98 protein-coding genes, 4 tRNA genes, 1 other RNA gene and 3 pseudogenes (2 of these 106 running past the window's edge) are annotated in these 115,343 nt (G+C 70.4%); 36 read left to right on the top strand and 70 right to left on the bottom strand.

Annotated features, from left to right (window positions below):
* The 10 genes from efp to IFT88_RS09995 form a co-directional block, all read right to left on the bottom strand.
* Window positions 1–550 carry the 5' portion of an elongation factor P gene (gene efp, locus IFT88_RS10040; RefSeq protein WP_043592746.1) on the bottom strand. 14 nt of this gene lie to the left of the window's left edge, so only the first 550 of its 564 coding nucleotides appear in the window; the start codon lies at window positions 548–550; its stop codon lies off the left edge, out of view.
* 85 nt (window positions 551–635) lie between these two features.
* Window positions 636–1,724: a 3-dehydroquinate synthase gene (gene aroB / locus IFT88_RS10035; protein WP_043592744.1), complete on the bottom strand. Its 1,089-nt coding sequence runs from the start codon at window positions 1,722–1,724 to the stop codon at window positions 636–638.
* Window positions 1,721–2,200: a shikimate kinase gene (locus IFT88_RS10030; RefSeq protein WP_043592877.1), complete on the bottom strand. Its 480-nt coding sequence runs from the start codon at window positions 2,198–2,200 to the stop codon at window positions 1,721–1,723. Before IFT88_RS10030 ends, aroB begins: the two co-directional genes overlap by 4 nt.
* A gap of 32 nt (window positions 2,201–2,232) precedes the next feature.
* Window positions 2,233–3,438 carry a chorismate synthase gene (gene aroC, locus IFT88_RS10025; RefSeq protein WP_043592743.1) on the bottom strand — a complete coding sequence of 402 codons (1,206 nt, stop codon included), beginning with the start codon at window positions 3,436–3,438 and terminating at the stop codon, window positions 2,233–2,235.
* Between the two features lie 99 nt (window positions 3,439–3,537).
* Window positions 3,538–4,881, bottom strand: a complete 1,344-nt coding sequence (gene mltG / locus IFT88_RS10020) for an endolytic transglycosylase MltG (RefSeq protein ID WP_192120407.1) — start codon at window positions 4,879–4,881, stop codon at window positions 3,538–3,540.
* A gap of 3 nt (window positions 4,882–4,884) precedes the next feature.
* Entirely contained in the window at window positions 4,885–5,394 is a 510-nt protein-coding gene (gene ruvX, locus IFT88_RS10015; RefSeq protein WP_043592741.1) for a Holliday junction resolvase RuvX, read from the bottom strand.
* Between the two features lie 8 nt (window positions 5,395–5,402).
* Window positions 5,403–8,075 (bottom strand): alanine--tRNA ligase, encoded by a 2,673-nt coding sequence (gene alaS, locus IFT88_RS10010; protein ID WP_192120405.1) that lies wholly within the window; start codon window positions 8,073–8,075, stop codon window positions 5,403–5,405.
* Between the two features lie 56 nt (window positions 8,076–8,131).
* Window positions 8,132–8,323 (bottom strand): hypothetical protein, encoded by a 192-nt coding sequence (locus tag IFT88_RS10005; protein WP_043592737.1) that lies wholly within the window; start codon window positions 8,321–8,323, stop codon window positions 8,132–8,134.
* Between the two features lie 124 nt (window positions 8,324–8,447).
* The gene (gene rpsD, locus IFT88_RS10000) at window positions 8,448–9,077 is read right to left on the bottom strand and encodes a 30S ribosomal protein S4 (RefSeq protein WP_043592736.1); all 630 of its coding nucleotides are present in this window, start codon (window positions 9,075–9,077) and stop codon (window positions 8,448–8,450) included.
* Window positions 9,078–9,297: 220 nt separating this feature from the next.
* Window positions 9,298–10,707, bottom strand: a complete 1,410-nt coding sequence (locus IFT88_RS09995; RefSeq protein WP_082059746.1) for a replication-associated recombination protein A — start codon at window positions 10,705–10,707, stop codon at window positions 9,298–9,300.
* Between the two features lie 134 nt (window positions 10,708–10,841).
* Here IFT88_RS09995 and IFT88_RS09990 point away from each other — a divergent pair, with 134 nt between their 5' ends.
* From IFT88_RS09990 to IFT88_RS17765, 3 genes and pseudogenes are all read left to right on the top strand, one after another.
* Window positions 10,842–11,564, top strand: a complete 723-nt coding sequence (locus IFT88_RS09990; protein ID WP_342212129.1) for a peptidylprolyl isomerase — start codon at window positions 10,842–10,844, stop codon at window positions 11,562–11,564.
* 89 nt (window positions 11,565–11,653) lie between these two features.
* Window positions 11,654–12,883 (top strand): DUF349 domain-containing protein, encoded by a 1,230-nt coding sequence (locus IFT88_RS09985; RefSeq protein WP_043592731.1) that lies wholly within the window; start codon window positions 11,654–11,656, stop codon window positions 12,881–12,883.
* Between the two features lie 103 nt (window positions 12,884–12,986).
* A pseudogene (locus tag IFT88_RS17765) lies at window positions 12,987–13,367 on the top strand (hypothetical protein); the annotation flags it as partial.
* 237 nt (window positions 13,368–13,604) lie between these two features.
* Here the strand turns inward: IFT88_RS17765 and IFT88_RS09980 are convergent.
* The 15 genes from IFT88_RS09980 to IFT88_RS09910 all read right to left on the bottom strand — a co-directional run bounded on the left by IFT88_RS09980 (window position 13,605) and on the right by IFT88_RS09910 (window position 28,797).
* Window positions 13,605–15,749, bottom strand: coding sequence for a RelA/SpoT family protein (locus IFT88_RS09980; RefSeq protein WP_231567017.1), 2,145 nt, complete (start codon window positions 15,747–15,749; stop codon window positions 13,605–13,607).
* A gap of 237 nt (window positions 15,750–15,986) precedes the next feature.
* Complete coding sequence (locus tag IFT88_RS09975; RefSeq protein WP_043592730.1) at window positions 15,987–16,337, bottom strand: rhodanese-like domain-containing protein; 351 nt, start codon at window positions 16,335–16,337, stop codon at window positions 15,987–15,989.
* A complete protein-coding gene (gene secF / locus IFT88_RS09970) occupies window positions 16,334–17,344 on the bottom strand; it encodes a protein translocase subunit SecF (RefSeq protein ID WP_043592728.1) in 1,011 nt (336 codons plus the stop codon). Before secF ends, IFT88_RS09975 begins: the two co-directional genes overlap by 4 nt.
* Window positions 17,344–19,107 carry a protein translocase subunit SecD gene (gene secD / locus IFT88_RS09965; RefSeq protein WP_043592727.1) on the bottom strand — a complete coding sequence of 588 codons (1,764 nt, stop codon included), beginning with the start codon at window positions 19,105–19,107 and terminating at the stop codon, window positions 17,344–17,346. The genes secF and secD overlap by 1 nt, the downstream gene beginning before the upstream one ends.
* Window positions 19,108–19,203: 96 nt before the next feature.
* Window positions 19,204–19,617, bottom strand: a complete 414-nt coding sequence (gene yajC / locus IFT88_RS09960; RefSeq protein WP_043592725.1) for a preprotein translocase subunit YajC — start codon at window positions 19,615–19,617, stop codon at window positions 19,204–19,206.
* A gap of 79 nt (window positions 19,618–19,696) precedes the next feature.
* Window positions 19,697–20,722: a Holliday junction branch migration DNA helicase RuvB gene (gene ruvB / locus IFT88_RS09955; protein ID WP_043592723.1), complete on the bottom strand. Its 1,026-nt coding sequence runs from the start codon at window positions 20,720–20,722 to the stop codon at window positions 19,697–19,699.
* Window positions 20,719–21,333, bottom strand: coding sequence for a Holliday junction branch migration protein RuvA (gene ruvA / locus IFT88_RS09950; RefSeq protein WP_043592722.1), 615 nt, complete (start codon window positions 21,331–21,333; stop codon window positions 20,719–20,721). Before ruvA ends, ruvB begins: the two co-directional genes overlap by 4 nt.
* Window positions 21,330–21,905 carry a crossover junction endodeoxyribonuclease RuvC gene (ruvC, locus tag IFT88_RS09945; protein WP_043592720.1) on the bottom strand — a complete coding sequence of 192 codons (576 nt, stop codon included), beginning with the start codon at window positions 21,903–21,905 and terminating at the stop codon, window positions 21,330–21,332. The genes ruvA and ruvC overlap by 4 nt, the downstream gene beginning before the upstream one ends.
* 9 nt (window positions 21,906–21,914) lie before the next feature.
* Window positions 21,915–22,676: a YebC/PmpR family DNA-binding transcriptional regulator gene (locus tag IFT88_RS09940; RefSeq protein WP_043592719.1), complete on the bottom strand. Its 762-nt coding sequence runs from the start codon at window positions 22,674–22,676 to the stop codon at window positions 21,915–21,917.
* Window positions 22,677–22,713: 37 nt separating this feature from the next.
* Window positions 22,714–23,322 carry a pyridoxal 5'-phosphate synthase glutaminase subunit PdxT gene (gene pdxT / locus IFT88_RS09935; RefSeq protein WP_043592717.1) on the bottom strand — a complete coding sequence of 203 codons (609 nt, stop codon included), beginning with the start codon at window positions 23,320–23,322 and terminating at the stop codon, window positions 22,714–22,716.
* A gap of 19 nt (window positions 23,323–23,341) precedes the next feature.
* Window positions 23,342–24,256 (bottom strand): pyridoxal 5'-phosphate synthase lyase subunit PdxS, encoded by a 915-nt coding sequence (pdxS, locus tag IFT88_RS09930; RefSeq protein WP_043592715.1) that lies wholly within the window; start codon window positions 24,254–24,256, stop codon window positions 23,342–23,344.
* A 23-nt stretch (window positions 24,257–24,279) separates the two neighbouring features.
* Window positions 24,280–24,864: an HIT family protein gene (locus IFT88_RS09925; protein ID WP_043592713.1), complete on the bottom strand. Its 585-nt coding sequence runs from the start codon at window positions 24,862–24,864 to the stop codon at window positions 24,280–24,282.
* Window positions 24,865–24,866: 2 nt separating this feature from the next.
* Window positions 24,867–26,804 (bottom strand): threonine--tRNA ligase, encoded by a 1,938-nt coding sequence (thrS, locus tag IFT88_RS09920; RefSeq protein WP_199859161.1) that lies wholly within the window; start codon window positions 26,802–26,804, stop codon window positions 24,867–24,869.
* A 194-nt stretch (window positions 26,805–26,998) separates the two neighbouring features.
* The gene (sufU, locus tag IFT88_RS09915) at window positions 26,999–27,448 is read right to left on the bottom strand and encodes a Fe-S cluster assembly sulfur transfer protein SufU (RefSeq protein ID WP_043592710.1); all 450 of its coding nucleotides are present in this window, start codon (window positions 27,446–27,448) and stop codon (window positions 26,999–27,001) included.
* The gene (locus tag IFT88_RS09910) at window positions 27,445–28,797 is read right to left on the bottom strand and encodes an aminotransferase class V-fold PLP-dependent enzyme (protein WP_446718830.1); all 1,353 of its coding nucleotides are present in this window, start codon (window positions 28,795–28,797) and stop codon (window positions 27,445–27,447) included. Before IFT88_RS09910 ends, sufU begins: the two co-directional genes overlap by 4 nt.
* A 176-nt stretch (window positions 28,798–28,973) precedes the next feature.
* Between IFT88_RS09910 and IFT88_RS09905 the strand changes: the two genes are divergently transcribed.
* Window positions 28,974–30,200: a cobalamin-independent methionine synthase II family protein gene (locus tag IFT88_RS09905; RefSeq protein ID WP_192120400.1), complete on the top strand. Its 1,227-nt coding sequence runs from the start codon at window positions 28,974–28,976 to the stop codon at window positions 30,198–30,200.
* A 78-nt stretch (window positions 30,201–30,278) separates the two neighbouring features.
* Here IFT88_RS09905 and IFT88_RS09900 read toward each other — a convergent pair whose 3' ends face one another.
* From IFT88_RS09900 to IFT88_RS09885, 4 genes are all read right to left on the bottom strand, one after another.
* Window positions 30,279–31,082 (bottom strand): amino acid ABC transporter ATP-binding protein, encoded by an 804-nt coding sequence (locus IFT88_RS09900; protein ID WP_199859133.1) that lies wholly within the window; start codon window positions 31,080–31,082, stop codon window positions 30,279–30,281.
* Window positions 31,072–31,737 (bottom strand): ABC transporter permease subunit, encoded by a 666-nt coding sequence (locus tag IFT88_RS09895; protein ID WP_192120398.1) that lies wholly within the window; start codon window positions 31,735–31,737, stop codon window positions 31,072–31,074. Before IFT88_RS09895 ends, IFT88_RS09900 begins: the two co-directional genes overlap by 11 nt.
* Before the next feature lie 2 nt (window positions 31,738–31,739).
* Window positions 31,740–32,597 carry an amino acid ABC transporter substrate-binding protein gene (locus IFT88_RS09890; RefSeq protein ID WP_446718829.1) on the bottom strand — a complete coding sequence of 286 codons (858 nt, stop codon included), beginning with the start codon at window positions 32,595–32,597 and terminating at the stop codon, window positions 31,740–31,742.
* A gap of 154 nt (window positions 32,598–32,751) precedes the next feature.
* Window positions 32,752–33,498: an NRDE family protein gene (locus IFT88_RS09885; RefSeq protein WP_192120394.1), complete on the bottom strand. Its 747-nt coding sequence runs from the start codon at window positions 33,496–33,498 to the stop codon at window positions 32,752–32,754.
* 177 nt (window positions 33,499–33,675) lie between these two features.
* Between IFT88_RS09885 and coaBC the strand changes: the two genes are divergently transcribed.
* On the top strand, window positions 33,676–35,013 hold the full coding sequence (gene coaBC, locus IFT88_RS09880) for a bifunctional phosphopantothenoylcysteine decarboxylase/phosphopantothenate--cysteine ligase CoaBC (protein ID WP_192120592.1): 1,338 nt from the start codon (window positions 33,676–33,678) through the stop codon (window positions 35,011–35,013).
* Window positions 35,010–36,521 (top strand): serine/threonine-protein kinase, encoded by a 1,512-nt coding sequence (locus IFT88_RS09875; protein ID WP_192120388.1) that lies wholly within the window; start codon window positions 35,010–35,012, stop codon window positions 36,519–36,521. Before coaBC ends, IFT88_RS09875 begins: the two co-directional genes overlap by 4 nt.
* Window positions 36,522–36,667: 146 nt before the next feature.
* Here the strand turns inward: IFT88_RS09875 and IFT88_RS09870 are convergent.
* The 3 genes from IFT88_RS09870 to IFT88_RS09860 form a co-directional block, all read right to left on the bottom strand.
* Window positions 36,668–36,739: transfer RNA gene (locus IFT88_RS09870), tRNA-Val, on the bottom strand.
* Window positions 36,740–36,823: 84 nt separating this feature from the next.
* A tRNA-Cys gene (locus tag IFT88_RS09865) sits at window positions 36,824–36,894 on the bottom strand.
* Window positions 36,895–36,960: 66 nt separating this feature from the next.
* A tRNA-Gly gene (locus tag IFT88_RS09860) sits at window positions 36,961–37,032 on the bottom strand.
* Window positions 37,033–37,206: 174 nt separating this feature from the next.
* On the opposite strand from IFT88_RS09860, the gene IFT88_RS09855 reads away from it, so the two are divergent.
* Window positions 37,207–37,282 (top strand) — tRNA-Val (locus tag IFT88_RS09855).
* A gap of 121 nt (window positions 37,283–37,403) precedes the next feature.
* Window positions 37,404–39,095 (top strand): annotated as a pseudogene (locus IFT88_RS09850) (glycoside hydrolase family 13 protein); the annotation flags it as partial.
* Between the two features lie 70 nt (window positions 39,096–39,165).
* Here the strand turns inward: IFT88_RS09850 and IFT88_RS09845 are convergent.
* Both IFT88_RS09845 and zapE read right to left on the bottom strand, forming a co-directional pair.
* Window positions 39,166–40,446, bottom strand: a complete 1,281-nt coding sequence (locus IFT88_RS09845) for an ammonium transporter (RefSeq protein WP_043592701.1) — start codon at window positions 40,444–40,446, stop codon at window positions 39,166–39,168.
* 220 nt (window positions 40,447–40,666) lie between these two features.
* Complete coding sequence (zapE, locus tag IFT88_RS09840) at window positions 40,667–41,683, bottom strand: cell division protein ZapE (protein WP_192120386.1); 1,017 nt, start codon at window positions 41,681–41,683, stop codon at window positions 40,667–40,669.
* 175 nt (window positions 41,684–41,858) lie between these two features.
* Between zapE and IFT88_RS09835 the strand changes: the two genes are divergently transcribed.
* The 3 genes from IFT88_RS09835 to IFT88_RS09825 are packed head-to-tail and all read left to right on the top strand — an operon-like array spanning window position 41,859 to window position 43,950.
* Window positions 41,859–42,758: a sulfurtransferase gene (locus tag IFT88_RS09835; RefSeq protein ID WP_192120379.1), complete on the top strand. Its 900-nt coding sequence runs from the start codon at window positions 41,859–41,861 to the stop codon at window positions 42,756–42,758.
* Window positions 42,755–43,198, top strand: coding sequence for a SufE family protein (locus IFT88_RS09830; RefSeq protein ID WP_043592696.1), 444 nt, complete (start codon window positions 42,755–42,757; stop codon window positions 43,196–43,198). Before IFT88_RS09835 ends, IFT88_RS09830 begins: the two co-directional genes overlap by 4 nt.
* Window positions 43,195–43,950, top strand: coding sequence for a dihydrofolate reductase family protein (locus tag IFT88_RS09825; protein ID WP_052505058.1), 756 nt, complete (start codon window positions 43,195–43,197; stop codon window positions 43,948–43,950). The genes IFT88_RS09830 and IFT88_RS09825 overlap by 4 nt, the downstream gene beginning before the upstream one ends.
* Here IFT88_RS09825 and IFT88_RS17645 read toward each other — a convergent pair.
* A complete protein-coding gene (locus IFT88_RS17645) occupies window positions 43,908–45,125 on the bottom strand; it encodes an alpha/beta hydrolase family protein (RefSeq protein WP_342212127.1) in 1,218 nt (405 codons plus the stop codon). The genes IFT88_RS09825 and IFT88_RS17645 overlap by 43 nt on opposite strands.
* A gap of 111 nt (window positions 45,126–45,236) precedes the next feature.
* Here IFT88_RS17645 and IFT88_RS09815 point away from each other — a divergent pair, with 111 nt between their 5' ends.
* From IFT88_RS09815 to IFT88_RS09800, 4 genes are all read left to right on the top strand, one after another.
* Window positions 45,237–45,833, top strand: a complete 597-nt coding sequence (locus IFT88_RS09815) for a DUF3000 domain-containing protein (RefSeq protein ID WP_055972617.1) — start codon at window positions 45,237–45,239, stop codon at window positions 45,831–45,833.
* A 43-nt stretch (window positions 45,834–45,876) separates the two neighbouring features.
* Complete coding sequence (locus IFT88_RS09810) at window positions 45,877–47,196, top strand: HRDC domain-containing protein (RefSeq protein ID WP_192120377.1); 1,320 nt, start codon at window positions 45,877–45,879, stop codon at window positions 47,194–47,196.
* Between the two features lie 73 nt (window positions 47,197–47,269).
* Entirely contained in the window at window positions 47,270–48,475 is a 1,206-nt protein-coding gene (locus IFT88_RS09805; protein ID WP_137846542.1) for an acetyl-CoA C-acyltransferase, read from the top strand.
* Window positions 48,472–50,595: a 3-hydroxyacyl-CoA dehydrogenase NAD-binding domain-containing protein gene (locus IFT88_RS09800; protein WP_192120375.1), complete on the top strand. Its 2,124-nt coding sequence runs from the start codon at window positions 48,472–48,474 to the stop codon at window positions 50,593–50,595. Before IFT88_RS09805 ends, IFT88_RS09800 begins: the two co-directional genes overlap by 4 nt.
* A 98-nt stretch (window positions 50,596–50,693) precedes the next feature.
* Here IFT88_RS09800 and dxs read toward each other — a convergent pair whose 3' ends face one another.
* The 5 genes from dxs to dut form a co-directional block, all read right to left on the bottom strand.
* Window positions 50,694–52,640 (bottom strand): 1-deoxy-D-xylulose-5-phosphate synthase, encoded by a 1,947-nt coding sequence (gene dxs, locus IFT88_RS09795; RefSeq protein ID WP_192120373.1) that lies wholly within the window; start codon window positions 52,638–52,640, stop codon window positions 50,694–50,696.
* Window positions 52,641–52,767: 127 nt separating this feature from the next.
* Complete coding sequence (gene acnA / locus IFT88_RS09790) at window positions 52,768–55,584, bottom strand: aconitate hydratase AcnA (protein WP_192120371.1); 2,817 nt, start codon at window positions 55,582–55,584, stop codon at window positions 52,768–52,770.
* Between the two features lie 151 nt (window positions 55,585–55,735).
* A complete protein-coding gene (locus IFT88_RS09785) occupies window positions 55,736–56,494 on the bottom strand; it encodes a DUF3159 domain-containing protein (protein WP_043592686.1) in 759 nt (252 codons plus the stop codon).
* Window positions 56,495–56,500: 6 nt separating this feature from the next.
* The gene (locus IFT88_RS09780) at window positions 56,501–57,139 is read right to left on the bottom strand and encodes a DUF3710 domain-containing protein (protein WP_043592861.1); all 639 of its coding nucleotides are present in this window, start codon (window positions 57,137–57,139) and stop codon (window positions 56,501–56,503) included.
* A 77-nt stretch (window positions 57,140–57,216) separates the two neighbouring features.
* Window positions 57,217–57,678, bottom strand: coding sequence for a dUTP diphosphatase (gene dut, locus IFT88_RS09775; protein ID WP_192120369.1), 462 nt, complete (start codon window positions 57,676–57,678; stop codon window positions 57,217–57,219).
* Between the two features lie 39 nt (window positions 57,679–57,717).
* On the opposite strand from dut, the gene IFT88_RS09770 reads away from it, so the two are divergent.
* The gene (locus IFT88_RS09770) at window positions 57,718–58,173 is read left to right on the top strand and encodes a DUF3093 domain-containing protein (RefSeq protein ID WP_192120367.1); all 456 of its coding nucleotides are present in this window, start codon (window positions 57,718–57,720) and stop codon (window positions 58,171–58,173) included.
* On the opposite strand, the gene IFT88_RS09765 is transcribed toward IFT88_RS09770, so the two are convergent.
* Window positions 58,148–58,441 (bottom strand): DUF4193 domain-containing protein, encoded by a 294-nt coding sequence (locus IFT88_RS09765; protein ID WP_043592858.1) that lies wholly within the window; start codon window positions 58,439–58,441, stop codon window positions 58,148–58,150. The genes IFT88_RS09770 and IFT88_RS09765 overlap by 26 nt on opposite strands.
* 198 nt (window positions 58,442–58,639) lie before the next feature.
* Here IFT88_RS09765 and sepH point away from each other — a divergent pair, with 198 nt between their 5' ends.
* Window positions 58,640–59,794 carry a septation protein SepH gene (gene sepH, locus IFT88_RS09760; RefSeq protein WP_192120365.1) on the top strand — a complete coding sequence of 385 codons (1,155 nt, stop codon included), beginning with the start codon at window positions 58,640–58,642 and terminating at the stop codon, window positions 59,792–59,794.
* A 24-nt stretch (window positions 59,795–59,818) separates the two neighbouring features.
* On the opposite strand, the gene IFT88_RS09755 is transcribed toward sepH, so the two are convergent.
* Window positions 59,819–60,949, bottom strand: coding sequence for an alkaline phosphatase family protein (locus IFT88_RS09755; RefSeq protein WP_342212125.1), 1,131 nt, complete (start codon window positions 60,947–60,949; stop codon window positions 59,819–59,821).
* Between the two features lie 61 nt (window positions 60,950–61,010).
* Between IFT88_RS09755 and IFT88_RS09750 the strand changes: the two genes are divergently transcribed.
* Window positions 61,011–63,524, top strand: coding sequence for a DNA gyrase/topoisomerase IV subunit A (locus IFT88_RS09750; RefSeq protein ID WP_192120363.1), 2,514 nt, complete (start codon window positions 61,011–61,013; stop codon window positions 63,522–63,524).
* 84 nt (window positions 63,525–63,608) lie between these two features.
* On the opposite strand, the gene IFT88_RS09745 is transcribed toward IFT88_RS09750, so the two are convergent.
* Window positions 63,609–65,723, bottom strand: a complete 2,115-nt coding sequence (locus IFT88_RS09745) for a DNA gyrase/topoisomerase IV subunit B (RefSeq protein WP_043592679.1) — start codon at window positions 65,721–65,723, stop codon at window positions 63,609–63,611.
* A gap of 224 nt (window positions 65,724–65,947) precedes the next feature.
* Here IFT88_RS09745 and IFT88_RS09740 point away from each other — a divergent pair, with 224 nt between their 5' ends.
* Window positions 65,948–66,175: a DUF7455 domain-containing protein gene (locus IFT88_RS09740; RefSeq protein ID WP_043592677.1), complete on the top strand. Its 228-nt coding sequence runs from the start codon at window positions 65,948–65,950 to the stop codon at window positions 66,173–66,175.
* A 100-nt stretch (window positions 66,176–66,275) separates the two neighbouring features.
* Here the strand turns inward: IFT88_RS09740 and IFT88_RS09735 are convergent, their stop codons facing one another.
* From IFT88_RS09735 to IFT88_RS09715, 5 genes are all read right to left on the bottom strand, one after another.
* Window positions 66,276–67,028 carry a hypothetical protein gene (locus IFT88_RS09735; RefSeq protein WP_043592675.1) on the bottom strand — a complete coding sequence of 251 codons (753 nt, stop codon included), beginning with the start codon at window positions 67,026–67,028 and terminating at the stop codon, window positions 66,276–66,278.
* A complete protein-coding gene (locus IFT88_RS09730) occupies window positions 67,025–68,284 on the bottom strand; it encodes a MurT ligase domain-containing protein (protein ID WP_056226329.1) in 1,260 nt (419 codons plus the stop codon). Before IFT88_RS09730 ends, IFT88_RS09735 begins: the two co-directional genes overlap by 4 nt.
* Window positions 68,285–68,288: 4 nt before the next feature.
* A complete protein-coding gene (locus IFT88_RS09725; RefSeq protein ID WP_043592854.1) occupies window positions 68,289–69,548 on the bottom strand; it encodes an RNA polymerase sigma factor in 1,260 nt (419 codons plus the stop codon).
* 240 nt (window positions 69,549–69,788) lie between these two features.
* The gene (locus tag IFT88_RS09720) at window positions 69,789–71,144 is read right to left on the bottom strand and encodes an MFS transporter (RefSeq protein ID WP_192120361.1); all 1,356 of its coding nucleotides are present in this window, start codon (window positions 71,142–71,144) and stop codon (window positions 69,789–69,791) included.
* 88 nt (window positions 71,145–71,232) lie between these two features.
* Window positions 71,233–72,159, bottom strand: a complete 927-nt coding sequence (locus IFT88_RS09715; protein ID WP_192120359.1) for a proteasome assembly chaperone family protein — start codon at window positions 72,157–72,159, stop codon at window positions 71,233–71,235.
* An 85-nt stretch (window positions 72,160–72,244) separates the two neighbouring features.
* On the opposite strand from IFT88_RS09715, the gene IFT88_RS09710 reads away from it, so the two are divergent.
* From IFT88_RS09710 to sucB, 3 genes are all read left to right on the top strand, one after another.
* Complete coding sequence (locus tag IFT88_RS09710) at window positions 72,245–73,723, top strand: leucyl aminopeptidase (RefSeq protein ID WP_192120356.1); 1,479 nt, start codon at window positions 72,245–72,247, stop codon at window positions 73,721–73,723.
* 174 nt (window positions 73,724–73,897) lie between these two features.
* Window positions 73,898–75,271 carry a dihydrolipoyl dehydrogenase gene (gene lpdA / locus IFT88_RS09705; RefSeq protein WP_043592668.1) on the top strand — a complete coding sequence of 458 codons (1,374 nt, stop codon included), beginning with the start codon at window positions 73,898–73,900 and terminating at the stop codon, window positions 75,269–75,271.
* 91 nt (window positions 75,272–75,362) lie between these two features.
* Window positions 75,363–76,838, top strand: coding sequence for a 2-oxoglutarate dehydrogenase, E2 component, dihydrolipoamide succinyltransferase (gene sucB, locus IFT88_RS09700; protein WP_192120354.1), 1,476 nt, complete (start codon window positions 75,363–75,365; stop codon window positions 76,836–76,838).
* 23 nt (window positions 76,839–76,861) lie between these two features.
* On the opposite strand, the gene IFT88_RS09695 is transcribed toward sucB, so the two are convergent.
* Window positions 76,862–78,232: a hypothetical protein gene (locus IFT88_RS09695; protein WP_192120352.1), complete on the bottom strand. Its 1,371-nt coding sequence runs from the start codon at window positions 78,230–78,232 to the stop codon at window positions 76,862–76,864.
* 122 nt (window positions 78,233–78,354) lie between these two features.
* Between IFT88_RS09695 and IFT88_RS09690 the strand changes: the two genes are divergently transcribed.
* Window positions 78,355–79,077 (top strand): DUF4191 domain-containing protein, encoded by a 723-nt coding sequence (locus IFT88_RS09690; RefSeq protein ID WP_043592665.1) that lies wholly within the window; start codon window positions 78,355–78,357, stop codon window positions 79,075–79,077.
* 29 nt (window positions 79,078–79,106) lie between these two features.
* On the opposite strand, the gene IFT88_RS09685 is transcribed toward IFT88_RS09690, so the two are convergent.
* Window positions 79,107–79,550, bottom strand: coding sequence for an RDD family protein (locus IFT88_RS09685; protein WP_043592664.1), 444 nt, complete (start codon window positions 79,548–79,550; stop codon window positions 79,107–79,109).
* Window positions 79,551–79,688: 138 nt separating this feature from the next.
* On the opposite strand from IFT88_RS09685, the gene glnA reads away from it, so the two are divergent.
* A complete protein-coding gene (gene glnA / locus IFT88_RS09680; RefSeq protein WP_043592663.1) occupies window positions 79,689–81,113 on the top strand; it encodes a type I glutamate--ammonia ligase in 1,425 nt (474 codons plus the stop codon).
* 187 nt (window positions 81,114–81,300) lie between these two features.
* Here glnA and IFT88_RS09675 read toward each other — a convergent pair whose 3' ends face one another.
* The 5 genes from IFT88_RS09675 to IFT88_RS09655 all read right to left on the bottom strand — a co-directional run bounded on the left by IFT88_RS09675 (window position 81,301) and on the right by IFT88_RS09655 (window position 90,772).
* The gene (locus tag IFT88_RS09675; protein WP_082059743.1) at window positions 81,301–82,731 is read right to left on the bottom strand and encodes a UDP-glucose dehydrogenase family protein; all 1,431 of its coding nucleotides are present in this window, start codon (window positions 82,729–82,731) and stop codon (window positions 81,301–81,303) included.
* 55 nt (window positions 82,732–82,786) lie between these two features.
* Window positions 82,787–84,382 carry a glycoside hydrolase family 26 protein gene (locus IFT88_RS09670; protein WP_249408955.1) on the bottom strand — a complete coding sequence of 532 codons (1,596 nt, stop codon included), beginning with the start codon at window positions 84,380–84,382 and terminating at the stop codon, window positions 82,787–82,789.
* Entirely contained in the window at window positions 84,375–85,961 is a 1,587-nt protein-coding gene (locus IFT88_RS09665) for a glycosyltransferase (protein ID WP_192120350.1), read from the bottom strand. The genes IFT88_RS09670 and IFT88_RS09665 overlap by 8 nt, the downstream gene beginning before the upstream one ends.
* A 506-nt stretch (window positions 85,962–86,467) precedes the next feature.
* Entirely contained in the window at window positions 86,468–89,413 is a 2,946-nt protein-coding gene (locus IFT88_RS09660; RefSeq protein ID WP_192120349.1) for a bifunctional [glutamine synthetase] adenylyltransferase/[glutamine synthetase]-adenylyl-L-tyrosine phosphorylase, read from the bottom strand.
* Window positions 89,414–89,434: 21 nt separating this feature from the next.
* Window positions 89,435–90,772 carry a glutamine synthetase family protein gene (locus IFT88_RS09655; protein WP_043592660.1) on the bottom strand — a complete coding sequence of 446 codons (1,338 nt, stop codon included), beginning with the start codon at window positions 90,770–90,772 and terminating at the stop codon, window positions 89,435–89,437.
* Between IFT88_RS09655 and IFT88_RS09650 the strand changes: the two are divergent.
* A pseudogene (locus IFT88_RS09650) lies at window positions 90,666–92,568 on the top strand (NAD+ synthase); the annotation flags it as partial. The gene IFT88_RS09655 and the pseudogene IFT88_RS09650 overlap by 107 nt on opposite strands.
* A 15-nt stretch (window positions 92,569–92,583) precedes the next feature.
* Here IFT88_RS09650 and IFT88_RS09645 read toward each other — a convergent pair.
* Window positions 92,584–92,754: an SPOR domain-containing protein gene (locus IFT88_RS09645; RefSeq protein ID WP_123570143.1), complete on the bottom strand. Its 171-nt coding sequence runs from the start codon at window positions 92,752–92,754 to the stop codon at window positions 92,584–92,586.
* Window positions 92,755–92,820: 66 nt separating this feature from the next.
* Here IFT88_RS09645 and map point away from each other — a divergent pair, with 66 nt between their 5' ends.
* Both map and ppgK read left to right on the top strand, forming a co-directional pair.
* Window positions 92,821–93,684: a type I methionyl aminopeptidase gene (map, locus tag IFT88_RS09640; RefSeq protein ID WP_192120345.1), complete on the top strand. Its 864-nt coding sequence runs from the start codon at window positions 92,821–92,823 to the stop codon at window positions 93,682–93,684.
* A 13-nt stretch (window positions 93,685–93,697) separates the two neighbouring features.
* Window positions 93,698–94,459: a polyphosphate--glucose phosphotransferase gene (ppgK, locus tag IFT88_RS09635; RefSeq protein WP_192120343.1), complete on the top strand. Its 762-nt coding sequence runs from the start codon at window positions 93,698–93,700 to the stop codon at window positions 94,457–94,459.
* 76 nt (window positions 94,460–94,535) lie between these two features.
* Here ppgK and rnpB read toward each other — a convergent pair.
* The 6 genes from rnpB to IFT88_RS09605 form a co-directional block, all read right to left on the bottom strand.
* Window positions 94,536–94,916: RNase P RNA component class A (rnpB, locus tag IFT88_RS09630), an RNA gene on the bottom strand.
* Between the two features lie 71 nt (window positions 94,917–94,987).
* Window positions 94,988–95,731: a zinc ribbon domain-containing protein gene (locus IFT88_RS09625; protein WP_249408954.1), complete on the bottom strand. Its 744-nt coding sequence runs from the start codon at window positions 95,729–95,731 to the stop codon at window positions 94,988–94,990.
* 112 nt (window positions 95,732–95,843) lie between these two features.
* Window positions 95,844–96,659, bottom strand: coding sequence for a Nif3-like dinuclear metal center hexameric protein (locus IFT88_RS09620; protein WP_192120341.1), 816 nt, complete (start codon window positions 96,657–96,659; stop codon window positions 95,844–95,846).
* A 9-nt stretch (window positions 96,660–96,668) separates the two neighbouring features.
* A complete protein-coding gene (locus tag IFT88_RS09615) occupies window positions 96,669–98,066 on the bottom strand; it encodes a hypothetical protein (protein ID WP_192120334.1) in 1,398 nt (465 codons plus the stop codon).
* Between the two features lie 115 nt (window positions 98,067–98,181).
* Entirely contained in the window at window positions 98,182–98,988 is an 807-nt protein-coding gene (locus IFT88_RS09610) for an alpha/beta fold hydrolase (RefSeq protein ID WP_192120332.1), read from the bottom strand.
* A complete protein-coding gene (locus IFT88_RS09605) occupies window positions 98,985–100,124 on the bottom strand; it encodes an FAD-dependent oxidoreductase (protein WP_192120330.1) in 1,140 nt (379 codons plus the stop codon). The genes IFT88_RS09610 and IFT88_RS09605 overlap by 4 nt, the downstream gene beginning before the upstream one ends.
* 168 nt (window positions 100,125–100,292) lie before the next feature.
* Here IFT88_RS09605 and IFT88_RS17415 point away from each other — a divergent pair, with 168 nt between their 5' ends.
* The 5 genes from IFT88_RS17415 (at window position 100,293) to IFT88_RS09580 (ending at window position 106,927) form a co-directional block, all read left to right on the top strand.
* On the top strand, window positions 100,293–101,237 hold the full coding sequence (locus IFT88_RS17415) for a septum formation family protein (protein ID WP_192120328.1): 945 nt from the start codon (window positions 100,293–100,295) through the stop codon (window positions 101,235–101,237).
* A gap of 75 nt (window positions 101,238–101,312) precedes the next feature.
* The gene (gene cls / locus IFT88_RS09595; protein WP_043592645.1) at window positions 101,313–102,782 is read left to right on the top strand and encodes a cardiolipin synthase; all 1,470 of its coding nucleotides are present in this window, start codon (window positions 101,313–101,315) and stop codon (window positions 102,780–102,782) included.
* A gap of 75 nt (window positions 102,783–102,857) precedes the next feature.
* Window positions 102,858–103,436, top strand: a complete 579-nt coding sequence (locus IFT88_RS09590; protein WP_056226286.1) for a DinB family protein — start codon at window positions 102,858–102,860, stop codon at window positions 103,434–103,436.
* Window positions 103,437–103,535: 99 nt separating this feature from the next.
* The gene (locus IFT88_RS09585) at window positions 103,536–104,921 is read left to right on the top strand and encodes a magnesium chelatase (protein WP_192120574.1); all 1,386 of its coding nucleotides are present in this window, start codon (window positions 103,536–103,538) and stop codon (window positions 104,919–104,921) included.
* Window positions 104,922–104,929: 8 nt separating this feature from the next.
* Complete coding sequence (locus IFT88_RS09580) at window positions 104,930–106,927, top strand: VWA domain-containing protein (RefSeq protein WP_192120326.1); 1,998 nt, start codon at window positions 104,930–104,932, stop codon at window positions 106,925–106,927.
* On the opposite strand, the gene IFT88_RS09575 is transcribed toward IFT88_RS09580, so the two are convergent.
* The 4 genes from IFT88_RS09575 to IFT88_RS09560 all read right to left on the bottom strand — a co-directional run bounded on the left by IFT88_RS09575 (window position 106,896) and on the right by IFT88_RS09560 (window position 109,997).
* Window positions 106,896–107,699, bottom strand: a complete 804-nt coding sequence (locus tag IFT88_RS09575) for an SCO1664 family protein (protein WP_192120324.1) — start codon at window positions 107,697–107,699, stop codon at window positions 106,896–106,898. The two genes, IFT88_RS09580 and IFT88_RS09575, sit on opposite strands and share 32 nt — an antisense overlap.
* A complete protein-coding gene (locus tag IFT88_RS09570) occupies window positions 107,699–108,250 on the bottom strand; it encodes a DUF3090 domain-containing protein (protein WP_043592638.1) in 552 nt (183 codons plus the stop codon). The genes IFT88_RS09575 and IFT88_RS09570 overlap by 1 nt, the downstream gene beginning before the upstream one ends.
* 33 nt (window positions 108,251–108,283) lie before the next feature.
* Window positions 108,284–109,006, bottom strand: a complete 723-nt coding sequence (locus tag IFT88_RS09565) for a histidine phosphatase family protein (protein ID WP_192120322.1) — start codon at window positions 109,004–109,006, stop codon at window positions 108,284–108,286.
* 133 nt (window positions 109,007–109,139) lie between these two features.
* Window positions 109,140–109,997 carry an NAD(P)H-binding protein gene (locus tag IFT88_RS09560; protein WP_192120320.1) on the bottom strand — a complete coding sequence of 286 codons (858 nt, stop codon included), beginning with the start codon at window positions 109,995–109,997 and terminating at the stop codon, window positions 109,140–109,142.
* Between the two features lie 91 nt (window positions 109,998–110,088).
* On the opposite strand from IFT88_RS09560, the gene IFT88_RS09555 reads away from it, so the two are divergent.
* Window positions 110,089–110,457, top strand: coding sequence for a winged helix-turn-helix transcriptional regulator (locus IFT88_RS09555; RefSeq protein WP_082059742.1), 369 nt, complete (start codon window positions 110,089–110,091; stop codon window positions 110,455–110,457).
* A gap of 16 nt (window positions 110,458–110,473) precedes the next feature.
* On the opposite strand, the gene IFT88_RS09550 is transcribed toward IFT88_RS09555, so the two are convergent.
* Window positions 110,474–110,887 carry a hypothetical protein gene (locus tag IFT88_RS09550; RefSeq protein ID WP_192120318.1) on the bottom strand — a complete coding sequence of 138 codons (414 nt, stop codon included), beginning with the start codon at window positions 110,885–110,887 and terminating at the stop codon, window positions 110,474–110,476.
* Between the two features lie 129 nt (window positions 110,888–111,016).
* Between IFT88_RS09550 and IFT88_RS09545 the strand changes: the two genes are divergently transcribed.
* Together IFT88_RS09545 and IFT88_RS09540 are read left to right on the top strand one after the other, a co-directional pair.
* The gene (locus IFT88_RS09545; protein ID WP_192120316.1) at window positions 111,017–112,417 is read left to right on the top strand and encodes a dihydrolipoyl dehydrogenase family protein; all 1,401 of its coding nucleotides are present in this window, start codon (window positions 111,017–111,019) and stop codon (window positions 112,415–112,417) included.
* 60 nt (window positions 112,418–112,477) lie between these two features.
* A complete protein-coding gene (locus IFT88_RS09540) occupies window positions 112,478–113,089 on the top strand; it encodes a histidine phosphatase family protein (RefSeq protein ID WP_192120314.1) in 612 nt (203 codons plus the stop codon).
* A gap of 35 nt (window positions 113,090–113,124) precedes the next feature.
* Here IFT88_RS09540 and IFT88_RS09535 read toward each other — a convergent pair whose 3' ends face one another.
* Entirely contained in the window at window positions 113,125–113,793 is a 669-nt protein-coding gene (locus IFT88_RS09535; RefSeq protein ID WP_043592622.1) for a response regulator transcription factor, read from the bottom strand.
* 119 nt (window positions 113,794–113,912) lie between these two features.
* On the opposite strand from IFT88_RS09535, the gene IFT88_RS09530 reads away from it, so the two are divergent.
* Complete coding sequence (locus tag IFT88_RS09530; RefSeq protein WP_056226870.1) at window positions 113,913–114,194, top strand: GlsB/YeaQ/YmgE family stress response membrane protein; 282 nt, start codon at window positions 113,913–113,915, stop codon at window positions 114,192–114,194.
* 108 nt (window positions 114,195–114,302) lie between these two features.
* On the opposite strand, the gene IFT88_RS09525 is transcribed toward IFT88_RS09530, so the two are convergent.
* A complete protein-coding gene (locus tag IFT88_RS09525; protein ID WP_342212124.1) occupies window positions 114,303–115,262 on the bottom strand; it encodes an alpha/beta hydrolase in 960 nt (319 codons plus the stop codon).
* A 73-nt stretch (window positions 115,263–115,335) separates the two neighbouring features.
* Window positions 115,336–115,343: the final stretch of a hypothetical protein gene (locus tag IFT88_RS09520; protein WP_192120312.1), read on the bottom strand. It continues 853 nt past the right edge of the window; only the last 8 of its 861 coding nucleotides appear in the window; the start codon falls outside the window, past its right edge; it ends in the stop codon at window positions 115,336–115,338.

Raw genomic sequence — 115,343 nt, 5'->3', positions numbered from 1 at the left:
GGCCGAGGTAGCCGCCGTCGCGCGTGTCGACCTTGACCTTGGTGCCGGTCTCGAGGAAGAGAGGCACCTGGATCTCGTAGCCGGTCTCGACGGTGGCGGGCTTGGTGCCGCCGGTCGACCGGTCTCCTTGGAGGCCGGGCTCGGTGTAGGTGACCTCGAGGATGACCGAGGCGGGCAGCTCGATGTACAGCGGGTCGCCGTCGTGCAACGCCATCTGGACGTTCTGGTTCTCGAGCATGAAGTTCTTCGCGTCGCCGACGATCGTGGCGGGCACGTTGATCTGGTCGTAGTCGCTCGTGTCCATGAACACGTAGCCGTCGGCCTCGGCGTAGAGGTACGTGTACTCGCGACGGTCGACGTTGGCGAAGTCGATCTTGGTGCCGGCGTTGAACGTCTTGTCGACGACCTTGCCCGACATGACGTTCTTCATCTTGGTGCGGACGAACGCTCCACCCTTGCCCGGCTTGACGTGCTGGAACTCGATGACGTTCCAGAGTTGGCCGTCGAGGTTGAGGACGGCACCGTTCTTGATGTCGTTGGTAGTCGCCATGCGCGAGTGATCCGTTCGGGGTGGTGGGAGGTGGGCCGGAATCGGCCATCGTCGAGTGTAGCGGACGCCCTGACGGGCCGAAGGGCTACGAACCGATCTCTTGGTAGGCCGCGAAGAGCAGGCTCTGGTCGGGCCCCTGCAGCACGGTCGGTCGACCGATCTCGTCGAGGACGATGAACCGCAACAGGCCCGCGCGGGCCTTCTTGTCACGCTGCATCGTGGCCAGCAGGGTGTTCCAACGGCCCAGGGGGTACGAGACCGGCAGGGTCAGCGACTCGAGGATGCGCCGGTGACGGTCGACCGCCTCGTCCGACAGGCGTCCGGTCAGACGGGCCAGCTCGGCGGCGAAGACCATGCCCACCGAGACCGCGGCCCCGTGGCGCCACTGGTAGCGCTCGGCGTGCTCGACGGCGTGGCCGAGGGTGTGACCGTAGTTGAGGATCTCGCGGAGACCCTGCTCGGTCAGGTCTTCTCCGACTACGCGGGCCTTGAGCCCGACGGCCAGCTCGACCACCCGGCGGAACTCGGGCGTCGTCGGGTCGGTCGCCCGGTCGACGTCGGCCTCGACGATGTCGAGGATCTCGGGTTCGGCGATGAACCCGACCTTCACGACCTCGGCGAAGCCGGCGAGGATCTCGTTCTTCGACAACGTGTCGAGGTGGTCGAGGTCGGCCAGCACGGCGACCGGCGGGTGGAAGACGCCGACGAGGTTCTTGCCCTCGGCCGTGTTGACGCCGGTCTTGCCGCCGACGCTCGCGTCGACGAGGCCCAGCACGCTGGTCGGCATCTGCACCAGCGGGACGCCGCGGAGCCAGGTGCCCGCGACGAAGCCGGCCAGGTCGGTGATGGCCCCGCCACCGAGACCGATGACGGCGTCGGTGCGGGTGAAGTCGGCCTGACCCAGCACCTGCCAGCAGAAGGCGGCGACCTCGACGCGCTTGGCGTCCTCTGCGTCGGGCACCTCGGCGATGAGCGCCTCGTAGCCGGCCGCCACCAGGGAGTCGCGCACCTCGCCCGCCTTGCGGCCCAGCGTGGGCGCGTGGACGATCAGCACCTTCTTGGTCTGCGGGTGGAGGACGCCCGGAAGGTGGCCGGTGAGCCCCCGACCGATCAGGACGTCGTAGGGGGCGTCTCCCCCGACGTGGATGGTCGTGGTGTCGGTCTCGTCGGTCATGCGGTGCCTCTCTCGGAGTCGAGCCAGGTCTCGATGTCGTCGACGACGGTCGAGACGGGCCGGTGGGACGTGTCGAACACGACGGACGCCAGCGCCCGGTAGACGGGATCACGCTCGGCGGCGATGGCGCGCCAGGCGCCGATGCCCCCTCGTTGCAGCAGTGGCCGGGCGCTGCCGGCCAGCCGGGACTCGACGGCCTCGGCCGTCACCGTGAGCAGGACGACGGGCAACCCGGACAAGGAGGCGCGCGTGCGTTCGTCGAGGACGGCTCCCCCGCCCAGCGACACCACCCCGTCACCGGCCAGGGCCTCGACCACGGCCTCGTGTTCGAGCGACCGGAAGTGCGCCTCGCCGTGGCGGTCGAACAGATCGGCGATGGGTCCGTGCCGCCGCACGATCAGACGGTCGCTGTCGACGAACGGCACACCCAGGCGACGGGACAGCTTCTTGCCGATGCTCGTCTTGCCCGCGCCCATCGGCCCGACCAGGACGATCGGTCGCGTGGTCGTCACTCGGCGGCGGACGCCGGCTGAGTCCGCAGGTTCTCGGGGATCGCGTCGAGGTAGCCCCGCAGGTTGCGAGCCGTCTCGCCGAGGGAGTCGCCGCCGAACTTCTCGAGGATCGAGTTCGCGAGGACGAGGGCCACCATCGACTCGGCGACGACGCCGGCGGCCGGGACCGCGCAGACGTCGGAGCGCTGGTGGTGCGCCTTGCTCTCTTCGCCGCTCGTGACGTCGATCGTGGCCAGGGCCCGGGGAACCGTGGCGATCGGCTTCATGCCCGCACGCACGCGGAGGACGGTGCCCGTGCTCATGCCCCCCTCGGTGCCTCCGGCGCGATCGGTGTCGCGCGAGATGACCCCACCCGTGCGGTGGAGCTCGTCGTGGGCGACCGAGCCGCGCCTACGGGTGGTCTCGAAGCCGTCTCCGACCTCGACGCCCTTGATCGCTTGGATGCCCATCAACGCGGCGGCCAACTGCGAGTCGAGACGACGGTCCCATTGGACGTGCGACCCCAGCCCCGGCGGCACGCCGTAGGCGAGCACCTCGACGACGCCGCCCAGGGTGTCACCGTCTTTCTTGGCGGCCTCGACCTCGTCGACCATGAGGGCGCTGGTGCCCTCGTCGAAGCAGCGCAGGGGGTCGTCGTCGAGACGGTCGACGTCCGAGGGCACGGGCACTGGGCTGCCGTCGGGCACGCGCACGGGGCCGATGGACAGCGTGTGGCTGACGAGCTCGATGCCGAGCTCGGCGAGGAAGGACCGGGCGACGGCCCCGAGGGCGACGCGGGCCGCCGTCTCGCGGGCGCTCGCACGTTCGAGGATCGGCCGCGCCTCGTCGAAGTCGTACTTCTGCATGCCGACCAGGTCGGCGTGGCCGGGGCGGGGTCGGGTGAGGGGCGCGCTTCGCCCTCTGGAGGCGTCGCTCACCTCGACGGGCTCGGGGCTCATCACCTCGACCCACTTCGGCCACTCGGTGTTGCCGATGCGCAGGGCGACGGGGCTGCCCATCGTCAGGCCGTGGCGGACGCCGCCCGAGATGTTCAGTTCGTCTTGCTCGAACTTCATGCGGGAGCCGCGACCGTAACCCAGCTTGCGGCGGGCGAGGTCGGCACGGATCGCGTCGAGCGAGACCGGCACACCGGCCGGCAAGCCCTCGAGGACGGCGACGAGCTCGGGCCCGTGAGATTCTCCAGCGGTCAACCAACGAAGCATGGTGTCGATCTTCCCACAGAGAGAAGGGCCGACCGACCGTCTGGCGGTCGACGGCCCCTCAGGACGCGCTCGCGTCCTCGGCAGACGGCTCGTGCTCGGTCACTGGTACTCGGGGTGTTCCCGCATCCAGGCCTGCCACTGCTTCACCGCGGCCTGGTGCTCGGCGTACGTGGTCGAGAAGGCCGTCTCGCCCGTGTCGAGGTTGACCGTGACGAAGTACAGCCACGAGCCGTCAGCCGGTTTCAGTGCCGCGTTCAGGGCGAGGTCGCCCGGATTCGAGATGGGCCCGACGGGCAGACCTTCGTGGACGTAGGTGTTGTACGCGTTGTTCGCGTCGCCCCGCTCTTCGTCGGTCGTGGTGACCCGATGGGTGTTGCCGGTGCCGTAGGCGACCGTGGCGTCCGACTGCAGGAGCATGCCCTGGTCGAGACGGTTCTGGAACACCCGCGCGACCTTGGGGTAGTCGTCGGCGAGTCCGGCCTCTTTCTGGATGAGCGACGCGAAGACGATCGTCTTCTGGTAGTCGGCCGGTTGTGCACCGGCGGACTGCAGGTGTTGGGTCATGGTCGTCACCATGTCCTGCAGGTAGTCGTGGGCCGTCTTGCCCGGGTCGAGTTCGTAGGTCGCCGGGAAGAGCCACCCCTCGAGGCTCGTGGCCTCCACGGGCAGGCCGAACGTCGTGTAGTCCGCGGCCGCGGCCTGGACGTCGGCGATCGGGATCGACGTCGCGGTGGCGAGGAGTTCGTAGACGTCCGCCGCAGCCGTTCCCTCGGGGATGACGACCTTGTTGGTGATGCGGTTGGCGCTGTCCTGCAGTGCGTCGAGGGCCGACTGCGCGCTCATCTGCTGCTGCAGGGTGTACGTGCCCGGCTGGAAGGTCATCGACGGGTCGGACAACAGGAGCGAGTAGGCCGACTCGTAGCTCTGCGTGATGCCGGCGTCCGCGAGGTTCTGCGCGATGTCGGAGCCGACCTGCCCGGAAACGATGGCGAACTCGACGGACGTGCCGTTGCCGCTGCCGGCGTAGTCGGCGGGTTCGTCATCACCCGTGAACTTGGCGATGAGGGGCTGCACCTGTCCCCAGGCGGCGGCGACGCCGGCGGTGCCTCCGGCCAGGACGAGCACGAGGACCGATGCGAGGATGATCGGGCCCTTCTTGGACCGTCGTGCGCGCGGTTCGCGGATCGCCCGTGCGCGGGAGCGATCCCGGTCATCGTCCGAGCGTGGAACGACGACGGGCTCGGCCTGGCGTTCACGCTCACGCTGTTCTCGGCGGGACAGCCCAGGGGGGTCGACGTGCGTGCTGCGGCGGAGTGGTGTCCCGTCGCCGTCACCCGGTCGTCCGTCGACGGACTCGCGCCGGCGGCGACCGGAGGTGTCGGCGGGGCTGTCGTTCTGGGGTTGGGACGCGAAGATGTCGTCCCAATCGGGTTCGTCGGCCACGAATCACTGTCTTTCGTCGGTGGCGGGTACGGCAACGTCGCCGCCCGTCTCTCGGGTCACGTCGACCGTCCGCCCGGGCGGCTGACCGCTCGAGCGCTCGAGGTCGAGCGCGTGCTGGACGATGATAACAGCGGCCACTTGGTCGATCACGGACCGTTGGCTCTTGCCCTTCCGGCCCGAGGCCCGGAGGGCACCCTGGGCGCTGACCGTCGAGAGCCGCTCGTCGACGAGACGGACGGGCACCGTGACGGTCCGCGCGATCGCCGCGGCGTAGTCCCTCGCGTCCTGCGTCGACGCCGTGTCGCGACCCGAGAGGGCGATGGGCAGTCCGACGATCACCTCGAGCGCATCGAGTTCGGAGACCAGGTCGCGGACGGCACCGATGTCGGCCACACCGTCGGCGGAACGCGCGAGCGTCTCGACCGGGGTGGCGAGCAGACCGTCGGGGTCGGTGCGAGCGACTCCGACCCGGGCCTTGCCCACGTCGATGCCGATGCGGACGCCGCGGCGCACGGCAGCCCTCAGGCCCCGAGTTCGGCGACGATGCCGGCCAAGGCGGTGGGAATCGCCGAGACGTCGGATCCGCCCCCCTGAGCGAGGTCGTCCTTGCCGCCGCCGCCGCCGCCGAGAGCCGAGGCGGCCCCCTTGGCGAGACGGCCGGCTTTCACTCCGGCCTTCCGCGCACCGTCGGTGGTGGCCACGATCACGGCGGGCTTGCCCGCGACGTCAGCTGCCAGGGCGACGACCACCGCGCCGGAGGCGCCGAGGCGTTCGCGCACCGACAGGGCGAGCGACCGCAGGTCGTCGGTCGAGCCGAGCGACCCGACCGACTCGGCGACGACGGTGAGGTCGCCGATCGAGGTCGCCGTCTCGGCCAACGACGGGACGCGCGTGGCGAGGCGGGCGGATTCGAACTCGGCGATCTTCTTCTCGGCCGTGCGGAGGCTCGTGACGAGATCGCCGACGCGATCGGCCAGCTGATCGCGCGGTGTCTTCAGCGACGCGGTCAACTGGGACACGAGGGCACGCTCGGCGGCGAAGTCACGGAACGCGTCCATGCCGACGAGCGACTCGACGCGACGGTTGGTCGACCCCACCGAGGTCTCGCTGACGAGGTTGATGAGGCCGACCTGCGAGCTGGTCGAGACGTGGGTGCCCGCGCAGAGCTCGCGCGACCACGGACCGCCGATGTCGACCATGCGGACGGTCTCGCCGTACTTCTCGCCGAACAGCGCCATGGCACCCAGGGCGCGGGCGTCGTCGAGGGGCATCTCGCGGGTGACGACCTGCAGGTCGTCGCGGATCGCGTTGTTGGCGATCTCCTCGATCTCGGACCGTGTCTGCGGGCTCAGGGCCTGGTTCCAGTTGAAGTCGAGCCGCATGTAGCCGGCCTTGTTGTAGGACCCGGCCTGGTGCGCCTCGGGGCCGAGCACCTCTCGGAGTGCGGCGTGGATCAGGTGCGTCGCGGAGTGAGCCTGTGTCGCGCCCCGGCGGTAGGCGGGGTCGACCACGCTGGTCGCCGTGTCGCCGACCCCCACCTCGCCGGAGGTGACCTGGACGCGGTGGCTGATGAGACCCTTGACCGGCTTCTGCACGTCGAGGACCTCGAGGTCGAAGCCCACGCCGACGATGCGGCCCGAGTCGGCTTCCTGGCCGCCCGACTCGGCGTACAGCGAGGTCTCGGCGAGGATCACCTCGGCGATGTCGCCCGCCACGGCTCGGTCGACGTCGGCCCCGTCGACGATCAGGCCGAGCACGCGGGTCTCGGTGTCGAGCTCGTCGTAGCCCGTGAAGACCGTCTCGCCCTGGGCGCGGAACGCGCTGTAGACGCTCAGGTCGGCCAGGGCCACCTTCCGCGACTTGGCGTCGGCCTTCGCCCGGGCGCGCTGCTCGGACATGAGTCGGTCGAACGCCTCGCGGTCGACCGTCAGGCCGCTTTCTTCCGCGATCTCGAGGGTGAGGTCGATGGGGAACCCGAAGGTGTCGTGCAGCAGGAACGCCGTGTCGCCCTGCAGCTGCGGGGTCGTACCGGCCGAAGCGCGTTGCTTGGTGTCGTCGACGGCGATGTCGAGGATGTTCGTCCCTGCGGCCAGGGTGCGCAGGAAGGTCTCTTCCTCGGCGTAGGCCAGGCGTGAGATGCGCTCGTAGTCCGTCTCGACCTCGGGGTAGGCCGCCTTCATCGCGTCGCGGGACTCCGGGAAGAGCGCGGGGAAGGTGGGGCCGTCGACGCCGAGGAGACGCATCGAGCGGACCGTGCGTCGCAGGAGGCGGCGGAGGATGTAGCCGCGGCCCTCGTTGGACGGGCGGACCCCGTCGGACATCAGCATGAGCGAGCTGCGGACGTGGTCGGCGATGACCCGCATGCGGACGTCGTCGTCGTGGACGGCGCCGTAGCGCCGTCCCGACAGCTCGGCGGCCTTGTCGAGGACCGGGCGCACCTGGTCGATCTCGTACATGTTGTCGACGCCCTGCTTGAGGAAGGCGACGCGCTCGAGACCCATGCCGGTGTCGATGTTCTTGTTCGGCAGCTCGCGGACGATGTCGAAGTCGACCTTCGAGCGCACGTTCTCGATCTGGTACTGCATGAACACGAGGTTCCAGATCTCGACGTAGCGGTCGTCGTCGGTCGCGGGGCCGCCGTCCGCGCCGTAGGCGGGTCCACGGTCGAAGAAGATCTCGGAGCACGGCCCCGCGGGTCCGGGCTGACCGGTGTGCCAGTAGTTCGAGTCCTTGCCGAGGCGTTGGATGCGCTCGTCGGGCAGTCCGGCGACCTTCTTCCACAGGGCGATGGCCTCGTCGTCCTCTTCGTACACCGTCACCCACAGGTCGTCGGGCGCGAACGCGAGGCCGCCGTCGCCCTCGCTCGAGGTCAAGAGCTCCCAGGCGTAGCCGATCGCCTCTTCTTTGAAGTAGTCGCCGAACGAGAAGTTGCCGTTCATCTGGAAGAACGTGCCGTGTCGCGGCGTCTTGCCGACCTCTTCGATGTCGTTGGTGCGGATGCACTTCTGGACGCTCGTGGCGCGCGGGTACGGCGTCGGGACGAGCCCGGTGAGGTACGGGATGAACGGGACCATGCCCGCGACGGTGAAGAGGAGGCTCGGGTCGTCGCTGACCAGGGACGCCGACGGGACGACGGTGTGGCCCCGATCGCCGAAGTAGTCGAGCCAACGGCGGCGGATTTCGGCGGTCTGCATGGTTCTCCCGGGGGTGGGTGGGTCGTGTGTCAGGACGAGGAGGCGCGGACGGGCGCTCAGGACTCGTCGCGGTCGGTGCGCAGTTCGGCCTCGCGGGCCTTGTAGCCGTCGACCACGGCGGCGCGGAACGACTTCACGTTGCCGTCGAGACCGCCGAAGAACTGCCGACCCCGGGGTGTCTTGTTGAACTGGTGGGCGACGGCGAAGCCGCCGACGACACCGACGGCGAGCAGGAACAGGCTCTTCACGGGGACTCCTCTTGGGGCTGGTGCCGCGACGTGCGAGCGCGACGACACGTCAGCTTACCCGGCCCCGGGAACGCGAAAGGAGCGGGCCACGACCGTGGCCCGCTCCTGACGGATGTGACGAGTTCTAGCGCGCGGCGTAGTACTCGACGACGAGCTGGACCTCGCAGGTCACCGGGACCTCGACGCGCTTCGGGCGACGCACGAGGCGGGCCTGCAGCTTGTCGATCTCGACCTCGAGGTAGCCGGGCACCTTGGGCAGCAGGTCGACGTGACCGCCGGCCGCGGCGACCTGGAAGGGCTCGGTCTTCTCGCTGCGCTCTTTGACGTGGATCATCTGACCCGGCTTGACGCGGAACGAGGGACGGTCGACGAGCTTGCCGTCGACGAGGATGTGACGGTGCACGACCATCTGACGGGCCTGGGCCGTCGTGCGGGCGAAGCCGGCACGCAGGACGAGGGCGTCGAGACGGGTCTCGAGGAGCTCGACCAGGTTCTCACCGGTCAGGCCCGAGGCCTTGCGGGCCTCGTTGAAGACGATCTTGAGCTGGGCCTCGCGGATGCCGTACTGGGCGCGCAGGCGCTGCTTCTCACGCAGGCGGACGGCGTAGTCGCTGTCGGTCTTGCGCTTGGTGCGGCCGTGCTCACCGGGAGCGTAGGGACGCTTCTCGAGGTAGCGAGCGGCCTTCGGGGTCAGCGCGATGCCGAGGGCACGCGAGAGACGGGTCTTGCTGCGGGTACGTGACTTGGTGGACACTTGTTCCTTTTTCTTGTCGGTGGTTCGTCATGGACCGCCCCAGCGCGCGAGCGCCGGGCGGCGTAACAAGAGGGGTGAGTGCCGCGGTGGCGACCGGCTACAGGTCGTCGCACCTTGATCGGGTCGTCGTCAGCAGCCGCGTGTCGACGCCCGAGAACAGGCAACCCCCCGAGCATACAGGAGCCCGGGCACCGATGCGAGCGGGTGTTCGATCGTGCCGTCAGTGCCCCCGCGTGATCCGGCGCAGCTTCTCGAGGCGCGCCGCCACGTCGCGCTCGTTGCCGTTGGCGGTGGGGTCGTAGTACTCGTGTCCGACGAGTTCGTCGGGGAGGTACTGCTGCTCGACCACCCCGAACTCGGAGTCGTGGGCGTACCGGTAGCCCTTCCCGTGCCCGAGGCGTCGGGCCCCGGGGTAATGGGCGTCGCGCAGGTGCTTGGGCACGCGGCCCGCCTTGCCGGCCCGGACGTCGGCGATGGCGGCGTCGAGCGCGGAGTAGGACCGGTTCGACTTGGGGGCGGTCGCCAGGTAGACCACGGCCTCGGCCATGGGTATGCGCCCCTCGGGCATGCCGATCATCTGCACGGCGGTGGCGGCCGAGACCGCCACGGTCAGCGCGTGGGGATCCGCCATGCCGATGTCCTCGCCGGCCGACACGATGATCCGCCGACAGATGAAGCGCGGGTCCTCGCCGGCCTCGATCATCCGGGCGAGGTAATGGAGTGCCGCGTCGACGTCGGAGCCCCGGATCGACTTGATGAAGGCGCTGATGACGTCGTAGTGCTCGTCGCCGTTGCGGTCGTACCGCAGCAGTGCCCGGTCGACCGACTGGGCGACGATCTCGGACGTGATCGCGGGGCGGGCGTCGTCGGGATCGCTCTCGTCGTACTCGGCGTCGGGGTCGAAGTCGGCGTCGGCCGCGTCGTCGGGCGAGGCGGTCGGCACCGCGTCGGCCTCGAGCTTCGTCGCCCACGCCGACTGGGCGGACGCCTCGAGCGCCGTGAGCGCACGTCGTGCGTCGCCCGAGGCCAGCCGGACGATCGTGGCCAGGGCCTCGTCGTCGAGCCGGACGGCTCCGTCGAGACCGCGGGGGTCGACGACCGCCCGTTGCACCAACTGGGCCAGGTCGTCGTCGCTGAGCTGTTCGAGCGTCAGCAGCAGCGACCGGGACAGCAACGGCGTGATGACCGAGAACGAGGGGTTCTCGGTCGTGGCGGCGATGAGGATGACCCAGCCGTTCTCGACGCCCGGCAGCAGGGCGTCCTGTTGCGCCTTGGTGAAGCGGTGGATCTCGTCGAGGAAGAGCACCGTCGTCGTGCCGTAGAGGTCACGGTTCGACAGTGCCTTCTCCATCACCTGACGGACGTCCTTGACGCCGGCCGTCACGGCGGACAGCTCGATGAACTGTCGCCCCGAGCTGCGGGCAATGGCTTGCGCGAGCGTGGTCTTGCCCGTGCCCGGCGGACCCCAGAGGATGACGGAGACCGCACCTTGGTCGGCACCCGTGTCGGAAGCCAAGGTGACCAGAGGCGAACCAGGACGCAGCAGGTGTCGTTGGCCTGCGACCTCGTCGAGGGTGGTGGGACGCATGCGGACCGCGAGGGGGGTCGAGCTCTGCGGGAGCGGGCTCATGGTGACCCATGCTAGACCGGCCCTCCGATACAGTGCAGGCTGGACATCACCGAGCTGGAGGACCCGTGGCACCGAGCAAGAATCCGGACCGTGAGAACCGAGACCGGCTCCGCAGGTACACCGCTCGCCAACAGGTGCACGCCACGCAGGTGGCCCGGCGTCGTCGGGACAACGTCCTGGCCGTGACGGCCGTCGTGGTCGTGGTGGGACTCGCGGCCGTGTCGCAGGTCTTCTGGTCGACGAGCGGGCCCGGTGCGCCCGTGGCGGCTCCTTCGGACGCCCCCAGCGCCTCCTCGACGCCCGCCGCAGGCGAGAACGTCGGCGACGTGCCCGGCGAGTCGATCGCCGAGGGCCGCACCTGGACCGGCGGGCTGACGCTCAACGACGGCGTCGACCTCGGGATCGAACTGGACGGGGCGAAGGCCCCCCAGGCGGCGAGCGTCGTCATCGACCTCATCCAGAAGGGCTTCTACACGGGCACGACCTGTCACCGCATGAGCGATGCCGCGACGGCGAAGTTCATCCAGTGCGGCTCCGCCAACGGCGACGGGACGGGCGACGCGGGCTTCACCTTCGGCCCCCTCGAGAACGTCCCCTCGGACGGCGTCTACCCGACCGGGACGATCGCCATGGCCCGCAGCACCGACCCCTACTCGCAGTCGACGCAGATCTTCATCACTTACGGCGACACGACCCTCGACGGCTCGACGGGCGGTTACACCGTGGTCGGACAGGTCACGAGTGGACTCGACCAGCTCGAGGCCCAGATCACGGACGCGGGCTTGACGCCCGGCTCGAGCGAGACCGACGGAGCCCCCGTCGTGGCGACCACGATCACGGGTGCCACCATCGAGTAGTCCGCCGCGGTCCGCCGTGCAATAGGCTGGGCACCCATCGCGGCGGCCTGTCCTGGTTCCGCGACGAGCACTTTCAGCAAGGGATTAAAGTGGCTACTGACGATCAGGCACCCTGGGGCCGCGTCGACGACGACGGCACGGTCTACGTCCGCGAAGGCGACGGCGAACGCGCCGTGGGGCAGTACCCCGACGCGACGCCTGCCGAGGCTCTCGCGTACTACGAGCGGAAGTTCGTCGAGCTCGCCGGCCAGGTGACGTTGCTCGAGCAGCGGATCAAGCGCGGCGCATCGGCGGGGGACGTCGTCAAGACCGTCACCCACCTGCGTGAGCAGCTCGTCGAACCCAGCGCGGTCGGAGACCTCGAGGCCCTCCGTACTCGTGTGTCGGCACTCGACTCGACCGTGGACGAGCTCACACAGCAGCAGAGCGCGGAGGCGCAGAAGGCGCTGACCGAAGCGGTCGCCCATCGCACGGCACTCGTCGTCGAGGCCGAGACCCTGGCCGCTCAGGACCCCGCCCGCGTGCAGTGGAAGCAGGTGACGGCCACCATCGACGACATCTTCGCGCGCTGGCAGAAACACCAACAGGACGGCCCGCGCATCCCGAAGGGCGAGGGCAACGATCTCTGGAAGCGCTTCCGAGCCGCGCGCACGACGATCGACCAGCACCGCAAGGCCTTCTACGCCGAGCTCGACGCCACGCATCGGGACGCCCGCCAGCGCAAACAAGCCCTCGTCGAGTCGGCCGAGGCCCTCGCGCCGAAGGGCGTCGACGGCATCCCCGCCTACCGGGGGCTGCTCGACGACTGGAAGCGTGCCGGGCGCGCCGGCAAGAAGTACGACGACGCCCTGTGGGCGAAGTTCAAGCGGGCGGGCGACGTGCTCTACGCCGCCAAGTCCGAGGTCGTCGCCCAGGACGCTGCCGAGTACGAAGGCAACCTCGAGCTCAAGCTCGAGTTGCTCACCGAGGCCGAGAAGATCCTGACGGTCACGGATCGGGTCCCGGCCCGAGAGGCCCTCACCTCGATCCAGCTGCGGTGGGACGAGATCGGTCGCGTTCCCCGTGAGCAGGTGCGGGTCGTCGAGGATCGCCTCCGCAAGGTCGAATCCCACGTGCGCCAACTCGACGAGCAGTTCTGGGAGAAGAACAACCCCGAGCGTCAGGCACGCTCGCAGGGCCTCGCGAGCCAGCTGCAGGATGCCATCGGCAAGCTCGAGGCCGAGCTCGCATCGGCCGAGGCGAGCGGGGATGCGCGTCGGGTCAAGGAGGCCCGTGAAGCGCTCGACGCCCGGAAGGTCTGGCTCGACGCCATCGGTTGACCGCCAGGGGGCCGGTCGCCCACCGACGTCGTGAACCGCCCGACTCTCCACAGGGAGGGTCGGGCGGTCCGTCTTCGCCGGCGAGGTCGGCCAGGGTGGGCACATGACTGAGCGACTCCCCCTGGTCCTGACCGACGCCCACCTGCCCGAAACCGAACTGCGGGCGGCAGCGCTGGACGGCCAGGTCTACGCCGTCGGTGATTCGTGGCGCAGCGTCGCCGAGATCGACGATCACGTGGGTCGGGCCATCGCGGTCGGGCTCGCCCTCGGAGCCGGAGTCGTCGCTGCCGAGCGGACGGCCGCCTGGGTCTGGGGAGCCCGAGGGCCGGCGCCGCTCCCCCACTCCGGGCTGGTGGCATCGCCGGCGAGGGTGAAACATCGGGGCCGGGGGTCGGTCATCCGACAGGTCGTCATCGACGACGACGAGATCGTCGTCGTCGACGGTGTTGCCGTCACGACACCGGCCCGAACCGTGGTCGACCTCGCCCGCCGTGAGAACTGGACGCCGCAGGACGAGACGGCCGCACGGGATGTGTCGACTCAGCAAGGCGTCACGTCCACCGCTGCGGTCGCCGTCCTCGATCGACGTGGGCGCCTCCCCCACCGAGCGCGGACGGTCGACCGCCTCGATCGGGTCTGCGCGGCCGATCGTCTCGCTCAGGTGAAGGACGAATCTCACCGAGACGACGCACCCGCCCCGTCGGGCTGCGCCGACGGTGACTCAGCCGGCGCTGACGCGGTAGACGTCGTAGACGGCATCGATGCGTCGTACGGCGTTCAGGACGCGGTCGAGGTGCGTGGTGTCACCCATCTCGAACACGAATCGACTGAGGGCGAGCCGTTCGGTCGAGGTGGAGACCGTCGCGGAGAGGATGTTCACGTGGTGCTCCGAGAGCACACGGGTGACGTCCGACAGCAATCCGCTGCGATCGAGGGCTTCGATCTGGATCTGCACCATGAAGACGCTCTTGGATGACGGTGCCCACTCGACCTCGATCATCCGCTCAGGCTCTTTCAACAGGCCCTGGACGTTGTGACAGTTGGCCTGGTGGACGCTGACACCTTGACCACGGGTCACGAATCCGACGATCTGGTCGCCGGGTACGGGCGTGCAGCACTTGGCGAGCTTCACCAAGATGTCGGGCGCCCCGCGGACCAGGACGCCCGAGTCGCTGTTGCGCAACGGCCGTGCCCGCCCCTGGCTGGGGAACTCGAACTCGCCCTCGTCGACCTCGGTCTGCGTGTGGACCGCCGCGAGGATCTTCTCGATGACGGACTGGGTCGAGATGTGTCCCTCACCGACGGCGGCGTAGAGGCTGGACACGTCGTCGTACCGCATCGTGGCGGCGACTTCGGCGATGCTGTCCTGCGTCATCAGCTTCTGCAGCGGCAGGTTCTGTTTCCGCATGGCTCGCGCGATGGCGTCCTTGCCCTGCTCCATGGCCTCGTCACGGCGCTCCTTCGTGAACCACTGCCTGATCTTGTTCCGGGCGCGGGGGCTCTTGACGAAGGCGAGCCAGTCCTGACTCGGCCCGGAGTCGGGGTTCTTCGAGGTGAAGACCTCGACGACGTCGCCGCTCGAGAGGACACTCTCGAGCGGGACGAGTCGCCCGTTGACCTTCGCTCCCATGGTGCGGTGGCCGACCTCGGTGTGCACGGCGTAGGCGAAGTCGACCGGGGTGGCTCCCGACGGAAGACCGATCACCTTGCCCTGAGGGGTGAAGACGTAGACCTCTTTGGCGCCGATCTCGAATCGGAGACTGTCGAGGAACTCACTGGGATCGGCGGTCTCGGCCTGCCAGTCCGAGATGTGCGCGAGCCAGGCCATGTCGGTCTCGGTCTTGGCTCCGCCCTGGTCGTCCCGCCCGCCGTTCATGCGCTGCTTGTACTTCCAGTGGGCGGCGACGCCGAACTCGGCCCTCTGGTGCATCTCGTGGGTCCGGATCTGGATCTCGACCGGTCGCCCCTTGGGCCCGATCACGGTGGTGTGCAACGACTGGTACAGGTTGAACTTCGGGGTCGCGATGTAGTCCTTGAAGCGGCCCGGGATGGGGTTCCACCGGGCATGGATCGACCCCAGCACGGCGTAGCAGTCACGGAGCGAGTTGACGAGGATGCGGATGCCGACGAGGTCGTAGATCTCGTCGAATTCGCGACCACGGACGATCATCTTCTGGTAGATCGAGTAGTACTGCTTGGGACGACCCATCACGTCGCCGCGGATCTTCGTCGACTTGAGGTCGGACTTCACGGCGTTGATGACGTTCTGGACGAACTGCTCGCGCTGCGGTGTGCGCTGCTTGACCAGGTTGTCGATCTCGACGTAGAGCTTGGGATGGAGGACGGCGAACGACAGGTCCTCGAGCTCCCACTTGATGGTCTGGATGCCGAGTCGGTGGGCCAGCGGAGCGTAGATCTCGAGGGTCTCGGTGGCCTTGCGGGTGGCCGACGCGGACTCGACGAAGCCCCAGGTGCGCGCGTTGTGCAGCCGGTCGGCCAACTTGATGACGAGTACGCGGATGTCTTTCGACATCGCGACGACCATCTTGCGGACGGTCTCTGCCTGGGCACTGTCGCCGTACTTGAGCTTGTCGAGTTTCGTGACGCCGTCGACGAGCATCGCGATCTCGTCACCGAAGTCGCGCTGCAGCATGGCCAGGGTGTAGTCGGTGTCCTCGACGGTGTCGTGGAGGAGCGCTGCCGCGATGGTCTTGGAACCGATGCCCAGGTCGGCGAGGATCTGTGCCACGGCGACCGGGTGGGTGATGTAGGGCTCGCCACTCTTGCGGAGTTGACCCGTGTGGGCCTTCTCGGCGACGGAGTACGCCCGCTCGATGAGGACGATGTCGGCCTTGGGATGGTGCATGCGCACCGTCTTGATCAACCGGTCGACTGCTCCGGCGGGTTGGCTCCGTGAGAAGAGGCGGGGCAGGAGCGTACGCAACGAGGCCGTGTTATGACCACCGGACGCCTCGGACGATGCGGAGTTGTTCCGTGTGGTGATCTCGGTCACGGCAGCACCTCGTTCTCTCGGGGCGGAGTGACACCACCGACCGTCGTGGTCGGACGTGGACTCCGTGGGGTCAAGGGTACCCGTCAGCCGTCAGTCGGCCGACGACTCGGGGTGATCGTCTCCGGCCACGACCGCGCCGCCGGCGTCGCGCCAGGCGAGCATCCCGCCGACCACGTTCCGGGCGTCCACGCCGATGCCGCGAAGGGCATCCGTTGCGCGGGCCGAGCGCATGCCGGAGTGGCAGACGACGAGGACGGGGCGGTCGGTGGGAACCTCGTCGACCCGATCGTTCAACTCCGAGAGCGGGATGAGCGTCGCACCGGGCGCGTGCGCCTCGTCCCACTCGTGTTGCTCCCGGACGTCGAGCAGGTAGGTGCCCTCGGACAGGGCGTCGATCGCAGCGGCGGCCCCGATCTCGGGTCGGCGATCATGGCCGATCATGCGCCCACCGTCTCGTCGACGCTGAGCGGCTCGGTCTTCTGAGCCTCGAGCTTCCGGGCGTCCCGCTTGGCGATGTCGGGCTCACGCAGGCGAAGGGTGGCGTACAGAGGCGAGGCGATGAAGATTGTCGAATAGGTGCCGACCAGGATGCCGATGAACAGGGCCAGCGAGATGTCTCGAAGGGTGCCGGCGCCGAGGACGAACGCCCCGATGAAGAGGATGGCCGCGACCGGAAGGAGCGCCACGACGGACGTGTTGATGGATCGGACGAGTGTCTGGTTGACCGCCAGGTTCACGGACTGCCCGAACGTGCGTCGTGAACCCTCACCGTCGTCGGTGGTGTTCTCCCGGATCTTGTCGAACACCACCACGGTGTCGTACAGCGAGTAGCCGAGGATCGTGAGGAAGCCGATGACCGCCGCCGGAGTGACCTCGAAGCCGACGATGCCATAGATGCCCGCGGTCAACACGAGGTCGTGCAGCAGCGCGGCCATGGCCGCCAGCGACATCTTCCAGGTGCGGAAGTAGAGCGTCATGCCGATCGCCGCGAGGATCAGGAAGATCACGAGCCCCTTGATGGCCTGGCTCGTGATGTCGGCGCCCCACGAGGCACCGATGAAGGACGAGGTGACCCGGTCGTCGGGGACGTCGTACGCCGTGGCCAAGGCAGCGGCCACGTCGTTCGTCTGGGCGGCCTCGAGCTGCGAGGTCTGTACCCGGATCGTGTCGGTGCCGACTTGGGTGACCCGAGGGTTCGACCCCGGGACGACCTCGTCGACGGTCGACGAGGCGACGTCCTGGTCCAGCTCGGCCGGCTGCGCGATCTGGAACTCGGATCCGCCCGTGAACTCGATGCCGAAGTGGAAGCCGCCGCGGAGGAACGGGACGGTGACCGAGATGAGGATCACGAGGGCCGCGATCCAGTACCAACGCCGACGGTGACCGACGATGTCGTACGAACGGGCACCCGTGTAGAGGTCGTTGCCGAACTTCGAGAAACTGGCCATCAGGAGTCCTTCTTCCCTTCACCGGCGGTCGACGTGTCGACCCGCTCGGTGTTCTTCTCGGCGGCTTTGCGCTCGGCGATGGTCTGACGCTTGACGGCCTCGCGGCCGCCCGCTCCCTTGCGACCGACGGCAGCAGGGGTGCGGAACTGTGCCCTCCCCCGGTAGACGGCGCCGAGGGCACGGGGGTTGAGCCCGCTGAACGAGTGCCCCTCGCCGAAGAACCGCGTCCGGGCGATCAGTTGGAGCATGGGGTGGGTGAACAGCGAGACGACGATGAGGTCGATCACCGTGGTGATGCCCAGGGTAAGCGCGAAACCCTTGACGTTGCCGACGGCGAGGATGAAGAGCGTGATGGCCGCCAGGAAGTTGACCGTGTCGGAGGCCACGATGGTGCGGATGGCGCGCTTCCAGCCCGATTCGACGGCGCTCTCGAGGATGCGACCGTCACGCAGTTCGTCGCGGATGCGCTCGAAGTAGACGATGAAGGAGTCGGCCGTGATGCCGATCGCCACGATCAGACCCGTCACCCCCGCGAGCGAGAGACGGTAGCCCTCGCGCCAGGACAGGATGGCGATCACGAGGTAGGTGAGGACCGCGGCGATCACGAGCGACAGGACCGTCACGAACGCGAGGGCACGGTACTGGATGAGCGAGTAGATGACGACCAGGATCAGGCCGATGAGCCCGGCGATCAGACCGCTGACCAGCTGGGTCTGTCCGAGCGTCGCGGTGATCGTCTCGTTGCTCTGGACCGAGAAGCTCAACGGCAGGGCGCCGAACTTGAGCTGGTCGGCGAGGGTCTTCGAGGAGTCCTGCGTGAACTGGCCCGTGATCTGTGCCCGGCCGTCGGTGATGGCCGCGTTGGCGGAGGGAGCCGTGATGACCTGGTTGTCGAGGGTCACGGCGAACTGGTTCTGGGGCGCCTGCAACGAGACCAGGCGAGAGGTGACCTCGGAGAAGCGGTCGGTGCCCTGACCGTTGAACTCGAGGTTGACCGCCCAGGTGTTCGTCGAGTTGCCCTGCGAGTCGGCGGCGAGGCCGTTCGTGGCGTCGCTGATGTCGGAGCCCTGCACCTCGACCGGACCGAGGATGTACTTGGCCGTGCCGTCGGTGGAGCAGGTCACGAGGGGCTCGTCGTCACGCGCCGTGGCCAGGTCGTTCTCGGCTGCGCAGTCGTAGTTCTGGTAGAGGTCGGCCAGCTGAGGGGTGATCCACGACAGGTCGGACGCGTTCGTCGGCGAGGCCGTCGGCGTGCTCTCGAGGTCGGGATTGGGGGTGTACGGCGTGGCGGTCGGGCTGGCCGTGGCACCGTCGCCCTCTCCGCCGACCGCGGCGTTCGAGACCGCCTCGGTGTAGAGCACCGGACGGAAGGTCAGCTTGGCGGATGCCTCGATGCGCTCGAGGGTCGCGTTGTCGGGTCGCCCCGGGATGGAGACGACGATGTTCTGCGTGCCCTGCTTGGTGATCTCGGATTCCGAGACGCCGGCCGAGTCGATGCGCTGCCGGATGATCGTGACGGCCTGGTCGAGTTGCTGCGACGACACCGTCTCGCCGCTCTGGAGCTGGGCCGCGAGGGTGATCTGCGTCCCGCCCTGGAGGTCGAGGGCGAGCTCGGGCACCCAGCTGGCTCCGTTCCACCACCCGTCGCGACCCGAGTCGTTCAAGAACGTGGCCGTGCCGTTCAGGGCCGTGAGGCCGGCGATGATGACCAACAACCAGGTCAGGGATCGTATTGCTTTCTTCACCGGCGTCGAGCGTGCCACGGAGGAACTCTGCTTTCTCATGGGAGCGCGCGCTCACCCGGAGCGCGCGCCGTGCATCGGACCCGACCGCGCCAGGCAGCCGGGACGGTGGTCAGGTCAGGCCTTGTTGTCGGTGTCTTTGGCGACGGTCGAGTCGACCGGTGCGGACGAGGCGCGTTCACCGAACTCGGGCGCGTCGCCGATGACGCGGTCACGCTCGGTGCTGCCATCGGTCAGCGAGTCGGCGTCGTCGGCGACGGGCTCGTCGATGACCGGTTCGACGACGCGGCCCAGGGTCTGACGGTGGACCTTGAGGACGGTGCCGGGTGAGACCTCGACCTCGGCCACGTTGTTCTCGTCGTCGATGGAGACGACGGTGCCGTAGACGCCGAAGGACAACATGACCTCGACCCCGGGGACGAGCTTGTTCTGCAGTTCGGCCTGCTGACGGTCGCGCTTCTTCTTGTTGCGGAACATGAAGAACACGAGGACCACCAGGAGGAGGACCATGATGAGGGTTGCGGGATCCATGCGGAACTCCCTTTCGCTGTTGGGGGTGTGGGCCGAGCGGGACTCGCTTCAGCGAGCGACGGCCTCGGACCTGCAGGAATTATAGGTCATCGCCGAAGAGCGCCCCTGAGGCGTGCGCCAGGCCGAAGTGCCGCCAGGCCTCGGGAGTCGCGATGCGTCCTCGGGGCGTACGGGTGAGCAGGCCGACGCGGACCAGGAAGGGTTCGACGACGGACTCGATCGTGTCGGCCTCTTCGCCCACCGAGACCGCGAGCGTGTTGAGGCCGACGGGCCCGCCGCCGAAGCGGGTCAACACCGTCTGGACGACCTCGCGGTCGAGGCGGTCGAGCCCCAACGAATCGACGTCGTAGAGGTCGAGCGCCTCGCGCACGGTCGTCAGGTCTGCGTCACGCCCGTGGACGAGCGCGTAGTCGCGAACGCGTCGGAGCAGTCGGTTCGCGATGCGGGGGGTGCCGCGGCAGCGTCCGGCGATCTCGGCCAGGGCGGCACCGTCGATGACGATGCCGAGCAGCGTCGCGGCCCGACGGAGGACTTCGGTCAATTCGGCCTCGTCGTAGAACTCGAGGTGCGCCGTGAAGCCGAAGCGGTCGCGCAGGGGATTCGGCAGCAGTCCGCTGCGGGTGGTGGCGCCGACGAGCGTGAAGGGTGACAGCTCGAGCGGGATGCTGGTCGCGCCCGCTCCCTTGCCCACCATGATGTCGATGCGATAGTCCTCCATCGCGAGGTAGAGCATCTCTTCGGCGGGTCTCGCCATGCGGTGGATCTCGTCGATGAAGAGCACCTCGCCCGGCACGAGTGCGGAGAGGACGGCGGCGAGGTCACCGGCGTGCTGGATCGCGGGACCCGACGACATGCGCAGCGGGCGTGCCCCCTCGTGGGCGACGATCATCGCCAGGGTCGTCTTGCCGAGCCCGGGCGGCCCGGCGAGCAAGATGTGGTCGGGCGTGCGGCCTTGCATCGTCGCGGCCTTGAGCAACAGCTCGAGCTGGCCCCGGACCTTGGTCTGCCCGACGAACTCGCCGAGCGAGGTGGGCCGCAGCGCCCCCTCGAAGGCCAACTCGGCCTCGGACTCGAGGGTGGGTCGGGTCAGGTCGTCGTCGGTCACGCGCGGGCCCCGGGGGACTTCTGCGGCCCGAGGTGACCGAGAGCCGCGCGCAACAGCTGCGGCACGGCCACCGCGACGACGTCGCCCCGGTCGGCCACGACGGTGTCGATGGCGACCTGGGCCTCACGCTCGGACCAGCCGAGCCCGACCAGCGCGACGAGCACGTCGGCAGCGGTCGTGGACGCGGCCGTGACGGTCGGCGCGGTCGGTGCGACGTCGAGCTTGCCGGCCAACGACAGGACGATGAGTTTGGCCGTCTTGGGACCGATGCCCGAGACGCGACGGAACGCGGCGTCGTCGTCGTCGGCCACAGCGGTGGCGACCTGATGAGGTGTGAGCGTCGAGAGGACGCCCTGGGCGGACTTCGGCCCGACGCCGGTGACGCTGCGCAGCAGGTCGAAGACCTCGAGTTCTTCCCGGTCGGCGAACCCGAAGAGCGAGAGGTCGTCTTCTCGGACGATCAACGCCGTGTGGACGAGCGCCTGCTCGCCGACGCGAACCGTCAGCGCGAGTTGCGGGGTGACCGACACCCGGAGGCCCACCCCGCCGACCTCGACCACGACCGACGTGCCGGACGCGGACAGGACGGTACCGCGGACACTTGAGATCATGCCCCCAGCCTAGGAGTGCGCACCGACTTCTCGGCGTCGCGCCACGCTCGCTGGGCAGGGGTGAGCGACCCCGAGGAGGCGCGGGCGGCGACGGGCGCGCCCCGCCAGGCATGACAGATGGCCAGGGCCAAGGCATCGGCGGCGTCCGCCGGCCGGGGGGCCTCGGCGAGCCCGAGCAAGCGGGCGACCATCGTGCCGACCTGCTTCTTGTCGGCGGACCCGTACCCGGTCACGGCCGCCTTCACTTCGGACGGCGTGTGCAGCGTGACGGGGATCTCGCGTTCGGCTGCGGCACGTAGGGCGAGGCCGCTGACCTGCGCAACCCCCATGACGCTGCGGACGTTCTGCTGGGCGAAGACCCGCTCGATCGCCATGGCGTCCGGCCGGTGTTCGTCGATGAGCGCCTCGAGACCGCGACCGAGGGCGAGGAGACGCAACTCGAGGGCGAGGTCGGGGGCGGTGCGGATGACCTGGACGTCGACCAGGGTCGCGCGCCGCTGGGCGTCGACCTCGACCACCCCGACCCCGCACCGGGTGAGCCCGGGGTCGATGCCGAGCACCCGGAGCGTCACCGCCTCGGCCTAGTCTTCGTCGTCGAGCGCGGCCTGCACGTCGGCGGGGACGTCGTGGTTCGCATAGACGTTCTGCACGTCGTCGTCGTCGTCGAGGGCGTCGATGAGGCGGAAGACCTTGCGGGCCGTCTCGAGGTCGACCTCGATCTTGAGCCCGGGAACGAACTCGATGTCGGCCGAGTCGTAGTCGATGCCGGCGTCCTGGAGGGCCGAGCGGGCCGGGACCAGGTCGGAGGCCTCGGTCACGATCTCGAAGCCCTCACCGCGGTCGGTGACCTCTTCGGCCCCGGCGTCGAGGACGGCCGTGAGGACGTCGTCCTCGGTGAGGTCGTCGGTCTTCATGACGGCGATGACGCCCTTGCGGCTGAAGTTGTAGGCCACGCTGCCGGGGTCGGCCATGGTGCCACCGTTGCGGGACATCACCGTGCGGACGTTGGCGGCCGCGCGGTTCTTGTTGTCGGTGAGGCACTCGATCAACAGGGCGACGCCGTTGGGCCCGTAGCCCTCGTACATGATCGTCTGGTAGTCGACGCTCTCACCGCTGAGACCGGCGCCGCGCTTGATGGCACGGTCGATGTTGTCGTTGGGGACCGAGGTCTTCTTGGCCTTCTGGACGGCGTCGACCAGCGTGGGGTTGCCGGACATGTCGGCACCGCCCTGCTTGGCCGCGACCTCGATGTTCTTGATGAGCTTGGCGAACGACTTGGCACGGCGGCTGTCGATGACGGCCTTCTTGTGCTTGGTCGTTGCCCACTTGGAATGCCCGGACACGGTGCTCCTTCAGATGCTGACGTGGATCGCGACGAGTCTACCGCGACGCCCGCGCACGGGCCTTGTCGAGGAACCGCGCGTGGAACCGGAGGTCGTCGGTGACCTCGGGGTGGAACGAGGTGCCCATCAGGGGGCCCTGCTCGACGGCGACGACCCGGCCGTCCTCGAGGACGCCGATGGCCGTCGCGGCCGGCCCGACCTCGTCGACCACCGGGGCCCGGATGAACACCGCGTGCACCGGCGGGCCGTCGAGCACGGGGACGTCGACGTCGGTCTCGAACGACTCGGTCTGCGAGCCGAAGGCGTTGCGCCGCACCGAGACGTCCAGGCCGCCGAGGCTCTGCTGCCCCGGGATGCCGTCCACGATGCGGTCCGCGAGCATGATGAGCCCGGCACACGTGCCGTAGACAGGAAGACCTGACCCGATGGCGCGTCGGAGGGGCTCGTCGAGGCCGAACATGCGCGACAGCTTGTCCATGACGCTGGACTCGCCACCCGGGATCACCAGGCCGTCGATCTCGTCGAGCTCGGACGCACGGCGGACCGGGACGGCCTCGGACCCCAGCGAGGTGAGGACGGCCAGGTGCTCACGAAAATCGCCCTGCAGGGCCAGGACTCCGACTCGAGGCGTTGGTTCGGTGGTCACCGACGATCGACCCCGGGGGTCACCAGCCGCGCTCGGCGAGGCGGTGGGGTGCGGGGAGATCGGGCACGTTGATGCCCACCATGGCCTCGCCGAGACCTCGCGAGGCGTCGGCCACGACCTGGGGGTCGTCGAAGAAGGTGGTGGCCTTGACGATCGCCTTCGCGCGGTCGGCCGGGTTGCCCGACTTGAAGATGCCCGAACCGACGAAGACGCCGTCGGCGCCGAGCTGCATCATGAGCGCCGCGTCCGCGGGCGTCGCGACGCCCCCGGCGGTGAAGAGGACGACGGGCAGCTTGCCGGTCTCGGCGATCTCTTTCACGAGCTCGAAGGGAGCCTGCAGCTCTTTGGCGGCGACGTAGAGCTCGTCGGCCTTGAGGCCCCGCAGCTGGGCGATCTCTTTGGAGATCGTGCGGATGTGCTTGGTCGCTTCCGACACGTCACCCGTGCCGGCCTCGCCCTTGGAGCGGATCATGGCCGCACCCTCGGTGATGCGGCGGAGCGCCTCGCCCAGGTTGGTGGCCCCGCACACGAAGGGGACGGTGAAGTTCCACTTGTCGATGTGGTTCACGTAGTCCGCGGGGCTCAGCACCTCGGACTCGTCGATGTAGTCGACGCCGAGGGTCTGCAGGATCTGCGCCTCGACGAAGTGGCCGATGCGGGCTTTTGCCATGACGGGGATCGACACGGCGGCGACGATCTCGTCGATCATGTCGGGGTCGCTCATGCGGGCGACCCCGCCCTGCGACCGGATGTCGGCGGGAACGCGCTCGAGGGCCATGACGGCGACCGCTCCGGCGTCTTCGGCGATCTTCGCCTGCTCCACGTTGACGACGTCCATGATGACGCCGCCCTTGAGCATCTCGGCGAGACCGCGCTTGACGCGGCTCGAACCGGTGGTGGAGGACTGGCTGGAGGCAGGGGTCGTGTCGCTCATGATGGCCCCTATCTTAGGCCCGATCAGCGGTCGGGTGACGCCGCCGGGACAGGACCGGCGCCTCCGGTCGGCCAGGCCTCGGCGACCGCGACGCGGACGTCGCCGAGCAACTGCGTGACGGCCTTCGTCTGCGCGATGATCGGGAAGAAGTTCGAGTCGCCGCCGTAACGGGGCACCACGTGCTGGTGCAGGTGGGCGGCGATGCCGGCTCCGCCGACCTGCCCCTGGTTCATGCCGATGTTGAAGCCCTGCGCGTGCGACACCCGGGTGAGGACCCGCATGGCGGTCTGCGTCAGCGACGCGATCTCGGCCACCTCGTCGGTCGTCGCGAGGTCGTAGGTCGAGACGTGCCGGTACGGGCAGACCAACAGGTGGCCGGGGTTGTAGGGGTAGAGGTTGAGCAACACGTAGGCGTGTTCGCCCCTCGCCACGATGAGGGCCTCGTCGTCGGACCTCGACGGGGCACTGCAGAACGGGCAGGAGTCGTCGTGGGCGTCCTGGCCCGCCTCGACGTAGACGGCGCGATGGGGCGTCCAGAGTCGCTGGAAGGCGTCGGGGACCGCGGCGAAGTCGGAGGAGCGCTCGGCCGTGGTCCCGTCGGCGCCCACGCTCAGACCTGGGCCTTGGTCTCGATGGCCGCGACGATCTTCGCGATCGCCTCGTCGAGCGGCACGCCGTTCTCCTGCGAGCCGTCGCGGTAGCGGAAGCTGACGGCACCGGCCGCACGATCGTCCTCGCCGGCGATCAGCTGGAACGGCACCTTGGCCTTGGTGTGCGTCCGGATCTTCTTCGGCATGCGGTCGTCGCTGTGGTCGACCTGGGCCCGGACGCCGACGTCGCGGAGGCGCGCCACGACCCCGTCGAGGTAGTCGCCGTACTCGTCGGCGACGGGGATCGCCACGACCTGGACCGGTGCGAGCCAGACCGGGAACGCACCCGCGTAGTGCTCGGTGAGCACGCCGAAGAAACGCTCGATCGAGCCGAACAGCGCCCGGTGGATCATCACCGGTCGCTGCCGGGACCCGTCGGCCGCCGTGTACTCGAGGTCGAATCGCTCGGGCAGGTTGAAGTCGAGCTGGACCGTGGACATCTGCCAGGTGCGCCCGATCGCGTCTCGCGCCTGGACCGAGATCTTGGGCCCGTAGAACGCCGCGCCGGCGGGATCGGGCACGAGCTCGAGACCGGTCTCTTCCGCGACCTGTCGCAGGGTCGCCGTCGCCTCGTCCCAGGTGGCGTCGTCGCCCACGTACTTCTCGGGGTCCTTCGTGGAGAGTTCGAGGTAGAAGTCGTCGAGTCCGTAGTCGCGCAGCAGGCTGAGGACGAAGTCGAGCGTGCCCTTGAGCTCGGCCGCCATGTCGTCACGGGTGGTGAAGATGTGCGCGTCGTCCTGCGTCATGCCGCGCACGCGGGTGAGGCCGTGGATGACGCCCGACTTCTCGTTGCGGTACACCGTGCCGAACTCGAACAAGCGCTGCGGCAGGTCGCGGTACGACTTCGCGGACGAGCGGTACGCCAGGATGTGCATCGGGCAGTTCATCGGCTTCAGGTAGTAGTCCGCGCCCTGACGGGTGATCTCGCCCTCGTCGTTGCGCGCCTCGTCGAGGTGCATCGGCGGGAACATGCCGTCTTTGTACCAACCCAGGTGGCCCGAGGTCTCGAAGAGAGCCGCCTTGGTGATGTGCGGCGTGTAGACGAACTCGTACCCGGCCTTCTCGTGGCGTTCGCGCGAGTAGTCCTCCATCTGGCGACGGATGATGCCGCCCTTGGGGTGGAAGATCGCGAGACCCGAGCCGATCTCGTCGGGGAACGAGAAGAGGTCGAGCTCGGCGCCGAGCTTGCGGTGGTCGCGCTTGGCGGCCTCCTCGAGTCGGGCCTGGTAAGCGCGGAGGTCGTCCTTGGTGGGCCACGCCGTGCCGTAGATCCGCTGCAGCTGGGGGTTCTTCTCGGACCCGCGCCAGTAGGCGGCCGCCACACGCATCAGCTTGGTGGCGTTGCCCAGGAGGCGCGTGCTGGGCACGTGCGGCCCGCGGCAGAGGTCGAACCAGACGACCTCGCCGGTCTTCGGGTCGAGGTTGTCGTAGACCGTGAGCTCGGCCCCGCCGACCTCGACCGACTCGCCGTCGGCTCCGAGCTCGTCGGCCGAGCCGCCCTTGAGCCCGATCAGCTCGAGCTTGAACGGCTCGTGGGCGAGCAGTTCGCGGGCCTCGTCGTCGCTGACGACGCGGCGACGGAAGCGCTGGCCCTGGCGGATGATGCGCTCCATGCCCTTCTCGATCGCCTTGAGGTCGTCGGGGGTGAAGGGCTCGGCGACGTCGAAGTCGTAGTAGAAGCCGTCGGTGACGGGCGGCCCGATGCCGAGCTTCGCCTCGGGGTTGATCTGCTGCACGGCCTGGGCCATGACGTGCGCCGCCGAGTGGCGCAGGATCGCCAGGCCGTCGGGTGAGTCGATCGTGACCGGCTCGGCCACGTCGCCCGCCTGCAGCTCGGTCGCCAGGTCTCGCAGCTCGCCGGCCACGCGGACGGCCACGACCGCCTTGTCGGTGAACAGCTCGAAGCCGGTCGTCGTCTCGGTGGCCTCGACGGCCGAGAGGCCGGACGGGGCTGGGGAGGCGGTCGGGTCGAGGTCGGTCTGGTCGGACACGGCGGTGGTTCCTATCGTCGAGGGGCGGGGACCACTTTAGCCGTCGACCGACCACCGTCCGGCCGGGACCGCCCCGGTGGACGACGCGCCCGCGGGACGGCTCAGGCGGCGCGCAGCTCGGTCGAGCAGGCCTCGGCCGCGACCCAGGCGAGCATGCCGCACTTGACCCTCATGACGAACTTCGAGACCCCGTGGAACACGACGGCGTCGCCGAGCACCTCGTCGTCGGGCTCACCGGCACCCCGGGACCGCATCATCTCGCGGAACTCCCCCACGAGCGCGTCGAGCTCGGGCAGCGTGCGACCCGGGGCCAACTGCGCCAGCACGGAGGCCGAGGCCATCGAGATGCTGCACCCCGCGCCCTGCCAGCGCAGGTCGGCGATGCGGTCGGTGCCCGGCTCGAGGGCGATGCGGACGGTGATCTCGTCACCGCAGGTCGGGTTGCGTTCGTGGTGCTGCGCGTCGGCTCCGGGCAGCTCGCCGTCGCCGTGCCGCGCCTTGGCGTGATCGAGGATGACCTGCTGGTACAGGCCGTCGAGGGCGGCGCTCACCGCGCCTCCTCGGCCTTCTCGTCGGCGACCGTCGGGCCCGCGACGCCGAAGTAGTGGCGGACCTCGGCGACCCCGGCGACCAGCCGGTCGACCTCGTCGCTCGACGAGTACAGGTACGTGCTGGCGCGCGTCGTGGCCGTCACTCCGAGGCGACGATGGAGCGGTTGGGCGCAGTGGTGGCCGACGCGCACGGCGATGCCCCGGGCGTCGAGGAACTGGCCGACGTCGTGGGCGTGCACCCCGTCGACGACGAAGCTGGCGAGTCCCGACCGGGGCACCCCGGCGGGCGGTCCCACGACCGTGACGCCGTCGAGCGCGTCGAGACCGCGGACGAGCAGGTCGGCGAGGGCCTCTTCGTGCTCGCGCACGCGGTCCATGCCGACGGCGTCGAGGTAACGCACGGCCTCGGCGAGGGCCACGGCCTGCGACACGGGTTGCGTACCGGCCTCGAAGCGCTGCGGGGCGGGGAGGTACTCGGCGCCCTCCATCGTGACCGTCGTGATCATCGACCCGCCGGTGCGGAAGGGCGGCAGGGCGTTCAACAGCTCGGCCTTGCCGTAGAGGACGCCGATGCCCGTGGGCCCCAACATCTTGTGACCGGAGAACGCGGCGAAGTCGACGTCGAGGCCGTGCAGGTCGACGGGGCGGTGCGGCGCCGACTGGCACGCGTCGAGGACGACGAGGGCGCCGACGGCGCGCGCCAGCGCCACGAGCTCGGCGACGGGCGCGACGAAGCCGGTGACGTTCGAGACGTGGGCGAAGGCGAGGAGGCGCGTGCGGGGTCCGATCACGGACGCCGCGTCGGCGGTGGTCCAGGTGCCGTCGTCGCGGACGGGCACGAAACGCACCGTGGCGCCCGTCGTCGCGGCGAGTTCCTGCCACGGGACGAGGTTGGCGTGGTGCTCGGCCTCGGTGACGACGATCTCGTCACCGGGCGCGAGGGCGAAGCGTCGCGCGGCCTCGCCGCCCCGGCCGTGCGTGGCGTTCGCGACGCCGTACGCCACGAGGTTGAGCGCGTCGGTCGCGTTCGAGGTCCAGACGATCTCGTCGACGTCGGCACCGACGAAGCGGGCGACGGTCTCGCGTGCCTCTTCGTAGGCCTCGGTCGACAGGGCCGCGAGCGTGTGCGCCCCACGGTGCACGGCCGAGTTCGTCGTCTCGAGGAAGCGTCGCTCGGCGGCGAGCACGGATGCGGGCCGCTGGGCGGTCGCCCCCGAGTCGAGGTAGGCGAGCGGCTCGCCGTTGACCTCCTGCCGAAGCAGCGGGAAGTCGGCGCGCAGACGGCGGGCGTCCTCGTCGGACAGCCCAGGACGGGCGGTGGATGGTGCGGAGGAGGTGGTGGTCACGATGTCCCTTCCCGTCGATCGTAGCGAGGGACCCCGAGGGGCCCGGCTCCGGCCGACACGGGACGCAACGGCCGACGGCCGCGCGGTGTTCCCGACCCCGTGGCTGTGACGCCCCGTGTCGCGCACGTCGCACACGTCGGGGGTCGGGGCCAGAGTGGTGGCGACGAACGGAGCACACCATGACGACCACCCCCGGCCGCATCGAGACCACCCACGCGGGAAGCCTGCCGCGCACACCCGAGCTGATCGCCGCGAACGACGCGCGCGCCCTCGGCGAGGACGGCTTCACCCTCGAGCGCACGCCCGAGTTCGACGCCCTGCTGACCGACGCCGTCGTCGATCTCGTCCGGCGCCAGAACGATCTCGGCATCACCATCGTCGGCGACGGCGAGTACGGCAAGGCGATGACGAGCGCCGTCGACTACGGCGCCTGGTGGTCGTACTCGTTCCAGCGCGTGAGCGGTCTCTCGTTGACGGGGTCGGACATCTTCAGCCAGCCGGCGGTGCGATCCTCCCCCGGCGACGTGCGGCTGACGTCGTTCCCCGACCGCCGCGACTGGCAGGCGTTCCACGACGCCTACACCGACCCGACCTCGGGCATCGGCACGGGCTCGGGCGCGACGCCGTTCCCGAGCACGACGGGCCCGCTGGCGTACGTCGGACAGGCCGCCATCGCCTCGGACATCGCCAACCTGAAGGCCGGCCTCGAGGCGAGCGGTTCGCACTCGGGCTTCATCACCTCGCTGTCACCGGGCAGCGGAGCCCGCATCGCGAACGACTTCTACGCCACCGACGAAGAGCACATCTGGGCCTGGGCCGAGGTGCTGCGCGAGGAGTACACGGCGATCGTCGAGGCCGGCCTGACCGTGCAGATCGACGACCCCTCGATCGCCGAGAACTGGGACCAGATCAACCCCGAGCCGAGCGTCGAGGACTACCGCGCGTTCACCCGCATCCGGGTCGAGGCGCTCAACCACGCCCTGCGGGGCCTACCGCCCGAGCAGGTGCGGTTCCACCTCTGTTGGGGCTCGTGGCACGGCCCGCACACGACCGACGTCGAGTTCCGCCACATCGTCGACCTCATGCTCGAGATCGACGCGGGCTCGTACTCGTTCGAGGCGGCCAACGTCCGTCACGACCACGAGTGGAAGCTCTGGCGCGACGTCGAGCTGCCCGCGGGCAAGAAGATCGTGCCGGGGGTCGTCAGCCACGCCACGAACGTGGTCGAGCATCCCGAACTCGTGGCCGACCGCATCGAACGGTTCGCGTCGCTGGTCGGACCCGAGAACGTCGTCGCCTCGACCGACTGCGGTCTCGGCGGTCGCATCCATCCGCAGATCGCCGTGGCCAAGCTGGCCTCGCTCGGCGAGGGCGCGCGCATCGCCTCGCACCGCCTCTTCGGTTGAGCGTCCGCGGCAGAGTCGACCCGCGCCTCCTGGTCCCCGATCGAGGAGGCGCGGGTCGATCGTCGCCCGGACGTCCCGTCAGTCGTCGAGCGGCTTGAGCACCCGCTGAAGGAACTGCTGCGTCCGGGCCTCGCGCGGGCGGGACAGCACGTCGGCGGGACGGCCCCGCTCGACGACGACGCCGGCGTCCATGAAGAGCAGCTCGTCGGCCACCCGTCGGGCGAACTCGAGTTCGTGGGTGACGACGATCATCGTCCAGCCCTCGTCGGCGAGTTCCTTCACGACGGTGAGCACGTCACCCACCAGTTCGGGGTCGAGGGCCGAGGTCGGCTCGTCGAAGAGCAGGAGTTCGGGACGCAGGGCGAGCGCGCGCACGATGCCCACGCGCTGCTGCTGGCCTCCCGAGAGCTCGGCCGGGTAGGCGCCGGCCTTCTCGGCGAGGCCCACGCGCGCGAGGAGCGCCTCGGCCTCGGCCCGCGCCTCCTTCGGATCGCGTCCCTGGACGCGCACCGGTCCCTCGACGACGTTCTGCAGCACCGTGAGGTGCGGGAACAGGTTGAAGTGCTGGAACACCATCGACGAGCGGTCGCGGAGGGCGAGCAGGTCGCGCTTGCCGACCGTCGTGCCGAAGTCGATGGAGCGGCCGTCGGAGAGCGTGACGACTCCCCCGTCGGGCACCTCGAGGCTGTTGAGCGACCGCAGCACGGTCGTCTTGCCCGAGCCCGAGGGACCGATGATGGCGACGACGCGTCCGCGGCGCACCTCGAGGTCGATGCCGCGCAGCACCTCGTTCGCGCCGAACGCCTTGTGCAGGCCGCGGACGGTCAGCACGGGGGCACCGGTCGCGCCGGAGGGCCGGGGCGGGGTGATGTCAGCGGGCAACGTGGCGGTCCAATCTCTTCTCGAGGGCGTCCTGCCCGAACGACAGGATCAGGCAGATCACCCAGTAGACCAGGGCGGCCTCGAGGTAGATCAGCAGGAACTGGTTCGAGACGGTCGCGATCTGCTCGGCCTGACGGAAGAGCTCGACGACGAGGATGACACTCGCCAACGAGGTGTCCTTGACCAGGCTGATGAAGGTGTTCGACAGCGGCGGCACCGAGACGCGGGCCGCCTGCGGCAGGATGATCCGCCGCAGGGCGAGCCCCCGCGACATGCCGATCGTGTGGGCGGCCTCCCATTGCCCCTTGGGCACCGAGAGGATGGCCGCGCGGATGACCTCGGCCGCGTACCCGCCGACGTTCAAGGAGAACGCGATGATGGCGCTGGGCCACGGATCAAGCTTGACGCCGATCGACGGAAGGCCGTAGAAGACGACGAAGAGCTGCACGAGCAGCGGCGTGCCCCGGATGATCGAGATGTAGACCCGGGCGATGCCCGCGAGCACCGCCTTGCCCGACAGGCGCATCAGCGCGATGACGACGGCGATGACCAGCCCGATCGCCATCGACGCGAAGGCGAGCGGGATCGACGCGACGAGCGCCCCCGACACGATCGGCCAGAGCGACCGCCAGAAGAGGTCGACGGAGGACTGCACGCCTACTCGCTGACGTCCTGGCCGAAGTACTTCTCGCTGATGGTCGCCAGCGTGCCGTCGGCCTTCAGCTCGGCGAGGGCGTCGTCGATCGCCGTCACGAGGTCGTCGCTGCCCTTGGTGGTGACCAGGGCCGAGCGCGACACGTCGTCGGTGGTCGCCGCGATCTTGATGCCGGCGGCCTGGTCGGGGTTGGTCTTGACGTAGTCGAGGAAGGTCAGCTCGTCGTTGACCGTCGCGTCGATGCGGCCCTGCTCGAGGAGCGCGACCGACTGGGCCCAGCCCTCGACGACCTGCACGTCCGCGCCCGCGTCCTTGGCGGTCGTGTAGAAGTTGCTCGACTGCGACTGGGCCGTCGTCTTGCCCTTCAGGTCGGCGAGCGAGGTGATGTCGGTGTTGTCGGCGGGAGTGATGACGACACCGCGGCTGACCGTGTAGGGCGTCGAGAAGTCGTACGTGGCCTCACGCTCGTCGGTGATCGAGATCTGGTTCGCCACGAGGTCGAAGCGGCCGGCGGTGAGCCCGGCGAGCAGGGCGTCGAACTGCGTCTCCTCGAAGGTCGGGGTGACGCCGAGCTTCTCGGCGACGGCCGTGGCGACGTCGACGTCGTAGCCGGTCAGTGCGCCGGCCCCGCCCTCGTGGTAGGTGAACGGCTGGTAGGTGCCCTCGGTGCCGATGACGAGCTCGCCGGCCGCCTGGATGTCGGACAGGCTCTTCGCCGCGCTCGTGTCCGCGGTCGCGCTGCCGGTGGACTGGACGACCCCGTCCGTGGAGGCGGGCGCGCAGGCGGCCAGCGCGATGGCGGCGGCGGCGGCGACGACGCCGACGGAGGCGAGTCGACGGACGGTGCGGACGGCGGTGATCTTCACGAGGGTTCCTTTGCTGCGGCTCGGGGGTCGGACGAGCCTCCCGACACTAACGCCGCGGGGGCGGACGGGATTCCCGATGACTCCGCATGACGTGGCGGCCATGGAGGCCGGGCGTCGCCACGCACCCGGCGGCGTCGCCACGCACCCGTCAGCGTCGCGCGATCGCCTCCGCCACCGAGGGGGCGCCGTCGAGGCGCACGTGTCGGTGGGCCACGTCGTCGGCCGAGACGGCGACGGTGCTGAGCGACAGCGAGTGGAAGAGGTGCCCGTCGACCAGGTCGGCCCGCACGAGCGCGTCGTCGTCGTCCGTCGGCAGGGCGCTGCTCTCGCGCAGCAGGTCGAGCCACGGCGTCCAGCTGCCCTCGCCCTCGGTCGCCGCCGGCAGCGGACCGGTCGGAGGCGCGACGTCACGGAACCGAGGCAGCCAGCGGTCGACACGCGGCACGGACCGGTCGTCGGGGGCGGCGTGCGTGAGCAGGTGCACCCCGGGGGCGAGGCGGACCGTCTCGGTGGCGATGCCGTCCCAGACGGAGTGCACCGCGCCTCCTGCGTCCGCCGTGAGCAGGTTGAAGGTGCGGGTCGTCTGCGGGCCGTCGGGCAGGACGCCGCCGGCGGCCGCCCTCAGGGGCAGGGCGCCTCGGGTGGTCCATCCGCAGGCCGGCGGTGCGGGCGTCTCGTGACGGTTCAACACGACGCTCGCACGACTCGGCCCCCGGGCGGTGGCCAACCACGCGCCGCCCGCCTCGCGGTCGTGTACCCCGGTCACCCGCTCGCCGAGGTCGGGCCACCAGGGGCCCGGCTCGTCCCAGGGGCGGTCGGGCGACTCGTCACGGAGTCCCAGGAAGACGACGGGCCAGGGCTCGCTCGGCTGGACGGCGACGACGACGGTGCACATGGGGTCCTCAGGGTGGGGTCTCGTCGGGTCGGGGCCGACGCTCGGCCGCGGGATGCGGCATCGTGGGGGGCAACGCTACCGACCCGGCTCCGGGTCGGCCGACCGACGCATGGATCGACGAGGCCCACCGTGACGCACGACCACCCCCGCTCCTCCCCCGCCGACGCCCCGCGTCGCTTGTCCGTCGTCGTCGGCGTCTCGGGCGGCATCGCGGCGTACAAGGCCGTGGGGGTCGTCCGCGGCCTCGTGCTCCGAGGTCACGACGTGCACGTCGTGCCAACCGAGGCCGCCCTTCGCTTCGTCGGGGCGCCCACCTGGGAGGCCACGAGCCGCAACCCCGTGCACACGTCCGTCTTCGACGACGTCGCCGAGGTACGGCACGTGGCGCTGGGGCAACGGGCCGACCTGATCGTCGTGGCACCGGCGACCGCCCACACCCTCGCCAAGATCGCCCACGGGCTGTCGGACGACCTGCTCGGCACGACGATCCTCGCGAGCACCGCACCGCTCGTCGTCGCACCCGCCATGCACACCGAGATGTGGCTGAATCCGGCCACGGTCGCGAACGTCGACCTGCTGAGGTCGCGCGGGGTGACCGTCGTCGGGCCGGACGACGGACCGCTGACCGGGGGCGACGTCGGACCCGGGCGGCTCGTCGAGCCCGACGAGATCGTCACCACGGCCCTCGCCCGGTACTCCGACGCGACCGGTCGCGCGGCCTCCCCCGACGCCGTCCCGGGTGATCCGGACGAGGAGGCGCGGGTCGCCGACCTGGACGGCCTGCGGCTGGTCGTCTCCCTCGGCGGCACCCGCGAGCCCCTCGATCCCGTGCGGTTCGTCGGCAACCGATCCAGCGGCAAGCAGGGAGCGGCTCTCGCCCTGGCCGCTGCCCGACGCGGCGCCCGCGTCACCGTCGTCGCCGCTGCCCTCGACGGAGCCGTGCGGCAGATGCTCGAGACGGGCGACGTCATCGACGTCGTCGAGGTCGGCACGGCCCTCGAACTCGAGGCCGCGATGACCGAGCACGCGCCGGTCGCCGACGTCGTCGTGATGGCCGCGGCGGTCGCCGACTACCGGCCCGTCTCGGTGGCCGACGGGAAGATCCGGAAGGACGAATCGGGCGACGAACTGACCGTCCGTCTGGTGCGCACCCCGGACGTCCTGGCCGGGCTCGTGGCCCGTCGGGCCGTGGGGCAGGTGGTCGTCGGCTTCGCGGCCGAGACGGCGGCCGACCGGGACGAACTGCTCTCGCTCGGGCGCGCCAAGCAGCGGAGGAAGGGAGCGGACCTGCTGGTCCTCAACACGGTGGGGTGGACGACCGGCTTCGGCAGCGACGACACGGCGGTCGTGGTGATCGACGCCGACGGCGAGGTGGTGTCCGAGGCCGAGGGGACGAAGACCGCCGTGGCCGAGACGGTGCTCGACGCCGTGGCTCTCCGTCGTGTCGTGGGTCGTGGGTCGGGTGGTGGCACGTCTCCGGTGCTCCCCGCCGCATCGTCGGGAGCGCGCGCATGAGCCCCCGCGAGCAGGCCGACCCCCGCCTCGGCACGACCGTCGGCGGTCGCTACCGCCTCGACGCGATCGTCGGGCGCGGTGGCATGGGGGCCGTCTACCGAGCGAACGACCTCGACCTCGGTCGGGTGGTCGCCGTCAAGCTCTTCTCGTCGGACGGGCACGACGTCCACGACCTCAGTCGGCAGGTCAGCGAGGTGCGCCTCCTCGCCTCCCTCAACCACCCGGGGCTCGTCACGCTCTACGACGCCCGGGTCGAGGGCGACGGCCACGACGACGACGCCTACCTCGTGATGGAGTACGTCGACGGTCCGACCCTGCAGACCGTCCTCGCCGACGGGCCGCTGTCACACGCCCAGGCCGCGGCGCTGCTCGGCGACGTCGCGGACGGCCTGGCGGCGGTCCACCGTGCGGGCGTCGTCCACCGGGACGTCAAGCCCGCGAACATCCTGCTCGCGGCACCGCACCACGACGGCGAGCCCCGCAGGGCGAAGCTCGCCGACTTCGGGATCGCCTACCTCATCGACTCGACGCGGGTGACGGCCACGGGCACCTTGATGGGCACCGCCGCCTTCGTCAGCCCGGAGCAGGCCGAGGGGCGACCGCCGGCCCCCGCGTCCGACGTCTATTCGCTCGGTCTGGTCCTGGTCGAGGCGCTGACCGGGCAACGCGTCTTCACGGGTTCGGTCGTCGAGTCCGTCATGGCTCGCCTGACTCGAGACCCCGAGATCCCGGCCTCGATCGGTTCGGGGTGGGCGGAGCTGCTGACGCGCATGACCTCGCGTGCACCGGAGGACCGCCCGGCCGCCACGGAGGTCGCCCGTGCGGCCCGCACGCTGGCCGTCGAGGGAGCCGGGTCCACCGACGCCGTCACGCGCGTCATGGCCGCTCCCGACGTGCCGACGGCCGCTCTGCCCGGCGGCGACACGCCCACCCGGGCCCTGACCCGGGACGACGCTCGCACGCAGGTGCTCGGAGCGGGAGCAGCCTCCAGGGCGGACGCGACGGGCCTCGTCGCCGACGTCGAGCCCGACGACGGGAAGCGGAAGCGCCGGCGCTGGCCGCTCGTGCTGGCGGCGATCGTCGTCGCGGTGCTCCTGGCGGCCGGCATCGGTTGGGCCGCCACCCGCGACGATGGAACGGTCGATCCGACGGAGAGCACGAGTCCGAGCGTCGAGACGGATGCGTCGACGACGCCGTCCGAGTCGTCGGACGAGGACTCGCCGTCGCCGTCCGACGACTCCACCGACGAGTCACCGGCGGACCCGGCTCCCTCCGATGAGGTGAGCCCCACCCAGGAGGCGCCGGTCGAGCCGACGACGCAGCCGACGGTCGACCCCGTGACGCCCCCGACGGTCGAGGTCCCGGGTGTCGACGTCCCCGGCGGCAACAGCGGGCCCGGCAACAGCGGGAACGGCAACGGGAACGGGAACGGCGGACCGGGCAACAACGGCAACGGAAACGGCCGGGGCAACGGAATCGGTCTCGGGACAGGAACCGGCACCCCTTAGAGGCAGCCGCGAGAGGCCACGACATGCCGCTCCCCTCGTGAGGAGAGCGGCATGTCCGGTCGTGTCGGCCCGGGAGGTGAAGCGCTCTCGACCGTGGGAGCCCCGACATGACGAAAGCCCCGGCCGAGGCCGGGGCTTTCTGTGTGTGAGCGATACTGGGATCGAACCAGCGACCTCTTCCGTGTCAGGGAAGCGCGCTACCGCTGCGCCAATCGCTCATGTCTCAACGAACCGAGAACGAGTTCTCGAATCGCACTATTCAATTGCAACATCGATTCTAGACCTAGGCCCGGATCGAATTGAGGTGGAGACGGGATTTGAACCCGCGTGAACGGCTTTGCAGGCCGGTGCCTCGCCTCTCGGCCACTCCACCATACGAGTAGCCCCCCAGAGGGAGGCCACCAGTCGGTGGACCACCCTCTGGTGAGCATTACACTCGAGCGGATGACGAGATTCGAACTCGCGACCCTCACCTTGGCAAGGTGATGCGCTACCGCTGCGCCACATCCGCATTTCGCTTTGCATTTCTGCGTGCAAAAGAACAATACCCACACCCTGGGGCAGAAACCAAATCGAGGGAAGTTCGTGTCTCGATGGGTCGCGGGGCAGCTCACGAGAGGTGCCCCGGCGACCGGCGGAATGGCGTTCGAGCCCCGCGATGCACTAGCATCGTCGAGTCCCACACGGGCGATTGGCGCAGTTGGTAGCGCGCTTCCTTCACACGGAAGAGGTCATCGGTTCGAGCCCGGTATCGCCCACCACGACCATCGAGAGGCCCTGCATCCGCAGGGCCTCTCGTCGTTCCTGGACCGAGATCCCCGATCCGGTGCTGCCGCCGGGGCATCGACGCCGCCCGCTCCCGAGACGTGGCATCCTCGGCCCATGACCGACTCCCCCGCCTCCCGTGCGTCCACGACCCACCCGTCGCCCGTTGCCGACGCCGACTGGTGGCGGCAGGCCGTCGTCTACCAGGTGTACCCGCGGAGCTTCGCCGACGCGAACGGCGACGGGATCGGCGACCTGCCCGGCGTGACCTCGCGCGTGCCCTACCTGCAACGGTTGGGGGTCGACGCCGTCTGGCTGAGCCCCTTCTACCCGTCCCCGCTCGCCGACGGCGGGTACGACGTCGCGGACTACCGTGACGTCGACCCTCGCCTGGGCACCCTCGACGACTTCGACGAGATGGTCTCCACCCTCCACGCGGCCGGGCTCAAGGTCGTCGTCGACATCGTCCCCAACCACACCTCCAGCGATCACGAGTGGTTCCGTGAGGCGGTGGCGTCCGAACCCGGCAGCGCCGCCCGTGCCCGCTACGTGTTCCGGGACGGCCTCGGCGACGACGGTGCCACTCCCCCGTCCACCTGGGTGTCGAACTTCGGCGGTGGCGCCTGGACCCGGCTGCAGCGCCCCGACGGCACCCCCGAGCAGTGGTACCTGCACCTCTTCGCCCCCGAACAGCCCGATCTCGACTGGAGCAACCCCGAGGTGCGCGCCGACTTCGAGCGCACGCTGCGGTTCTGGTCGGACCGTGGGGTCGACGGCTTCCGGGTCGACGTCGCGCACGGGCTCGCGAAGGACCTCACCGAACCCCTCCGCGACGCGGCCGAACGTCAGGTCCTGCCGGTCGACGGCAGCGACCCGCTCTACGACCGTGACGAGGTGCACACGATCTTCGAGGGGTGGCGCCGGGTCCTCGACGAGTACGACCCGCCCCGGAGCGCCGTGGCCGAGGCCTGGGTGCAGCCCGAGCGGGTGCCGCTCTACGCCCGCCCCACCGAGCTCGGCCAGGCCTTCAGCTTCGCCCTGACGCGCGCCGACTTCGACGCCGACCAGTACCGGACCATCATCGCGTCGACCCTCGAGCAGGCGGCCGTCAGCGGGGCGACGAGCACCTGGGTGCTCTCGAACCACGACGTCGTCCGTCACGCCACGCGCTACGGCCTGCCGAGGGGGCAGGACCTCGACGCCTTCGTCCTGAGCGACGGACGACGTCCGACCCTGAACCCCGACGCGGGTCTCCGTCGGGCCCGTGCCGCGACGTTGCTGATGCTCGCCCTGCCGGGCTCGGCCTACGTCTACCAGGGCGAGGAACTCGGCCTGTTCGAGGTGGCCGACCTGCGCCCCGACCAGTTGCAGGACCCGGTCTGGACGCGGACGGGCCACCGGCGCAAGGGCCGTGACGGCAGCCGGGTGCCGTTGCCCTGGGACACGAGCGAGCCCGCCCTGGGTTTCGGCGACCACGCCCCGCACCTGCCGCAGCCCGAGTGGTTCGAGGACCTCGCCGTCTCGGTGCAGGACGGCGAGGACGAGTCCACGCTGTCGATCTACCGGCGCGCCTTGGCGCTCCGTCGAGAGCTGCAGCGGGGTGAGGAGTTCGCCTGGGTGGACGACGCCTCGGACGAGGTCGTCCACGTCGCCCGCCACCACGGCTGGCACGCGCTGACGAACTTCGGCGGCGGCCCGGTGGACCTTCCCACCGGCGCCCGTGTGCTCGCGTCGAGCGAGCCGCTGCAGGACACGCTCGCCGGCGTCACCGAGGTGCCGGGCGAGGCCACGGTCTGGTTCTCGCTGACCNCGGTGTGCGTGGCCCGCACGCGGAACGGCCCCGGTCCGAGGACCGGGGCCGTTCGTCGTGCGGGGTGGGTCAGGCGCGCGAGTTCTCGAGGACATAGCCCTCTTCGCCGTGCAGGGCGAGGTCGATGCCGGCCACCTCGTCCTCGTTCTTCACGCGGAAGCCGATGGTCTTCTCGATCACGAAGCCGATCACGAAGGCCAGGACGAACGAGTAGAGCATGACGGCCAACGCCGACAGGGCCTGGATGCCGAGCTGCGTGAAGGTGTGCGAGAAGATCAGACCGGTGTCGTTGGCGAAGATGCCGAGGTACAGCGTGCCGATGAGGCCACCGACGAGGTGGATGCCCACGACGTCGAGCGAGTCGTCGAAGCCGAGCTTGAACTTGAGGTCGATGGCCAGGGCGCAGACGGCACCCGCGACGACGCCGAGGACGACGGCCCACCCCGGGGTGAGGGCGGCGCAGGCCGGGGTGATGGCGACGAGACCGGCGACGGCACCCGAGGCGGCGCCGACCGAGGTGGCCTTGCCGTCCTTCAGCTTCTCGACGACGAGCCAGCCGAGCACGGCGGCGGCGGGGGCGGCGATGGTGTTGAGGAACGCCAGGGCGGCGACGCCGTCGGCGGCGAGCTCGGAGCCGGCGTTGAAGCCGAACCAGCCGAACCAGAGCAAGCCGGCACCCAGCAGGACGAAGGGCGGGTTGTGCGGCTTGTCGGCACCCTTGGCGAAGCCGACGCGCTTGCCGAGGACGAGGGCCAGGGCGAGGGCCGCGGCACCGGCGTTGATGTGGACGGCCGTGCCGCCGGCGAAGTCGATGACGCCCATGGCGGCGATCCAGCCACCCACCGTGTTGCCGTCGGCGTCCTTGGTGAAGTTGAAGACCCAGCTGGCGACGGGGAAGTAGACGACCGTGGCCCAGACGCCCGCGAAGATCATCCACGCGCCGAACTTGGCCCGGTCGGCGATGGCGCCCGAGATGAGGGCGACCGTGATGATCGCGAAGGTGGCCTGGAACGCGGCGAAGGCGATCGTCGGGTAGGCGCCGGTGGGGTCGAGGCTGTCCTCGAAGGCTGCGCCGAGGCCGAGGTTCGCGACGTCGAGGCCGAACAAGCCCTGGATGCCCACGAAGCTCTCGCTGCCACCGGGGATGGAGGTCGGGTTGCCGAAGGCGATCGCGTAGCCGAAGAGCACCCACAGGACGCCGATGAGGCCCATCGCCCCGAAGCTCAGCATCATCATGCTGATGACGCTCTTGGCCTTGACGAGGCCGCCGTAGAAGAAGGCCAGGCCGGGGGTCATGAGCAGCACGAGTGCCGCACAGATCAACATGAAGGCGGTGTTGCCTTGGTCCATGGGTGGGTCACCTCTCGAGTTTCTGAGCCAGGGAGGCACCGACGTCGAGGTCGACCGCGCGGGTTCACGGGCTGTGGTGACGAACGCTCTCGTCCGGTGCGCCACCAGTGTCGCGGGGTGAGGTTTCCAGCCGTGTGCGGGATTGTTTCACCGATGTAACACGATTCGGGCGCAGGTAAACAACGTGTTTCGGCTCGCCCCGTACCGGGTGGGGATGTCCTCAGAGCGAGGTGAGCGCCACCAGGCGCGAGACGGCCCGCAGGTACTTCTTGCGATAGCCGCCGGCCAACATCTCGTCCGAGAAGACCTGGTCGAGGGGCGTGCCCGACGCGACGACCCGGATCTGCGCGTCGTAGAGGCGGTCGACGAAGGCCACGAGCCTCAACGCGTCGACCTGGCTGGTGAGGACGTGGACGTCACGGAGCCCGACCGCGTCGAGGTCGTCGACGAGCTTGACGTACTTGCTGGGGTGGACCGTCGCGAGGTGGGCGACGACGCCGTCGAAGTCGTCGAGCGACACGGTGCCGCCGAGGGAGGCCGCCGCCGCGTCGACGTCGTCGGCCACGTGCGCCCGGGCCTCGACCTCGCGCCGCCGGTAGTCGTTCCCGTCGATGCGGAGGGTGAGGAACTTGTCACTCAGCCCCTGGATCTCGCGGAGGAAGTCGGCGGCGGCGAACCGGCCCTCGCCCAGGGCGTTGGGCGGGGTGTTCGACGTGGCGGCGATGCGGGTGCCATCGTCGGCCAGGTCGCCGAGCAGTCGGGTCATCATCATCGTGTCGCCCGGGTCGTCGAGCTCGAACTCGTCGATGCAGACCAGGGCGGCGCCCTTGAGCTGCGACGCGGCACCGGCGTAGCCGACGGCGCCGACCAGCGCGGTGTACTCGATGAAGGTGCCGAAGTAGCGACGGCCGGGCGTGCGGTTCCAGAGGGCGGCGAGCAGGTGGGTCTTGCCCACACCGAAGCCGCCGTCGAGGTAGAGGCCGGGACGCACGGCCGGGGCGGCCGGCTTCTTGCGGAACAGACCCCTCCGCGGGGCGTCGGCACCCGCGCCTCCGAACGCGGTCACGGCGGCTATGGCCTCGGCCTGTGAGGCGAAGTCCGGGTCGGGTCGGTAGTTCTCGAGCGAGGCGTCGGCGAACTGACGAGGAGGCACGAGTTGCGTCACGATCTCGGCCCCCGTGATCGTCGGGGTGCGGTCGGTCAACGACACGAGGGTGCTGACGGATTCGGGGGGCATGGGCGCGGCCTCGCAACGGTGTGGGCGGGGATCTGTGTCAGAGTCGTACGGTTCCCGGGCGACGGTCACGCGGCATGCGTAACCTCGACGGGGCCGACCAGAGGCGATCCTACGCCGCCGGGCGCCACCCGTCGCCCGACGTCGGCTCCACCCGACACCCGCACAAGGAGACACCATGGCCGTCGAGCACGACACGTCCGCCCGTTTCGGCGAGTACGCCCACCCCGAGCGTCTCGTCAGCACCGAGTGGTTGCAGCAGCACCTCGGCACCCCCGGGCTCGTCGTCGTCGAGTCCGACGAGGACGTCCTGCTGTACGAGACCGGTCACATCGCCGGCGCCGTCAAGATCGACTGGCACCTCGACCTCAACGACCCGGTGCAGCGCGACTACGTCGACGGCGAGGGTTTCGCCGCGCTGATGAGCCGCAGCGGCATCTCGCGCGATAGCACGGTCGTCATCTACGGCGACAAGAACAACTGGTGGGCCGCGTACGCCCTCTGGGTCTTCTCGCTCTTCGGGCACGAGGACGTCCGCCTGCTCGACGGGGGCCGCGCCACATGGGAGGCCGAAGGTCGCGACTACACGACCGAGGCGCCCGCGGTCGAGGCCACCGACTACCCCGTCGTCGAGCGGGACGACAGCGTGATCCGGGCCTACAAGGACGACGTGCTGGCGCACCTCGGCAAGCCGTTGATCGACGTTCGTTCGCCCGAGGAGTTCTCGGGCCAGCGCACCACGGCTCCGGCCTACCCCGACGAGGGAGCCCTTCGCGCCGGCCACATCCCGAGCGCGCAGAACGTACCGTGGGGCAAGGCCGCGGCCGACGACGGCACCTTCCGGCCGCTCGCCGAGCTCGACGCCATCTACCGCGACGGCGCGGGACTCTCGGACGGCGACCAGGTCGTCGCCTACTGCCGCATCGGCGAGCGATCGAGCCACACGTGGTTCGTCCTGACGCACCTGATGGGCTTCGAGGACGTGCGCAACTACGACGGTTCCTGGACCGAGTGGGGCAGCGCCGTTCGCGTGCCGATCGTGCAGGGCACCGAACCGGGCGAGGTGCCGGCCCGGTGACCGACTCCGCCCTGCCCGAAGCGCTCGTCGACATCCGCGAGGAGTTCCTCGCCCTCGACGTGCGGAACCGTCTGCAGCTGCTGCTCGAGTTCTCGAACGAGCTGCCCGAGCTGCCGGCCCGCTACGCGGACCACCCCGACCTGCTCGAACGGGTGGTCGAGTGTCAGTCCCCCGTGTTCCTGTTCGTCGAGGTCACCGACGACCGGGTGCACCTGCACGCGACCGCACCGCGCGAGGCTCCGACGACGCGCGGCTTCGCCTCGATCCTCGCGCAGGGGCTCGACGGGCTCACCGTCGCCCAGGTGCTCGACGACGTCCCCGACGACTACCCGCAGACCATCGGTCTGTCCGAGGCGGTGAGCCCGTTGCGGATCCGCGGCATGACCGCCCTGCTCGGTCGCGCCAAGCGCCAGATCCGCGAACGGACCGCCGGCGCGTGACGCTCCGGGTGCTGCACGCCCTCGAACGGACGGGCGACGTCGGGCTGGAGCTCGACATCGACGAGGACTCGACACCCGCCCGGATCCGCGAGCTGTACGCCCCACCCCGCGAGACCTGGCTGCGACTCAACCTGATCGCCGCGGTCAGCGGTGACGCCGCGGGTTCCGACGGCACCTCGGAGACCCTGAGCAACGCCACCGACCGCACGATCCTCGCGGCCATCCGCTCGCTCGCCGACGGCGTCCTCGTCGGCGCGGCCAGCGTGCGGGCCGAGGGCTACCGGGTGCCGAAGTCCTCACGACTCGTCGTCGTCACGTCGTCGGGCGACCTCTCGGGCCATCGCATGGACCCGTCGGAGGCCGGCCGGGTCGTCGTCGTGTGCCCCGCATCCGCCCGCGACCGGGTCCGTGCGACCCTCGGCGAGGAGATCTGGGCGGTCGCCACCGTGCTGACGGCACCGGACGACGACGGACGGTTGGAGCCCGCCGCGATCCTGCGTTGCCTGCGCGACCAGCGCCTCCGTTCGCTCGTCTGCGAGGGTGGCCCCTCGCTCGCCGGACAGTTCCTGCGCGACGGCCTCGTCGACGAGTTGTGCCTCTCGACCTCTCCCGTCGTGATCGGCAGCGGCCTGCCCGTCTTCGGTCGCGAACGCTTCGACCCCGCGTCGCTCGTGCTCGGCCAGTTGCTGGTCGACGAGCAGAGCACGCTCTACGCGCGGTGGTCCGTCGACGGCGGCCCCGCGAGTCGGTGACGACCGAGCCACTCACCGATCGCCCGCTCGAACCGCTCGGGGTCGAGGTTCCAGAGCTTGGTGTGCCGGGCGACCTGGAACACCTCGAAGGTGACGAGATCGGGCCGCGCCTCGGCCAACGCGTGTGACGCAGTGGACGGGACGAAACCGTCGTCGTCGCTGTGCAGCAGCAGTACGGGCAGGTCGAGCTCGTCGGCCCGCGCGACGAGGTCGAGCCGGTCGAAGTCGATCGGCTCGGCGCTGCCGGCCAACCGACAGAGCAGGGGCGAACCCAGGAGGCGCAGCACCAGACCCTGGACGGCCCGCGGCACCCGCATGGCCGCCCCCTGGTAGGCGAGTGTCGTCCTCCAGTCGACGACGGGCGACTCGAGCACGAGGCCGGAGACGACGTCGCGCAGGGAGGAGCGAGTCGCGGCCTGCAGCACGAGCGCCCCACCCATGGACCATCCCATCAACACGACGGACGTCGCCCCGCTGTCGAGGGCGAACCGGATCGCCGCCTCCACGTCGCGCCACTCGGAATCGCCCAGGGCGTAGCGGCCGTCCGGCGATCGAGGCGCCTCTCCGTCGTTGCGGTACGAGACGAGGAGCGAGGTCAGGCCCTCCCGGTGGAAGACCGGAGCAGCCCGGATGGTCTCGGCGCGGGTGACCCCGCGACCGTGCACCCCGATCATCCACGGGCCTGCGAGGCCGGTCGTGGCGGGGACGAGCCAGGCGGGGGCCGGACCGACCTCGGTGTCGATCTCGACCTCGTCGCCCGTGAGCCCCGCGTCACGCGGCGTCGGGAACAGCCAGCCGCCGATGCGACCCCGGTGGGCATGCTCGAGGCCGGGCCCGTCGACACCCTCGACGCGACGCTCGACGGACCGGCCGTCGTCACGGACGACGTCGCCGACCCGGGCGTGGCCTCGGCCCCGGGCGTACCAGAAGCTGTAGCGACCGGGGAGGCGCGTGTCGGGCGTCGAACGGAGGGTGATCGTCCCGGTGACGGCGTCATGGGCCTCGACCCGCACGTCGTCACGTCGGCGGCGGGCGGGCGTGACGATCTTGCGGGCGATGGCGACGATCCCCGAGGCGAGGGCGGCGGACGACACCACCACGGTGCCCCCGACGACGATCGAGACGACGGCGACCGGGCCGACGCCCCGTCGCTCGGCATGTGCGGGGCGGTTCACGGGCGACTCCTCGTGCGGCGTGAGGTGGGGGCGAGGGTGACCTGTGGATCTGCTGAGCCGGGCGCGGCGTGCCGCGGGGGTCACCCTCGGGATCGACCCTAGTCTTCCAGGGTGTCCGAGATCCCCCCGACGCCGACCCGGCCGCCCGCGTTCGCCGCGGCCGTCGAGTCCGTCCGCCGTGCCGCCGCGCGGGATGCCCTCGCCGTGACCGAGATCCCCGCCCCGAACGGCCTCGCCCCCCATGCGCTGGCCCTCGCCGGGGACGTCATCGGTGCGTCCGGCCGCCCCGACCCCGATCTCGGCACGGGCCGCTTCGTGCTGCTCTACGACGACGACGAACCCGAGGCCTGGGGCGGGCCGTTCCGGGTCGTGGGTTTCGCGCAGGCGCCCCTCGAGACCGAGATCGCGCTCGACCCGTTCGTGGCCGACGTCGCGTGGTCCTGGCTCGTCGACAGCCTCGACGCCCGCGGGGCCTCGTACGACCGGGCGTCCGGCACCGCGACCAAGATCCTCTCGACCGGCTACGGTGAGCTGGCCAGCCACGGCGACGGGGCCCAGCTCGAACTCCGGGCGTCCTGGAGCCCCACCACCACCGACCTGGCCCCCCACATCGAGGCCTGGAGCGAGTTGATCTGCACGCTCGCAGGTCTGCCCCCGACGGTCGAGGGCGTCACGCTCCTCGCCTCGCGGCGGGTCGGACGAGACTGAACCACCGGAACAGAACAGCGCCCCCGGAGAGAACAGCGGAGACATGACCACAGCGACACCAGACGAGTCAGCACCCGACGAGTCGGCACCCGACGGCTCCGCGCTGCGCGGCTCGCGACCCCGGGTCACCGTCCGACCCGACGTCGAGACCGCCGACTCGCTGCACGGCGAGGTCACGGTCATCGACGACCGGCAGGGCTACCTGGCCGCCGTCGAGGCGATCCGCGCCGGGACCGGGCCGGTCTCGATCGATGCCGAACGCGCCTCCGGTTATCGCTACTCGCAGCGGGCCTACCTCATCCAGGTGTTCCGACGCGGCTCGGGGGTGTTCTTGCTCGATCCGCCCGCCATCGGCTCGTTCGCCGAACTGCAGGACGTCATCGGCGACGAGGAGTGGGTGCTGCACGCCGCCAGCCAAGACCTGGCGTGCCTGCGCGAAGTAGGCCTCGACCCGAGCCGCATCTTCGACACCGAACTGGGCGCACGCCTCGCCGGTCTGCCCAAGGTCGGGCTCGGTGCCGTCGTCGAGCAGCTGCTGGGCATCCACCTCGCCAAAGAGCACAGTGCCGCCGACTGGTCCACGAGACCGCTGCCGCAGAGCTGGCTGGTCTACGCCGCGCTCGACGTCGAGCTGCTCGTCGACCTGCGCGACGCCATGGAGGCGGTGCTCGCGGACGCGGGCAAGCTCGACATCGCGCGTCAGGAGTTCGAGGCGACCCTGCGCCGCGAGGCCAAGCCGGCGAAGGTCGACCCGTGGCGTCGACTGACCGGGCTGCACAGCGTGCGCGGATCGCGATCGCTCGCCGTGGCCCGTGAGCTCTGGCAGGCCCGCGACGACTACGCCCGTGAGATCGACACGGCCCCGGGGCGTCTCGTCCCTGACTCCTCCCTCGTGGCCGCGACCAAGGCCATGCCCACCGACAAACGGTCACTGGCCGGGATCAAGGAGTTCGTCGGCCGCGCCAGTCGTAGCGAGCTCGACCGCTGGTTCGCGGCGATCGAACGGGGCCGCGAGACGACGGACCTGCCCTCCCACCGGGGGCCGGCGAGCGACACCCTCCCCCCGCCCCGCTCCTGGGCGGACAAGAACCCGCTCGCCGACGCGCGCTACAAGGCCGTCCGTCCCAAGGTCACCGCGATCGCCGAGGGGCTCGACCTGCCGGTCGAGAACCTGCTCACGCCCGAGACCCTGCGGCGACTCGCCTGGGATCCGCCCATCCCCTTCGACGCACCGACCATCTCGACCGCCCTGGTCGAGCTGGGGGCCCGGGCCTGGCAGGTCGAGGCAGTCGCCGAGGCGGTCGCCGAGGCCTTTGTCGACGCCCACCAAGAGCCCGAGGCGACGGGCGACGGCGCTTCGTAGGATTGCTCGAACGATTCTCGGCCCCCAGGCGTCGTCCCTAAGATCGGCATCAGATCCTGACACTGGAGGCACTGTGGCCGAGAGCAACGATGTCGTGTTCGTCGACGGGGTACGCACCCCGTTCGGTCGGGCCGGCGACAAAGGCATGTACTGGCAGACCCGAGCCGACGACCTGGTCGTCAAGGCGATGAAGGGTCTCCTCGAACGCAATCCGTCCCTTCCGCCCGAACGCATCGACGACGTCGCGATCGCGGCGACGACGCAGCAGGGCGACCAGGGCCTCACCCTGGGGCGCACGACGGCGCTGCTCGCCGGGCTCCCCCAGTCCGTGCCCGGGTACGCCATCGACCGCATGTGCGCCGGCGCCATGACGAGCGTGACGAGCGTCGCCGGCGGCATCGCCTTCGGCGCGTACGACGTCGCCCTCGCCGGCGGGGTCGAGCACATGGGTCGGCACCCGATGGGGTTCGCCGCCGACCCGAACCCCCGGTTCGTCGCCGAGAAGCTCGTCAGCGGCGAGGCCTTGAACATGGGCAACACCGCAGAGCGCATCCACGACCGCTTCCCCCAGCTGACCAAAGAGCGGTCCGATCGCTACGCCCTGCGATCGCAGCAGAAGCTCGCGGCGGCCTACGACGCCGGCCAGATCCAACCCGACCTCGTCCCGGTGGCGATCAAGACGGACCAGGGCTGGGGCTTGGCCACGCGCGACGAGGCACCTCGTCCCGAGACCACGATGGAGGGGCTGGCCGGTCTTCGCACCCCCTTCCGACCGCACGGCCGCGTCACCGCCGGCAACTCGTCCGGCCTCAACGACGGGGCGACGGTCAGCCTGATGGCGTCCGGCGCCGCCGCGAAAGAGTTGGGGCTCGCCCCCAAGATGCGCCTGGTCAGCTTCGCCTTCGCCGGTGTCGAGCCCGAGATCATGGGCATCGGCCCCGTTCCGTCGACCGAGAAGGCCCTCCGCAAGGCCGGGCTCTCGATCGACGACATCGGCCTCTTCGAGCTGAACGAGGCGTTCGCGGTGCAGGTCCTCTCCCTGCTCGACCACTTCGGCATCGACGACGACGACCCGCGCGTGAACCCCTGGGGTGGCGCCATCGCCGTGGGCCACCCCCTCGCGTCCTCGGGCGTGCGGCTCATGATCCAGCTCGCCCGCCAGTTCGAGCAGCACCCCGAGGTGCGCTACGGCCTCACGGCCATGTGCATCGGCCTCGGCCAGGGCGGCAGCGTCATCTGGGAGAACCCCCACTACTCGCGGAAGGCGGCGCGCGCATGAGCTCGGCGACCGAACAACTGACCGAGCTGTCGGCCGACGAGGTCGTCACGCACTCCTACGTCCGCGACGTCCCGTTGCCCTCCGGCGGCGTGCTCGCCCTCATCACCCTCGACAACGGTCGCGACCACACGCGGCCGAGCACGCTGGGTCCCGCGACGCTGCACGAGTTCGGGGCGACCCTCGACGCCGTCCGCAGCCGCGCCTCCTCGGGTGAGATCGCGGCGATCGCCGTCACCGGCAAGCCCTACTTCCTGGCGGCGGGCGCCGACCTCAGCAAGGTCAGCGCCATCCCCAGCCGAGACGTCGCCCGCGAACTCGCCCGGCTCGGTCACGCCGTCCTCGGCAAGCTGCACGACGCCGCGGTGCCCACGTTCGTCTTCGTGAACGGCCTCGCCCTCGGAGGCGGCGTCGAGATCGGTCTGCACGCCGACTACCGGACGGTCGACTCGTCGGCGGCAGCCATCGCCCTGCCCGAGGTCTTCCTCGGCATCATCCCCGGCTGGGGAGGCGCCTGGCTGCTTCCGAACCTGATCGGCATCGAGAACGCGCTCAAGGTCGTCATCGAGAACCCCCTGAAGAACAACCGCACGCTCAAGCCCGCCCAGGCGCTCGAACTCGGCATCGTCGACGTCATGTTCGGCCCCGCGTCCTTCCTCGAGGACAGCATCCGGTGGGCCGACGGGGTGCTGACCGGCCGCGTCACCGTCAAACGACCGAACGTCCCGGGCAAGCTCGAGCGTGCGGTCAAGTGGGACGTCGCGATCTCGGTGGCGCGCAAGTCGCTCGAGTCGAAGATCGGCACCGTCGCGAAGTCGCCCTACGCCGCGCTCGACCTGCTCAAGGCCGCGAAGAACACCGACCGGGCGACCGGCTTCGCGGCGGAGGACGAAGCACTGGCCGACCTCGTGGCGGGCGACCAGTTCCACGCGAGCATGTACGCCTTCGATCTCGTCCAGAAGCGTGCCAAGAAGCCCGCCGGTGCCCCCTCGCCCGACCTCGCCCGGAAAGTCGGCAAGGTGGGGATCGTCGGCGCCGGCCTCATGGCGAGCCAGTTCGCCTTGCTGTTCGTGCGTCGCCTGCGCGTGCCCGTCGTCATCACCGACCTCGACCAGGCCCGCGTCGACACGGCACTCGCCCGCATCAGGGGCGAGATCGACGAGTTACAGGGCAAAGGACGCATCTCGCGTGACGAGTCGAACCGACTCAAAGCGCTGATCACGGGCACGACCGACCTCGGCGACTTCGCCGACGCCGACTGGGTCATCGAGGCCGTCTTCGAAGAGCTGTCGGTCAAGCAGGAGGTGTTCGCGAACGTCGAAGCCGTCGTCTCGGACACCGCGGTGCTGGCGACCAACACCTCGTCGCTGAGCGTCGAGCAGATCGGGGCGCGCCTCGCGCATCCCGAGCGCCTCGTCGGGTTCCACTTCTTCAATCCGGTCGCGGTGATGCCCCTCGTCGAGGTCGTCAAGACTCCGGCGACGGACGACGAGACGCTCAGCACGGCGATGGTCACGGCGAAGGCCCTCCGGAAGAACGCCGTCATCACGGCCGACACGCCTGGTTTCGTCGTCAATCGCATCCTGGCCAAGTTGCTGGGCGAGGCCATGCACGCCGTCGAGACGGGGACGCCGTTCGAGGTGGTCGATCGAGCGACCGCCCCGTTCGGTCTGCCGATGACGCCGTTCGAGCTGCTCGAGCTGGTGGGACTGACCGTCGGGGCGCACGTGCTCGACACCCACCACGCCGCGTTCCCCGACCGGTTCTTCGCCAGTGAGGGACTGCACCGTCTGGCCGAGTACGGCACCATCTTCGAGCGGGACTCGAAGGGCCGTCGCAAGGGGTTCGACAAGAAGGCCGTCGCTCTCGCCGCCGGGCCGGGCACGGCACTCACCGACGACGAGCTGCGCATCCGCATCGAGGACGGACTCGCCGACGAGGTCGGCCGCATGCTCGACGACCACGTGGTGGCCGCCGCAGAGGACATCGATCTCTGCCTGATCCTCGGAGCCGGGTACCCGTTCCAGATGGGCGGGGTCACGCCGTACCTCGATCGCGTCGGCGCCTCACGGCGCGTGCGAGATCGCGACTTCCACGAGCCGGCCATCCGCGGCGTCGAGTAGCCCGCGGACGACGAGGAGCCCACCGACGTCGAACGCCCCGTCTCGGACGAGACGGGGCGTTCGACGTCGGTGGGTGACGTACGTCACCTCACCGGGTCTCAGTCGTGTCGGGCGTCCTCGTGCCTCGACGCGGCGGTGGTCTCGTCCAGGGGTCTCGCGACGGGGATGCGGCTGCCGAGCACCTGGGCCACGACGTCGCGAGCGATGTGCTGTGGCGTGAGGCCGGCCTCCTCGAGGATCTCGGCCCGGGAACCGTGCTCGAGGAACTCGTCGGGCAGGCCCAGTTCGGTCACGGCCGTGTCGACGCCTGCGCCACGGAGGTCCTGCCGCACACGGGTGCCGATCCCGCCGACCCGGACACCGTCCTCGATCGTGATGACGAGTCGGTGGGTCGCGGCGAGGTCGATGATGCTGCCCGGCACGGGGACGACCCATCGCGGGTCCACGACCGTCGCGCCGATGCCCTGGGCCTCCAGGCGCTCAGCGACGTCGAGCCCGATGCCGGCCATCGGGCCGACGCAGACGATGAGGACGTCGTCGTGCCCTGCGCGACGCAACACCTCGACACCGTCCTCGAGACGTTCGACGGCTTCGTGCTCGACGCCGACGGCTCCCTTGGAGAACCGGATGACGGTGGGAGCGTCGTCGACCGCGACGGCCTCCCGGAGTTCTTCGCGGAGGCGCGTCGCATCCCGGGGCGCAGCCAACCGGATGTGCGGCACGATCTGCAGCAACGCGAGATCCCACATGCCGTGGTGGCTCGGACCGTCCGGCCCGGTGACGCCCGCCCGGTCGAGGACGAAGGTGACGCCCGCCCGGTGGAGGGCGACATCCATCAACACCTGGTCGAAGGCGCGGTTCACGAAGGTCGCGTACAGAGCGACCACGGGGTGGAGGCCGCCGAACGCGAGACCTGCAGCGCTCGTCACCGCGTGCTGTTCGGCGATGCCGACGTCGAAGACGCGCTTCGGGAACCGCTCGGCGAGTTTGTGCAGGCCCACGGGACGCAGCATCGCGGCCGTGATGCCGACGACCTTCGGGTCGCGCTCGGCGATGTCGACGATCTCGTCGGCGAACACCGACGTCCACGACGGCGAGGTGGCCGTCTCGAGGGGTTCGCCCGTCTCGGGATCGATCTGCCCGACCGCGTGGAACTGGTCGGCCACGTCGGCGCGAGCGGGATCGAACCCGCGGCCCTTCTCGGTGATCGCGTGCACGATCACGGGGGCGCCGTAGTTCTTCGCCTGGAGGAGAGCCTCTTCCATGGCCACCTGGTCGTGACCGTCGACCGGCCCGATGTACTTGATGTCGAGGTTCGAGTAGAGCGCCTCGTTGTTGGTGAACCGGCTCAGGAAACCGTGCAGTCCACCTCGGACACCGCGGTAGACGGCGCGACCCGGGTGTCCGAGCCGGTCGAAGACGGCCCGGCTGCCGACGTGGAGCTCGCGGTAGGCCTGGCGGGTGCGGACGGTGTTGAGGAAGCGGGCCATTCCCCCGATGGTCGGGGCGTACGACCGGCCGTTGTCGTTCACGACGATCGTGAGTCGACGGTCGTTGTCGTCGCTGATGTTGTTCAGGGCTTCCCACGTCATGCCCCCGGTCAACGCACCGTCGCCCACGACGGCGACGACGTGTCGGTCGTCGCGGCCCGTGAGCTGGAACGCTCGTGAGATGCCGTCGGCCCACGACAGCGAACTCGATGCGTGTGAGCTCTCGACGATGTCGTGTTCGGACTCGGACCGCTGCGGGTAGCCGGCGAGACCGCCCCGCAGGCGGAGAGCCGAGAAGTCCTGCCTGCCGGTGAGCAGTTTGTGGACGTACGACTGGTGGCCGGTGTCGAAGACGAAGGCATCGTGCGGGGAGTGGAAGACCCGGTGCATGGCCAACGTCAACTCGACGACGCCCAGGTTCGGCCCGAGGTGGCCTCCGGTCTTCGACACCTCGGTCACGAGGAACCGACGGATGTCGGCGGCCAGTTCGACCATCTGTTCGTTCGTCAGGCGGTCGAGGTCACGAGGCCCCGTGATCGTCTGCAACAGGCTCATGCTGGCCTTCCCTCTCGGCCCTCTCGGGCATCCCGCCAGTCTAGGCACGCGACCGGCGAGAACGCCGTGCGACCCCCGGACGACGCGGGTGATCGTCCGGGGGTCTGGTCGGTGCGGGGTCGGTCGATCAGACCAGGCTGCGCAGGACGTACTGCAGGATGCCGCCGTTGCGGTAGTAGTCGGCCTCGCCGGGGGTGTCGATTCGCACGACGGCGTCGAACTCGACCGGCTGCTTGCCCTCGGGCGAGTGAGCGGTCGGCGTGGCGGTCACGTGGACCGTCTTCGGCGTCGTGCCCTCGTTCAGCTCTTCGATCCCGGCGATGTCGATCTGCTCGGTGCCGTCGAGTCCGAGCGACTCCCAGCTCTCACCCTGCGGGAACTGCAGGGGAACCACGCCCATGCCGATCAGGTTCGACCGGTGGATCCGCTCGAAGCTCTCGGTGATGACCGCCTTGACCCCGAGGAGGCTCGTGCCCTTCGCGGCCCAGTCCCGGGACGATCCCGAGCCGTACTCCTTGCCACCGAGGATGACCAGGGGTGTCCCCTGCTCCTGGTAACGAGCGCTGGCGTCGTAGATGAACGACTGCGGGCCCTCGGCCTGCGTGAAGTCGCGGGTGTAGCCACCCTCGATGCCGTCCAACAGCTGGTTCTTGAGGCGGATGTTCGCGAAGGTGCCCCGGATCATGACCTCGTGGTTGCCACGACGGGAACCGTAGGAGTTGAAGTCCTTGCGGTCGACGCCGTGCTCGTCGAGGTAGTGGCCGGCCGGGCTGTCGACCTTGATCGACCCGGCGGGGCTGATGTGGTCGGTCGTGACCGAATCACCGAGCTTGGCCAGGACGCGGGCGCCCCGGATGTCGGTGACCGGGGTGGTCTCGATCGTCATGCCCTCGAAGTACGGGGGCTTGCGGACGTAGGTCGACTCGGAGTCCCATTCGAAGGTGGCACCGGTGGGCGTCGGCAAGGAGCGCCAGCGCTCGTCACCGTCGAACACCCCCGCGTACTCGTGGGTGAACATGCCGGTGTCGATGGAGGAGTCGATCGTCTGCTGCACCTCGGCGGCGTCGGGCCAGATGTCCCGCAGGTAGACGTCGGTTCCGTCGTCGGCGGTGCCCAGGGCGTCGTTCTCGAAGTCGAAGTTCATCGACCCGGCCAGGGCGTACGCGATGACCAGGGGCGGGCTCGCCAGGTAGTTCATCTTGACGTCGGGGTTGATGCGACCCTCGAAGTTGCGGTTGCCGGACAGGACGGCCGTGACGGCGAGGTCGTTGTCCTGCACCGCGGTCGAGATCTCGTCGAGGAGCGGACCCGAGTTGCCGATGCAGGTCGTGCAGCCGTACCCGACAGTGTAGAAGCCGAGGTCTTCGAGGTAGGTGGTCAGGCCGGCCTTCTCGTAGTAGTCGGTGACGACCTTCGAACCGGGCGCGAGGGTCGTCTTGACCCACGGCTTGGCCTTCAGGCCCTTCTTGCTGGCATTGCGAGCGAGGAGGCCCGCGGCGAGCATGACGGAAGGGTTCGACGTGTTGGTGCACGACGTGATGGCTGCGATGGCGACCGCACCGTGGTCGAGGGTGAACGTCGAGCCGTCATCGAGGGCGACCGACGTCGGCTTGGACACCTTGGCCGGGGCGTGCGACGTGTGCGAGATCGAGTGCGGCTGGGCCTCGTCGTCGTCCTCGGCGGTGAAGCCGATCGGGTCGGAGGCGGGGAACGTGCCCTCGACCGCGGCGTCGACGTGCGAGTGGTCCGTGCTGGCGTAGTTCTCGAGGTCGACCTCGAACTGCGACTTGGCCTCGGTCAACTCGATGCGATCCTGGGGGCGCTTGGGCCCGGCGATGGACGGGACGACCGTCGCGAGGTCGAGTTCGAGGTACTCGCTGAAGACGGGCTCGGTCGACGGGTCGTGCCACAGACCCTGCAGCTTGGCGTACTGCTCGACGAGGTCGATCTGCTCGTCCGAGCGTCCGGTCAGGCGCAGGTAGTCGAGGGTCACGTCGTCGATCGGGAAGATCGCTGCCGTCGAACCGAACTCGGGGCTCATGTTGCCGATGGTGGCGCGGTTGGCCAGCGGGACCTCGGCCACGCCTTCGCCGTAGAACTCGACGAACTTGCCCACGACGCCGTGGCGACGCAGCTGCTGGGTGATGGTGAGCACCACGTCGGTGGCCGTCACGCCGGTCGGGATCGAGCCGGAGAGCTTGAAGCCCACGACCTTGGGGATGAGCATCGAGACGGGCTGACCGAGCATGGCGGCCTCGGCCTCGATGCCGCCGACGCCCCAGCCGAGCACGCCGAGGCCGTTGACCATCGTCGTGTGGGAGTCGGTGCCGACGAGGGTGTCGGGATACGCCTGCAGGACGCCCCCGACCTCGCGGCTGTACGTGACGCGCGCCAGGTACTCGATGTTGACCTGGTGGACGATGCCCGTGCCCGGCGGAACGACCTTGAAGTCGTCGAACGCCGTCTGACCCCAGCGGAGGAACTGGTACCGCTCGCCGTTGCGTTCGTACTCGATCTCGACGTTGCGCTCGAGGGCGTCCTCGCTGCCGAAGAGGTCGGCGATGACCGAGTGGTCGATGACCAGTTCGGCCGGTGCCAGCGGGTTGATCTTGGTGGGGTCTCCCCCCAGTTCGGCGACGGCCTCTCGCATGGTGGCGAGGTCGACGATGCAGGGCACCCCCGTGAAGTCCTGCATGACCACGCGCGCCGGCGTGAACTGGATCTCGGTGTCGGGCTCGGCCGTGGGCTGCCACGACCCGAGGGCCCGGATCTGGTCACCCGTGACGTTCGCACCGTCCTCGGTGCGGAGCAGGTTCTCGAGCAGGACCTTGAGGCTGAACGGAAGCTTCGAAGAACCCTCGACCGCGTCGATGCGGTAGACCTCGTAGTCGGTGGACCCGACCGTGAGGGTGTTCTTCGAGCCGAAACTGTTGATTGCAGACACGTGCCGTCTCCCTTGCTGACTACGCCCTCATCTTGGCCGGTGCGCGCGACGCCCACCAGCGAGGTCAGCCTAAGTCCGCGGGGTGTCCCCGGGGCCGATCCCAGCGATTTGTCTCGATGTCGAGACAAAACATAGCACCAGGAGGCGCGGGTCAGGCCGAGGGGCCCCGCGCGTCGTCCGCCGCCTCGCGTCCGCGGTAGACCGTCCGGACGAGCAGCCAGGTCACCCAGAGCAGCCCGGCGTAGAGGGGAACGCCCATGACGAGTTTGAGCGTGCCGAGCAGGGCCACGTCACCGGCCAGCCAGAGGGGCACCTGGACGGCGAGGCGAGCGGCGAACAGTCCGGCCCACAGCCACGTGGCCAGGACGAGCACGCGCCGCTTCGCCCGATCGGCCCGCCATCCCGTGCCGTCGTTCGTGAGGAGTCCCACCACGATGCCGATCAGCGGCCAGCGCACGGCGATGCTGACCAGCATGGCGGCGAGCGAGGCGGCGTTGATCAGCAGCCCCGGGACGAAGTTGTTCTCGGCCCGGCCGGAGAGCAGAGCGATCCCCGCGGAGAGGGCGATGCCGAAGACGCCCGCGAGTGCCTGGGCGACCGGACCTCGCTGGACCGCCCGGGCGACGACGAACCCCACGGCAAGGGCCAGCGGGATCAGCACCGACGGCACGACGTCGCGGGTGATCGTGTAGACGATCACGAAACCGAGGCCCGGGACGATGGACTCGACGAGCCCTCGCACCCCGCCGATGGCCGTCAGCAGCGCGGACGCCGTGGGCACCTCGCCGGGTGCGACCTGGCCGATGCCGGCCCGCCGGGCTGCCGCCTGCAACTGGGCCGCGAGCGACACCCGGGGGTCGTCGAGCGGCGACGGATCAGCCGGGTCGGGCCGCTCGTCGGACGCGGACACGTCGGGTCAGACGACCGAGGGCGTGGTGCCCGGGGCGTCGGTCGGGCCGGCCTTCGGCATGGCCAGCGGGATCAGCTCGCGCGGAGGCATCGGGGTCGTTCCGCGGACCACGACGATGCTGCGGAAGAGCTCTTCGATCTTCTCGGCGGCCTCGCCCTCGTGGGCCGCGTCGCCCGCGATGACGCCGCGGAGGAACCAGCGAGGACCGTCGACGCCGATGAAGCGGGCTCGCCTGGTCGTGCCGGGGTCGCCACCCATGACGGGGATCTCGGCACGGACCTCGGGGCCGAACGGCCCCTCGACCTCGGCCGTCGTGCCCCCTTGCTTCTCGATCTGCTCGCTGATCTGACCCCGGATCTCGTTCCAGAGACCCGTCGTGCGCGGAGCAGCGAACGGCTGCACCTGCAGCGTCGACTTGGCGAAGTCGAGGCCGACGGCGACGACCCGCTTGCTTCCCTCTTCGACCTCGAGTCGGAGGTGGAGCCCCTCTCGGGGCAGGATCTTCACGCCACCGAGGTCGACGTACGGACGGACGGGGTTGGCCTCGGTCTCGTCCAGGGGGCCGACGTCGGCGCGATCCTCGGGCGCCGACTTGGAGTCGTCGAACACCTCGACCTCGGTGTCGTCGAGGGACTCGATGTCGATCTCGACGTCGTCGACGTCCGCCGACTCGACGTCGATCTCGACGGCGGCCAGTTCTTGCTCGCGGCGTTTGGACTTCCTCACGCAGTGCCTCCTGGGTTGTGTGCGTATCCGGTGGAGCCGTGCCCGTCGACCCCGCGGACGCTCTCGGGGAGCGTCGCGACGGGGACGAACGTCGCGCGGACGACCGGCATGATGACGAGTTGGGCGATCTTGTCGCCGACGGCGACGTGGTGCTCGGCCTCGAGGTCGGTGTTCAGCAGCGAGACCTTGATCTCGCCGCGGTAGCCGGCGTCGACGGTGCCCGGGGCGTTCACGACGGTGATGCCGTGTTTGGCGGCCAGGCCGCTGCGGGGCATGACGAACGCGGCGAAACCCTCGGGCAGGGCGATGGAGACGCCCGTGCCGACGAGTGCGCGGTGCCCGGGCCGCAGCACGAGGTCGCGCGTCGAGACCAGGTCGGCCCCTGCGTCGCCGGGGTGGGAGTACACGGGCATGGAGTCCGCCTCGGCGGCGATGAGGACGTCGAGGGTCTGGGTCACGTGTCGAGGGTAGTGCAGAAGTCTGGTCGAATGGATGTCATGAACCCCTACCGTGAGCGCCTGCTCCCGCCGCTCTCCGTCTTCCTCGCCTGTGCGTTGCTCGTCCCGGCCACCCTGCTGGTCTTCCTGCCGATCAACTCGACCGTGGGCTTGGTGATGGCCGCCGTGTTCTACGCAGCGGCCATCGTCCTGCTCGTCCTGACCTCGCCCGTGCTGACGATCGACGACGAGGGCTTCACCGCGGGTCGCGCCCGGCTGTACGCGCACGAGATCGGCGAGGCCGAGGGGTTCACCGGCGCCGACGCGACACGAGAAAGAGGGCCCCGGCTCGACGCGCGAGCCTGGACCCTCTTCAGGGGGTGGGTGCGACCGGTGGTCAAGATCTCGTTGACGGACCTCGACGACCCGGCACCCTATTGGTTGGTGTCGACCCGTCGTCCCGACGAGGTCGTCCGGCGGTTGGAGGAGCTCAGGCTGCGCACTCCCGGCAGATAGCGCCCAGCTTCGTCTCGTGGTCGAGCTGCGAGCGGTGCTTCACCAGGAAGCACTCGACGCAGGTGAACTCGTCGACCTGCGGGGGGAGGACGACGACGTCGAGGTCGAGGTCCGAGAGGTCCTGTCCGGCGAGCTCGAACGAGCCCGGGTTGTCGGCGTCGTCGTCGACGACGCCGGTCATCTTGTCGGGGACCCTCTCTTTGAGCCCCTCGATCGACTCCGAGCCGTCGTCGTCGTTCTTGCGAGGTGCGTCGTAGTCGGTGGCCATGCCCATCCAGTTCTTCGGTCGTTCGTGTGCCCGATTCGGCGGGTGCAGTTTGCATCACTCGTTGTCGAATAGCAAACCCGTTCCCACGGCCTTTCAGCCGCCTCGGAAGAACTGACGGCACGCCCGTCGTATTCCCGCGAGAACGGGTGCCGACGTGCGACTCTTGGCTCCGTATCACGACGGTGAAAGGCGTGGAAAATGCAGGATCTCAGGGTCATCGGCGTCCAGAGCGGAGCTCTGCTCGTCTCCACCGACGCCGGTGGCGAGTACCGCCTTCCCGTCACCCACACCCTCCACTCCCAGCTCCGGGCGGCCAACCCGGGAGACGCTCCGGTCGAGCGGAAGGCTCCGCCACGCGAGATCCAGGCCCTGGTCCGGGCGGGCAAGACTCCGCAGCAGGTCGCCGACCTGACCGGCGCCGACCTCGACTACGTGCACCGCTTCGAGGGACCGGTCCTGGCCGAGCGCGCCTTCGTCCTCGAGAGCGCACGGGCCGTCACGGTGTCCGTCGCCGACGATGCGGCCTCCGGCGTGCACGCGACGACCTTCGGAGCCGTCATCGACGAGCGACTCGACGGCGCCGAGACCTCGCAACGCGAGTGGAGCGCCTACAAGGACGCCGAGCACGGCTGGGTGGTCCACCTGGCCTTCGTGACACATGAGGTCGAGCGCGACGCGACGTGGCGCTTCGACCCGAAGAAGTCGGTCCTGGCTCCCCTCGGCGGCGACGCCCACCGACTCTCCCAGCACGGCGAGGAGGCCGGGCCGCTCGTGCCGCGCCTCCGGGTCGTGGCCCGCGAGCCACGCCACGACGACACCTCGGGTCGTTTCGACAGCGGGGCGTTCCTGGTGGACCAGGTCGACGACGTCGAACTGCCGGCCGAGACCGCGACCGATCGGTTGCGTCCCGGAGTCCGGGGCACCGCCTCCTTCGCCGCCGCCAACCGGGCGCCGGACGACGCGAGCGGGCACGACCAGACCGCCGACCTGCTCGAGGCCTTGCGTCGGCGTCGCGGAGAACGCGAAGCCGCCCGCTTCTCGGACGACGAAGGGCGTTCCGACCACCCGGTCACCGGGACGATCCGCGTGATCGACGTCCCCCTGGACGACTTCGACCTGCCCGAGGGGGCCACCAAGCCCACGCCCGTGCTGCCCCACCCGTCGGACCACGGTGACGCTGGGACGGCCGACGCGCCGGTCCAGCCCACGGGCATCCGGGGAAGCCGCGGGCGAGCGGGCCGTCGCGAGATGCCCAGCGCTGCTCAGCCGCCGAAGAAGTCGCGTGGGCGCACCTCGATGCCGAGCTGGGACGAGATCGTGTTCGGCGCCCGTTCGGACGACGATCCCGCCTGACCCCTCTGCCCGGGTCGGCGACCGTCACCGCCGGTAGGCACCGAACGTGCGCAGGGGAACCAGGGTCTCGTCGTCGGACCACGACCCGTGGTGGCCCACCATCGTGCCGGGCTCACCGCCGCGATCTCGGCCGTCGTAGTAGGCGACCCCCCGACGGGCAGCCACGATGAGGTCGCCGATGCGCGGCAGCACGGCGGGGTCGACGGCCCCGAACCAACCGGCTTCGACCGCCTCGGCTCGGGTCAGCACCCAGGCCCGGTCCCATTCTGCCGCCCGCCAGGCGTCGAGCAACGCACTCCGTCGGGACTCGTCCGCGTCGGGTTCGAGGTGCAGCTGCAGGCAGCGAGGTTCCCCCGCCACGTGCCTCACCCCGTCGACCAGGGCCGGCGTCCCCCCGAACACGATGCGTCGCCGTTCGGCGACGTCGACGATCCCGTGGTCGGCCGTCACGATCACGCCGACGTCGGGTGCGACCGTGGACTCGAGCCCCCGCACCTCGGCGTCGACGCCCTCGAGGGCGTCGATCCACTCGTCGGACTCCCATCCGGCGCGGTGGGCGATCATGTCGAGTTCGGGGACGTAGAGGTACACCAAGGAGGCGCGGGTCGATTCGACCAGTCTCGCCGCGGTCGCGAAGCGGTCTCCCACGCTCTCCGCCACGTCGTAGGTGGCTCCTCGCAGGATGGCCTCGGTCAGGCCGGACGATCGGTAGCGCTTGGGGCCCACGGCATGGGACTCCACGTCGGGAGCCGTCTCGAACAGCGTGGGACGGCGCTGCCACTCGTCGGGTCGCATGCGGTCGTCCCAGCCCGAGAGCTGCTTGACCACACGATCGTTCTCGGGGTCGAGGGCCGAGTAGCCGACGAGGCCGTGCTCGCCGGGAAGAGCCCCGGTCGTCAACGTGGTGAGCGCCGCCGCGGTGGTGGTGGGCCACCCGGACCACAGGCTGCCCTTCACGCTCGACAACGTCCTGGCGTGGCCTCGACGGGCTCCGAGAGCCGCCTGGCCGAGACCGTCCACCAGGACGACGACGGCGGCCCGTGCGGCAGGGAGGTGGAGCGCGTTGGTCTCACCGCGGAGGGACGCGAGACACGAGGGCACCACGTCGGCCAGGCTCACGGCCCCCTGGGGGCGCGCCGGTACGATGGAGGACACCGGCCCCAGTCTGGCACAGCGACGATCGGGTGCCCCGTCCACCCCGATCCGTGAGAAGTGCATGACCACCACCGAGAACACGAGCAGCCCCGACCACGGCGAACGCATCGAGGACATCGACGTCTCGCTCGAGATGCAGGGGTCGTTCCTCGAGTACGCGTACTCGGTCATCTACTCGCGGGCGCTCCCCGACGCCCGGGACGGCCTCAAGCCGGTCCAGCGGCGCATCCTCTACCAGATGTCCGAGATGGGCCTGCGGCCCGACCGCGGTCATGTGAAGAGCGCGCGCGTCGTCGGCGAGGTCATGGGCAAGCTCCACCCGCACGGCGACACCGCGATCTACGACGCGATGGTGCGTCAGGCGCAGCCGTTCACCATGCGCGTGCCGCTGATCGACGGGCACGGCAACTTCGGCTCCCTGGACGACGGGCCCGCTGCACCGCGGTACACCGAGGCCCGTCTCGCCGAGGCGTCCCTGGCCATGACGCAGGGACTCGGCGAGGACGTCGTCGACTTCGTCCCCAACTACGACAACCAGCTGATGCAGCCCGAGGTGCTTCCCGCGGCCTTCCCCAACCTGTTGGTGAACGGTGCGAGCGGCATCGCGGTGGGCATGGCGACGAACATGGCGCCACACAACCTCGTCGAGGTCGTCGGCGCCGCGAGACACCTCATCGACCACCCCGACGCGAGCCTCGACGACCTCATGGCGTTCGTGCCCGGGCCAGACCTGCCCACCGGCGGCACGATCGCCGGGCTCGCGGGGGTCCGCGACGCCTACGCGACGGGTCGGGGCAGCTTCAAGACCCGGGCGCGGGTCGGCGTCGAGAGCATCACGGCGCGGAAGAACGGGCTCGTGGTGACCGAGCTGCCGTACCTGGTGGGGCCCGAGAAGGTGATCGAGAAGATAAAGGACGGGGTGCAGGCGAAGAAGCTGACCGGCATCACGGACGTCACCGACCTCACCGACCACAAGCACGGTCTCCGTCTCGTGATCGGGATCAAGACGGGGTTCAGCCCTGAAGCCGTCCTCGAGCAGCTCTACCGGTACACGCCGCTCGAGGACGGCTTCAGCATCAACAACGTCGCCCTGGTCGAGGGGCAGCCGCGCACGCTCGGGCTGAAGGAGATGCTCGAGGTCTACGTCGCCCACCGCCTGTCCGTCGTCACGCGTCGCAGCCGCTACCGGTTGGCGAAGAAAGAAGACCGACTCCACCTCGTCGAGGGCCTGCTCGTCGCCATCGTCGACATCGACGAGGTCATCCAGGTGATCCGGACCAGCGACGACACGGCCGCTGCCCGCGCTCGGCTGCGCGAGGTGTTCGACCTCAGCGAGATCCAGGCCGAGTACATCCTCGACCTGCAGTTGCGCCGGCTGACCAGGTTCAGTCGCATCGAACTCGAGGCCGAACGTGACGAGCTGCTCGCAGCCATCGCCGACCTCAAGGACCTGTTGGCCGATCCGGCCCGCCTCCGCGCCCTCGTCTCGAGCGAGCTCGGCGAGATCGCGGAGCAGTTCGGCACGCCGCGGCGGACCCTCCTCACCGAGGCCAAGCCGAGCGTCGCCACGACGGGTCGCGGCAGCAGGTCCACCCCCGTCCTCGAGATCGCCGACACCCCGACCCGGGTGTTCCTCTCGACGACGGGTCGCGTCCTGCGCGTGGACCACCTCGACCCCGACTCCGCGGCCCCCACTCCCCCGACCCGCCGCACCAAGCACGATGCCGTCCTGTCGTCGATCGACACGACCACGCGGACCGAGATCGGTGCCGTGACGAACCTCGGGCGTCTGATCCGTCTCACGCCGGTCGACCTCCCGTCGGTGCCACCCACGTCGGTCCAACTCGGTGCGGGGGTGCCCATCAGGGACTACATCGGCTTGGTCGACAAGAAAGAACGGGTGCTCGGGCTCGTCTCGCTCACCGCGGAACGGAGCATCGCGCTGGGCACGGCCAGGGGTGTCGTCAAACGGGTCGCGACCGGCCAGTACCCCGCCCGACCCGACTTCCCGGTCATCACCCTGAAGAAGGGCGATCAGGTGGTCGGAGTCGCCCAGGGGGTCGACGAGGACGAACTCGTCTTCGTCACCTCCGCCACGCAGTTGCTCCGGTTCACCGCCTCGGCGGTACGACCGCAGGGGCCCGCCGGCGGCGGGGTGGCCGGCATCAACCTCCCGGACGACGCGAGCGTCATCTTCTTCGGCGCCGTGCCCGCAGGTCACGAGGCCGTCGTCGCGACGGTGTCGTCGAGCAGCTCGACGATCGCCGGCACCGACCCCGGACGTGCGAAGCTCAGTGCCTTCGACGAGTACCCGGGCAAGGGGCGCGCCACCGGCGGCGTCCGGTCCCACTCGCTGCTCAAGGGCGAAGACTCCCTGTCGCTGGCCTGGGTCGGACCGGCCCCCGCGCAGGCGGTCGGCCCGGACGGCTCCGTCCGGAGCCTGCCGACCGAGCTGTCACGCCGGGACGGCTCCGGCATGCCCCTCGACGCACCCGTCGGGTCCGTCGGGGCCTCGGTGGCCCACATTACCGACTCGGCCACGGGCCTCGAGGCAGGCGCCGAACCCGGCGAGTGACGCCTCGGACGACCGACCGGGACGGCACCGCACCTCGAAGTCGAGAGGCGGCGCCGTCCTCGTCGGCCACGAGTCGGTCGGGACTCAGACGTCGATGCGGTCGCGGCTGAGACCGGCTCCGTCGATGATGAACTCCTTGCGAGGGGCGACGTCATTGCCCATCAACAACTCGAAGACCCGTGCGGCGTTCTCGGCGTCGTCGACCTTGACGCGGCGCAGCATGCGGTTCTGACGTTCCATCGTCGTGGTCCGGAGTTGTTCGGCATCCATCTCGCCGAGACCCTTGTACCGCTGGATGGGGTCCTGGAACTTCTTGTTGGTGCGCTTGAGCCCCGCGAGGACGCCGTGCAGCTCTTTCTCGGAGTACGTGTAGATCGTCTCGTTGGGCTTGCTACCGGGGTGCATCACGACCACCCGATGCAGCGGGGGAACGGCCGCGAAGACGCGACCGGCCTCGATCATCGGTCGCATGTACCGGAAGAATAGCGTGAGCAGCAGCGTCCGGATGTGGGCACCGTCCACGTCGGCGTCGCTCATGATGATGACCTTGCCGTAGCGGGCTGCCTCGAGGTCGAAGGACCGCCCCGACCCGGCCCCCAGCACCTGGATGATGGAGGCGCATTCGAGGTTGGACAGCATGTCGCTGACCGAGGCCTTCTGGACGTTCAGGATCTTGCCGCGAATCGGCAGGAGGGCCTGGAACTCGCTGTTCCGGGCGACCTTGGCCGTGCCCAACGCGGAGTCGCCTTCGACGATGAACAGCTCGCTGTTCGCCACGTCGTTCGACCGGCAGTCGACGAGCTTGGCCGGCAGGGTCGAGTTCTCGAGGGCGTTCTTGCGACGCTGGGTCTCTTTGTGCGCCCGGGCGGCGATGCGGGTCTTCATCTCGGCGACGACCTTGTCGAGCACGAGGGCGGTCTGAGCCTTGTCTTCACGGCGGGTCGAGGTGAACAGCTTGCCGAACTCGGTGGCCACGACGTTCGCCACGATGGCCCGTACGGCCGGCGTGCCCAGGATCTCTTTCGTCTGGCCCTCGAACTGCGGCTCGGGGAGGCGCACGGTGAGCACCGCCGTCAGGCCGGCCAGGACGTCGTCCTTCTCGATCTTGTCGGTGCCGACCTTGAGGCGACGGGCGTTGGCCTCGACCTGCTGACGGACGAACTTCAGCAGCCCGGTCTCGAAGCCGGTCTGGTGCGATCCGCCCTTCGGCGTGGCGATGATGTTCACGTAGCTGCGGAAGACGGTCTCGTATCCCCCGCCCCAGCGCAGTGCGATGTCGACGTCGCACTGGCGCTCGAGTTCGGTCGCGATCATGGCTCCGCCGTCCGTGAGCACGGGCACCGTCTCGGTGTAGGTGCCCGACCCGGTCAGGCGCCACGTGTCGGTCACCGCCGTGTCGGGCGCCAGGAACTCGACGTACTCGCTGATCCCACCGTCGAAGCGGAAGGTGCTCTCGAGGGGGAAGCCGCCGTCGGTGAGCGATCCGGCACGCTCGTCGCGCAGCGTGAGCGTGAGCCCCGGGATGAGGAAGGCCGTCTGTCGTGCCCTTGCCGACAGCTCGTCGGTCTGGAACGAGGCCCCCCGGGTGAAGATCTGCCGATCGGCCCAGTACCGCACCCGGGTGCCGGTGACACCGCGCTTGGTCTTGCCGACCTCGCGGAGCACGCTGCCCGAGACGAACGGGGTGAACGGTGAATCGGGGGTGGGCTCCCCCTCGTCGTCGAACGTGCCGGGTTCGCCACGGCGGAACGACATGGCGTACGTCTTGCCGCCCCGGTCGACCTCGACGTCGAGCCGCTCCGACAACGCGTTGACGACGGAGGCCCCAACACCGTGGAGGCCACCGGACGACGTGTACGAGCCACCACCGAACTTGCCCCCGGCGTGGAGCTTCGTGAACACGACCTCGACACCGCTGAGGCCCGTCTTGGGTTCGATGTCGACCGGCACGCCACGACCGCTGTCGCGGACCTCGACGCTGTCGTCGGAGTGCAGCACGACGTCGATCGTGTCTCCGTGCCCCCCGAGCGCCTCGTCGACCGAGTTGTCGATGATCTCCCAGAGGCAGTGCATGAGGCCACGCGAGTCGGTCGACCCGATGTACATGCCGGGACGTTTGCGCACGGCCTCGAGGCCTTCGAGTACCGAGAGGTGCCGGGCCGAGTAGTCGGAGGCGGGTGCGGACGAGGTGGGGGGCATGGTTCTCCTGAAGGGCCCGCCGTCATCTCTCGACGACGGGAATGCGGGGAGGCGGTGGCCGCGTTACAGCCTACCGAGGGCTACCGACACGGCAGTTCCGACACTCTCCGGCCCGGTCGCCGCTACGCGATGAGCGAAATCCGGGGCCGATGTCACACGATACGGACGTCGGCGTGTTTTGATGAGTGTCTCACCCACCGCACCACCGTCAGGAGGAGCATCACATGACTCAGATGGCCACCGACCAGACCGCCGTCGACGAGCTCGGCTCCCGCTACCAGTTGAGCGCGGCGGACCGCTGCGACAGCTGCGGAGCCCAGGCATACATCCGCGCGACCATGGCCACCGGCGAACTGCTCTTCTGCGCACACCACGGCGCGAAGTTCAAAGAGAAGCTGCAGCCCACCGCCATCGAATGGCTCGACGAGAGTTCGAAGCTCCTCGCGCACTGAGACACGACGCCGCCCCGGACCACAGCCCGGGTCGGCAGCACGACGAAGGCCCCGCATCCGATCGATGCGGGGCCGTCGTCGTGCTGCCGTGCCGAGGTCGTCACATGGCCTTGAACGAGCGTTCGAGGTTGTCGGCGATGACCTTCTGCGACGCGGCGGCGTACTCGTCGAGCTTCGCGTGCTCTGCGCCCGCCGAGTACGAGATCATGCGGCGGCTCAACGCGACTCGCAGGACCCGATCGGTCAGGGCGGGGTTCAGAGGGAGAACCGGTCCCTTGAGCTGGGTGCCGAACGACACCCCTCGGCGTACCCCCTCGCGGCCGTCGCCGTTCCCGCCGCCGTGGACCACGGAACCGAACGGCTCGGCGTCCGTGCCGAGCTCGAGGTGGGCGGCGTGGTCCTCGAAGCCGAAGAGGGTGATCTCGTCACCCTGGTAGTCGGTGGTCACCTGCAGGTAGTTCGTCCTTCGAGGAGCCCCACGGCGGACGACGGCGTCGAAGAAGCCGACTCCCTCGACCGACTCGCCGTCGACGCCTTCGACTCCGCGGCTCAGGAGCTCGAGACCGCCCCCCACTGCCACCACGGGGACGCCGGAGGCGGCGAACGACTCGAGTGCCGGCGCGAGGCGACGAGCGTCGGCGGCGACGGCACGGACGCCCGACAGGGGGCCGTGCCCCACCACGACCACGTCGGCAACGGTCGGCACGTCGTCACCGATCCGGTACTCGAGGACCGAGCTGTCGACCCCGGCTCGGCGCGCGCGCACCGCGAGCGTCGTCACGTTGCCCCGATCACCGCTCACACCGAGCTCTTCCGGGTAGAGGTGGACGATTCGGAGGACGTCGTCGCTCACGCGGTCTTCTCCAGGTCGGGGTGGCCGAGGATGCGGCGGGCCAGCATCATCTGCTCGTAGTTCGTCACGAAGTGCTTCGTGTTGTCGCTCGGGGACGGAAGGGCCCGCATGAGGCGGATGGCCTTCGAGATGTCCTCTTCGATCACGTGGACGGGGATGCCCTCGTGCTCGAGTCGCAAGGCCAACTGCCAGGCCTTCGCTCCCGCGAGGACGTCGACGTGGTCGAGGTGCGAGAAGTCGATGTCGTAGATCCAGGAGATGTCGGGCGTGCCCTCGTCGATCGCCAACATGACCTGCTCGACGCCTTGCGGGAGTGCGTCGAGGTTCATCTGAAGGCTCGCCGCGTTCTTGAACATGATGAACTCGGCCTCGTCGGCGCCGAGGGACATGCGCTCACCGCGACCGTAGGCCGGCTTCATGCTCTCGAAGGCCCGCTGGACGGCAGTCGGGTCGACCGGGTGCCCCAGGACGACCGACGCCGTCTGGAGGGCCGCCGCGGCGTCCACGGCGTAGTGCAGACCACGCGCCGGCAGCCGGACGTCGATCGGGGTGCCGGAGACGGTGATGGTGGCACCCGTGCCCGTGAGAGCGGTCACCTCGGTCTCGGCGGTCAGCGAGGTGTCGGCCTCACGGCTGAAGTCGTTGGCGTTCTGGAGGCCGTTGGGTGACGCGGAGACGACCTCGGGTGAGGCACCGAAACGGGTCACCGTCTGGCGACCGACGGCCTGGTACGGGCCCAGGTGCTGGTCGTCGCGGTTCGTCACGACCGCGGCGGTGGCCACGGCAGCCGTGTCGGTCATCATCGTGCCGACCCGCTCGGTCTCGAAGAACCGGTACAGCTGATCGACCTGCACGTTGAGCATGAGCACCGTCGAGGGGTGCAGGGACTTCGTCAACTCGACGGCGAACGCCTCGTCGACCTCGATCACGCCGATGTCGTCGCGGACGCGACCGAACGGCGTCACCTCGCGGAGGAAGGCCGACGCGATTCCCTGAGGCAGGTTGGCACCCGTCGGGTTCGTGAACACCTTGAGCCCGTGGGCCCGGAGCGTCTCGGTCAGCATCATCGTCGTCGTCGACTTGCCGTTCGATCCGAGCACGAACACGACGCCGCGCTCGAACTGCGACGAGACGTGCGTCAGGAAATCGGGCGCGAGCTTCAGGACGGTCTGCCCCGGGTACGCGGACCCGCCGCCCCGCAACCGGGCGACCGCCCGGACGAGTCGGCCGGCCAGCACGGGGACCAGGTAACGCACGGGCCTACTCGAGGTAGTCGCGGAGCGACTGCGAACGCGACGGGTGGCGGAGCTTCGCCATCGTCTTGGACTCGATCTGGCGGATGCGCTCGCGCGTCACGCCGAACGTGTCACCGATCTGGTCGAGGGTCTTCGGCATGCCGTCGCCCAGGCCGAAGCGCATGCGGATGACGCCGGCTTCACGCTCGGACAGGCTGTCGAGCAGCGACTCGAGCTGCTTCTGCAGCATCGTGAACCCGACGGCGTCGGCGGGCACGACGGCCTCGGTGTCCTCGATGAGGTCACCGAACTCGCTGTCGCCGTCTTCACCCAGAGGCGTGTGGAGAGAGATGGGCTCGCGACCGTACTTCTGGACCTCGACGACCTTCTCGGGCGTCATGTCCAGTTCACGGGAGAGCTCTTCGGGCGTGGGCTCGCGTCCCAGGTCTTGCAGCATCTGGCGCTGGACGCGGGCGAGCTTGTTGATGACCTCGACCATGTGCACCGGGATGCGGATCGTGCGGGCCTGGTCGGCCATGGCACGAGTGATGGCCTGGCGGATCCACCAGGTGGCGTACGTGGAGAACTTGAAGCCCTTGGTGTAGTCGAACTTCTCGACGGCGCGGATCAGACCCAGGTTACCCTCTTGGATCAGGTCGAGGAACTGCATGCCGCGGCCCGTGTAGCGCTTGGCCAGGCTGACCACGAGTCGGAGGTTGGCGCCGAGCAGGTGGCTCTTGGCGCGTTGGCCGTCGCGCGACACCCAGCGCAGCTCACGCTCGAGCTCGCGGCTCAGGCCGGTGCTGTTGGCGAGCTTGTCGTCGGCGAACAGGCCCGCCTCGATGCGCATGGCGAGCTCGACCTCTTCGGCCGCGTTCAGCAGGGCGACCTTGCCGATCTGCTTCAGGTAGTCCTTGACGGGGTCGGCCGTCGCACCCGTGATGGTCGTCGAGTAGACGGGCATCTCGTCGTCGTCGTCCTGCGAGATGACGAGCGCACCCGTCGGCAAGATCTCGGGTGCGGGCTTCGCACCCTCGGCCTCGGCGTCGTCGCCGGCAGCCGGATCGACGGCGGCCTCGGCGTCGACCTCGTCGTCGGCGGATTCGGCCGCGGCGGCCTTCTTGGCAGCTGCGGTCTTGGCCGGCGCCTTGGCCGCCGCCTTCTTGGCGGGAGCCCTCTTCGCCGGGGCCTTCTTGGCGACGGGAGCCGTGGTCTCGGCCTCGACGGCCGTGTCGTCGGTCACGGCCTCGTCAGGGGCCGTGGTCGCTTTGCTGCGTGTAGCCATGCGAACACCTTTCAGTTCTTGGTACGTTCCGGACCGGACGCGATCGTCGCGTTCACGTGCGCCGGTGGGGACGTCGACCGGCACTGGGCGTCGGCCGAATTCGGGCAGTACTAGGACCCATGTCAAGTCCTCGATCGAAAGCGCGTCGACTGTGCCGACTCGTGAACTCGATCGATGGACATGAACGGGTCCGTATCCCATTATTGCACGTCCGGCCGGTGCCGGGCGACACGGGCGACGTCAGGCGTGTGGGTCCCGTCGGGGCCGGTTGCGCGCGGCCTGCCATCTCCTGTTCAGGGCAACCCAGAGGGGCGCCACCTCTATTCCTTCCTCGAGCCGAAGGCCACGACGGGTGCGTCGGCGCTCGACGAGCAAGGCCACCACGCCACCGCCGACGACCACGTACTGGACGAGCAGGGCGATGCGGAACGATTCGAAGGCGAAGAGGTCGCTCGGTTGCCCCGAGGCGACGCGGGCCGCGTCGAGTCGGTCGAGGACGACGCCGATCAGGAACATCATGACGAAGCTCGCCAGGAAGCCGCCGACGTTGACCACGCCGTTGGCCACCCCCAGACTGCGGAGCGGGTTGAACGTCCGCGCGAAGTCGAAGCCGATCAAGGAGCCCGGACCGCCCACCCCGAGGACGACGACCAGCACGTACGCGAGCCAGTGAGGAGGCGTCCCGGGCCACGCCAGCAACGTCGTCCAGACGACGGCCAGCACCGTGACGATGCCGAGGACGAGATTGGACCGTCGCATCGGGTAGCGCGCGACCAGCACGCCGAGGATCGGCCCCGCCACGACACCCGACACCACGAGCAGCGAAAGCATGCCCGAGGCCTCGCCGGTCGAGAAGCCGAGACCGCCCACCAGCAGCGGAACGCCCCACAGCAGGCTGAAGACCGTGCCCGACGACTGTGTCACGAAGTGCGACCAGAACCCCAGCCGGGTCCCCGGACGACGGACGCTCTGCCCGAGCTGTCGGCCCGCGTCGGCCCAGCTGAGGACCGATTCGGAGCGGATGCTGCCGGCCGGGGACTCCTTGACCACCAGCAGGACGACCACGGCGGCCACGACCGAGAGGGACGCCGCGCTGAGGAAGGCCGGACCCCACCCCGCCCCGTGCAGCACGATCGAGAGCGGCACGGCCGACAGCACCTGGCCGATCTGTCCGACGTTGCCGGTCCATTGCGACACCTGCGGAAGGATCGGCCCGCGGAACCACGAAGGCAGAAGACGGATCACCGAGATGAAGGTCATCGCGTCGCCGGCGCCCACGAGCACGCGGCCCGCGACGGCCCCGCCGATGGTCGGCGGCGAGAGCGCCACGACGAGTTGGCCCGCGGCCAACAGGACGGCACCGGCGACGATGAGTCTCTTGGGCCCGACCCGGTCGAGCAGGACGCCGACCGGGATCTGCAGCCCGGCGTAGACGACGAGCTGCACGACGGCCAGGGTCGACAGCGTCGAGGCCGAGACGCCGAAGAGGTGCTGCGCCTCGACACCCGAGACCCCGAGCGACGACCGCTGCAGGACGGCGACGACGTAGGCGAACACGGCGGCGCCCCAGACGAGCCAGGCACGCGCGGAGTTCACCCCGCGACCCTAGCCGACCGGGGGCTGGCCGCCGGCCCGCGCCTCCTGCGCTCCCGGATCGGAACGGACCCGGGAGGCGCGGCGTCGGTCAGGAGCGGTCGTCGCCCTCGCCGTCCACCCGCCGGGTGGCGAGGAACTTCTCGAGTTCGGCGGCGAGGGCGTCGGCCGAGGGCACCTGGCCGTCCTGGTCGGTCAGCGGGGAGGGCAGGGGGTTGCCCTGCATGTACGTGTCGTGACGTTCCTCGAGGGTGGCCACCAGGCGGGAGAGCTCGTGGTTGCCCGCGACCTGTTCGTCGACCTTGACCATGAAGTCGCGGCCCTCTTCGCGGAGGCGGTCGGTCGGGAAGATCAGACCCGTCGCAGCGCTGATGCTCGACAACGCCGCCACGGCGGCGTCGGGGAACTCCGTGTCGGCCAGGTAGTGGGGCACGAGCAGGACGAACCCCGCGGTGGGGTGCCCCGTCTCGCCGAGGCGGTGCTCGACGAGGTGCAACGCGTTGGCAGGGGCCTGGGTGACGGGCTTCCACACCGACATGGCCTCGACCAGGTCGGAGCGGTTGCCGCTCACCGTCACCCCGATCGGACGCGTGTGGGGCACGGGCATGGGGATGGAGTGCACCCACGTCGTGGTGGAGACGCGGTAGCGCTCGACGAGCTGCACGACGGCCGCGGTGAAGCGCTGCCACTGGAAGTCGGGTTCGAACCCCGCGAGGAGGAGGAACCGTTGACCGAGGTCGTCGTGGACGAGGTGGAGCGACAGGGTCGAGGGCTCGATCTCGGAGATGTGGTCCTGGTCGAAGGTGAAGGTCGGGCGACGGGCACGGTAGTCGAGGAGCTCGTCGGCGTCGAAGGTCGCCACGAGGGTGTGGTCGAGGGTGTCGAGGACGTACTCCGCCAGCTGGCTCACCGCCGAGCCCGCGTCGGCGAACCCGGTCAGGCCGGCGACGAGCGGCAGGCCGTCGGGCACGTCGTCGGCGTCGGGTGTGATGTCGTAGAGGGCTGCGGGGTCGTGCATGGTCTCCATGCTAGGCACCGGGCGTCGACGGAAGGTGCCCCGACCACGTGCCGAGAGCGAACACCACGGTCGATACGATGGGCCGATGACCGTCGCCACGCTCTCCGTCCTGCCGTCCGATCCGATCGCCGCCGAGGCCGACGTCCTCGTCGTCGGCGTCGTGAAGGGGGCCGACGGCCCCGAACCGACCCTCGAGGTCCCGGGGCTCGCCGAGTCGTTCGCCGCCCTGGGTGTGACCGGCGCCCGGGACGAACTCGTCAAGGTCCCCGCGGCCGGCGTCACCGCCTCGATCGTGGCCCTGGTCGGCCTGGGTGACTCCGTCACGGCCGAGAGCCTCCGCTACGCCGCGGGGTCGGCCGTCCGTCAACTCACCGCGGTCGACCGGGTCGTCCTGGCCCTGCCCGTGGGCGACGCCGCCGGCGCACTGGCCGCGCTCGAAGGCGCCGCGATCGCGTCGTACGAGTTCGACGCCTTCCGCCACTCCTCGGCGTCCGACACCCGTCGACACGCCCGTGACATCGCCCTGGCGACGTCGGCCGACGTCGAGGACTCCGCCCTCGAGCGCGCGGCCGTGGTGGCCGAGGCCGTGCACACCGTCCGCGACCTGGCCACGACTCCCCCGCAGCAGATGTACCCCCAGGCACTCGCCGACTTCGCCGTGGCGCATGCCGCGGACGACGCCCTCTCGGTCACCGTCCTCGACGAGGACGGTCTCCGCGACGGCGGGTACGGGGGCATCCTCGGCGTCGGCCAGGGGTCGAGTCGTGGACCCCGACTGGTCAAGGTCGAGTACTCCCCCGCCGGGGCAGCGAAGCACCTGGCCCTGGTCGGCAAGGGCATCACGTACGACACGGGCGGACTGTCGCTGAAGCCCGCCGCGAGCATGCTCGGCATGAAGGACGACATGACGGGTGCCGCGACGGTCCTCGCCGTGACGGTCGCCGTGGCGAAGCTGCGGCTGCCCGTTCGACTGACCGCCTGGCTCTGCATCGCCGAGAACATGCCGAGCGGCACGGCGATCCGACCCGACGACGTCCTCACCATCAAGGGCGGCACCACCGTCGAGGTGACGAACACCGACGCCGAGGGCCGTCTGGTCATGGCGGACGGCCTGGTCGCGGCGAGCGACGAGCAGCCCGACGCCATCGTCGACGTGGCCACCCTCACGGGGGCCCAGGTCGTCGCCCTCGGCATGCGCTACGTCGGCGTCATGGGCAACGACGACCTCGCATCCGAGATCGTGTCGCTCGCCGACGCGGCGGGCGAGACGTTCTGGCGCATGCCGCTCGCCGCCGAACTGCGGGCGCGCCTGAACTCCGACGTGGCCGACCTCGTGAACGCGACCCCGGGCAACACGGCGGCCGGCATGCTGCTGGCCGGCGTCTTCCTCAACGAGTTCGTCGGGTCGCGCGAGGGAACGTCGACGCCGATCCCCTGGGCGCACCTCGACATCGCGGGGCCGTCGAACAACAAGGGCGGCGGTTACGGCTACACGGCCAAGGGGTCGACGGGTGTGACCGTCCGCACCCTGATCGAGCTGGCCGACAAGTTTTCCGCTGCGTAGTAGGGTCGTGGGGGCGGGAGAAACCCGCTGAGATCGGTCCCCCGAGGGCATCCGCCGACGTGCGTCACGACGACGCCGCCGAACGGTGCGGTCGGTTCGGGGACGGGCGTCGTCGCCACCGCGACGGCCCCGCCTCGGCGTCGGGGTTCCGCGGACGCACGAGGGAGTTGCTGGGTGTCGGAACAGAATTTTGACCTGGTGGTGCTCGGTGGCGGGAGCGGCGGATACGCCGCAGCGCTGCGAGCGAGCGAGTTGGGCCTGAGCGTCGCACTCGTCGAGAAGGACAAGGTCGGGGGCACCTGCCTCCACCGTGGTTGCATCCCCACCAAAGCACTGCTGCACTCGGCCGAGGTGGCCGACGTCTCGCGTGAATCCGCCAAGTACGGCGTCAACACCGACTTCCACGGCATCGACATCGCCGCGGTGACCTCGTATCGCGAGGGGATCGTCGCCAGCAAGTACAAGGGTCTCCAGGGACTCGTCAAGGCTCGCGGCATCACGACCGTCGAAGGCGAGGGCAAGCTCACCTCCCCGTCGACCGTCCAGGTCGGCGAGACCACGCTCAAGGCGAAGAACGTCGTGCTCGCCACGGGGTCGTACTCGCGCAGCCTCCCCGGCCTCGAGATCGGCGGCAAGGTCATCACCAGCGAGCACGCCCTGGCGCTCGACCACGTGCCGAACAAGGTCGTCATCCTCGGCGGCGGTGTCATCGGCGTCGAGTTCGCCAGCGTCTGGAAGAGCTTCGGCGTCGACGTGACCATCGTCGAGGCCCTGCCCCACCTCGTGCCCAACGAGGAGGAGTCCATCTCGAAGCAGTTCGAGCGCGCCTTCCGCAAGCGCGGCATCGCCTTCTCGCTCGGTGTTCGGTTCCAGGGTGTCGAGCAGAACGACGACGGCGTCGTCGTCACACTCGAGGACGGCAAGACCTTCGAGGCGGACCTCATGCTCGTCGCCGTCGGCCGTGGCCCCTCGACCGCCGGTCTCGGCTACGAAGAGGTCGGCATCACGATGGACCGCGGTTTCGTCCTGACGAACGAGCGCCTCGCGACGAACGTCCCCGGCGTCTACGCCCTGGGCGACATCGTGCCCGGCCTCCAGCTCGCCCACCGCAGCTTCCAGCACGGCATCTTCGTCGCCGAAGAGATCGCGGGCCTCAAGCCGCAGGTGATCTCCGACGTGAACATCCCCAAGGTCACCTACTCCGACCCCGAGGTCGCCTCGGTCGGCCTGACCGAGGTCAAGGCCGCCGACCAGTACGGCGCCGACAAGGTCACCAGCTACGACTACAACCTCGCGGGCAACGGCAAGAGCCACATCATCGGCACCAGCGGTTCGGTCAAGGTCGTCCGCGTGGTCGACGGCCCCGTCGTGGGCGTCCACATGATCGGTGCCCGCGTCGGAGAGCTGATCGGTGAGGCACAGCTCGCCGTCAACTGGGAGGCCTACCCGGAAGACGTCGCCCCCCTGATCCACGCCCACCCCACCCAGAACGAAGCACTCGGCGAAGCCATGCTGGCCCTCGCGGGCAAGCCGCTCCACGCGATGTAGATCCCGAGCACCATCGCTCCTGCGAAGCAGGGGCCCGCATCACCACCACAGCAATCACAGACACACACATGTCGTCAAAGGAGCCCCACAGATGAGCGAATCCGTCAACCTCCCGGCACTCGGAGAGAGTGTCACCGAGGGTACGGTCACCCGCTGGTTGAAGAACGTCGGTGACCGCGTCGAGGTCGACGAGCCGCTGCTCGAGGTCTCGACCGACAAGGTCGACACCGAGATCCCTTCGCCCGTCGCCGGTGTGATCGAAGAGATCCTCGTCGCCGAGGACGAGACCGTCGAGGTGGGCACCGCCCTCGTCCGCATCGGAGACGGCAGCGCATCCGAGGCCCCCGCGGACGAGCCCGAGGCCGCCGCGGAGCCCGAGCAGGCGCCCACCGAAGCCGAGGCCGAGGAGCCCGAGGTCGCCTCGTCGGCCGCCCCTGCCCCCGGCGAGGACTCCGCGGCCAGCGCGCCCGAGCCCGCCCCCGCGGTGGACCCGGCGCCTGCGGCACAGCAGGACGCTGCGGGCCAGGAGCCCGCCGCAGCGCAGCCCGAGGCCACGCAGCCCAGCAGTGAGCAGCCCGCCCCGTCGGCACCGACCCCTTCGCCTGCGACGGGCTCGTCCGAGACCTCGGCACCTGCCACCCCGGCCCCGAGCAGCGGTGCGCCCGTCGGCTACGTCACCCCGCTCGTCCGCAAGCTGGCGAACGAGAAGGGCGTCGACATCTCGACCCTGACGGGCAGTGGCGTCGGAGGTCGCATCCGCAAGGAGGACGTCCTCGCCGCGGCCGAGGCCGCCGCGTCCTCAACCACGTCGGAACCGGCCTCCGCCGGTCCCGCTCCGATCGAGGTCTCGCCGTTGCGTGGCACGACCGTCCCGATGTCACGCCTCCGCAAGGTCGTCGCCGAGCGCGCGGTCCAGTCGATGCAGGCCATGGCCCAGCTCACCAGCGTCGTCGAGGTCGACGTCACCAAGGTGGCCGCGTTCCGCGACGCGAACAAGGGTGCCTTCCTCGAGAAGACCGGCAACAAGCTGTCCTTCCTGCCCTTCTTCACGCTCGCGGCCGCCGAGGCACTCAAGGCGCACCCCAAGCTGAACGCCACCGTCGACGGTGACTCGATCGTCTACCCCGACCACGAGCACGTCGCCATGGCGGTCGACACCGAGCGCGGCCTGTTGACGCCGGTCATCAAGAACGCGTCCGACCTCGACCTCGCGGGCATCGCCGGTCAGATCGCCGACCTCGCGCAGCGCACTCGTGACAACAAGCTGAAGCCCGACGAGCTGGCCGGTGGCACGTTCACCGTCACGAACACGGGTTCGCGCGGAGCCCTGTTCGACACCCCGGTGGTCTTCTTGCCGCAGGTGGCCATCCTCGGCACCGGCATCGTCGTCAAGCGCCCGGTGGTCATCAAGGCCGACGGGTCGGAGTCCATCGCGATCCGGTCCATGGTCTACCTGGCCCTGTCGTACGACCACCGCATCGTCGACGGTGCCGACGCCGCCCGCTTCCTGGTCGCCGTCAAGGAGCGTCTCGAGGGCGGGGACTTCACGTCCAAGCTCGGCATCTGACGCTCGTCGGGTGAGGCCCGCCCTCACCGATCGACGATCACGTCGCGAAGCCGCCAACCGGCCTCGGTCCTCATCACGAGGACCGAGGCCGGTTCGCCGTCGGGGCCCGTCGCCCCGAGCAGGACCGTTCCCCCGGTTCGTGACGCCCCTCCCGTCAACTCGAGATCGTCCGTCGCCGCACCGGCGAGCGAGGGATCGTCGAGCACGGCATCGTCCCGGAGCGCGATCGGTGAACCCGGCTGGTCGACCACCTCGAGACAGCTGCGTGTCACGTCGCGCAGGCATTCCCGACGAGCCGCCAGGAGCACCTCGGCAGCTGCGACGGGATCGTCACCGACCACGAGTGCCCCGGCTTCGTCGAGGGATCCTGTTCCGCCCGACCGGGACGGTGCGGCCGTTGTGGCCCCCGGGAAGTCGCCCGCAGGACTCCCCGGCGTCGAGGCATCGCTCCCGGCCGAGACAGCACCCACCTCATCGTCGGCTCCGTCATGGCGTGCCGAGGAAGCCGGCCCGAGGACGATCGCCGCTCCGGCGACGACGACCGCGACGACCGCGACGACCGCGAGCAGTCGGTAGCGCCGTCGAACGGTCCCGAGGGCTGTGACGACCTGCCGTGGTCGCAGGTCCCGCACACCGGCGATCGCCCGGTCGAGTGCCTCGGATTCGGGCAGGAAGGTGAGCCAGCCCCGCATGGTCTGCTCGTCCTCGGGGGCCGACACGAGGGGGTCTCGCACGAGGCCGCCGTCGACGCCGTCGACCACGGCGTCGACGCTCGAGAGGGGGACGGCCTCGCCGAGGTCGAAGACCGACTCGACCAGTGATTCGAAGCTCGACGCGTCCAGGGTCGGCGCCGAATCACGGGACGCCGGTCGCGCCGCCCGCTCGACGAGAGCCTGGGCGAACTGCGCCGCCGCGGGCAACGACGCGCGCTCGGCCTCCGGACCGACGGCCGCTTGCGGCACGGTGACCAGCACGGGTGCCCCGCGAGCATCGATCTCGATGTCGTCGACGTCGAGAGCACCGATGGCCGTCCCCCGACGGGCCAGGTGCTGGACCGCGCCCAGCACGGGCACGACGAGGGTGATCACCTCCCCCGGCTCGGGACGCCCCCGGGCGGCGAGCCACGACGCGAGCGGGTCACCGCCGACGTCCGTGAACACCAGCACGAGCTCGCCCGACGGACTCGTCAGCACGTCGACGAGGGTCGCGACGTGCGGATGGTCGGCGCGTGCGAAGGCGACCGCCTCGGCGACGGGAGACCGTCCCGCCGAGCCCGACCCGCGCCTCCTGAGCACGACGCGTGACCCACCGGGTGCTTCGGCGAGGATGCGCTCCACCGCACCGTCGAGGCGTCGGGAGAGCACGCGGTAGGGGCCGATCGACTCGTTCGTCATGAGGCGATGGTGTCGTCCCGTGCCGGGCGGCGTCGTCCCGCGGGGGAACACTGTCGACCGTCGACGGATCCGAGTCCCTGGGGAGGATTCGTCGGGACCGCTTACCCCGTATCCTGGTCCACATGGCTCGTCGCACGCCCCCCGAGAACACGTCCCCGAAACCGCCGAAGGAACCCGGCCGTCTCAAGCAGATGTGGCAGGTCTTCCAGATGACCCGCCGCGTCGACAAGACGGCGCTGCCGATGATGCTGCTGGCGTTCTTCGTGCCCGTGCTGCTCGGTGTGGTCGCGGCGCTGCTGCTCACGGGTGGCAACGTGCTCGCGCTGGTGCTCTACATCGTCGTCGGCGTCATGCTCGGATTCCTGCTGCTGTTGATCGTGCTGGGTCGGAAGGCCGAGCGCGCGGCCTACTCGCAGATCGAGGGGCAGCCGGGTGCCGTCGGTGCGGTCATGAAGAGCGGCCTGCGTCGTGCGTGGCGCGCTGCCGAGATGCCCGTGGCCGTCCAGGGGCGCAGTCAGGCCGCGGTGTACCGCGCGGTCGGCCGGCCGGGTGTGGTGCTCGTCGCCGAAGGCGGCGCCGGCCAGACCCGCCGACTCGTCGACGAAGAACGTCGCAAGGTCACGCGCATCCTGCCGAACGTGCCGGTCCACGTGCTGAATGTCGGCCCCGATGCGGACTCCGTGCCCCTCCACAAGCTCGCCGGGCGCATGAACAAGCTCAAGTCGTCCATCAACCGCAACGAGGTGCTGGCCGTCAGCAACCGCCTCCAGTCCCTCGGTCAGAACGGCCTGCCCATCCCCAAGGGTGTCGACCCCTTCAAGGTACGGTCGGGTCGTCCGCGCTGACCCAGGCNGTCGTTCGTCCGTCGGACGTCTCAGACGCGGACGAGGAGCGTCCCGGCGACGCGGTCGTGCAGACCTCGCTGGTCGAGGTCCCAGACGACGGCCGGGATGACGAGCACGAGCAACACCGAGCGCAGGACGGGCCGTCCCACACCGATGCGGCCGCCGGCCATCGGCACGAGACGCATGCCCAGGGCGAGGTGCCCGAGCGAGCCTCCGAACAGCACGAGGAAGAGCATCTGCATGAGCAGGAACACCCCGGTGATGGCGAGGCCCTCGCCACCGAAGAAGAGTGCGGCCACGGCGTAGGCGATCGCCCAGTCGACGGCGAGCCCGGCGACGCGCCGCCCGAGCCGGGCCACGGAGCGCGGGCCCTTCTCGGGCAGCCCCAGCCGCTCGCCCGGCCAGCGCTGTGCCCCGTCGTCGGGGCCGCCCACGGAGGCGGGACGAGAAGGAGGCGCGGTGCGATCGGGCATGTCCCGAGCCTACCGAGGGACCGAGCCGTAACATGCCGGAAACATGAGGGACACCGCAGCGAAACGGCCCCTCCGTAGCCTCGTCGGAGGCTGCGTCCCGCATCCGATCCGTTCCAAGCCCATTGGAGAGACATCTAGATGTTCACTGATTCTTCCGAGGTGCTGAAGTTCATCAAGGACACCGACGTCAAGTTCCTTGACATCCGCTTCACCGATCTTCCCGGTGTCCAGCAGCACTTCAACATCCCCGCCTCCACGGTCGACGAGGAGTTCTTCTCCGTCGGACAGCTCTTCGACGGGTCCTCCATCCGGGGCTTCGCCTCCATCCACGAGTCGGACATGCAGCTCATCCCCGACGTCACGACCGGGTACGTCGACCCGTTCCGCGCCGAGCGCACGCTCGTCCTCGTGTTCGACATCTTCAACCCGCGGAACGGCGAGCTCTACAGCCGCGACCCGCGTCAGGTCGCCAAGAAGGCCGAGAAGTACCTCGCGTCGACCGGCATCGCCGACACCGCGTTCTTCGCCCCCGAGGCCGAGTTCTACATCTTCGACGACGTCCGCTACGAGGTGAAGCAGAACGCCAGCTTCTACAGCGTCGACTCCGAAGAGGGCGCCTGGAACACCGGCCGCGTCGAGGAGGGCGGCAACCTCGCCAACAAGACGGCCTACAAGGGCGGATACTTCCCGGTCAGCCCGGTCGACAAGACGGCCGACCTGCGCGACGACATCAGCCTCAAGCTGATCGACTCGGGTCTCGAGCTCGAGCGTGCGCACCACGAGGTGGGCACCGGCGGCCAGCAGGAGATCAACTACAAGTTCGACACGATGGTCCACGCCGCGGACGACATCCTGAAGTTCAAGTACATCGTCAAGAACACGGCCGAGCAGTGGGGCAAGGTCGCGACCTTCATGCCGAAGCCGCTCTTCGGCGACAACGGCTCGGGCATGCACACCCACCAGTCGCTCTGGAACGACGGCAAGCCGCTGTTCTACGACGAGAACGGGTACGGCGGCCTGTCCGACCTCGCGCGCTGGTACATCGGCGGCCTGCTCAAGCACGCCCCCGCCGTGCTCGCCTTCACGAACCCCTCGATCAACTCGTACCACCGTCTGATCCCGGGCTTCGAGGCTCCCGTCAACCTCGTGTACTCGGCGGGCAACCGCTCGGCGGCCATCCGCATCCCCATCACGGGCACGAACCCGAAGGCGAAGCGCATCGAGTTCCGCGTCCCGGACGCCGCTTCGAACCCGTACCTGGCGTTCGCCGCGCAGCTGATGGCCGGTCTCGACGGCATCCAGAACAGGATCGAGCCGCACGAGCCGGTCGACAAGGACCTGTACGAGCTGCCCCCGGAAGAAGCGAAGAACATCCCGCAGGTGCCCGCGTCGCTCGAGGGTGCGCTCGACGCGCTCGAGGCCGACCACGAGTTCCTGACCAAGGGAAACGTCTTCACCGAGGACCTCATCGAGACCTGGATCGCGTACAAGCGCGAGAAGGAGATCCTGCCCATGGCGCAGCGTCCTCACCCCTTCGAGTTCGAGCTGTACTTCGGCGTCTGATCCGATCCCACCACCGAAGGCCCGCATCCCCCAGGGGGTGCGGGCCTCTCGCGTCGCCGGTGCGAGGTCCTCGGGGAGGCGACCCGCGCCTCCTCGGAGGCACCCGACACCAGGAGGCGCGGCAGCGGACGCAGGACGGGCCGCCTCCCGAGGGAGGCGGCCCGTCAGCCCGTGCCCGACGATCCGGTCAGGCGGGTACGGCGGTCGGCGTCAGCACACGACGCTGGGCCGGCGTGCGACGGCCGCCCAGCGGACGGACCTCCCACCCGGCGGCCGACCAGATCTCGGCATCGAGCACGTTGCGGGCGTCGATCACCACGGGGTTGGCGGCGAGCTCGGCGAGCCCGGCCGCGTCCGCCCCGACGAACTCGGGCCATTCGGTCAGGAGCAGCACCGCGTCGGCGTCCGTCACGGCCTCGGCGGCCGAGTCGGCGAACGACAACGTCGGGAAGCTGCGCTGGGCCGTCTGCGTGGCCTCGGGGTCGACCACGAGCACCTGGGCGCCGCGCAGGTGCAGCGCCGCCGCGACGTTCAGGGCCGGCGAGTCGCGGACGTCGTCGGTGTGCGGTTTGAACGCCGCCCCGAGCACGGCGATGCGCCGGTTGAGCACCGAACCGCCGCAGGCGTCGATCGCCTGGTCGATGACCCGCTGGCGCTGCGCCATGTTGATCTCGTCGACTTGTTGCATGAGCCCGACGACGCGGTGGGCGGACAGCTCGTTGGCCCGGAACATGAGGGCCCGGATGTCCTTGGGCAGGCAGCCGCCGCCGAAGCCGAGACCGGCGTTGAGGAACTTGCGGCCGATGCGGTCGTCGAAGCCGAGGGCGTCGGCGAGGGTCGACACGTTGGCGCCGGCCGCCTCGCACAACTCGCTGATCGCGTTGATGAACGAGATCTTCGTGGCGAGGAACGCGTTGGCGCTGACCTTGACCAGCTCCGCGGTCGGCAGGTCGCACGAGATGACCGGCGTGCCCGTGGCGATGGGCATCGCGTAGACCTGGCGCATCAGGGCCTCGGTGCGGACGTCGGTCCCGCCGAAGACGATGCGGTCCGGACGCAGGGTGTCCTCGACGGCGTGGCCCTCGCGGAGGAACTCGGGGTTCCAGACGAGGTCGGCCGTGATGCCGGTGGGCACGACGCCGGCCACGATCTCGCGCAGGTGCGCCGCCGTTCCGACCGGGACGGTCGACTTGCCGACGATCAGGCCGTCGTGGCTCAGGGCGGCGGCGACGTTGCGGGTCGCCTCCTCGACGTACGAGAGGTTCGCGGCGTGGCTCCCCCGGCGCTGCGGCGTGCCCACGCAGATGAAGTGCACGTCCGACAGGGCGACGGCCTCGGCGAGGTCGGTCGTGAAGGTGAGCCGGCCCGAGCCGACGTGCTCCAGGATGAGCTCGGGCAGGCCGGGCTCGAAGAACGGCACGCGCCCCTCGGCCAGGGCCGCGACCTTGGCGGGGTCGGTGTCGACCCCGATCACGTCGAAGCCCATCTCGGCCATGGCCGCGGCGTGCGTGGCGCCGAGGTAGCCGGTGCCGATGACGCTGATGCGGGGCTTCACCGAGGCGACGTCGGCTGCCGTCTCGGTGGCGGCGGGCTGGGGGGTGGTGGCGTCGTTCGTCATGATGCGCTCCTGGGGATGAGGAAGAGGCGAGGGAAGGGGAAGGTCATGGGGGTCGTCACGGCGAGGGCTGCAGGTCGTAACCCACGTCGCGTCGGGTGATCCCCGCGGTGAAGGCGGCGAGGCTGTCGGACCGCGACGTGAGACGCCAGTCGTTGGTCGAGCGCACCCCGTCGACGACCGTGGTGGCCACGAGGTCGAAGTACGAGAACCCGATGATGTCGTCGTTCGCGGGATCGGCCAGCGCCTCGAAGAGCGAGTTGAACCACTGCGCCTTCTCGCTCGTTGCCGTCGGATCCGACGAGCCACCCGTCTCGCTGGCGCCGATCTCGGCGAGCAGGATGTTCTTGCCCGGTGCGATGGCCCGGAGCTGCTTCAGGGTGGCGCCGAAGGTGCTGTCGAACGTCGGCTTCGACTTGTCGTCGTAGGGCGGGCGGTAGTACCCCGACATGCCCACGATGTCGACGTAGTCGGCACCCGGATAGAGGCTCTCGAGGAAGGCCTGCGTCGTGTGGTCGCTGCCGCCGGTCTTGCCGGTGGCCAGACGGTCGATGCGCGTGGGCGCCCAGATCCAGGCGACCAGGTCGTTCGCTCCCTGCCGTTCGAACAGGTCGTGGACGTGCTGCCAGGCCTTCACGTAGTCGTCCGGCCCGTTGCCGTTGACGGCACCCTTGCTGTTGCCGTAGTCGGTGCTCCAGGGGTACCAGGTGCCGTTCATCTCGTGGTCGAACCGCAGGGCCAACGGCATCCCGTTCGCGACGATGTCGTCGGCGTAGGTGGTCAGGTACGAGTCGAAGCTGCCGTCGATGATCTTCGTCAGGCTGTAGTCGGGCTGTTCGGGCTCGTTGTTGCCGGCCTTGATCGGCTGGGACTCCCAGGTCAGCACGGGCAGCTTGCCCCGCGACCAGGACGACCGGACGGCGTCGGCCCGGAACTCCTGGTCGAAGCCCTGGAAGTAGCCCACCATGTTCGCCTCGGAACCGACGGCCGCCTCCTGCGCGTCGTAGGTCGCCCAGTTGAACGGCGCCTGATCCGTGAAGAGCCCGAAGTAGCGCGACTCCGGATCGACGATCGAAGCGAGGGAGGGCGTCTCGACCGTGACGGGGCCCGTGGCGCCCCCACCGGTCGAACCGTTCGAGCCGGTGCCTCCCGACCCGGAGCCGCCGGACGCACCGTTCCCCCCGCCTCGTCCCCCGGCCGCGGTGCCTGCGGCGCCCGAGCCCGAGCCCGCCCCCTGGCCCGCGTCCGCGGCGGATTGTGCCTGGGCCAGAGCCGACTCGGCGGAGGCGAGCTTCGCCTGGGCCGCGGTCAACTGCCCCTCGGACGTCCAGGCCTGCTGCTGCACGTCGGCCAGGGCGGCCTTGCTCTCGGCGAGCTGCTTCTTGGCGGAGACCAGCTGGTCGAGCAGAGCGGATCGGTCGGCCTTGAGCGACGAGACGTTGATCGACGGGTCGACGCCCGTGACCTCGGTGACGGCGCTGCGGACGATGTTGTCGGACGGCGAGACCCAGATGAGCCACGAGATCATGGCGAGCAGCACCACGACGGCGGTGGCCCCGAGCGCGGTGCGTCGGGCGTTGCCGTGGGAGGTCGCCCACCAGGCTCCCGACTGCAAGTGGACGGGGGTGACGAAGTCCTGCGTCGAGTCAGACAATGAAGAAGACCTCCAGGGCGATGATGGCGGCGCCGATCAGGTACGGGAATCCGGCTTTGGGGTTGAGGCGGCGACGAGGAGGCGCGGGGGCGGAGGCCACGGCCGCGACCGGTGCCGGAGCGGTCGCCCCGTCGGCCTCGGCGGCCAGGGCCGCCTTGCGGCTCTTGACGAGGACCGCTCCTTGTTCGTCGGTCTCGTCGGTCGCCGAGCCGAAGTCGAAGAGCGTGTCGACCCCGGGGTCGACGCCGTCGCGGAACTGCCGTTCGAGGGCGTCGATGGGGGCCTCCTCGGCCACCTCGTCGAGCGCGCCCTGCATCTCGTCGTTCGCCGCGCCTCCTGCGTAAGCCCCGGCCCGGGTACCCCAGCCGCTGGCGTGACCCATGCGGAAGAACCCGATGACCCGGATGGGCATGAGGAAGAACGTCGACACGATGATGAAGACCGGGAGGCGGAAGAAGTCGGAGGGCTTCTCGGCCAGGTGGCGCATCTGGCGGATCGACATGCTGAGGACCGACGAGACCACCATGAGGACGACGATGCTGATGAGGCCCGTCTGCACGCCGTACTCCTCGAGGATGCCGCGGTACAGGTTCACGCCCTGGCCGGTGATCCCTCGGTAGATCCAACCACCGATCACGCCCATGAGCATGAAGGGCAGCACGATGTCCATCGCGAAGAAGAACGCGAGCAGGGGGGCGTGCCCGACCATCCAGGGCATCATGCGGAGGGTGTTGTACTGGCTGCCGCGAGCCCACCGCAGCTGCTGCTTGTAGAGCTTCTTCACCTGGAGGGGGGCGTCCGTGTAGACGAGGCTGGTGTGCTGGTAGACGGTGCGGTAGCCCTCCTTGAGCGTGAGGTTCGTCAGGGTGCGGTCGTCACTGACCTCGAGGAACACGCCCATGAACTTCTCCGTCATGAACTTGTCCATGACCCGCACGAGGATCTCGCGGCGGAAGGCGATCGTGCGGCCCGGCAGGCAGCCGATCTGACCGAGCACGCTCTGCGCCGGCATCGAGTAGAGCGCCCGCGAGTTCTCGAGCCAGTCGGCCCAGCGCGTGATCCAGCTGCGCTCGGGCTCGAGGATGCGCTGGCGGGTGGTGACTCCCCCGACGTTCTCCTGCGCGAACGGGCGGAGCAGCTCGGAGAGGGTGCCCGGCGTCCAGACCGTGTCGGAGTCGACGAGGACGGTGATGTCTCCTCGGCTCAGCTCGGTGCCGATCATGACGGCGTTGCGCTTTCCGGGGATCGGCGTGTGCACCCAGCGGACCAGGGGGCCGAACTCCTCGCAGACGGCCGCGAGCTCGGGGTTGGGCTTGCCGTTGATCACCACGATGATCTCGCCGGGACCCTGTTCGACCATGCGGCCGATCACGTCCCGGAAGAGGTCGAGCGGCTCGTCCACGACGGGGACGACGACGCTGGTGGTGCCGCGGAACTCGCCCGTGAAGGGGCGGTAGCGGCGAGAGAGCAGGACCTTGATGATCCAGAGCACCCAGATGAGGGCGCTGTAGGCGGCGAAGAGGTAGATCTCGGGGTATCCGCCCGCCATGGATCGGATCTGCAGGATGAAGGTCAACACGATGGCCACCTGAGGTGTGAGAAGGGATCGGCTTCCGCAACGCTGGGGAATTGGTCTATCGGGTTGAGGGAATTCTCAGTCACAGGCGGGCGGCTCACAACCACCCCCCGAGCGTGGGTCGAGGATCGGCCGGGTCGGGGTACGTCGAGTCCGACAAGGTGCTGTCGACAGAAGTGCCGACACCCACGAGAGGCCGCGGCTGCCGAACCTCACGGTTCGGTCGGATCGACGGTCCGATGCCGGAGTTTCAGCAGGATTCCGTCAATTGCCCTGATCACGGGCCGCTAATCAGCACGTCCCGCTCAGCTTGCCCAATGGGCAACGAATGACGCCGGAGCCCCGGACGTCGACCGACCCCCACACGTGGGTCACCCATCCGAAATGCGCTGGACACACGGCGCGGGGTACAGGTGGGTCAAACGGGGTACAAGAGAAGAGGGCGCCACGGAGCTCCACCAATCGGGGGCCACGGTGCAACCCGGGCGTGTCGCGCTGTCCCGGGACGATCAGCCGAGGGGTTCGGGGGTCTCTTCGATGCCGTAGAACTCGCGCTCGAACACGGCGCGCGACCGACGGGTGGCGGCGAGGTAGTCCTCTTCGAGGGTGGTGGCGGAGCCCGGGGGGTACTCCATCAGGCGAGCGACGCCCTCGAGTTGACGCCGGTCCCGCGGCAGCACGTCCTGCGTCCGGGAGGTCCAGAGGGTGACCGCCGACCGCGCCCTCGACGCCATGATCCAGGCCTCGTGCAGCCGCCGGGCGTCGTCGTCGGCGACCAGGCCCGCCTCGACGGCCGCGGCGAGGGCGTCCAGCGTCGACGGGGTGCGCAGGCCGGGTACGTCGACCCCGTGCTGGAGCTGCAGCAGTTGGACGAACCATTCGACGTCGCTGAGCGACCCCCGCCCGAGTTTCAGGTGGCGCGAGGGCTCGGCCCCCTTCGGCAGGCGCTCGGACTCGACCCGGGCCTTGATGCGCTTCACCTCGCGGATCTGCTGCTCGGTCAGCTCGGCGGGGTACCTGACCGAGTCGGCGACGACCATGAAGTCGTCGAGGAGGGCCTGGTCGCCGGCCACGGGTCGTGCGCGCAGCAACGACTGGGCCTCCCACGTGAGGGACCAGCGGGCGTAGTAGGCACGGTACGACGACAACGACCGAACCACCGGCCCGTTCTTCCCCTCGGGACGCAGGCCCGTGTCGAGATCGAACGGCACGAGCGCGTCCGAGGTGAGTCGGCTCATCTCGGCGGCCACCGCGAGGGCACGACGGTGGGCCGTCTCGTCGCCCTCGGGAGCCCGGTAGACGTAGAGCACGTCGGCGTCCGAACCGAACCCGAGCTCTTCTCCCCCGTACCGCCCCATGGCGATCACGGCGAACTCGAGATCGCCGGCGTCGCGGCGGGCCAGGGCCAACGCCCCGGTCACCGACGCCGTCGTCACCGCGGTCAGGCCCCGGGCGAGGGTGTCGATGTCGAGGATGCCCAGGATGCCGCCGACGGCGAGCCGGAGGATCTCGCGGCGCCGCGCCTGACGCAGGACGGTCGCCGCCGCGTCGGGCGAGCGATGTCGCGCGAGGGTAGCGGCGGTCTCGTCGAGGAGGCTCGAGAGGGGGCGGGCCCGGAGCTCGGCGTCGTTCTCCAGCCAGGCCGCGGCCTCGGGGATGCGCTCGAGGAGGTCGGCCGCGAAGGTCGACGACGACAGGACGGTCGTCAGGCGGTGGGCGGCCCCCGACGAGTCGCGCAGCATGCGGAGGAACCAGTACGACTCGCCCAGACCGTCGCTCAGGCGCCGGAAGGCGAGCAGGCCGAGGTCGGGGTCGGTGCCGTCGGCGAACCACTGCAGCATCGCCGGCAGCAGATGGCGTTGGATGCTGGCCCGGCGCGAGACGCCGGCCGTCAGAGCCGCGATGTGACCGAGCGCGCCCTTCGGGTCGGCGAACCCGATGGCCGCGAGCCGGGCCGTCGCCTGGTCGGAGCTGAGCGCGAGATCCTCTTCGGGACGGGCCGCGACGGCCGAGAGGAGAGGACGGTAGAACAGGCGCACGTGCAACGTGCGGACCCGGCGCTTGACCCCCTGCCACAGATCGACGAGTTGCGCCGCGCCCGGCGCGAGGCCGGTGCCGCGGGCGAGGACCCGGAGCGCGTTCTCGTCGGTCGGCATGAGGTGCGTGCGCCGCAGCCGCGTCAGCTGGATGCGGTGCTCGAGCAACCGCAGCACGCGGTAGTCGCGGTCGAACTCGGCGGCCTCGGCCCGTCCGACGTATCCCCGCGCGGCCAGGGCGCCGAGCGCGTCGAGCGTCGAGCGCTGGTGCACCCGGTCGTCGGCCTGCCCGTGGACCAGCTGCAACAGCTGGATGGTGAACTCGATGTCGCGTAGCCCGCCGGGTCCGAGCTTCAGCTGCTGGTCGACCTCGCCGGCGGGGATCAGGGCCGTGACCCGTTCACGCATGGCCTGGACCGACTCGACGAAGTTCTCGCGCGAGGCGGCCGACCAGACGAACGGGGCGACGGCGGCGACGTAGCGCTCGCCGAGGTCGACGTCGCCCGCCAGGGGCCGTGCCTTCAGCAGGGCCTGGAACTCCCACCCCTTCGCCCAGCGCTCGTAGTAGGCCACGTGCGACTCGAGCGTCCGGACCAGTGCGCCGTCCTTGCCCTCGGGGCGGAGGTTCGCGTCGACCTCCCAGAGGTCGGGTTCGACGGCGAGGTCGGAGATCGCCCGGGCGGCGTGCATCGCGAGACGGCTGCCGATCTCGACGGCCCGCCCGTTCTCGAGCCCGTCGACCCCCTCGGCGACGTAGACCACGTCGACGTCGCTGAGGTAGTTCAGCTCACGGGCCCCGGCCTTGCCCATGCCGATGACGGCCAGACGGGTGCGCTCGACGTCGGCGGCAGGGAACGGGACCTCGCGTCGGGCCACGTCGACCGCGGCGTCGAGGGCTGCGCCCGCGAGGTCGGCGAGGGCGGCGGCCACCCGGGGCAGGATCTCGACGGGGTCGTCGGCCTCGAGGTCGTACGACGCCAGCTGCAGCAGGTGGCGTCGGTACCTGACCCGCAGGGCGACGCGGGCCTCGTCGCCGGTCAGCCCGGTCGCCGCCCGTCGGACGTCGTCGCGGTACGTCGCGGCCGACGGTGGCTCGTCCAGGGGCTCGAGCAGGACGGTCGCCTCGGAGGGGCGACGCGCGACGAAGTCGGCGAGCCCCTCGGAGGCACCGAGGATCCTCAGCAGGCGCGGGCCGGCCTCGCCGTCGAGCAACTCGACCACGCCGGCACGATCACGCTCGACCGACCGCTCGAGGTGCACCAGAGCCGCGTCCGGCTCGGCCACCGTGGCGAACCACGGGACGAGGTCGCGCACCTGGGGCACCTCGTCGACGAGGCGGTCGAGCCGGTCGCGCCCGGCGCCGAGGTCGGAGAACCCGAGCCGCGCCAGCTCGGAGAGACCGGTCGCGGATCGGGGCATGAGGGCGGGGCGGCCGGTCGGCTAGAGGATCTCGAGGTTCGAGCGCAACTCGAACGGCGTGACCTGTGCCCGGTACTCTTTCCACTCTTGTCGCTTGTTGAGCAGCACGTAGTTGAAGACCTGCTCGCCCAGCGTCTCGGCGACGAGTTCGCTGTTCTCCATGATCGACAGGGCGTGGTCGAGGCTGGCGGGCAGCTGACGGTAACCCAGGGCGCGACGCTCGGCGTCGCTCAGGCCCCAGACGTTGTCCTCTGCCTCGGCCGGCAGTTCGTAGCCCTCTTCGATGCCCTTGAGGCCCGCTGCCAGCATCAGCGAGAAGGCCAGGTACGGGTTCGCGGCGGAGTCGATGGCGCGGTACTCGACGCGGCTCGAGTTGCCCTTGTTCGGCTTGTACAGCGGGACGCGCACGAGCGCGGAGCGGTTGTTGTGGCCCCAGGTCACGAAGCTCGGTGCCTCGTCGCCGCCCCAGAGACGCTTGTAGCTGTTGACGAACTGGTTCGTCACGGCCGTGATCTCGGGGGCGTGCTTGAGCAGGCCGGCGATGAACTGACGACCGATGGTCGAGAGCTGGTACTCGGCCCCCGCCTCGTAGAAGGCGTTGGAGTCGCCCTCGAAGAGCGACATGTGCGTGTGCATGCCCGAGCCGGGGTGCTGGCTGAACGGCTTCGGCATGAACGAGGCGAAGACGCCCTGCTCGATGGCGACCTCTTTGATGACCGTGCGGAAGGTCATGATGTTGTCGGCCGTCGTCAACGCGTCGGCGTAGCGCAGGTCGATCTCGTTCTGACCGGGCCCCGCCTCGTGGTGGCTGAACTCGACCGAGATGCCCAGGTCTTCGAGCATGCGGACCGAGCGGCGACGGAAGTCGTGGGCGGTGCCGCCGGGGACGTTGTCGAAGTAGCCGGCCGAGTCGACCGGCTGGGGGCCGTCGGCGCCGAGCTGGGCACTCTTCAGCAAGTAGAACTCGACCTCGGGGTGCGTGTAGAAGGTGAAGCCGCGCTCGCCCGCCCGGGCCAGCGTGCGCTTGAGGACGTTGCGCGGATCGGCCACGGCGGGCTGGCCGTCGGGGGTCGTGATGTCGCAGAACATGCGTGCGGTCGGATCGATCTCGCCCCGCCAGGGCAGGATCTGGAAGGTCGTCGGGTCGGGCTGGGCGAGCACGTCGGCCTCGTACGACCGGGTCAGGCCCTCGATGGCCGAGCCGTCGAAGCCGATGCCCTCGGCGAAAGCCCCCTCGACCTCGGCCGGGGCGATGGCGACGGACTTGAGGGTGCCGATCACGTCGGTGAACCAGAGGCGGATGAACTTGATGCCGCGCTCTTCGATCGTGCGGAGAACGAAGTCCCTCTGTTTGTCCATGCCACGGCCTTTCTGCTCCGCCACTACGGTAGTGGACATGCCCCGACTCCGCTTGGCGCTCGCGCAGACCAACCCCGTCGTCGGCGACCTCGCCGGCAACTCCGCCCAGATCGTCGAAGCGGCCCGTCGGGCCCGTGCCGCCGGTGCCGACCTCCTCGCCGCGGGCGAGATGAGCGTCACGGGCTATCCGATCGAAGACCTCGCCAGCCGGCCGAGCTTCCTCCAGGCCAGCCGGCACGCCGTCGAGGTGATGGCCGAGACCCTCCAGGCCGAGGGCCTGGGCGATCTGCCGGTCGTGGTCGGCCACGCCGACGGCCCGTTCGAGCCCCGCCTGCTGGGCACGAGCAACGCCCCGACGGCCATCGCGAAGAACTGCGCGAGCGTCCTGCAGGGCGGGCGTGTCGTGACGACGACCGCGAAGTACCACTTGCCGAACTACTCGGTCTTCGACGAGTACCGCGTGTTCATCCCCGGCGACGAGCTGCTCGTCGTCCGGGTGGCCGGCGTCGACGTCGCCCTCGTGATCTGCGAGGACCTCTGGCGCGACGGCGGGCCCGTCGAGCGCGTGCTGCACGCCGACGCAGGCCTGCTCGTCGTGATCAACGCGAGCCCGTTCGTCCGCGACAAGGACGAGGTGCGCCTCCCCCTCGTCACCCGCAGGGCCGTCGAGAACGACACCCTGGTGGCCTACGTCAACATCGTCGGCGGTCAGGACGACCTCGTCTTCGACGGCGACAGCGTGGTCGTCGACGGCAGCGGCACGATCCTGGCCCGGGCCCCGCAGTTCGACGAGCACCTGCTCGTCGTCGACCTCGACCCCGAGCCGGCCACGGACACCGAGCTGCCCGAGGGCATCCGCCGTGTCGAGCTCGAGGCAGCGACCGAGGGGACCGGCGACGGCGCCGGGGGCTCCGGGTCCGACGCGGTCCGCGCCTCCTCGTCCACGATCGAACGAGACGTCGCCGAACTGCCCGACGATCGGCAACAGCTCTGGAACGCCCTGGTGCTCGGCACCCGCGACTACGTGCGGAAGAACGGGTTCCGCAGCGTGATCCTCGGCCTCTCGGGCGGCATCGACTCGGCTGTGTGCGCGGCGATCGCCGCCGACGCCATCGGGGCCGACGCCGTGTACGGCGTCTCGATGCCCAGCCGGTGGTCGAGCGAGCACAGCCGCAGCGACGCCGACGACGTGGCCGAGCGGATCGGCGTGCGGTACTCGACCGAGCCGATCGCCGACCTCGTCACGCCGTTCGAGGACCAGTTGCACCTCACCGGCCTCGCCGCCGAGAACGTCCAGGCCCGCGCCCGGGCGCTCGTGCTGATGGGCTTGTCGAACCTGCACGGCCACCTCGTGCTGACCACGGGCAACAAGACCGAGCTGGCCGTGGGCTACTCGACGATCTACGGCGACTCGGTCGGCGGGTTCGCCCCGATCAAGGACGTCCCCAAGACGATGGTCTGGGAGCTTGCCCGGTGGCGCAACGCCCACGCCGAGTCGATCGGCGAGACCGCGCCCATCCCCGAGAACTCGATCACGAAGCCGCCGTCGGCCGAGCTGCGTCCCGACCAGAAGGACGAGGACTCGCTGCCGCCGTACGAGGTGCTCGACGGCATCCTCGAGGGCTACATCACGAACGCGCTCGGGGCGGCCGACGTCGTCGCCCTCGGCTACGACGCCGACACGGTGGCCGAGATCACGAAGCTGGTCGACCGGTCCGAGTGGAAGCGCCGCCAGGGGGCGATCGGTCCGAAGATCTCGGGCATGGCCTTCGGTCGCGACCGCCGACTGCCGATCANGACGCTCGATCCGGTCAGTCGTTCGCGGCCTCTTCGGCGTCGAGGGCGGCGTTGCGGGCCTTGATCGTCTCGATCGCCCGGGCCGCCTCGTCGCGCGTGGCGTAGGGCCCGGCACGGTCGACGGCGGGCGAGACCTTGCCCTCTTCGACCTCGTGGGTCTTCGTGTTGAACCAGAACTCGGCCATGGTGTCGTCCTCTCGGTGCGGCTGTCGAGAACGCGAGCCCTTCGCGCTCCCCCTAAGCTTGATCGTATGCCCCGGGACTCCCACGGATTCTTGACCCCGGGCCGGCTCTCAGCGCAGCGTCCGGTCCCCCCGTCGATCGCCCGACCCGAGTACGTCGGCAAGGCCGCCCCCGCCGAGTACACCGACGGCGACGTGTACGACGCCGAGACCGTCGAGCTCATCCGCGAGAGCGGACGCATCGCCTCGCAGGCCGTCGACGCGGTCGAGGCCGCGCTCCGCCCCGGCGTCACCACCGACGAACTCGACCGCGTCGCCCACGACTTCGTCGTCGCACACGACGCCTACCCCTCGACCCTCGGGTACCGCGGCTACCCCAAGTCGGTCTGCACCTCGGTCAACGAGGTGATCTGCCACGGCATCCCCGACGACACCGTCCTCGTCGACGGCGACCTGATCAACATCGACATCACGGCCTTCAAGAACGGCGTGCACGGCGACCTCAACCGCACCTTCGTCGTCGGCGAGGGCGCCCCCGAGACCGTCGAGCTGGTCGACCGCACCCGCGAAGCGCTGCGCCGCGGCATCAAAGCCGTCGCCCCGGGCCGCCAGGTCAACGTGATCGGTCGGGCCATCGAGTCGTACGCCAAGCGCTTCGGCCTGGGCGTCGTGCGCGACTACACCGGCCACGGCGTCGGCCGCGCCTTCCACTCGGGCCTGATCATCCCCCACTACGACGCCCCGCAGTACGACGACGTCATCGAGGTCGGAATGGTGTTCACCATCGAGCCCATGCTGACCCTCGGTGGCATCGAGGCCGACGTCTGGGACGACGACTGGACCGTCACCACCCGCGACAAGAGCCTCACGGCCCAGTTCGAGCACACCCTGGTCGTCACCGAACGCGGTGCCGACATCCTCACGCTCTCCTGAGAAAGGACCACCCATGGCACGCACCGCAGTGGGAATCGACATCGGCGGCACAGGCATCAAGGGGGCGATCGTCGACCTCGACAGTGGCGAGCTCCTCTCGGACCGCATCAAGAAGAGCACCCCCGAGGGCGGCGAGCCGGACGCCATCGTCGCGGTCGTCCAGCAGATCGTCGGCGAACTGGGCCTCGACGACGCCTCGGTGCCGGTCGGCGTCTGCTTCCCCGCCGCGATCATGGACGGCAAGACCCTCTCGGCCGCCAACGTGTCGAAGAAGTGGATCGGCTTCGAGGCCGAGAAGCTCTTCGAGACCACGCTCGGCCGGGACATCCACTTCGTCAACGACGCCGACGCCGCCGGCTACGCCGAGACGCGCTTCGGGGCCGCGAAAGACGTGAAGGGCCTCGTCATCATGACGACGCTCGGCACGGGCATCGGCACCGCCCTGATCAACGACGGCGTGCTCATCGTCAACGCCGAGCTCGGGCACCTCGAGATCGGGGGCAAGGACTACGAGACCAAGGCCTCGTTCGCGGCGAAGGAGCGCGACGACCTCAGCTGGAAGCACTGGGCGAAGCGCCTGCAGAAGTACTACTCGCACCTCGAGGCCCTGCTCTACCCGCGCCTGATCATCGTCGGGGGCGGCGTCTCGAAGCACCACGACGAGTTCCTCCCGCTGCTCGACCTGCGGGCCGAGATCGTCCCCGCCAAGCTCCGCAACAACGCCGGCATCATGGGTGCCGCGGCCCTGGCCGCCGACTCGAACCCGGCGTTCTGAGGCGAGACACGACCGACGCGAGAAGACCCCGGGTCAGGAGGCGCGCCTCCTGACCCGGGGTCTCTTTCGTACGAGGCGAATGGGCCGACTGGTACGCCGGGTTCTGTCCCGGTGCCGAAGCACCATGGACGGCCATCTCTCTCGGAACTACGTTGCCGCAGCTCTCCAGCGGTCTACCCGGGGACTCGGCGAGCAGCCTCGTCGTCCCCTCTTTGACCTTGCTCCGGGCGAGGTTTACATAGCCGGCCGGTCACCCGAGCCGCTGGTGGTCTCTTACACCGCCGTTTCACCCTTACCCCGTGTCGCACCCGAGGGTGCGACCCGTGGCGGTCTGCTCTCTGTTGCACTTTCTCGCGGGTTGCCCCGGGTGGGTGTTACCCACCGCCCTGCTCTGTGGAGCCCGGACGTTCCTCGGCGGCGGGTTCGCACCCGCCGACGCGACCGTCTTGTCGACCCATTCGCGTCACCGAGCCTAGCGGTGCCGCGGCCGCCCGTGGTGCCGTGGGGCGAACAGGGCATCGGCAGGGGTCAGATGCCCGATTCGTAGGTGCGGACCAGGACGGCGTTGCTGTCGGGGCAGAGCACGACGTCGTCCTCGGCCGCGGCGCGCACGGCCGCCAGGTCGCTGCCGGTCAGGGCCACGCCGCTGGCGCTCGACACACCGCCGCGCAGCAGGGACGCACCCACGCCGTAGCGGTCGCGCTGACGTTCGTAGAGGGCCAGCAGGTCGGCGGGCACCGTCGCCGCGATGGTCTCGCGGTTGGCGACGACCTCGGCCCGGTCGGCCTCGAGCTCGGCGAGCTTGGCGTCGCGTCCGGTCTCGGCGTCGACGCGGCGGGTGTCGAGCTGGTCGAGCTCGTCCCGGGTCACGGCGGCGACGGCACCCAGGCTCTCGACGCGCTCCATCACCTCGAGCTCGAGGTCCTCCAGGTCGGAGCGACGCTTGGCCAGGGCGGCGAGCTCGCCCTCGAGGGCGGCGACGTCCTTCGTGGACGACGACGACGCGATGCGCTGCTCGTCACGGGCGACGCGCGCCTCGACGACGGCGACGTCGGACTCGATGCGCTTGAGCTCGCTCTGCGCGTCCTCCCACGCGCCCTGCTCGGTCGCGAGGCGGCTGCGCAGGCGCGAGCCGTCACCGTCGAGCGATGCGAGGACGGCGATCTCGGGCAGGTTGGCGCCCTTGTGTGCGATCTGGCGCAGCGCGGTGTCGAGTTGCTGCAGGTCGAGCAGCAGGGCCTGGTGCTCGTAGCTGGCTTTCATCAGGGGCATGGGGACTCTTCTCGGGGTCGGGGGGAGGCGGGGACGGGGCGACGAGGAGGCGCGGGTCGCGAGGTCTCACGGGTCGCGGCCCGGCCTCGTCGCGATGGGCGGCTCGAGGTGCTCACTGCACAACGGCGAAGTCCCACGGGTCGGTGCGCAGGTCGCTGAGGGTGACCTCGACGTCGCGCAGCTCGCGGCGGAGCTGCGCCGCCGCCGTGTCGAGCCAGAGCCACTCGGCGGCCCAGTGCGACACGTCGACGAGGGCGGGGCCCCGACCCAGCCTCATCAGCTCGCGAGCGTCGGAGGCGGGGTGGTGCCGCAGGTCGCTCGTGACGTACACGTCGGCGGCGAGCACCGCCGGGTCGGCCAAGAGCGAGTCGCCGGCACCGGCGCAGAGAGCGACGGTCTCGACGACGTGGTCGGCGTCGCCGGCCACGCGGATGCCGGACGCGGTCGGGGGCAGCACGTCCCCGAGTTGGCGCGCGAGGGCCACGAGGGTCATCGCGTGCGGCAGACGACCGACGATGCCGAGGCCCGTGCCCTCGGTCGTGCCCGGCGTGATCGGGCGCTGCTCGACGAGGCCGAGCTGGTGGGCGAGCACGCGGGACGTGCCGGTCTCGACGACGTCGGCGTTGGTGTGCGCGGCGACGAGACCGCATCCGGCCCGCAGGAGCCGCGCGATGACGGCGCCCTTGGTCGTGTCTTCCGCGACCGTCGAGACGCCGTGGAACAAGAGCGGGTGGTGGACGAGCAAGAGGTCGGCGCCCATGCCGACGGCCTCGTCGACGGTGTCGAGCACGGCGTCGACGGCCAGGTGCACGTGCGTGACGGGCTGGTCGGGATCACCGACGACCAGGCCGGGTGAGTCCCACGACGAGGCACCCGCGAGAGGCCAGAGACGTTCGATGACGGAGTTGACCGAGGCGAGGGTGGACACCTCGACAGCCTAGTCGCGAGCCGTCGAGCGGAACCCCGTGATCATGACCGCGACGATGAACGCCACGACCGCGGCGCCGAGCAGGGCGACGACGACCGAGACCGACGTCGACAGACCCGTCAGGCCCACGGCACGGACGAGGAAGCCCTGCCAGGCGAACGAGCCGAGGTCGCTCAGCAGCAGCCCGAAGCCCAGGACGGTGCCGACGACGACGCCGGCCACGACGCCGATCGGTCCGCGGCGGGCGACGCGCGTCGCGTCGTCGGGGCGGGTCGAGACCGACGCGAGCGCGGTCAGGCCGACGAGGCCGGTCGCGACGGGGACGGCGACGGTCGCGAGGACGGCCGAGGCGACGGCGAAGGCGGGGACGAAGGCCAGCACGACGGCCGCCACGACGACCAGCGCGGCCGTGGCGGCGACCACGAGCGCGAGTGGACGGCGCAGCAGGGGCGGGACGGGGGCGGAGGCGACCGCCTGCGGGGCGGGGGCCGGCGTGGTCGGGGCGACCAGCGCCTCCTGGTCGGCTGCCGCCTGCTCGTCGGGGACCTCGGTCGGGGAGGCTGCGTCGACGCCGAGCCCCTGCGGGCCGGTCGACGTGACGACGACGGGAGAGGAGGTCGAGGCCGAGGCCGAGGCAGCGGCGCGGTCGCCGTCCGAGCCGCGGGTGAGCGGGACGTGCGGTGCGTGGCCGGCCTCGACGACGGGACGGGCCTCACGGATGGCCCCGGGGGCCACGACGGGGACGACCCCGGTGAAGCGGAGGCGGGTGGCCTCGAGTGCGCGGGCCGCCTCGTCCGTGCCGACGCGGGTGATCTCGTCCTCCCACGAGGCGAAGCGCGCGGCCTCGACCTCGCGCAGGGCGAGCTGGGCCTGGACGACGGCCATCAGGTCGATGGTCGCGGTGTCCTCGAAGCGCTTCTCGACCAGGCGGGCGAGCACCTCGTCGTCGAGCGTCATCCGCTCGGGAGGCTGGGGCAGGTCGTCGGGCACCGACACGGCGAGCACCGGCAGCGTGATCGCCGAGGTGTCGACCGAGTGGCGGGCCACGCTCGCGGGCCGGGCCTCGAAGACGTCGGTGGGCACCACGTCGTCGAGGGCGACGTCGGCTCGGTGCGAGGGGATCGAGACGGGGCGGGGCGCGCGGGCCGTCGCGACTTCGGGCGCGGCTTCGGCCTCGGCCTCGGCCTCGGGGACGATCTCGGTCGGCTCGTCGAGGCGGTCGGCGGGGGCCACGGGGGCGAGGGTCTGGTTCACGGGGTGGTGCTCCTGCTGGTCCGGGCGAGCGGAGGACTCGGGGACGGTGTCGTCGAGAGGTGCGACGAACGTCACACGGCGCCGGTGGAACGTGACGTCGTCGTCGAGGGGTGCGATGCCCCCGACGCTCGCGGTCTGCACGTTGTCGGCCATGCTCGGATGGTAGGTGACGAACGGCCTCGCACCGGGCGGACTCGCCGGTCCGACCGGCACATTCCCCGTTCCGGGCCGATCGGCCGACCGCTCGGCGCCCGCGACGATCGGAGCGTCAGGAGGCGCGGGTCAGGTGGGCGAGCACCTCGCGCGCGACCCCGCGCGACCCCAGGCCGAGGTGACCCGACCGGGGATGCACGGCGAGCGTGGCGTCGGGCAGCCCGGCCACGGTGCGTGCCACGAGGTCGAGCGGGTAGAAACCGTCGGCACCCCCGGCCACGACGAGCGTCGGCACCGCGACCTCGCCGAGGCGGTCACCCACGTCGAACGAGTCCTCGGCGTCGAGCGTCACGACCAGGTCGTCGTGCCGGTCGCCGACGACGACGTGGTGCGCCACGCGTCCGAGGCGCCGCAGGGCGTTCGAGGCGGGGACGCCGGTGGTCGTCTGACCGAGCATGGCGGCCGAGGCACCTCGCGCGTCGCCGGCCCGGAGGCGTTCGGCCGTGCGCCGCTGGGCCTCGCGCCCGCCGTCGCCCAACCGGTGGGCCGACGACACGAGGACCAGTCGCCGCACCAGCCCGGGGTGGTCGACGGCCAGCTGCAAGGCGATGCTGCCGCCCGTCGACGTGCCGACCACGTCGACCGGGCCGTCCACGATCTCGGCCGCGGCCCGGGCCACGTCGTCGGCGAGGTCGCTCATCGTGGTGCCCTCGGGCAGTCCACGGCGACGGTCCAGCGTCCACAGGTCGAGTTCGCGGACGAGCGGCGCCGTCTCGAGCCGCAGCAGGGTGCGGTCCCATGCCGAGGGGTGGCGGCGACCCGGCCCGACCCCGGGCAGGAGGATCGTGGGCGCGCCGCTTCCCCGGCGCACGAAGGGCTGGCCCGCCACGGTGCCGCGGGTCGTCGCGGCCCGGCTGGTCACGGTCGACCCAGCCCGCGGAACCGCGTGGGGGCCTCGCCACCCTCGACGAGGTCGACCAGGATCGACCCCACGAGCGGCGTGAACTTGAAGCCGTGCCCCGAGAAGCCCGCCCCCACCACGACGGGGCCGATCCGGTCGAGCACGAAGTCCTCGTCGTCGGTCGTCGTGTACGTGCAGCTGATCGGGTCGGCCGTCTCGGCGTCGACGCCGGGCAGCCACTCCCGCGCGTAGCGCCGCAGCTGCTCGAGCTGCTCGGGGTCGGGCTCGAAGGACCGGCGGTCGGGGTGCACGACGGGGCCGGCTCCGTGCCAGCCCGCCTTGACGCCCTCGCCCGGCGTGAGCATGCCGTAGACGACGCCCGGCCACCACGACTCGGTGGGTCGGTCGGGGTCGGGACGGTGGTTGACGCTCGGCCACACGGCCTGGGGGTCGGTCACGGCGAAGTGCGCGGGCTGCTCCTGCGTCACGGTGAGCCGAGGGAGACGGACGAGACCGCCGACGACGTCCTCCGTCCAGGCACCCGCCGTCACCACCACGCGGCGGGCGACGATCTCGTCGTCGGCCGTGACGACGCGGACGCGCTCGGGCCCTTCGACGTGGAGTCCCGTGACCGGCGTCGACCAGCGCAGTCGCGCCCCGTGGGCCGTCGCGGCCCGGGCGAGGGCCGCCAGGGCGTCGGCGGCCCGGATGCGGCCGCTGCCGGGCACGTGCAGCACCTCGGTCTCGAAGCGCATGCCCGTCCATCGCTCCCCCGCCTCCCGGGCGTCGACCAGTTCGCCGGGGACGCCCGCGTCGACGTGCAGGGCGCGCATCCGACGGAGCATCGCCGGGCGACCGTGATTGACCACACCCACGAGGTCGAGGAGCGGGGTGCCGGTCTCGTCGGCCAGCGCGTCCCACCGCACCCGCGCCTCCTGCACGAGGGCGACGTAGTCGGCGTCGTCGTAGGCGACGTTGAGGTTGCGGGTCGCGCCGTGCGAGGCACCCCGGTGGTGCCCCTGCTCGAACCGCTCGACGAGCACGACCTCGTGCCCGCGCGACGCGGCCTGCCAGGCCGTCGCGAGGCCCATGGCGCCTCCGCCGACGACGACCAGGTCGACGTCGGCGCGGGGCGGACTCGGGTGACCGGACGACATCCCCCGAGCATAGGAGGCGCGGTGCGGACCGGCCCCGCCGGCTCGCGTCCTCGGGGCACGCCCGCCTCCCTGGCCCGCCGACGGGGGCTGCTGCTCTCGCTCCGGGTGCCGGTAGCATCCCTCGACGGCCGCCACGGGATGCGGTGCGCACAGCAACAGGGGGACCTCGTGGACCGACCGAACGACCAGGCGATGCCCGCGGGCCCCTCGGGGACGACACCTGTGTCCGTCGTGGCCGAAGGACTCGTGCAGCGGTTCGGGCCGCTCGAGATGCGCGTCCTGCCCGGCGACTACCCCGCCGGCGCCGTCGACGTGCCGGGAGCCGGCCACCCCGAGATGCTGCGCGTCCGGCTGGGCGCGACCGAGTTCGTCGACCTGGGGCACGACGGATCGCACTGGTTCGCGGTGCCCCTGCGCATCGACGCGTCGGGGCCCACGCCCCTCGACCAGCGGCGACGTGACCCGATCGGCGTCGGTGTCGGTGAGACGACGTCCGTGGTGCTCGACGCGGCCTCGGCCACGGTGCGGCGCTGGGCCGCCCTGGTCCCGCCCGAGTCGCGCCTGGGCACGGCCTGGCCCGCGCCGCAGTCGTTCGCCCCCGGTGCCGTGGCGGGCGTCCCGGCTCCGAAGCGATCGCGAGGCGTGCTGTTCGGGGTGCTGGGAGCGGTCGGGGTCCTCGCCTTCGGCGGGGTGTCCTTCGCCCTCTACCAGGCCAACGGAGGCGAAGGGGGCGTCATCGAGACCGGTTCCGAGCTCGTGAGCGAGCTCACGACCGGGGACTGCTTCGACATGACCGACGGGATCGACGACGACTACCAGACCTTCGTCGACGTGACCGCCTGCGGCGAGGTGCACCACTTCGAGGTGTTCGCCGAACCGGTCCTCGACGACGACGCGTTCCCGGGCGACGACGAGGTCGCACAGCTCGGAGACGACGCGTGCTACGAGGTCTTCGACGACTACGTCGGGTCGACCTGGGAGGACTCGGCCCTCGACTACGGCTGGTTCACGCCGACCGAGGACACCTGGGCCACCGGCGACCGCGAGGTCACCTGCTACCTCGCGACCGCGCCCGAGGGCGAGTCGGCCAGCCTGGCGGGCAGCGGGCGCTGACCTGCGGGGCCGGGGTCGGACCCGCGACACGAACGGGGGCGGCCCCGTCCACCCTCGACCTGGGATGATCGGCGGATGACCTGGCGCAAGCTCCTCAAGGCGTTCCCCACTGTGATCCTGGTGGTCGACATCCTCATCAGGATCGTGTCGGTGGCGGTCGTGCCGCGCAACCGGCGTCCGAGTTCGGCCATGGCGTGGCTGTTGGCGATCTTCGTCGCCCCCATCCCGGGCAGCGTCCTCTACGGCCTGCTCGGCAGCACCAAGCTGCCGAAGGACCGGCGGGACAAACAGCGCGAGATCAACTCGCTCATCCTCGAGAACACCCAGGGGCTCGACAACCGCGTGCCCACCGACACCCAGCCGCCGTGGTTCGGGACGGTGGTCCAGCTGAACCGCACGCTCGGTGCCATGCCCCTGATCCCGGGCAACACGACTCGGCTGCTGCCGGACTACGCCGGATCGATCGCGGCCATGACCGAGGCCGTCGACGCGGCCGAACGGTACGTGCACGTCGAGTTCTACATCTTCACGCGCGACGAATCGACCTTCCTCTTCTTCGACGCCCTCAAGCGTGCCCACGACCGTGGCGTGAAGGTGCGGGTGCTCTACGACCACTGGGCAACGATCCGCAACCCCCAGGGCCGGGTGACGCGCACCTGGCTCCGTGACTCCGGCATCCGTTTCGAGGAGATGCTGCCGTTCCACCCCACCAAGGGCATGTGGCGGCGACCCGACCTGCGCAACCACCGCAAGATCGTGGTCGTCGACGGCGACGTGGCGTTCACCGGCTCCCAGAACATGACCGATCCCAGCTACAACAAGCGCGGCAACATCCGACGGGGCCTGCAGTGGAAGGACCTCATGGTGCGCGTGGACGGGCCCGCCGCGGTCGGCCTCAACGCCCTCTTCATCACCGACTGGTACAGCGAGACCGACGAGCTGCCCACCGACGCCGAGGCCGAGCCGCTCGTCGAACGCCGCACGGGCGACGACGCCTACGAGTGCCAGGTCGTACCCAGCGGGCCGGGGTTCGACGGGGAGAACAACCTCCGGTTGTTCAACGCCCTGGTCTACGGCGCGCAGGAACGCCTCATCATCGCGAGCCCCTACTTCGTGCCCGACGAGTCGATGCTCTACGCCATCACCACCGCGGCGGAGCGCGGGGTCGACGTGCAACTCTTCGCCTGCGAGGTCGCCGACCAGTTCCTCGTCTACCACGCGCAGCGGTCGTACTACGAGACGTTGCTGCGGGCCGGGGTGCGGATCTTCCTCTATGAGAAGCCGATCGTCCTGCACTCGAAGCACTTCACGGTGGACGACGACGTGGCGGTGATCGGCTCGAGCAACATGGACATGCGCTCGTTCAGCCTCAACTTCGAGGTGTCGCTCATGGTGCGTGGAGCGGGCTTCGTCGACCAGGTCCGCGAGATCGAGGCGGACTACCGCGCGAAGTCGCACGAGATCACGCTCGCCGGCTGGCTCACGCGACCCGCTCCCCTCCAGGTGCTCGACAACGTCGCGCGCCTCACGGCGGCGGTGCAGTAGGTCCCTCCTCGCGGCGGCGCGGCCAGGGGCGGTCGGTCGGTGGACGGTGGGCGCGACGAGGGGCAGAGTGTCGGCATGGACCAGAAGGAACACCTCAGCCGGTACCTGACCCGTTCGCGCGACGACCTGGTGCGCAAGCTCGACGGACTGTCGGAGTACGACGTCCGTCGACCGCTGGTGCCGAGCGGCACCAACCTGCTCGGGCTGGTGAAGCACGTCGCCACCGTGCAGCTCGGCTACCTCGGCGACGTCTTCGGGCGGCCGAGCGGCATCGAGACGCCGTGGCTGACCGACGAGAGCGAGCCCGAAGCCGACCTGTGGGCGACACCCGACGAGAGTCGGGCCTTCGTCGTCGACCTCCTGCAGCGGTCCGACGCGCACGCCGACGAGACGATCCGGGCGTTGCCGCTCGACGCGCCCGGCGACGTCCCCTGGTGGGGACCCGACCGCCGTGCCGTCACCCTGCACCAGATCCTCGTGCACCTGACCGTCGAGACCGCCCGGCACGCCGGCCACGCCGACGTCGTCCGCGAGCTGATCGACGGCGGCCTCGGCAACGGTCCCGCCGATCCCAACCTGCCCGACCGCGACGCCGACGGATGGCGTCGACACCACGACCGTGTGGAGGCCGCCGCCCGCGCCGCCGGCCGCTGACCGTCGCGCGACGGATGTCGTCGAATCGTGACGTCTCGGCAAGCTCGCAGGAGGCGCCCCTCGCGGGGTCCGGGTCGGGAGCGTAGCGTCGCCGGGGTGATGCCTCCCTCCGCGAGAACCGTCGGCGAACTCAGGCGCTCGGGCCACGTCCCGAAGCCCCTCCGCACCGAGATCCGAGACAACCTGCTCGACGCCCTGAGAGAGGGCCGCGACCCCTGGCCAGGACTCCACGGCTTCGAGTCGACGGTCATCCCCCAACTCGAACGGGCGTTGATCGCGGGCCACGACATCGTCTTGCTGGGTGAACGCGGTCAGGGCAAGACCCGCCTGCTGCGGACGCTCGCGGGTCTGCTCGACGAGTGGTCCCCGGTCATCGAGGGGTCCGAACTCGGCGAGCACCCGTTCGAGCCGATCACGAGCGAGAGCCGTCGTCGAGCCGCCGACCTCGGTGACGACCTGCCGGTGGCCTGGCGGGGACGCGAGGAGCGCTACGTCGAGAAGCTCGCGACGCCCGACACGAGCGTCGCCGACCTGATCGGCGACGTCGACCCGATGCGCGTGGCCGAGGGACGCAGCCTGGGCGACCCCGAGACGATCCACTTCGGGCTCATCCCCCGCGGCCACCGAGGCATCGTCGCGGTCAACGAGCTGCCCGACCTCGCCGAGCGCATCCAGGTGGCGATGCTCAACGTGATGGAGGAGCGCGACATCCAGATCCGCGGGTACGTCCTGCGACTGCCCCTCGACGTGCTCGTCGTGGCCAGCGCCAACCCCGAGGACTACACCAACCGCGGACGGATCATCACGCCCCTCAAGGACCGCTTCGGCGCCGAGATCCGGACGCACTACCCGACCGAGCTGGCCGACGAGGTCGCGGTCGTCCGCCAGGAGGCCGACCTCGTCGCCGAGGTGGCCGACCACCTCGTCGAGATCCTCGCCCGGTTCACCCGCGCCCTCCGTGAATCGCCCTCGGTCGACCAGCGCAGCGGCGTCAGCGCCCGGTTCGCGATCGCCGGCGCCGAGACCATCGCGGCCGCGGCGCTGCATCGCGCAACCCGGCAGGGCGAGGACGAGGCCGTCGCTCGCCCGATCGACCTCGAGACGGCCGTCGACGTGCTCGGCGGCAAGATCGAGTTCGAGTCGGGCGAGGAGGACCGGGCCGAGGAGGTCCTCGAACACCTGCTGCGGACGGCGACCGCCGAGACCGTCCGTGCCCACTTCCGCGGGCTCGACTTCGACGCCCTCGTCGACGCCCTCGAGTCGGGCGTCATGGTGACGACCGGTGAGCAGGTCACCGCCCGGGACTTCCTGGCCGGGTTGCCCTCGCTCGGTGAGGACGACCTCTACGACCGCGTCGCCGAACGCCTCGGCGCGACGACCGACGGCGGTCGCGCCGGGGCGATCGAACTGGCGCTCGAGGGCCTCTTCCTGGCCCGGCGCGTGAGCAAGGAGAGCGGCGACGGTGAAGCGGCCTACGGGTTCTGAGGTGCGACGTGGCTAGGGCGAACCGGCGGTTGCACCGGGCCGCGCGGTACCAGAGGTACGCCGACGGTCCCGACCCGCTCGCGCCTCCTGCCGACCTGTCCGAGGCGCTCGATGCCGTCGGGCGCGACGTCATGGCCGGTTCGAGCGCCGAGGCGGCACTCCGCGAGTTCCTCCGCCGCGGGGGCCGCGACCGGACCGGTCTCGACGACCTCGCCCGGCAGGTCGCCGAACGCCGGCGGGCCCTGACCCGGGACCACCACCTCGACGGCACGTTGCAGGAGGTCCGCGAGCTGCTCGACCGGGCCCTCAGGGCCGAACGCGCCCAGCTCGCCCGCGACGTCGACCTCGACGACGGCGACCGCGCGCTGGCCCAGCTCCAGCTCGACAGTCTGCCGCCGTCCCCGGCCGGCGCCGTCGCCGAGCTGTCGGACTACCGCTGGCAGAGCGGTGAGGCGGGTCAGGCGTACGAGCAGATCAAGGACCTCCTCGGTCGCGAACTGCTCGACCAGCGGTTCGCGGGGATGAAGGGTGCCCTCGAGAACGCGACCGACGCCGACCGCGAGGCCGTCGCCGAGATGCTGCGCGACCTCAACGCATTGCTCGACGCGCACGCCCGTGGCGAGGACTCTCCTGAGCAGTTCGACGACTTCATGGCGAAGCACGGCGACTCGTTCCCCGAGCAACCGGGCGACGTCGACGAGCTGATCGACGCCCTCGCCGCGCGGGCCGCGGCCGCCCAGCGGCTGCGCAACTCGATGACGGCCGAGCAACGGGCCGAGCTCGACGCCCTGGCCCGACAGGCCTTCGGCTCGCCCGACCTGATGCAGCCCCTCGAACAGCTCGACGGCACACTGCGATCGCTGCGACCCGGGCAGGACTGGAGCGGCTCCGAAGGCCTGGACGGCGAACAGGGCCTCGGGCTCGGCGACGGCACGGGAGTCTTCCAGGACCTCGCCGACCTCGACGCGCTCGCCGAACAACTGGCCCAGCAGTCGCGCGGCTCCTCGCTCGACGACGTCGACCTCGACGCCCTGCGCCGCCAACTGGGCGAACAGGCCGCCGTCGACGCCGCGGCCCTGCGGCGGCTCGAGAAGGCCCTCCGAGACTCGGGTGCCCTCCGCCGTCGCGCCGACGGTACGCTCGCCCTGACTCCGCGGGCCATGCGACAGCTCGGCAAGAACTTGCTGCGCGACGTCGCGGCCAAGATGTCGGGACGAGCCGGGAGGCGCGAGTTGCGGTCCGCGGGAGCCCCCGGCGACCGCTCCGGCGCGAGTCGCGAATGGGCCTTCGGCGACACCGAGCCGTGGGACGTCACCCGGACCATCACGAACGCGGTCACGCGGACCGCCGCCGGCGGCGGCCGCACCGACGGCGGGGTGCGGATCGAGATCGGCGACGTCGAGGTGCACGAGACCGACGCCCGGACGCAGGCCTGCGTCGCCCTGCTCGTCGACACGTCGTTCTCGATGGCGATGGAGGACCGCTGGGTGCCGATGAAGCGCACCGCCCTCGCCCTGCACACCCTGATCACGTCGCGCTTCCGCGGCGACGACCTGCAGCTGATCGGGTTCGGCCGGTACGCCGAGGTCATGCCGATCGAGCAGCTCGTCTCCCTCGACGCGAAGTGGGACAAGGGTACGAACCTCCACCACGCCCTTCTGCTGGCGAACCGGCACTTCCGTCAGCACCCGACCGCGCAACCCGTCCTGTTGATCGTCACCGACGGCGAGCCGACCTCGCACCTGGAGCCCGGCGGTGAGGTCTTCTTCGACTACCCGCCGCACCCCGTGACGATCCTGCGGGCCGTGGAGCAACTCGACGTGGCCCGCCGCCTCGGCGCGCACACGACGTTCTTCCGACTCGGCGACGACCCGGGGCTCGCCCGCTTCGTCGACGGGATGGCCCGGCGCGTCGACGGCACGGTGACCGCCCCCGACCTGGACGACCTCGGGGCGGCGGTCGTCGGGTCGTACGTCAGAACACGGGCCACGGAACCGCCGGCATAGGGCCGTGCGGCTCGGGGAAGACGGGCGACGCGAGGAGGCGCGCGCAGCGGTCGTCGAGCGCCTCGAGTTCGTCGGGGGTGAGGAGAGGAGCCAGGGTCGAGCCCAGCGAGCCCGAGAGGGCGGATCGGACGCGGCCGACCCCGTCGACCTCGTCCGCGGTCAACGGGTCGCCGATCCACCCCCACAACACCGTGCGCAGCTTGTGCTCGGCGTGGAACGTGAGGCCGTGGTCGACGCCGTACCGTCGCCCGTCGGGCAGCGCGAGCACGTGGGCGCCCTTGCGGTCGGCGTTGTTGACCACGACGTCGAACACGGCCATGCGGCGGAGCGCCTGGGTGTCCTCGTGGATCAGGGCGACCGGTCCGTCGTCGCCGTCCCCCTCGAGGACGAGACGCCATCCGTCGTCGGGCAGGTCGTCGGCCGGCACGAGGTCCACCGCGTCCTGCTCCGGGTCGACGTCCTGCCAGAGCTGGACCATGCCTTCGCCGAGCGGACCGTCACGGAGCCAGGTGCGCGGGACGACCCCCCAGCCCAGGGCCTCGGAGACGAGGTAGGCCGCGACCTCACGGTCGGCGAGCCTCCCGTCGGGGAAGTCCCAGAGCGGCCGTTCGCCGGCGACGGGCTTGTAGATGACCGACACGTCGCCGAGGCGGGCCAGGAAGGACGCGTTGGACGCCGTGCGGATGCGACCGGTGAGCTCGAGCTCGACGTCGTCGGACGGAACCGCGTCGGGCACGTCGGCCGGCGCGTCCTCGGTCGACGCCGAGGACATCAGGCCTCGCCGGACAGGATGCAGACGTGACCCTCGGGGTCGATCGGCTGGCCGCAGAAGGGGCAGAGGGGCCGGCCGGCCCCGACGATCTCGAGGGTGCGCGCCGCGAACGCCCGCGCCGTGCCGACGGGGATGCGGACGACCATGACCTCGTCGGGCTCGAGCTCGGCCTCGTCGGCCTCGGTGTCGTCGTCGACCTCGACCAGCGGGAACGCCTCGATGACGACCTGGGCGGTGGAAGGGTCCCAGCCGAGACTGAGGGCCCCGGCCCGGAACTCGGGTTCGACGGGCTGGTCGAGCGGCTCGTTGTCGACGAGCTCGACCGGGATGCCGGTGGGCACGCTGACCGGGTTGCCGTCGGCGGCCATCACCTGGTCGAGGATCTCGTCGATCTTCTCGGCGAGGGCGGCCGACTGCATCTTCTCGAGGCCGACGCTCGTGACGCGAGCCCCGTCACGGGCCTGGAGGTAGAACGCACGGGAACCGGGACGACCGACGGTCCCGACGACGACTCGGTCCGGCCAGTCGAAGGTGTGGACGATGGAGGGCATGCCGCGAGTCTACGAGCGCCCCGCCGACGACGCTCAGGTCGCGGGAGGCTCGTCGCCACCGGCCGCGCCGCTCGCCGGACCCGCGCCTCCCCCGACGGCGGCGTCGGCGGCGCGAGCCGCCTGCCGCAGCCACGAGAGGTCGCCCGAGTCGGTGTTCGTCGCGACGACGTCGGGTCGGTTCGGCCCGTACCGGACGATCGACACCGAGGCCGGGCCGACGCTGATGCGCTGGAACAGGTCGAGGTGCATGCCGTAGGCGTCGGCGAGGATCGACTTGATGATGTCGCCGTGGCTGACCGCGACCCACACGGCACCCGGACCGTGCTCGGCCTCGAACGCGGCGTCGTGACGACGGACCGCGGCGACCGCCCGGGCCTGCATGGTCTGGAGCGACTCGCCACCGGGGAACACCGCGGCCGACGGCTGGTTCTGCACGACCGACCAGAGCGACTCGCCCGCGAGCTCCTTGAGCGGCCGACCCTGCCAGTCGCCGTAGTCGCACTCGGTGATGCCCCGGTCGATCGGCGTCGCCGGCCTGCCGGACTGGCGGTCGAGGATCGCCCTCGACGTCTGACGGCAGCGCTCGAGGGGGCTCGACACGACGCCGACGAGCGGCACGACCGCGAGCCGCTCGGCCGTCCGCCGCGCCTGCTCGCGTCCGACGTCGTCGAGCCGGACGCCCGCCGTCCGTCCGGCGAGCACGCCGCTCGCGTTGGCGGTGGTGCGTCCGTGCCGGACGAGGACGAGGGTGGCCATGCCCCGAGCCTAGACACCGACGCTCGCGGCGGGAGCGCGACCGCCCCCGTGTGCACCCAGGACGACGAGGAGGCGCGGTGCCCGTGTCCCGGCACCGCGCCTCCTGCGGTCTCCCGCCCGGCGGTCGGCGTGACTACGCCGAGGCGGCGGAGAGCGCCTCGACGAGCGGGGTCGTCGGGCGGCCGATCAGACCGGAGAGGTCGCCGCTCGTGTCGGCGAGCAGCCCGTCGCGGATGTTGCCGTCGAGGGCGACGACGAAGCCGACCGTGCCCTCGTCCAGACCGAAGCCGCGCAGGCGCTCGGCGTGCTGTTCGGGCGTGAGCGACTCGTAGCGGACGGGTCGGCCCGTGACGGTCGTGAGCGCCTCGGCGAACTCGTCGAAGTCCCAGGCGTGGTCGCCGGACAGCTCGAAGGTGCGGCCGGCGGTCGACTCGTCGAGGGCCGCGACCGCGGCGGCCTCGGCGTAGTCCCGACGGCTGGCGCTGGCGACGCGGCCCCTGCCCACGCTCGCGGCGACCACGCCGGCGTCGCGGGCGGTGGCGATCTCGCCGACGTAGTTCTCGGTGTACCAGCCGTTCCGCAGCAGCGTGACGGGGACGCCGGAGGCGGCGAGGTGCTCCTCGGTCGCCTTGTGCTCGGGCGCGAGGATCAGGGGCGAGGTCGAGGCCGCGAGGACGCTCGTGTAGAGGATGCGGGCGGCCCCGGCGGCTTTCGCGGCGTCGATCACGGCGGCGTGCTGCGGGACGCGCTGGCCCACGGCGTCGCTCGAGATCAGGACGACGACGTCGCCCGCGTCGATGACGGCCGCGATCGTGTCGGGTCGGGTGTAGTCGAGCTCGGCGGTGCGGATGCCGCGCTCGGCGAGGTCGGCCAGCTTCGAGACGTCGCGCGACGTGGCGACGACGCTGTCGGGGGCTGCGCCGCGAGCGAGGAGGGAATCGACGACGAGGCGGCCGAGCTGACCGGAGGCGGCGGTGACGATCGTGGACATGGTGTTCCTTTCGGTTGCGTGCCCGGAACAACGACGACGATCCACTGGGACTTCCCATCTGCAGGTACGCACCTTTTCGTAAGCTACTGACGTGGACGTCGGAATCGTGAATGCTGCCCGCCCTGCCCCCTCCGGTCGTTTTCCGGCGGAGTGCCCGAGCCGCGTGGTGCTGACCCACGTGACGAGTCGGTGGGGCGTTCTGATCTTGTTGGCGCTGGAACGCGGGCCGATGCGGTGGGGCGAGTTGCGACGCGAGATCGAGGGCGTCAGCGAGAAGATGCTCGCCTCGACCCTGAAGACCCTCGAGGCCGACGGCATCGTCCATCGCGCCGCCCAGCCGACGATCCCGCCGCGGGTCGACTACTCGCTGACCGAGCGCGGCACCGACCTCGCCGCCCGTCTCGTGCCCCTGATGGACTGGATCCTCGACAACGCCGACGAGATCGTCGCGGGCCGGTGAGCGATCGGTCGACCGATCAGGACGACGCCCCCGCTGCCAGGTACGTGGACGCGAGGTAGGCCGTCGCACCCACGATGAAGACGACGAAGATCGGCATCGCGACCAGCAGGAACGTCCTCTCGCGGGGCGGGACGTAGGCACTCGACTTCCGCAGGGTCGACGCGAGCATCCCGACCCCGAGGCCGGGGAAGAGCAACAGCGCGAAGGTCGGCAAGGAGTGTTCGACGCCGTGTCGCCGATACGGCGTGGTCGTCCACACCGGGACCTGGGTCCAGACGAAGACGACCAGGCCGAGCGAGACGACGATGCCGACGACGAGGGCCACGCGCATCCACCGGACGAGCACCCGCCCCCGAGCCACGTCGTCGTCCGTGAGCGGCACCGTACGGGGCGTGCCGTCGGGCCGGGTGGTCTGAAGGTCGATGGTCACGTGGTGATGCTAGCGAGTCGGGACGGACCGGTCTGCTCTTCCGCCTCGACTCGCCTGCACGGGCGTCCGCCCATGGCCACCTGGTTGAGTTCGTCCTGACGACCGACGCGACGAAGGGGCAGGCAGCACATGGGCATCTCGGAGAAGGACTACGACGTGGCCGTCATCGGGGCCGGTCCGGCGGGCACCGCGGCAGCCCTGCGGGCGGCCGGGCTCGGGGCTCGCGTCGTCGTCCTCGAAGCGGGCCGCGAGGGCGGCACCTGCGTCAACACCGGGTGCGTGCCCACGCGGGTGCTGGCCAAGACGGCCCGGCTGATCCGCGAGACCCGACATGCCGACGTCTACGGCGTCGACGTCGAGCCCCCGACGATCGACTGGGCGTCGACCGTTGCGCGCGTCCGGGAGCGCGTCGACAAGGTCCGGTCGATCAAGCGGGAGGCCGAGCGGTTCGGGGCCGCGGGGGTCGAGCTGGTCCACGAGGGCCGGGCCCGGTTCGTCGACGACTCGACCCTGGTCCTCGACAGCGGGCGGACGATCTCGGCGGCGTCGATCCTGGTCTGCGTCGGCGGGCACTCGCGCCGTCTGCCGATCCCGGGCGGCGAGCTGGCCACCGTGCCCGAACACGTCCTGGACCTGCCGACCCTCCCCCGGCGGGTGGCCGTGATCGGTGCGGGCAACACGGGCGCGCAGCTCGTCACCGTGTTCGACGCGTTCGGCAGCGCGGTCACGCTCCTCGACCTGGCGCCGCGGGTGCTGATGGCGTCCGATGCGTCCATCTCGGAGGCGGTCTCCGCGGCGTTCGTCGAGCAGGGCATCGACGTGCGCACCGGGATCGACGGCGTCGAGGGCCTCGCCCGGGCCGACGACGGGTCGATCACCCTGACCTGGCGGCAGGACGACGGGACGTCCTCCGCCGACTTCGACGTCGTGGTCATGGCCACGGGGTGGCCGGCCGACGTGGAGGACCTCGGTCTCGAGACGGCCGGCATCGAGGTGGAGCACTCGTCGATCCCCGTCGACCGCTACTTCCGGACCGTCGTGCCGCACGTGTTCGCCGTGGGCGACGCCAACGGCCGCGACATGCTGGTCCAGGCCGCCCAGTTCGAGGGCGAGGCCGCCGCCGAGAACGCCGTCCTCGGCGCCAACCGCCGCACGCCGCACCACCTCCTGCCGGCCGGTGGGTTCACCGACCCGGACTACGCCGGCGTCGGCCTCACCGAAGAACAGGCCCGTGAGGCGGACGAGTCGTGCGTGGTCGTCACGATCCCGTACTCGACCGTGGACCGGGCCGTGATCGACGATCGCGAGACGGGGTTCCTCAAGCTGATCGCCGACCGTCGGCGCGAACTCGTGCTCGGCGCCCATGCCGTCGGCGAGAACGCCGTCGAGGTGGTCCAGGCGGTCACCACCGCCATGGCCGGCGGTGTCGACGTCGCCACCCTGGCCGAGGTGCGCTTCGCCTATCCCACCTACAGCGCGGTGATCGGCATGGCGGCCCGGGCCGTGCTGGCGGATCGCACCGCGCTCTAGGAGCAGGTCGGTGGTGGTCATCGTGGCACGATGGATCACCCGCCCCCACCGAAAGCCACGATGCGCCTCCTCCTCATCCGCCACGGCGAGACCGCCGACAACGTCGCCCGCACCATCGGCTCGCGCCCCCCGGGCCCGCCGCTCTCTCCGCTCGGTCGCGAACAGGCCGCCGACCTCGCGACGACCCTGGCCCACGAACCGATCGTCGCCGTGCACTCGTCGCGCCTGCGCCGGGCCGGCGAGACCGCCGTGATCGTCGCCGACGGCCTCGGGCTCCCTCACCACGAGGTGGACGGTGCCCACGAGATCGACGCCGGCGACCTGGAGGGGCTGCCCTACGCCGAGGCCCTGCCCCGGTACGCCGGCACCATGCAGAGGTGGTGGACCGATCCGGAGGCGCGCATCCCGGGAGGCGAGAGCGGCACCGAGTTCACGACCCGGTTCCGTGCGGCGGTCGATCGGGTCGTCGCCGCGACACCGGCCGACTCGACCGCGGTCCTCGTCTCGCACGAAGCCGCCATCTGCGTCTGGGCGGCGGACACCGCCCGCAACCTCGACGCCGCGTTCAGTCGCACCCACGGGCTCCGCAACACCGGCTCGGTCGTCCTCGAGGGCTCGACCGAGGGCGGCTGGGTCGCCGTCTCGTGGGACGGCGAACCCCTGGCGCACTGAGCCGCGCGTCCGACGACCAGACCGCAGCGCGCCTCCTACGGGCCGCCGAGCCAGTGGTCGATGCGGTGGTGGTCCGGGCGGAAGCCGTTCTGGACGCCCCACAGCACGGCCTGCGTCCGGCTCGTCGCGCCGATGCGTCGGTAGACCGATCGGATGTAGGACTTGACCGTGTTCGGGCTGAGGTAGGTGAGCGCCGCGACCTCGGCGTTGCTCTTCCCCTGGGTGATGAGGGCCAGGATCTCGGACTCGCGGTCGGTGATGCCCTCGCGGCGGCCGGGCCAGTCGAGGCCCGGCGCACTCGGTGCCCGCCCCCGCACCTCGCTGACGACCCGTTCGCCCCGGTGGACCGCCTCGAGCGCCTCGACCAGTTCGCGGGCGCCGAGGGTCTTCGAGAGGTACCCGTGCACGCCCTGCGCGAGAGCCGACTCGACGAGCTCGGGGTGGAAGTTCCAGGTGTAGACGACGACCTTGCCGGCTGCCGGGTTGGCGACCAGTTCGGCGAGCTCGTGGTGGTCGGACTCCGGCTGGGCGAACGAGTCGTAGAGGACGACGTCGACCCGGTCGGACAGGGACGTCGTGGCGTCGATCTCGGCGACAACGACCCTGTCGCGGTAGCGGTCGAACATGTGGGCGAGACCGGCGAGCACGACGTCGTAGTCGTCGACGAGTGCGACGGTGATCGACCGGGTCGGAGCGAGGGGCATGAGGACACCATCCCACCCCGAGGGGTGTGCCGCCACACCTCCAGGGGTGGTCTGCTGGGTCCTGCGACACCACGGCACCGACGGTGCCGGTCGCCCATCTCTCCCGGAAGGAGAACACCATGATCGGTCTCATCATCAGCTTGCTCGTCGTCGGCCTCATCGCAGGGTTCATCGCCCGCGCGGTCGTCCCGGGTCGCCAGAGCCTCTCGATCGCCATGACGATCCTGCTCGGCATCATCGGTTCGTTCGTCGGCGGGTTCCTCGGCTTCCTGCTGTTCCAGCACGACCCGACGGACGGGTTCTTCCAGCCCGCCGGCATCATCGGCTCGATCATCGGCGCGATCGTCGTCCTCGTGATCTGGGTCGCCGTCTCGGGTCGCCGCAGCGCCGCTCGCCGCTGAGCCCCGGTCGCCGCCGGGGTGGCTGTGCCACGGCCGCCCCGGGTCGCACCGACGCAGGAGCACGCGCACCGCACCGTCGGACCGACCCGATCGGTACTCGCCCCCGGGTCAGGACGCGAGCGAGCGGCGGAGTGTCCGGACGATCTGCGCGCGGGCGGCACGACCCGATCGGGTGGGCAGCAGCGGGTAGGCGTGCACGTCGCCCTCCCCTTCGTGCCACTCGAGCTCGACGCCGGCCGCCGCGGCACGGTCGCGAAGGAGGTGCGCGTCGGGGTTCAGGACGTCTCGCGTCCCCGTGAACACCGTCACCGGGCCCAGCCGCGAGAGGTCGCCGAACAAGGGGCTGACGACGGGGTCGCGCAGGTCGAGCTCGCCCCGCCAGTGCTCGGCGAGCACGCGTCCGCCGGGCGTCCCGAGCCACGGGTCGGACGGCTGCACCTCGGGGATGCGGGGGTTGCCCCAGGTCAGGTCGAGCGCGGGGGCGATCAGCACCGTGCGGGCGACGACGACGCCCGCGTCACGCAACGACAGGGCGGCCGACAGCACGATCTGGCCGCCGGCCGAGTCCCCGGCGAGGGCGACCGGGCCGTCTGCCGACGCGACCAGGTCGAGGATGCCGACCCGCGCCTCCTCGGCCGTCCCGTACGGGACCAGCGGGTAGATCGGCAGGACGACCGTCGTGCGGACCTCGGCGGAGAGCTGGGCGGCGAGGTGCCAGTGCTGCGACACGATCTCGCCCACCCAGCCGCCGCCGTGGGCGTATACGACGGTGCCGCGCGACGCACCGTCACGCCGCGTGATCGTGTAGACCGGCCAGCCGCCGCGCTGCTCGACGTCGACCCGGACGTCGTCCCGGAGGACGGCAGGCGGGCCGTACGATGCCGGCCGGAGGGACGCCCGTCGGATGCGCCGACGCGCCCCGGCCTCGGTGACGAAGGCGCGGTTCGCCCCCGTCGCCCGCAGGAACGCCGGGACCGCCGCCCGGGGCAGGACGAACCTCGCGGCGAGGGGCACCCGGACGGTGTCGCGGGAGGCGCGGGAGGGCATCCGAGGGAGGCGCGTGGTCACGGCCGCGACGATACCCCGGCTGCCGCCCGGGTGAGTGCCGATCAGCGCGCCGGCGCCGGACCGGATTCGACCGTCACGGCA

The sequence above is a fragment of the Frigoribacterium sp. CFBP 8751 genome, from assembly GCF_014841545.1.
Classification (GTDB): Bacteria; Actinomycetota; Actinomycetes; order Actinomycetales; family Microbacteriaceae; genus Frigoribacterium.
Note: the sequence above shows the minus strand (reverse complement) of the source record. Positions and strands in the feature narration are given on the sequence as shown.

Coding starts and splice junctions, on each gene's coding strand:
- aroB (WP_043592744.1), bottom strand. CDS start 1,724: ATGACCGACGAGACCGACACCACGACCATCCACGTCGGGGGAGACGCC.
- IFT88_RS10030 (WP_043592877.1), bottom strand. CDS start 2,200: ATGGGCGCGGGCAAGACGAGCATCGGCAAGAAGCTGTCCCGTCGCCTG.
- aroC (WP_043592743.1), bottom strand. CDS start 3,438: ATGCTTCGTTGGTTGACCGCTGGAGAATCTCACGGGCCCGAGCTCGTC.
- alaS (WP_192120405.1), bottom strand. CDS start 8,075: ATGCAGACCGCCGAAATCCGCCGCCGTTGGCTCGACTACTTCGGCGAT.
- IFT88_RS09995 (WP_082059746.1), bottom strand. CDS start 10,707: ATGAGCCCGCTCCCGCAGAGCTCGACCCCCCTCGCGGTCCGCATGCGT.
- IFT88_RS09980 (WP_231567017.1), bottom strand. CDS start 15,749: ATGCACCATCCCAAGGCCGACATCGTCCTCATCGAGCGGGCGTACTCC.
- IFT88_RS09975 (WP_043592730.1), bottom strand. CDS start 16,337: ATGATCGGCCATGATCGCCGACCCGAGATCGGGGCCGCCGCTGCGATC.
- secF (WP_043592728.1), bottom strand. CDS start 17,344: ATGGCCAGTTTCTCGAAGTTCGGCAACGACCTCTACACGGGTGCCCGT.
- yajC (WP_043592725.1), bottom strand. CDS start 19,617: ATGGATCCCGCAACCCTCATCATGGTCCTCCTCCTGGTGGTCCTCGTG.
- ruvA (WP_043592722.1), bottom strand. CDS start 21,333: ATGATCTCAAGTGTCCGCGGTACCGTCCTGTCCGCGTCCGGCACGTCG.
- pdxS (WP_043592715.1), bottom strand. CDS start 24,256: ATGAGCGACACGACCCCTGCCTCCAGCCAGTCCTCCACCACCGGTTCG.
- IFT88_RS09905 (WP_192120400.1), top strand. CDS start 28,974: ATGACGACCACCCCCGGCCGCATCGAGACCACCCACGCGGGAAGCCTG.
- IFT88_RS09885 (WP_192120394.1), bottom strand. CDS start 33,498: ATGTGCACCGTCGTCGTCGCCGTCCAGCCGAGCGAGCCCTGGCCCGTC.
- IFT88_RS09875 (WP_192120388.1), top strand. CDS start 35,010: ATGAGCCCCCGCGAGCAGGCCGACCCCCGCCTCGGCACGACCGTCGGC.
- IFT88_RS09845 (WP_043592701.1), bottom strand. CDS start 40,446: ATGGACCAAGGCAACACCGCCTTCATGTTGATCTGTGCGGCACTCGTG.
- zapE (WP_192120386.1), bottom strand. CDS start 41,683: ATGCCCCCCGAATCCGTCAGCACCCTCGTGTCGTTGACCGACCGCACC.
- IFT88_RS09835 (WP_192120379.1), top strand. CDS start 41,859: ATGGCCGTCGAGCACGACACGTCCGCCCGTTTCGGCGAGTACGCCCAC.
- IFT88_RS09810 (WP_192120377.1), top strand. CDS start 45,877: ATGACCACAGCGACACCAGACGAGTCAGCACCCGACGAGTCGGCACCC.
- IFT88_RS09800 (WP_192120375.1), top strand. CDS start 48,472: ATGAGCTCGGCGACCGAACAACTGACCGAGCTGTCGGCCGACGAGGTC.
- dxs (WP_192120373.1), bottom strand. CDS start 52,640: ATGAGCCTGTTGCAGACGATCACGGGGCCTCGTGACCTCGACCGCCTG.
- IFT88_RS09770 (WP_192120367.1), top strand. CDS start 57,718: ATGAACCCCTACCGTGAGCGCCTGCTCCCGCCGCTCTCCGTCTTCCTC.
- IFT88_RS09765 (WP_043592858.1), bottom strand. CDS start 58,441: ATGGCCACCGACTACGACGCACCTCGCAAGAACGACGACGACGGCTCG.
- sepH (WP_192120365.1), top strand. CDS start 58,640: ATGCAGGATCTCAGGGTCATCGGCGTCCAGAGCGGAGCTCTGCTCGTC.
- IFT88_RS09750 (WP_192120363.1), top strand. CDS start 61,011: ATGACCACCACCGAGAACACGAGCAGCCCCGACCACGGCGAACGCATC.
- IFT88_RS09745 (WP_043592679.1), bottom strand. CDS start 65,723: ATGCCCCCCACCTCGTCCGCACCCGCCTCCGACTACTCGGCCCGGCAC.
- IFT88_RS09740 (WP_043592677.1), top strand. CDS start 65,948: ATGACTCAGATGGCCACCGACCAGACCGCCGTCGACGAGCTCGGCTCC.
- IFT88_RS09725 (WP_043592854.1), bottom strand. CDS start 69,548: ATGGCTACACGCAGCAAAGCGACCACGGCCCCTGACGAGGCCGTGACC.
- IFT88_RS09715 (WP_192120359.1), bottom strand. CDS start 72,159: ATGCACGACCCCGCAGCCCTCTACGACATCACACCCGACGCCGACGAC.
- IFT88_RS09710 (WP_192120356.1), top strand. CDS start 72,245: ATGACCGTCGCCACGCTCTCCGTCCTGCCGTCCGATCCGATCGCCGCC.
- sucB (WP_192120354.1), top strand. CDS start 75,363: ATGAGCGAATCCGTCAACCTCCCGGCACTCGGAGAGAGTGTCACCGAG.
- IFT88_RS09695 (WP_192120352.1), bottom strand. CDS start 78,232: ATGACGAACGAGTCGATCGGCCCCTACCGCGTGCTCTCCCGACGCCTC.
- IFT88_RS09690 (WP_043592665.1), top strand. CDS start 78,355: ATGGCTCGTCGCACGCCCCCCGAGAACACGTCCCCGAAACCGCCGAAG.
- IFT88_RS09685 (WP_043592664.1), bottom strand. CDS start 79,550: ATGCCCGATCGCACCGCGCCTCCTTCTCGTCCCGCCTCCGTGGGCGGC.
- glnA (WP_043592663.1), top strand. CDS start 79,689: ATGTTCACTGATTCTTCCGAGGTGCTGAAGTTCATCAAGGACACCGAC.
- IFT88_RS09675 (WP_082059743.1), bottom strand. CDS start 82,731: ATGACGAACGACGCCACCACCCCCCAGCCCGCCGCCACCGAGACGGCA.
- IFT88_RS09660 (WP_192120349.1), bottom strand. CDS start 89,413: ATGCCCCGATCCGCGACCGGTCTCTCCGAGCTGGCGCGGCTCGGGTTC.
- IFT88_RS09655 (WP_043592660.1), bottom strand. CDS start 90,772: ATGGACAAACAGAGGGACTTCGTTCTCCGCACGATCGAAGAGCGCGGC.
- IFT88_RS09645 (WP_123570143.1), bottom strand. CDS start 92,754: ATGGCCGAGTTCTGGTTCAACACGAAGACCCACGAGGTCGAAGAGGGC.
- map (WP_192120345.1), top strand. CDS start 92,821: ATGCCCCGGGACTCCCACGGATTCTTGACCCCGGGCCGGCTCTCAGCG.
- ppgK (WP_192120343.1), top strand. CDS start 93,698: ATGGCACGCACCGCAGTGGGAATCGACATCGGCGGCACAGGCATCAAG.
- IFT88_RS09625 (WP_249408954.1), bottom strand. CDS start 95,731: ATGCCCCTGATGAAAGCCAGCTACGAGCACCAGGCCCTGCTGCTCGAC.
- IFT88_RS09615 (WP_192120334.1), bottom strand. CDS start 98,066: ATGGCCGACAACGTGCAGACCGCGAGCGTCGGGGGCATCGCACCCCTC.
- IFT88_RS09605 (WP_192120330.1), bottom strand. CDS start 100,124: ATGTCGTCCGGTCACCCGAGTCCGCCCCGCGCCGACGTCGACCTGGTC.
- cls (WP_043592645.1), top strand. CDS start 101,313: ATGACCTGGCGCAAGCTCCTCAAGGCGTTCCCCACTGTGATCCTGGTG.
- IFT88_RS09590 (WP_056226286.1), top strand. CDS start 102,858: ATGGACCAGAAGGAACACCTCAGCCGGTACCTGACCCGTTCGCGCGAC.
- IFT88_RS09585 (WP_192120574.1), top strand. CDS start 103,536: ATGCCTCCCTCCGCGAGAACCGTCGGCGAACTCAGGCGCTCGGGCCAC.
- IFT88_RS09575 (WP_192120324.1), bottom strand. CDS start 107,699: ATGTCCTCGGCGTCGACCGAGGACGCGCCGGCCGACGTGCCCGACGCG.
- IFT88_RS09570 (WP_043592638.1), bottom strand. CDS start 108,250: ATGCCCTCCATCGTCCACACCTTCGACTGGCCGGACCGAGTCGTCGTC.
- IFT88_RS09565 (WP_192120322.1), bottom strand. CDS start 109,006: ATGGCCACCCTCGTCCTCGTCCGGCACGGACGCACCACCGCCAACGCG.
- IFT88_RS09560 (WP_192120320.1), bottom strand. CDS start 109,997: ATGTCCACGATCGTCACCGCCGCCTCCGGTCAGCTCGGCCGCCTCGTC.
- IFT88_RS09545 (WP_192120316.1), top strand. CDS start 111,017: ATGGGCATCTCGGAGAAGGACTACGACGTGGCCGTCATCGGGGCCGGT.
- IFT88_RS09540 (WP_192120314.1), top strand. CDS start 112,478: ATGCGCCTCCTCCTCATCCGCCACGGCGAGACCGCCGACAACGTCGCC.
- IFT88_RS09535 (WP_043592622.1), bottom strand. CDS start 113,793: ATGCCCCTCGCTCCGACCCGGTCGATCACCGTCGCACTCGTCGACGAC.
- IFT88_RS09530 (WP_056226870.1), top strand. CDS start 113,913: ATGATCGGTCTCATCATCAGCTTGCTCGTCGTCGGCCTCATCGCAGGG.